The organism is Paenarthrobacter sp. NPDC089714, from assembly GCF_044748905.1.
GTDB lineage: Bacteria > Actinomycetota > Actinomycetes > Actinomycetales > Micrococcaceae > Arthrobacter.
The window spans coordinates 56185-170359 of sequence record NZ_JBIVGX010000003.1; the positions used below are offsets into that span (position 1 = coordinate 56185).

At 63.7% G+C, this 114175-nt stretch carries 107 protein-coding genes, 2 tRNA genes and 1 riboswitch (2 of these 110 running past the window's edge); of the genes, 84 read left to right on the plus strand and 25 right to left on the minus strand.

Annotated elements, in window-relative coordinates; genetic code table 11:
* The 3 genes in view from ACIPY3_RS06915 to ndk are tightly spaced (at most 41 nt apart) and all read left to right on the plus strand, a layout consistent with a single transcriptional unit that may run on beyond the window.
* Nucleotides 1-1107, plus strand: the 3' portion of a protein-coding gene (locus ACIPY3_RS06915; RefSeq protein WP_400331789.1) for a bifunctional folylpolyglutamate synthase/dihydrofolate synthase. The gene continues 255 nt to the left of window position 1, outside the view; the window shows 1107 of its 1362 coding nt (coding positions 256-1362); its start codon lies beyond the left edge, outside the window; the stop codon is at nucleotides 1105-1107.
* Between the two features lie 2 nt (nucleotides 1108-1109).
* A complete protein-coding gene (locus ACIPY3_RS06920; RefSeq protein ID WP_400269162.1) occupies nucleotides 1110-1562 on the plus strand; it encodes a DUF4233 domain-containing protein in 453 nt (150 codons plus the stop codon).
* Nucleotides 1563-1603: 41 nt separating this feature from the next.
* Nucleotides 1604-2020: a nucleoside-diphosphate kinase gene (gene ndk, locus ACIPY3_RS06925; RefSeq protein WP_400269163.1), complete on the plus strand. Its 417-nt coding sequence runs from the start codon at nucleotides 1604-1606 to the stop codon at nucleotides 2018-2020.
* A 73-nt stretch (nucleotides 2021-2093) separates the two neighbouring features.
* Here ndk and ACIPY3_RS06930 read toward each other — a convergent pair whose 3' ends face one another.
* The gene (locus tag ACIPY3_RS06930; protein ID WP_400331792.1) at nucleotides 2094-2765 is read right to left on the minus strand and encodes a vitamin K epoxide reductase family protein; all 672 of its coding nucleotides are present in this window, start codon (nucleotides 2763-2765) and stop codon (nucleotides 2094-2096) included.
* A 479-nt stretch (nucleotides 2766-3244) separates the two neighbouring features.
* Between ACIPY3_RS06930 and ACIPY3_RS06935 the strand changes: the two genes are divergently transcribed.
* The 13 genes from ACIPY3_RS06935 (at nucleotide 3245) to ACIPY3_RS06995 (ending at nucleotide 16660) form a co-directional block, all read left to right on the plus strand.
* Nucleotides 3245-6655, plus strand: a complete 3411-nt coding sequence (locus tag ACIPY3_RS06935; protein WP_400331795.1) for an Rne/Rng family ribonuclease — start codon at nucleotides 3245-3247, stop codon at nucleotides 6653-6655.
* Between the two features lie 73 nt (nucleotides 6656-6728).
* Nucleotides 6729-6827: riboswitch (TPP riboswitch) on the plus strand.
* Entirely contained in the window at nucleotides 6819-8339 is a 1521-nt protein-coding gene (thiD, locus tag ACIPY3_RS06940; protein WP_400331798.1) for a bifunctional hydroxymethylpyrimidine kinase/phosphomethylpyrimidine kinase, read from the plus strand. Its footprint overlaps the riboswitch before it by 9 nt.
* Before the next feature lie 342 nt (nucleotides 8340-8681).
* Entirely contained in the window at nucleotides 8682-8990 is a 309-nt protein-coding gene (rplU, locus tag ACIPY3_RS06945; RefSeq protein ID WP_021470684.1) for a 50S ribosomal protein L21, read from the plus strand.
* Nucleotides 8991-9049: 59 nt separating this feature from the next.
* Nucleotides 9050-9313, plus strand: coding sequence for a 50S ribosomal protein L27 (gene rpmA, locus ACIPY3_RS06950; protein WP_070347479.1), 264 nt, complete (start codon nucleotides 9050-9052; stop codon nucleotides 9311-9313).
* A 136-nt stretch (nucleotides 9314-9449) separates the two neighbouring features.
* Nucleotides 9450-11036 carry a GTPase ObgE gene (gene obgE / locus ACIPY3_RS06955; protein WP_400331801.1) on the plus strand — a complete coding sequence of 529 codons (1587 nt, stop codon included), beginning with the start codon at nucleotides 9450-9452 and terminating at the stop codon, nucleotides 11034-11036.
* The gene (gene proB, locus ACIPY3_RS06960; RefSeq protein WP_400331804.1) at nucleotides 11026-12204 is read left to right on the plus strand and encodes a glutamate 5-kinase; all 1179 of its coding nucleotides are present in this window, start codon (nucleotides 11026-11028) and stop codon (nucleotides 12202-12204) included. Before obgE ends, proB begins: the two co-directional genes overlap by 11 nt.
* On the plus strand, nucleotides 12201-13565 hold the full coding sequence (locus tag ACIPY3_RS06965; RefSeq protein ID WP_400331807.1) for a glutamate-5-semialdehyde dehydrogenase: 1365 nt from the start codon (nucleotides 12201-12203) through the stop codon (nucleotides 13563-13565). Before proB ends, ACIPY3_RS06965 begins: the two co-directional genes overlap by 4 nt.
* Nucleotides 13566-13647: 82 nt before the next feature.
* Nucleotides 13648-13887, plus strand: coding sequence for a hypothetical protein (locus tag ACIPY3_RS06970; protein WP_397321568.1), 240 nt, complete (start codon nucleotides 13648-13650; stop codon nucleotides 13885-13887).
* Between the two features lie 46 nt (nucleotides 13888-13933).
* Nucleotides 13934-14563, plus strand: coding sequence for a nicotinate-nucleotide adenylyltransferase (gene nadD, locus ACIPY3_RS06975; RefSeq protein ID WP_400332596.1), 630 nt, complete (start codon nucleotides 13934-13936; stop codon nucleotides 14561-14563).
* Nucleotides 14564-14570: 7 nt separating this feature from the next.
* Nucleotides 14571-15758 carry a hypothetical protein gene (locus tag ACIPY3_RS06980; protein WP_400331811.1) on the plus strand — a complete coding sequence of 396 codons (1188 nt, stop codon included), beginning with the start codon at nucleotides 14571-14573 and terminating at the stop codon, nucleotides 15756-15758.
* 60 nt (nucleotides 15759-15818) lie between these two features.
* The gene (gene rsfS, locus ACIPY3_RS06985; protein ID WP_400331814.1) at nucleotides 15819-16226 is read left to right on the plus strand and encodes a ribosome silencing factor; all 408 of its coding nucleotides are present in this window, start codon (nucleotides 15819-15821) and stop codon (nucleotides 16224-16226) included.
* A 114-nt stretch (nucleotides 16227-16340) separates the two neighbouring features.
* Nucleotides 16341-16413: transfer RNA gene (locus ACIPY3_RS06990), tRNA-Ala, on the plus strand.
* Between the two features lie 174 nt (nucleotides 16414-16587).
* A tRNA-Ala gene (locus tag ACIPY3_RS06995) sits at nucleotides 16588-16660 on the plus strand.
* 53 nt (nucleotides 16661-16713) lie between these two features.
* Here the strand turns inward: ACIPY3_RS06995 and ACIPY3_RS07000 are convergent.
* Nucleotides 16714-17091, minus strand: a complete 378-nt coding sequence (locus ACIPY3_RS07000; protein WP_397321571.1) for a cupin domain-containing protein — start codon at nucleotides 17089-17091, stop codon at nucleotides 16714-16716.
* 191 nt (nucleotides 17092-17282) lie between these two features.
* Here ACIPY3_RS07000 and ACIPY3_RS07005 point away from each other — a divergent pair, with 191 nt between their 5' ends.
* Both ACIPY3_RS07005 and ACIPY3_RS07010 read left to right on the plus strand, forming a co-directional pair.
* Nucleotides 17283-18410: a class I SAM-dependent methyltransferase gene (locus ACIPY3_RS07005; protein WP_400332599.1), complete on the plus strand. Its 1128-nt coding sequence runs from the start codon at nucleotides 17283-17285 to the stop codon at nucleotides 18408-18410.
* A 234-nt stretch (nucleotides 18411-18644) separates the two neighbouring features.
* Entirely contained in the window at nucleotides 18645-19841 is a 1197-nt protein-coding gene (locus ACIPY3_RS07010) for an ROK family transcriptional regulator (RefSeq protein WP_400331817.1), read from the plus strand.
* Between the two features lie 36 nt (nucleotides 19842-19877).
* Here the strand turns inward: ACIPY3_RS07010 and ACIPY3_RS07015 are convergent, their stop codons facing one another.
* Nucleotides 19878-20111: a hypothetical protein gene (locus ACIPY3_RS07015; protein WP_400331820.1), complete on the minus strand. Its 234-nt coding sequence runs from the start codon at nucleotides 20109-20111 to the stop codon at nucleotides 19878-19880.
* A 121-nt stretch (nucleotides 20112-20232) separates the two neighbouring features.
* Between ACIPY3_RS07015 and ACIPY3_RS07020 the strand changes: the two genes are divergently transcribed.
* Genes ACIPY3_RS07020 through ACIPY3_RS07045 form a run of 6 tightly spaced genes read left to right on the plus strand, consistent with a single transcriptional unit; the run spans nucleotide 20233 to nucleotide 25284 of the window.
* Nucleotides 20233-21240, plus strand: coding sequence for an AAA family ATPase (locus ACIPY3_RS07020; RefSeq protein WP_400331822.1), 1008 nt, complete (start codon nucleotides 20233-20235; stop codon nucleotides 21238-21240).
* Nucleotides 21241-21248: 8 nt separating this feature from the next.
* Complete coding sequence (locus ACIPY3_RS07025) at nucleotides 21249-22145, plus strand: DUF58 domain-containing protein (protein WP_400331825.1); 897 nt, start codon at nucleotides 21249-21251, stop codon at nucleotides 22143-22145.
* A complete protein-coding gene (locus ACIPY3_RS07030; RefSeq protein ID WP_400331828.1) occupies nucleotides 22135-22596 on the plus strand; it encodes a hypothetical protein in 462 nt (153 codons plus the stop codon). Before ACIPY3_RS07025 ends, ACIPY3_RS07030 begins: the two co-directional genes overlap by 11 nt.
* Nucleotides 22587-23570 carry a VWA domain-containing protein gene (locus tag ACIPY3_RS07035; protein WP_400331831.1) on the plus strand — a complete coding sequence of 328 codons (984 nt, stop codon included), beginning with the start codon at nucleotides 22587-22589 and terminating at the stop codon, nucleotides 23568-23570. Before ACIPY3_RS07030 ends, ACIPY3_RS07035 begins: the two co-directional genes overlap by 10 nt.
* Complete coding sequence (locus tag ACIPY3_RS07040) at nucleotides 23567-24565, plus strand: VWA domain-containing protein (RefSeq protein WP_400331834.1); 999 nt, start codon at nucleotides 23567-23569, stop codon at nucleotides 24563-24565. The genes ACIPY3_RS07035 and ACIPY3_RS07040 overlap by 4 nt, the downstream gene beginning before the upstream one ends.
* Entirely contained in the window at nucleotides 24562-25284 is a 723-nt protein-coding gene (locus ACIPY3_RS07045; RefSeq protein WP_400331837.1) for a hypothetical protein, read from the plus strand. Before ACIPY3_RS07040 ends, ACIPY3_RS07045 begins: the two co-directional genes overlap by 4 nt.
* A 55-nt stretch (nucleotides 25285-25339) precedes the next feature.
* Here ACIPY3_RS07045 and ACIPY3_RS07050 read toward each other — a convergent pair whose 3' ends face one another.
* Nucleotides 25340-25843: a DUF2004 domain-containing protein gene (locus ACIPY3_RS07050; RefSeq protein WP_400331840.1), complete on the minus strand. Its 504-nt coding sequence runs from the start codon at nucleotides 25841-25843 to the stop codon at nucleotides 25340-25342.
* A 50-nt stretch (nucleotides 25844-25893) separates the two neighbouring features.
* Nucleotides 25894-26859 carry a LysR family transcriptional regulator gene (locus tag ACIPY3_RS07055; protein ID WP_400331842.1) on the minus strand — a complete coding sequence of 322 codons (966 nt, stop codon included), beginning with the start codon at nucleotides 26857-26859 and terminating at the stop codon, nucleotides 25894-25896.
* A gap of 396 nt (nucleotides 26860-27255) precedes the next feature.
* Here ACIPY3_RS07055 and nrdH point away from each other — a divergent pair, with 396 nt between their 5' ends.
* The 7 genes from nrdH to ACIPY3_RS07090 all read left to right on the plus strand — a co-directional run bounded on the left by nrdH (nucleotide 27256) and on the right by ACIPY3_RS07090 (nucleotide 36275).
* Nucleotides 27256-27501: a glutaredoxin-like protein NrdH gene (nrdH, locus tag ACIPY3_RS07060; RefSeq protein ID WP_387437143.1), complete on the plus strand. Its 246-nt coding sequence runs from the start codon at nucleotides 27256-27258 to the stop codon at nucleotides 27499-27501.
* 60 nt (nucleotides 27502-27561) lie between these two features.
* Entirely contained in the window at nucleotides 27562-28032 is a 471-nt protein-coding gene (nrdI, locus tag ACIPY3_RS07065) for a class Ib ribonucleoside-diphosphate reductase assembly flavoprotein NrdI (protein ID WP_400331846.1), read from the plus strand.
* Nucleotides 28033-28043: 11 nt separating this feature from the next.
* On the plus strand, nucleotides 28044-30185 hold the full coding sequence (gene nrdE, locus ACIPY3_RS07070) for a class 1b ribonucleoside-diphosphate reductase subunit alpha (protein ID WP_400332602.1): 2142 nt from the start codon (nucleotides 28044-28046) through the stop codon (nucleotides 30183-30185).
* 15 nt (nucleotides 30186-30200) lie between these two features.
* On the plus strand, nucleotides 30201-30995 hold the full coding sequence (locus ACIPY3_RS07075; protein ID WP_400331849.1) for an NUMOD3 domain-containing DNA-binding protein: 795 nt from the start codon (nucleotides 30201-30203) through the stop codon (nucleotides 30993-30995).
* Nucleotides 30992-31966 carry a class 1b ribonucleoside-diphosphate reductase subunit beta gene (gene nrdF, locus ACIPY3_RS07080; protein ID WP_397321585.1) on the plus strand — a complete coding sequence of 325 codons (975 nt, stop codon included), beginning with the start codon at nucleotides 30992-30994 and terminating at the stop codon, nucleotides 31964-31966. Before ACIPY3_RS07075 ends, nrdF begins: the two co-directional genes overlap by 4 nt.
* A gap of 569 nt (nucleotides 31967-32535) precedes the next feature.
* A complete protein-coding gene (locus ACIPY3_RS07085; RefSeq protein WP_400332605.1) occupies nucleotides 32536-35241 on the plus strand; it encodes a KGGVGR-motif variant AAA ATPase in 2706 nt (901 codons plus the stop codon).
* Nucleotides 35242-35327: 86 nt separating this feature from the next.
* Nucleotides 35328-36275: a dienelactone hydrolase family protein gene (locus ACIPY3_RS07090; protein ID WP_400331852.1), complete on the plus strand. Its 948-nt coding sequence runs from the start codon at nucleotides 35328-35330 to the stop codon at nucleotides 36273-36275.
* Nucleotides 36276-36277: 2 nt separating this feature from the next.
* Here ACIPY3_RS07090 and ACIPY3_RS07095 read toward each other — a convergent pair whose 3' ends face one another.
* Entirely contained in the window at nucleotides 36278-37369 is a 1092-nt protein-coding gene (locus ACIPY3_RS07095; protein WP_400331855.1) for a YhcG family protein, read from the minus strand.
* 63 nt (nucleotides 37370-37432) lie between these two features.
* On the opposite strand from ACIPY3_RS07095, the gene ACIPY3_RS07100 reads away from it, so the two are divergent.
* Both ACIPY3_RS07100 and ACIPY3_RS07105 read left to right on the plus strand, forming a co-directional pair.
* On the plus strand, nucleotides 37433-37930 hold the full coding sequence (locus tag ACIPY3_RS07100) for a DNA alkylation repair protein (protein WP_400331858.1): 498 nt from the start codon (nucleotides 37433-37435) through the stop codon (nucleotides 37928-37930).
* Between the two features lie 76 nt (nucleotides 37931-38006).
* Entirely contained in the window at nucleotides 38007-39515 is a 1509-nt protein-coding gene (locus ACIPY3_RS07105) for an FAD-dependent oxidoreductase (protein WP_400331861.1), read from the plus strand.
* On the opposite strand, the gene ACIPY3_RS07110 is transcribed toward ACIPY3_RS07105, so the two are convergent.
* Nucleotides 39512-40462 (minus strand): hypothetical protein, encoded by a 951-nt coding sequence (locus tag ACIPY3_RS07110; protein ID WP_400331864.1) that lies wholly within the window; start codon nucleotides 40460-40462, stop codon nucleotides 39512-39514. The genes ACIPY3_RS07105 and ACIPY3_RS07110 overlap by 4 nt on opposite strands.
* Before the next feature lie 98 nt (nucleotides 40463-40560).
* Here ACIPY3_RS07110 and ACIPY3_RS07115 point away from each other — a divergent pair, with 98 nt between their 5' ends.
* Genes ACIPY3_RS07115 through ACIPY3_RS07125 form a run of 3 tightly spaced genes read left to right on the plus strand, consistent with a single transcriptional unit; the run spans nucleotide 40561 to nucleotide 42612 of the window.
* Nucleotides 40561-41049: a DedA family protein gene (locus tag ACIPY3_RS07115; protein ID WP_400331867.1), complete on the plus strand. Its 489-nt coding sequence runs from the start codon at nucleotides 40561-40563 to the stop codon at nucleotides 41047-41049.
* A gap of 31 nt (nucleotides 41050-41080) precedes the next feature.
* Nucleotides 41081-41884 carry a thioesterase family protein gene (locus ACIPY3_RS07120; protein WP_400331870.1) on the plus strand — a complete coding sequence of 268 codons (804 nt, stop codon included), beginning with the start codon at nucleotides 41081-41083 and terminating at the stop codon, nucleotides 41882-41884.
* A complete protein-coding gene (locus ACIPY3_RS07125; RefSeq protein ID WP_400331873.1) occupies nucleotides 41884-42612 on the plus strand; it encodes a biotin/lipoate A/B protein ligase family protein in 729 nt (242 codons plus the stop codon). Before ACIPY3_RS07120 ends, ACIPY3_RS07125 begins: the two co-directional genes overlap by 1 nt.
* A 99-nt stretch (nucleotides 42613-42711) precedes the next feature.
* Here ACIPY3_RS07125 and ACIPY3_RS07130 read toward each other — a convergent pair whose 3' ends face one another.
* The 3 genes from ACIPY3_RS07130 to ACIPY3_RS07140 all read right to left on the minus strand — a co-directional run bounded on the left by ACIPY3_RS07130 (nucleotide 42712) and on the right by ACIPY3_RS07140 (nucleotide 44865).
* Nucleotides 42712-43383, minus strand: a complete 672-nt coding sequence (locus tag ACIPY3_RS07130; RefSeq protein WP_400331876.1) for an MBL fold metallo-hydrolase — start codon at nucleotides 43381-43383, stop codon at nucleotides 42712-42714.
* Nucleotides 43380-44465: an S-(hydroxymethyl)mycothiol dehydrogenase gene (locus ACIPY3_RS07135; protein ID WP_400331879.1), complete on the minus strand. Its 1086-nt coding sequence runs from the start codon at nucleotides 44463-44465 to the stop codon at nucleotides 43380-43382. Before ACIPY3_RS07135 ends, ACIPY3_RS07130 begins: the two co-directional genes overlap by 4 nt.
* 142 nt (nucleotides 44466-44607) lie before the next feature.
* A complete protein-coding gene (locus tag ACIPY3_RS07140; protein ID WP_397321604.1) occupies nucleotides 44608-44865 on the minus strand; it encodes a mycoredoxin in 258 nt (85 codons plus the stop codon).
* A 170-nt stretch (nucleotides 44866-45035) separates the two neighbouring features.
* Here ACIPY3_RS07140 and ACIPY3_RS07145 point away from each other — a divergent pair, with 170 nt between their 5' ends.
* Entirely contained in the window at nucleotides 45036-45782 is a 747-nt protein-coding gene (locus tag ACIPY3_RS07145) for an SOS response-associated peptidase (RefSeq protein ID WP_400332608.1), read from the plus strand.
* Here ACIPY3_RS07145 and ACIPY3_RS07150 read toward each other — a convergent pair whose 3' ends face one another.
* Nucleotides 45783-46172: a hypothetical protein gene (locus ACIPY3_RS07150; protein ID WP_400331882.1), complete on the minus strand. Its 390-nt coding sequence runs from the start codon at nucleotides 46170-46172 to the stop codon at nucleotides 45783-45785.
* Nucleotides 46173-46217: 45 nt separating this feature from the next.
* Nucleotides 46218-46757, minus strand: a complete 540-nt coding sequence (locus ACIPY3_RS07155; RefSeq protein WP_400331885.1) for a TetR/AcrR family transcriptional regulator — start codon at nucleotides 46755-46757, stop codon at nucleotides 46218-46220.
* A gap of 58 nt (nucleotides 46758-46815) precedes the next feature.
* Here ACIPY3_RS07155 and ACIPY3_RS07160 point away from each other — a divergent pair, with 58 nt between their 5' ends.
* The 7 genes from ACIPY3_RS07160 (at nucleotide 46816) to pdxS (ending at nucleotide 56316) form a co-directional block, all read left to right on the plus strand.
* Entirely contained in the window at nucleotides 46816-47871 is a 1056-nt protein-coding gene (locus ACIPY3_RS07160) for an FAD-dependent monooxygenase (protein WP_400331888.1), read from the plus strand.
* Nucleotides 47872-47949: 78 nt separating this feature from the next.
* On the plus strand, nucleotides 47950-48291 hold the full coding sequence (locus tag ACIPY3_RS07165) for a DUF6504 family protein (protein WP_400331891.1): 342 nt from the start codon (nucleotides 47950-47952) through the stop codon (nucleotides 48289-48291).
* A gap of 3 nt (nucleotides 48292-48294) precedes the next feature.
* Nucleotides 48295-51807 (plus strand): DNA polymerase III subunit alpha, encoded by a 3513-nt coding sequence (locus tag ACIPY3_RS07170; protein WP_400331894.1) that lies wholly within the window; start codon nucleotides 48295-48297, stop codon nucleotides 51805-51807.
* A gap of 131 nt (nucleotides 51808-51938) precedes the next feature.
* A complete protein-coding gene (thrS, locus tag ACIPY3_RS07175) occupies nucleotides 51939-53948 on the plus strand; it encodes a threonine--tRNA ligase (RefSeq protein ID WP_400331897.1) in 2010 nt (669 codons plus the stop codon).
* A gap of 18 nt (nucleotides 53949-53966) precedes the next feature.
* The gene (locus ACIPY3_RS07180) at nucleotides 53967-54557 is read left to right on the plus strand and encodes an HIT family protein (protein WP_387437166.1); all 591 of its coding nucleotides are present in this window, start codon (nucleotides 53967-53969) and stop codon (nucleotides 54555-54557) included.
* Nucleotides 54550-55176 (plus strand): phosphatidylinositol phosphate synthase, encoded by a 627-nt coding sequence (gene pgsA / locus ACIPY3_RS07185; protein ID WP_400269205.1) that lies wholly within the window; start codon nucleotides 54550-54552, stop codon nucleotides 55174-55176. Before ACIPY3_RS07180 ends, pgsA begins: the two co-directional genes overlap by 8 nt.
* Nucleotides 55177-55389: 213 nt before the next feature.
* Nucleotides 55390-56316, plus strand: coding sequence for a pyridoxal 5'-phosphate synthase lyase subunit PdxS (pdxS, locus tag ACIPY3_RS07190; RefSeq protein ID WP_031215979.1), 927 nt, complete (start codon nucleotides 55390-55392; stop codon nucleotides 56314-56316).
* A 57-nt stretch (nucleotides 56317-56373) separates the two neighbouring features.
* Here pdxS and ACIPY3_RS07195 read toward each other — a convergent pair whose 3' ends face one another.
* Nucleotides 56374-58386 (minus strand): M3 family metallopeptidase, encoded by a 2013-nt coding sequence (locus tag ACIPY3_RS07195; protein ID WP_400331901.1) that lies wholly within the window; start codon nucleotides 58384-58386, stop codon nucleotides 56374-56376.
* 81 nt (nucleotides 58387-58467) lie between these two features.
* Here ACIPY3_RS07195 and ACIPY3_RS07200 point away from each other — a divergent pair, with 81 nt between their 5' ends.
* Nucleotides 58468-59706, plus strand: coding sequence for a CapA family protein (locus ACIPY3_RS07200; protein ID WP_400331904.1), 1239 nt, complete (start codon nucleotides 58468-58470; stop codon nucleotides 59704-59706).
* Between the two features lie 3 nt (nucleotides 59707-59709).
* On the opposite strand, the gene ACIPY3_RS07205 is transcribed toward ACIPY3_RS07200, so the two are convergent.
* Both ACIPY3_RS07205 and ACIPY3_RS07210 read right to left on the minus strand, forming a co-directional pair.
* Complete coding sequence (locus ACIPY3_RS07205) at nucleotides 59710-60468, minus strand: type 1 glutamine amidotransferase (RefSeq protein WP_400331907.1); 759 nt, start codon at nucleotides 60466-60468, stop codon at nucleotides 59710-59712.
* Complete coding sequence (locus ACIPY3_RS07210; RefSeq protein ID WP_400331909.1) at nucleotides 60465-61784, minus strand: MurT ligase domain-containing protein; 1320 nt, start codon at nucleotides 61782-61784, stop codon at nucleotides 60465-60467. The genes ACIPY3_RS07205 and ACIPY3_RS07210 overlap by 4 nt, the downstream gene beginning before the upstream one ends.
* 80 nt (nucleotides 61785-61864) lie before the next feature.
* Between ACIPY3_RS07210 and pdxT the strand changes: the two genes are divergently transcribed.
* The 9 genes from pdxT (at nucleotide 61865) to ACIPY3_RS07255 (ending at nucleotide 71616) form a co-directional block, all read left to right on the plus strand.
* Nucleotides 61865-62566, plus strand: coding sequence for a pyridoxal 5'-phosphate synthase glutaminase subunit PdxT (pdxT, locus tag ACIPY3_RS07215; protein WP_400331912.1), 702 nt, complete (start codon nucleotides 61865-61867; stop codon nucleotides 62564-62566).
* Nucleotides 62567-62569: 3 nt separating this feature from the next.
* Nucleotides 62570-63325: a YebC/PmpR family DNA-binding transcriptional regulator gene (locus tag ACIPY3_RS07220; protein WP_397321619.1), complete on the plus strand. Its 756-nt coding sequence runs from the start codon at nucleotides 62570-62572 to the stop codon at nucleotides 63323-63325.
* 45 nt (nucleotides 63326-63370) lie between these two features.
* Nucleotides 63371-63946, plus strand: a complete 576-nt coding sequence (ruvC, locus tag ACIPY3_RS07225) for a crossover junction endodeoxyribonuclease RuvC (protein WP_400331915.1) — start codon at nucleotides 63371-63373, stop codon at nucleotides 63944-63946.
* Nucleotides 63947-64007: 61 nt separating this feature from the next.
* Entirely contained in the window at nucleotides 64008-64652 is a 645-nt protein-coding gene (gene ruvA, locus ACIPY3_RS07230) for a Holliday junction branch migration protein RuvA (RefSeq protein ID WP_400331917.1), read from the plus strand.
* A complete protein-coding gene (ruvB, locus tag ACIPY3_RS07235) occupies nucleotides 64645-65721 on the plus strand; it encodes a Holliday junction branch migration DNA helicase RuvB (RefSeq protein WP_400331920.1) in 1077 nt (358 codons plus the stop codon). Before ruvA ends, ruvB begins: the two co-directional genes overlap by 8 nt.
* A 102-nt stretch (nucleotides 65722-65823) precedes the next feature.
* Nucleotides 65824-66207: a preprotein translocase subunit YajC gene (yajC, locus tag ACIPY3_RS07240; protein WP_400331923.1), complete on the plus strand. Its 384-nt coding sequence runs from the start codon at nucleotides 65824-65826 to the stop codon at nucleotides 66205-66207.
* A gap of 115 nt (nucleotides 66208-66322) precedes the next feature.
* Nucleotides 66323-68074, plus strand: a complete 1752-nt coding sequence (gene secD / locus ACIPY3_RS07245) for a protein translocase subunit SecD (protein WP_400331927.1) — start codon at nucleotides 66323-66325, stop codon at nucleotides 68072-68074.
* Nucleotides 68074-69072 (plus strand): protein translocase subunit SecF, encoded by a 999-nt coding sequence (gene secF / locus ACIPY3_RS07250; RefSeq protein ID WP_400331930.1) that lies wholly within the window; start codon nucleotides 68074-68076, stop codon nucleotides 69070-69072. The genes secD and secF overlap by 1 nt, the downstream gene beginning before the upstream one ends.
* A gap of 153 nt (nucleotides 69073-69225) precedes the next feature.
* Nucleotides 69226-71616: a RelA/SpoT family protein gene (locus tag ACIPY3_RS07255; RefSeq protein WP_397321945.1), complete on the plus strand. Its 2391-nt coding sequence runs from the start codon at nucleotides 69226-69228 to the stop codon at nucleotides 71614-71616.
* Here ACIPY3_RS07255 and ACIPY3_RS07260 read toward each other — a convergent pair.
* The 3 genes from ACIPY3_RS07260 to ACIPY3_RS07270 all read right to left on the minus strand — a co-directional run bounded on the left by ACIPY3_RS07260 (nucleotide 71613) and on the right by ACIPY3_RS07270 (nucleotide 74643).
* On the minus strand, nucleotides 71613-72212 hold the full coding sequence (locus tag ACIPY3_RS07260; RefSeq protein ID WP_400331932.1) for a hypothetical protein: 600 nt from the start codon (nucleotides 72210-72212) through the stop codon (nucleotides 71613-71615). The genes ACIPY3_RS07255 and ACIPY3_RS07260 overlap by 4 nt on opposite strands.
* A 93-nt stretch (nucleotides 72213-72305) precedes the next feature.
* Nucleotides 72306-73781 (minus strand): DUF349 domain-containing protein, encoded by a 1476-nt coding sequence (locus ACIPY3_RS07265; RefSeq protein WP_400331935.1) that lies wholly within the window; start codon nucleotides 73779-73781, stop codon nucleotides 72306-72308.
* A gap of 67 nt (nucleotides 73782-73848) precedes the next feature.
* Nucleotides 73849-74643 carry a peptidylprolyl isomerase gene (locus tag ACIPY3_RS07270; protein ID WP_400331938.1) on the minus strand — a complete coding sequence of 265 codons (795 nt, stop codon included), beginning with the start codon at nucleotides 74641-74643 and terminating at the stop codon, nucleotides 73849-73851.
* Nucleotides 74644-74850: 207 nt separating this feature from the next.
* Between ACIPY3_RS07270 and hisS the strand changes: the two genes are divergently transcribed.
* From hisS to ACIPY3_RS07285, 3 genes are all read left to right on the plus strand, one after another.
* Nucleotides 74851-76197 (plus strand): histidine--tRNA ligase, encoded by a 1347-nt coding sequence (gene hisS, locus ACIPY3_RS07275; RefSeq protein ID WP_400331941.1) that lies wholly within the window; start codon nucleotides 74851-74853, stop codon nucleotides 76195-76197.
* A 94-nt stretch (nucleotides 76198-76291) separates the two neighbouring features.
* Nucleotides 76292-78085 carry an aspartate--tRNA ligase gene (aspS, locus tag ACIPY3_RS07280; protein ID WP_400331944.1) on the plus strand — a complete coding sequence of 598 codons (1794 nt, stop codon included), beginning with the start codon at nucleotides 76292-76294 and terminating at the stop codon, nucleotides 78083-78085.
* Nucleotides 78086-78159: 74 nt separating this feature from the next.
* Nucleotides 78160-78936: a GNAT family N-acetyltransferase gene (locus tag ACIPY3_RS07285; RefSeq protein ID WP_400331947.1), complete on the plus strand. Its 777-nt coding sequence runs from the start codon at nucleotides 78160-78162 to the stop codon at nucleotides 78934-78936.
* A gap of 3 nt (nucleotides 78937-78939) precedes the next feature.
* On the opposite strand, the gene ACIPY3_RS07290 is transcribed toward ACIPY3_RS07285, so the two are convergent.
* Entirely contained in the window at nucleotides 78940-79620 is a 681-nt protein-coding gene (locus ACIPY3_RS07290; RefSeq protein ID WP_400331950.1) for an acVLRF1 family peptidyl-tRNA hydrolase, read from the minus strand.
* Between the two features lie 41 nt (nucleotides 79621-79661).
* Here ACIPY3_RS07290 and ACIPY3_RS07295 point away from each other — a divergent pair, with 41 nt between their 5' ends.
* The 14 genes from ACIPY3_RS07295 (at nucleotide 79662) to nusB (ending at nucleotide 93282) form a co-directional block, all read left to right on the plus strand.
* Entirely contained in the window at nucleotides 79662-81125 is a 1464-nt protein-coding gene (locus ACIPY3_RS07295) for a replication-associated recombination protein A (RefSeq protein ID WP_400331953.1), read from the plus strand.
* A 213-nt stretch (nucleotides 81126-81338) separates the two neighbouring features.
* A complete protein-coding gene (gene rpsD, locus ACIPY3_RS07300) occupies nucleotides 81339-81959 on the plus strand; it encodes a 30S ribosomal protein S4 (protein ID WP_387437188.1) in 621 nt (206 codons plus the stop codon).
* A gap of 188 nt (nucleotides 81960-82147) precedes the next feature.
* Nucleotides 82148-82522, plus strand: coding sequence for a DUF948 domain-containing protein (locus ACIPY3_RS07305; protein WP_397321634.1), 375 nt, complete (start codon nucleotides 82148-82150; stop codon nucleotides 82520-82522).
* Between the two features lie 21 nt (nucleotides 82523-82543).
* Nucleotides 82544-82768 (plus strand): DUF6167 family protein, encoded by a 225-nt coding sequence (locus ACIPY3_RS07310; RefSeq protein ID WP_397321635.1) that lies wholly within the window; start codon nucleotides 82544-82546, stop codon nucleotides 82766-82768.
* Between the two features lie 114 nt (nucleotides 82769-82882).
* Nucleotides 82883-85561 (plus strand): alanine--tRNA ligase, encoded by a 2679-nt coding sequence (gene alaS / locus ACIPY3_RS07315; protein WP_400331956.1) that lies wholly within the window; start codon nucleotides 82883-82885, stop codon nucleotides 85559-85561.
* Nucleotide 85562: 1 nt separating this feature from the next.
* Nucleotides 85563-86153 (plus strand): Holliday junction resolvase RuvX, encoded by a 591-nt coding sequence (gene ruvX, locus ACIPY3_RS07320; RefSeq protein ID WP_400331959.1) that lies wholly within the window; start codon nucleotides 85563-85565, stop codon nucleotides 86151-86153.
* Nucleotides 86150-87892: an endolytic transglycosylase MltG gene (gene mltG, locus ACIPY3_RS07325; protein ID WP_400331961.1), complete on the plus strand. Its 1743-nt coding sequence runs from the start codon at nucleotides 86150-86152 to the stop codon at nucleotides 87890-87892. Before ruvX ends, mltG begins: the two co-directional genes overlap by 4 nt.
* Nucleotides 87889-88746, plus strand: a complete 858-nt coding sequence (locus ACIPY3_RS07330; protein ID WP_400332611.1) for a shikimate dehydrogenase family protein — start codon at nucleotides 87889-87891, stop codon at nucleotides 88744-88746. Before mltG ends, ACIPY3_RS07330 begins: the two co-directional genes overlap by 4 nt.
* Before the next feature lie 26 nt (nucleotides 88747-88772).
* Nucleotides 88773-89972 carry a chorismate synthase gene (aroC, locus tag ACIPY3_RS07335; RefSeq protein WP_400331964.1) on the plus strand — a complete coding sequence of 400 codons (1200 nt, stop codon included), beginning with the start codon at nucleotides 88773-88775 and terminating at the stop codon, nucleotides 89970-89972.
* Nucleotides 89972-90538 (plus strand): shikimate kinase, encoded by a 567-nt coding sequence (locus ACIPY3_RS07340; protein ID WP_400331967.1) that lies wholly within the window; start codon nucleotides 89972-89974, stop codon nucleotides 90536-90538. The genes aroC and ACIPY3_RS07340 overlap by 1 nt, the downstream gene beginning before the upstream one ends.
* The gene (gene aroB / locus ACIPY3_RS07345) at nucleotides 90535-91626 is read left to right on the plus strand and encodes a 3-dehydroquinate synthase (RefSeq protein WP_400331970.1); all 1092 of its coding nucleotides are present in this window, start codon (nucleotides 90535-90537) and stop codon (nucleotides 91624-91626) included. Before ACIPY3_RS07340 ends, aroB begins: the two co-directional genes overlap by 4 nt.
* The gene (locus tag ACIPY3_RS07350) at nucleotides 91623-92144 is read left to right on the plus strand and encodes a tetratricopeptide repeat protein (protein WP_400331973.1); all 522 of its coding nucleotides are present in this window, start codon (nucleotides 91623-91625) and stop codon (nucleotides 92142-92144) included. The genes aroB and ACIPY3_RS07350 overlap by 4 nt, the downstream gene beginning before the upstream one ends.
* A gap of 164 nt (nucleotides 92145-92308) precedes the next feature.
* On the plus strand, nucleotides 92309-92872 hold the full coding sequence (efp, locus tag ACIPY3_RS07355; protein WP_021470603.1) for an elongation factor P: 564 nt from the start codon (nucleotides 92309-92311) through the stop codon (nucleotides 92870-92872).
* On the plus strand, nucleotides 92872-93282 hold the full coding sequence (gene nusB / locus ACIPY3_RS07360) for a transcription antitermination factor NusB (RefSeq protein ID WP_400331976.1): 411 nt from the start codon (nucleotides 92872-92874) through the stop codon (nucleotides 93280-93282). Before efp ends, nusB begins: the two co-directional genes overlap by 1 nt.
* A 136-nt stretch (nucleotides 93283-93418) precedes the next feature.
* Here the strand turns inward: nusB and ACIPY3_RS07365 are convergent, their stop codons facing one another.
* Nucleotides 93419-94618: a PrsW family intramembrane metalloprotease gene (locus tag ACIPY3_RS07365; protein ID WP_400331979.1), complete on the minus strand. Its 1200-nt coding sequence runs from the start codon at nucleotides 94616-94618 to the stop codon at nucleotides 93419-93421.
* 211 nt (nucleotides 94619-94829) lie between these two features.
* On the opposite strand from ACIPY3_RS07365, the gene pyrR reads away from it, so the two are divergent.
* The 13 genes from pyrR (at nucleotide 94830) to ACIPY3_RS07430 (ending at nucleotide 109789) form a co-directional block, all read left to right on the plus strand.
* Nucleotides 94830-95414, plus strand: coding sequence for a bifunctional pyr operon transcriptional regulator/uracil phosphoribosyltransferase PyrR (pyrR, locus tag ACIPY3_RS07370; RefSeq protein ID WP_400331982.1), 585 nt, complete (start codon nucleotides 94830-94832; stop codon nucleotides 95412-95414).
* Nucleotides 95411-96421 (plus strand): aspartate carbamoyltransferase catalytic subunit, encoded by a 1011-nt coding sequence (locus ACIPY3_RS07375; protein ID WP_400331984.1) that lies wholly within the window; start codon nucleotides 95411-95413, stop codon nucleotides 96419-96421. Before pyrR ends, ACIPY3_RS07375 begins: the two co-directional genes overlap by 4 nt.
* Entirely contained in the window at nucleotides 96421-97770 is a 1350-nt protein-coding gene (locus ACIPY3_RS07380; protein WP_400331987.1) for a dihydroorotase, read from the plus strand. Before ACIPY3_RS07375 ends, ACIPY3_RS07380 begins: the two co-directional genes overlap by 1 nt.
* Nucleotides 97770-98291, plus strand: a complete 522-nt coding sequence (locus ACIPY3_RS07385) for a hypothetical protein (RefSeq protein WP_400331989.1) — start codon at nucleotides 97770-97772, stop codon at nucleotides 98289-98291. Before ACIPY3_RS07380 ends, ACIPY3_RS07385 begins: the two co-directional genes overlap by 1 nt.
* A complete protein-coding gene (gene carA, locus ACIPY3_RS07390; RefSeq protein WP_400331991.1) occupies nucleotides 98272-99507 on the plus strand; it encodes a glutamine-hydrolyzing carbamoyl-phosphate synthase small subunit in 1236 nt (411 codons plus the stop codon). Before ACIPY3_RS07385 ends, carA begins: the two co-directional genes overlap by 20 nt.
* Nucleotides 99507-102815, plus strand: a complete 3309-nt coding sequence (carB, locus tag ACIPY3_RS07395; RefSeq protein WP_400331994.1) for a carbamoyl-phosphate synthase large subunit — start codon at nucleotides 99507-99509, stop codon at nucleotides 102813-102815. Before carA ends, carB begins: the two co-directional genes overlap by 1 nt.
* Nucleotides 102808-103677: an orotidine-5'-phosphate decarboxylase gene (gene pyrF / locus ACIPY3_RS07400; RefSeq protein WP_400331997.1), complete on the plus strand. Its 870-nt coding sequence runs from the start codon at nucleotides 102808-102810 to the stop codon at nucleotides 103675-103677. Before carB ends, pyrF begins: the two co-directional genes overlap by 8 nt.
* A 70-nt stretch (nucleotides 103678-103747) precedes the next feature.
* Nucleotides 103748-104074, plus strand: a complete 327-nt coding sequence (gene mihF, locus ACIPY3_RS07405) for an integration host factor, actinobacterial type (RefSeq protein ID WP_400332000.1) — start codon at nucleotides 103748-103750, stop codon at nucleotides 104072-104074.
* Nucleotides 104075-104095: 21 nt separating this feature from the next.
* On the plus strand, nucleotides 104096-104668 hold the full coding sequence (gmk, locus tag ACIPY3_RS07410; RefSeq protein WP_400332003.1) for a guanylate kinase: 573 nt from the start codon (nucleotides 104096-104098) through the stop codon (nucleotides 104666-104668).
* A 39-nt stretch (nucleotides 104669-104707) separates the two neighbouring features.
* The gene (rpoZ, locus tag ACIPY3_RS07415; protein WP_017197559.1) at nucleotides 104708-104968 is read left to right on the plus strand and encodes a DNA-directed RNA polymerase subunit omega; all 261 of its coding nucleotides are present in this window, start codon (nucleotides 104708-104710) and stop codon (nucleotides 104966-104968) included.
* A gap of 27 nt (nucleotides 104969-104995) precedes the next feature.
* Entirely contained in the window at nucleotides 104996-106243 is a 1248-nt protein-coding gene (gene coaBC, locus ACIPY3_RS07420) for a bifunctional phosphopantothenoylcysteine decarboxylase/phosphopantothenate--cysteine ligase CoaBC (protein WP_400332007.1), read from the plus strand.
* Between the two features lie 88 nt (nucleotides 106244-106331).
* Nucleotides 106332-107561, plus strand: a complete 1230-nt coding sequence (gene metK, locus ACIPY3_RS07425) for a methionine adenosyltransferase (RefSeq protein ID WP_397321656.1) — start codon at nucleotides 106332-106334, stop codon at nucleotides 107559-107561.
* Nucleotides 107562-107707: 146 nt separating this feature from the next.
* Nucleotides 107708-109789, plus strand: coding sequence for a primosomal protein N' (locus tag ACIPY3_RS07430; RefSeq protein ID WP_400332010.1), 2082 nt, complete (start codon nucleotides 107708-107710; stop codon nucleotides 109787-109789).
* On the opposite strand, the gene map is transcribed toward ACIPY3_RS07430, so the two are convergent.
* The 5 genes in view from map to ACIPY3_RS07455 are tightly spaced (at most 34 nt apart) and all read right to left on the minus strand, a layout consistent with a single transcriptional unit that may run on beyond the window.
* On the minus strand, nucleotides 109786-110571 hold the full coding sequence (gene map / locus ACIPY3_RS07435; protein ID WP_400332013.1) for a type I methionyl aminopeptidase: 786 nt from the start codon (nucleotides 110569-110571) through the stop codon (nucleotides 109786-109788). The genes ACIPY3_RS07430 and map overlap by 4 nt on opposite strands.
* Complete coding sequence (locus ACIPY3_RS07440) at nucleotides 110564-111670, minus strand: glycosyltransferase family 4 protein (protein WP_400332016.1); 1107 nt, start codon at nucleotides 111668-111670, stop codon at nucleotides 110564-110566. Before ACIPY3_RS07440 ends, map begins: the two co-directional genes overlap by 8 nt.
* On the minus strand, nucleotides 111667-112611 hold the full coding sequence (locus ACIPY3_RS07445; RefSeq protein WP_400332019.1) for an alpha/beta fold hydrolase: 945 nt from the start codon (nucleotides 112609-112611) through the stop codon (nucleotides 111667-111669). The genes ACIPY3_RS07440 and ACIPY3_RS07445 overlap by 4 nt, the downstream gene beginning before the upstream one ends.
* A 10-nt stretch (nucleotides 112612-112621) precedes the next feature.
* Nucleotides 112622-113503, minus strand: a complete 882-nt coding sequence (locus ACIPY3_RS07450; RefSeq protein ID WP_400332022.1) for an aldo/keto reductase — start codon at nucleotides 113501-113503, stop codon at nucleotides 112622-112624.
* Between the two features lie 34 nt (nucleotides 113504-113537).
* Nucleotides 113538-114175 carry the 3' portion of a sugar-binding transcriptional regulator gene (locus ACIPY3_RS07455; protein ID WP_400332025.1) on the minus strand. Its footprint extends 325 nt past the window's final position, so the window shows 638 of its 963 coding nt (coding positions 326-963); its start codon lies off the right edge, out of view; its stop codon occupies nucleotides 113538-113540.

Here is a 114175-nt window from a genome sequence, read left to right on the forward strand (position 1 = left end):
GAGCGCATCAGCATCAACGGCGAACCTGTTCCGGATGAGACCTTCGTCCGGATCTGGGACGAGATCCGGCCGTACCTGGAGATCGTGGACAACGAACTGATTGCCGAAGGCCAGCCGCGGCTCACGTATTTCGAGTGCGTCACCATCCTCGGCTTCGCAATCTTCGCGGATCAGCCGGTTGATGTTGCGGTCTTCGAGGTCGGTTTGGGCGGTATCACCGATGCCACCAACGTCGGCGACGGCCAGGTATCGGTCATTACTCCCATTTCCCTCGACCACACGGATCTCTTGGGCGACACCACTGAGGATATTGCCTACGAGAAGGCAGGCATCATCAAGCCTGGCGGTTTCCTCGTGAGCGCGGCGCAGCCGGTTGATGCCGCCCAGGTCCTGCTGGACAAGGCCCGTGAGGTGGACGTTCCGTTCCGTTTCGAGGGCGTGGAATTCGGGGTGGAGTCCCGCAGCGTCGCCGTCGGCGGCCAAGTGCTCACCATCCAGGGCCTGGCCGGGCGCTACGAGGACGTGCTGCTGCCGTTGCATGGCGCCCACCAGGCGGAGAACGCGGCCGTGGCTGTTGCCGCGCTTGAAGCGTTCTTTGGTGGGGGAGAGAAGGAACTCGACGCCGACGTGCTGCGGGAGGCCTTCGGCAACGTGAGCTCGCCTGGCCGTTTGGAAGTGGTCCGGACCGCTCCCACCATCGTGGTGGACGCAGCCCACAACCCCGATGGCATCCGGGTCTCGGCTGAGGCCATCCATGAGGCCTTCAGCTTCAGCAAGCTGGTTGTGGTAGTGGGAATCCTGCAGGAGAAGGACGCAGAGGAGATCCTCAAGACGCTCAAGGAGCAGTTGGGCGACCTGGCCGAGGAATTCTGCTTTACCCAGTCCAACTCGCCCCGGGCCATCCCCGCGGCAGAACTGGCCGAAATCGCCGTGGACCTGGGGTTCGGCGAAGAGAACGTGCACATTGCGGAGAAACTGGACGACGCCCTCGAATGGGCCGTTGAGCGCTCCGAATCCAACGACGACTTTGCCGGTGGCGTCTTGGTCACGGGGTCCATCACCCTGGTGGCGGAGGCACGCATCCTCCTCGGAAAGGCAGGTGCCTAAGCATGGCGAAGCTGACCAAAGCACAGCGGGAATGGCGTCCCGGGATGCCCAAGAAGCGCCGCTCCACCAAGGTGATGTTCGGCTCCACGGTCTTGCTCCTCGAGGCCTTCGTGGCCTTCTTCGGCACGCTGGTGGTCTTCGGGTTGAAGCGCGGCGAGGTGGCTCCCGGAGTCATCCTCGGCGTTGGCATCGCCCTGAGCGTCATCCTGGTGCTGACCTGCGCCGTGCTGTCGAAGCCGTGGGGCGTGGGCCTCGGCTGGGCACTGCAGATCGTCCTGATCCTTACCGGCCTGGCCGAGCCCACCATGTTCATTGTCGGCATCCTGTTCGCGGTCTGCTGGTGGTACGGGATCCGCACAGGCATGAGGATCGACCGTGAACTGGTGCAACGCGACCGCGAGCAAGCGGAATGGGACGCGGCACACCGTGACGGGACAGAGCCGGAAACCCCGTAAACTGGCTGGGAAACCCACCAAGCAACCACATTGGAGCAACTGTGAGCATTGAACGGACACTCGTCCTGGTCAAGCCCGACGGCGTCGCCCGCAACCTCAGCGGCAGCATCCTGGCCCGTATCGAAGCCAAGGGCTACACGCTGGCTGAGCTTAAGAAGGTCAACGCCACCCGCGAACTCCTTGAACTGCACTACGAAGAGCACGTGGGCAAGCCGTTCTATGAGCCGCTGGTTGAGTTCATGCTCAGCGGCCCCGTAGTGGCGGCAGTCTTCGAAGGCCACCGTGTGATCGAAGGGTTCCGTTCGCTGGCCGGCACCACCGATCCCACGACGGCAGCCCCGGGCACCATCCGTGGCGACTTTGGCCGCGACTGGGGCCTGGCTGTCCAGCAGAACCTCGTTCACGGCTCTGACTCCGTTGAGTCTGCCGAACGCGAAATCAAGATCTGGTTCGAGTAAAGCCAGGAAGTACGACGCAGAAGGTCCCGTGTCCAAAGGAACACGGGACCTTCTGCGTTTCTACAGCTGAATCCTAGTAGCCGGAGGTCCCGGCGAAGACGTGGAGGAAAGCGAAGAAGATCGTTGCAATGACGGCCACGTAGAGCAAAGCGACGATGATCCAGCCCGAATCGGCCACGAGCTTGACCAGCGCTGCAGGAGCCTTGATGACTCCGGTGCTCAGGTTGCGGATGGTCACCCAGACGAACATGGGAATCATGACAGCCCACACCACCATGCAGAACGGGCAAAGGACGTTGATTGCGTACAAGGCCTGCGACCACAGCCAGATGACGAAGACGAAGCCCAGCGTTACGCCGGCCTGCAGTCCGATCCAGTAACCACGGGCGAACCTGGCTCCGGAGAGGAGCCCCATGGCCGTGGTGATGATGATGGCAAAGGCAACGATGCCAATGAACATGTTGGGGAAACCAAACAGGGAACTCTGCCAGGTCTTCATGACGGTGCCGCAGGAGATCCATGGGTTCACGTCGCACGCGGTGATGTGGTTGGGGTCCTGAAGCACCTGGAGCTTTTCCAGGACCAGTGCCCCGGAGGCCAGCCATCCAATGACGCCGGTGACCAGCAGCAGCCAGCCAAAGGGCCGGTTGCGAACCATCGCCGGCAGCGTGTCCGGTTGGGGGTCCCGCGCCTCGACGGGGACGGAAGTCTGGTGGTCCAGGTTTCCCTTGGCGGTGCTTGGCATCGCGGATGTGATCCTTTTCGGCAGATGGCCCGGCGTCGCCGGGAAGGGCTCTTGGGAGGATTCTAACCCCGCATGCTGAAGGTGGCGCCCAGCTTCCGGGCGGCGGGCAAGGGGAGATCGACACACCTTCCTACCACTCGAATGTGTAGGGGTATGAGAGAATGAACATGGCCGGGAGTCGATCCACATTCGTCCTCCGGTCCGGTGACTTGTTCCCAAGACCGCCAGCGTGAGCAGGGCATGCCTGGATCAGCCGATCCTTGGTAGGCCCGCCATGACAATGGACGGCACCTGGTTGTGGCAGCAGAACAACGGGTTCCAGAACTGAGACACTGGCCTTCCAGGGCTGCCGCACCCCAATGATGGTGCGAACCGGAAGGAATACTACCGACTTCTGTCAACGCCTGCGGGTTTTGACAATATTTGCCCCACTGGGCGCTGGATGTGGCGGCGTCGCTGGGGCAGGAGTGTTGCCACATATGGATAATGACCAGGTTGTAGCCGTTAATGATCAGGCAGCTTCTACGGAAGCAGCGGAGGTGCCCAAGAAGGCCACCCGCGCCAGAACCACGCGCGCGCCGCGCAAAGCCACGGCAAAGCCCGTAGCAGCGGTAGCGGAGGAAGCCCCGCACGCCGCCGCCGAACCAGCCGCCGCCCCTGAGGCCGGAAGCGCCGCCGCCCCTGAAGAAGCCCCCAAAGCCCCGGCCCGACGCAGCCGCGCACGCAAGAAGGCCGATCCGGCCGAAACCCTCCCCGGCCTCGGCGACGCCGCCGAACCCGGGGACCAGCCGGCAGCAGAAGCCGGCTCCGAAGCATCAGTGCCCGAGGCAGAAGCCGAACCCGCCCCGGAAAAGCCGGTCCGCCGTCGTCGGACTGCGAAACCCAAGGCCACCACCGAGGAAGCCGGCGCGGAAGCAACGCCGACCACCACCCAGGAAGCCGCCACGGAGGCAGGCGGCGCAGAAGCAACGCCGACCACTACCCCGGAAGACGGCGCAGAAGCAACGCCGACCACTACCCCGGAAGACGGCGCAGAAGCAACGCCGACCACCATCCCGGCAGGCGGCGCAGCCGCCGAACCGGCCACGGAACCGAAAGCCGCGACGGAACCCCCCACCACCCCGGCCGGCGGCGCAGAAGCAACGCCGACTACCACCCCGGCAGGCGGCGCAGCCGCCGAACCGGAAGCCAGGGCAGAAGTCCCCACAGAGTCCTCAGAATCCGAGGCAGACGCCGCCCCCGGTTCCTCGGCGCTCTTCCTGGAGCCCGTTTCCATCACGTCCATGATTTTCCAGGCGCCCGACCTTAGCACAGTGGTCCGTCCGGCAGTCGAGGAAAAGACTGAAGAGACCGCTGAGGATTCTGAGGACACCGGTGACGGCGAGCTGGAGGAGGCGGGAAGCCGCCGCCGGCGCCGGAGCCGTGGCCGCCGTGGCCGCCGCGCAACGGACCGTGAGGATAACGGGGCCGAGGAGTCCGGCGAGGAAGCGGACGATGACGAGTCGCCGGCCGCCGAGCCCCTTGAAGACGGCGTCACCTCGCGTCGCCGTCGTCGCCGCCGCCGTGGCGACCAGGACCTTGAACTGACCGGCGGATCGGACGATGATCCGCCCAACACGGTGACCCGTGTCCGCGCACCGCGGCCCATCTCGGAATCCACAAGTTCCAACCGCGTGGCCAGCGTCAAGGGTTCCACGCGGCTTGAGGCCAAGAAGCAGCGCCGCCGCGAGTCCCGCGAGACGGGCCGCCGTCGCCAGGTCATCACCGAGGCCGAGTTCCTTGCCCGCCGCGAATCAGTGGACCGGCAGATGATCGTGCGCCAGCGCGACGACAGGATCCAGATCGGTGTCCTGGAGGACGGCGTCCTTGCCGAGCACTTCGTTTCCAAGACCCAGCAGGATTCGCTGATCGGCAACGTGTACCTGGGCAAGGTACAGAACGTGCTGCCTTCCATGGAAGCAGCGTTCGTTGACATCGGACGTGGCCGCAACGCGGTCCTCTATGCCGGCGAGGTGAACTGGGATGCCGTCAACCTTGAGGGCCAGCCGCGCCGGATCGAAAACGCCCTGAAATCGGGTGATTCCGTCCTTGTGCAGGTAACCAAGGATCCCGTCGGGCATAAGGGTGCACGCCTGACCAGCCAGATTTCCCTTCCGGGCCGCTACCTGGTGTACGTTCCCGGCGGTTCCATGACGGGCATCTCACGCAAGTTGCCCGACGTCGAGCGCAACCGCCTCAAGCGGATCCTCAAGGACCGTTTGCCGGAGAACGCCGGGGTCATTGTCCGTACGGCAGCCGAAGGGGCCTCGGAAGAGGAACTGACCCACGACATCAACCGCCTCCGCGCCCAGTGGGAGGGGATTGAGGGCCAGGCGTCCTCCACGAAGGTCCTGGCACCCGAGCTGCTTTACGGCGAGCCCGATTTGACCATCAAGGTGGTCCGTGACGTCTTCAACGAGGACTTCTCCAAGCTCATCGTTTCCGGCGACGATGCCTGGGACACCATTGAGGCTTATGTCACCTATGTTGCGCCGGACCTGGTGGGCCGGCTCGAGAAGTGGACCAAGGACCAGGACATTTTCTCGGCATGGCGCATCGACGAGCAGATCCACAAGGCCCTGGAACGCAAGGTCTTCCTGCCGTCGGGTGGATCCTTGGTGATCGACCGTACCGAGGCCATGACTGTGGTGGACGTCAACACCGGCAAGTTCACCGGCAGCGGTGGAAACCTGGAGGAGACCGTCACCAAGAACAACCTTGAGGCCGCCGAGGAAGTAGTCCGCCAGCTTCGCCTGCGCGATATCGGTGGCATCATCGTCATCGACTTCATCGACATGGTGCTCGAATCCAACCGGGACCTGGTGCTGCGCCGCCTGGTGGAATGCCTGGGCCGGGACCGTACCAAGCACCAAGTGGCGGAGGTGACCTCCCTTGGCCTGGTGCAGATGACGCGCAAGCGCATGGGCACAGGCCTGCTCGAGGTCTTTGGTGAGCAGTGCGAGCACTGTGCCGGACGCGGCGTGGTGACTCACGACGAACCTGTTGAGCACCGTCGTGCAAACGCTGTTGCCGCCGAGCAGCACCGGCCGCACACGGAAACCCAGCAGCAGCCTTCCAGCCGGACTGAGCGGAAGCGCCGCCGCGGCAAGGGCGGGGGACAGCCGGCAGAGAGCTCGACGCCGGTCCACACCGCAGCTTCGCCTGCGCCTTCGACGCCGGCTCCGGAGCCGGTGGATCCGGCACGGCAGGCCAAGGCCCAGGCCACCAGGGCTGCCCTGGCCACGATCGCCGCCGCAGCGCACGCTGCCCACCTGCACGACGACGAGGTTCACCGGGCCGAGGAAGAAGCACGTGCCGCGGCCGCCGCCGCAACCGGGGCTGGCGCAGAGCATTCTGACGAGGTGCCCGATTCGGGCGCCGTTGAGGGCGCCCCGCGTGCCACGCCGGTGCTCCGGTTTGGCGGTGAAGAGGTTGCCCTGCCCTTCGTGGAACACCACGAGGAGCCCGCTTCGGAGAAGCCTGCCATGACTCTGGACCTGTTGGCTGAGGCTTTCTCCCACCTGGGTGGGGATCCCGTGGCTGTCGAAAGCCAGGCTGGGCCCGCTGCCACTGTTGCTGCTCCCGCGGAAACCGTCCCCTCCCGGCAGGATCCTGCGGAGGAAAGCGATCCGTCCAGTCGTGCCCGCGGCCGGCGTGGGCGCCGGAACCGCAGCGCCAGCCGGGCGCAGGGTGCCGCCAACGAGACCACGGTAGAGCACCATGAGGTGTCCGCGTCCACCGGTGGGGGAGCGGCCCATGAAGCCAAGGCGCCGCAGGAGCAGGCCAAGAGGGAGTCCGCTGCTTCTGAGCCGATTATCCTCGGCGTGGGGGTTCCGGCCTCGGAACTCTAGGCATTGCCAACGTCATGTAACCGACGAAGGGTCCGGCAGTAACTAATGCCGGACCCTTCGTCCGTTAGGCTTGGTCACTGACACGGGGTGCCAGGCGTTGGGCCGGGCTGAGATCCAGACCCGTTGAACCTGTCCGGTTAGCACCGGCGAAGGGATGTCCCTCATGACTTCATCGTTGAAATCAGCCGTCTACGCCGTGGCAAACACCGGCCGGCGGGCCCCGCGCGTCCTTAGCATCGCGGGCTCCGACCCCTCTGGCGGCGCTGGAATCCAGGCAGACCTGAAGAGCATTGCCGCCCACGGCGGCTACGGAATGGCCGTGGTCACGGCACTCACGGCGCAAAACACCTTGGGCGTCACCGCCGTCCATGTTCCGCCCGTGGACTTTCTGCGGCAGCAGCTTGAGGCGATCAGCAGCGATGTAACCATCGACGCCGTCAAGATCGGGATGCTGGGCGACGCCGAGGTGATTGGCGAGGTGCGTCGCTGGCTGGAGGAGGTGCGTCCCGCCGTCGTGGTCCTTGACCCGGTGATGGTAGCTACCAGTGGTGACCGCCTCCTCCGGGAATCCGCCGAAGCAGCCCTGCGCGGCCTCTTGCCGGTGGCGGACCTCATCACCCCCAACATTCCTGAACTCGCCATGCTGCTGGGCGAGCCGGAAGCGACGGATTGGTCCACTGCCCTCGAACAAGGCAAGCGGCTCGCGGCCGAATGTGGAAACACCGTGCTGGTGAAGGGCGGACACTTGGCGGGAGCCGAGTGTCCCGATGCGCTCGTCAATACCAGTGGCTTGCTGCGGCAGGACCTTGTCTCGGTGGCGGGGCCACGGGTGGAGACGAAGAACAGCCATGGAACGGGCTGCTCGTTGTCCTCGGCCCTGGCTACGGTCCAGGCGCGGACGGGAGACTGGGAAGCGTCGCTGCGGGAGGTCAAACCCTGGCTCCTGCAGGCCCTGGCCACCGCGGATGTGCTGGAGGTGGGCCATGGCAGTGGCCCCATCAACCACTTCCACCATGCACAGCAGGCCGAAGGCCCGGGGGCTTTCGCCGCCCGCCTGTGGGAGGAAGCGGCACCTGAGCTGGACGCCATCCATGGCCTCGAATTCATCCAGGGGCTGGAGTCGGGCAGCCTTCCCGAGCCACAGTTCAACTATTACCTCGCGCAGGATGCCCTTTACCTGAACGGCTACTCGCGGGTGCTGGCACGGGCAGGTGCCCTCGCTCCCACCGAGGAAGAGCAGCTGTTCTGGGCCAGGTCCTCGCAGCTCTGCCTCGAAGTCGAATCCGAACTGCACCGCAATTGGCTGAGCACGCGGGAGGCCGCAACCCACACCGGACCTGTCACCAAGGCCTACGTGGACCACCTTCTGGCGGCGTCGGCCTCTGGAAGTTACGGCGTGCTGCTCGCGGCCATCCTGCCCTGTTACTGGCTCTACGCCGAGGTGGGACACCGGCTCCACGCAAGTTACGTCACAGCAGGTTCCCCGTCGGAGCACGCGTATGCGGACTGGTTGAAGACCTACGCCGATGAAGACTTTGCCGAGGCCACCCGCAAGGCCATCGGCTTTACGGACGCGGCCGCGGTCGTCGCCTCCAGCCACGACCGGGCCGCCATGGTGGAGGCTTTCGCCCATTCGTGCCGCTACGAGACGGCCTTCTTTGACGCCCCGCGGTTGCACGCGTAAAGGCCGCCCGCGCGTCGAAGTGGTGAATTCCCGGCAAAGTGTCCCGGAGCCTGTAGGCTGTATGGGCACGGTGCCGGGAAAGTCCGTTCCTACTGGTGACTAGCGTCACGCGGTGGCTTCCGGACCCGGCCTCATTTGCAGCCGAGGGTCGAACTAGCGTAATCTTGATCTTCGGTGCTTACGCCAACACTTGGGTTATGCCCCCTGGAATTATTCACGGGATGACTCGCGGGCTTCGATCTGGAGTCCACGGCGTTGAGGCACAGCGTGAACCAGGCCTGATTCCGGTTCGAGTTCCGCACGCAAATTTAGTAAGAAACGTCGAGAGAAGTGAGTACCCCAGTGGTGTACGCGATTGTCCGCGCAGGCGGCCGCCAAGAAAAGGTTTCCGTTGGAGACTACGTAACGCTGAACCGCGTCCCCGGTGGAGCCGGCAGCACGCTTGAGCTGCCCGCCTTGCTCCTGGTTGACGGCGACAAGGTCACCTCCGCTGCTGCGGACCTGGCCAAGGTGAAGGTCACGGCCGAGATCCTGGAGGACCTCCGTGGTCCCAAGATCGTCATCCAGAAGTTCAAGAACAAGACCGGCTACAAGAAGCGCCAGGGTCACCGTCAGGAACTGACCAAGATCAAGATCACGAGCATCGCGTAACTTTCCTTACGCAGTTCAGATTTTCAGTTTCCCCACATATTTAGAGGCAGGCATTTCACATGGCACACAAAAAAGGCGCGAGCTCCACTCGCAACGGTCGTGACTCCAACGCACAGCGCCTCGGCGTCAAGCGTTTCGGTGGCCAGGTAGTTTCCGCAGGCGAAATCATCGTTCGCCAGCGTGGAACCCACTTCCACCCCGGTGCAGGCGTGGGTCGCGGTGGCGACGACACCCTGTTCGCACTCCAGGCTGGTGCGGTTGAGTTCGGTACTCGCCGCGGCCGTCGCGTAGTGAACATCGTTGCTGCTGCAGCTGCAGAGTAACAACACGTTCTGAACCGGTGGAGCGGGCCCAAAAGGCCCGCTCCACCGTTCTTTTAACCGCATTACAATCGTTCGGGGCGCCCGGTGTGCGCCGGACATGGCATTCGCGCTGTTTACAGCGACAGAGGAGATAGACGTGGCGAGCTTTGTAGACCGGGTAGTCCTGCACGTTTCAGGCGGTACCGGCGGCCACGGCTGTGTTTCCGTCAAGCGTGAAAAATTCAAGCCACTCGGCGGACCCGACGGCGGCAACGGCGGCAATGGTGGCGACGTCATCCTCCGTGTGTCGTCGCAAACCACCACGTTGCTGGACTACCACCACGCTCCGCACCGCCACGCTACCAACGGTGGCCCCGGCATGGGGGACTGGCGCGGCGGCAAGAACGGCGAAACCCTGGTCCTTCCCGTACCCGACGGTACGGTGGTGAAAACCAAGGATGGCGACGTACTGGCTGACCTCGTGGGGGAGGGCACGGAGTACATCGCGGCCGCGGGTGGACAGGGTGGCCTGGGCAACGCCGCCCTTTCGTCGCAGAAGCGGCGTGCCCCCGGTTTTGCCTTGCTGGGCATCGAAGGCGATTCCAGCGACATCGTCCTGGAACTGAAGTCCATTGCAGATATTGCCCTGGTTGGATTCCCGTCTGCCGGCAAGTCCAGCCTGATCGCGGCCATGTCCGCTGCGCGCCCCAAGATTGCCGACTACCCGTTCACCACCCTGATCCCCAACCTGGGAGTGGTCCAGGCCGGTGAGGTCCGGTTCACCATTGCAGATGTTCCCGGACTGATTGAAGGGGCGAGCGAGGGCAAGGGCCTCGGCCATAACTTCCTGCGCCACGTTGAGCGCTGTGCTGCCCTGGTGCATGTCCTCGACTGCGGCACCCTGGAGTCCGACCGCGATCCGCTGTCCGACCTGGCCATCATCGAGGCCGAACTCGACAAGTATGCCGTGGACATGAGCTACGCCGGAGTCGACGGGGAGGTCGTTCCCCTTAATGAGCGTCCCAAGCTGGTAGTCCTGAACAAGGTGGACCTGCCGGACGGCAAGGACATGGCCGAGTTCGTCCGCCCGGACCTGGAAGCCCGCGGCTACCGTGTCTTCGAAGTTTCAGCCACCAGCCACGAAGGCCTGCGCCCGCTCAGCTTTGCCATGGCTGAAATCGTCAAGGCTGCCCGCGATGCCGTGGAGATCGCGCCACCGAAGGTAGCGGCACCGGTGCTGCGGCCCCGCGCGGTCAACGAATCCGGCTTCCGGATCCGCCGCGAGGAAAAGAACCTCGAGCCACTCTTCCGCGTGCTGGGCGAAAAGCCGGTGCGCTGGGTCAAGCAGACCGACTTCACCAACGAGGAAGCGATCGGCTTCCTTGCCGACCGCCTTGCCAAATTGGGCGTGGAGACCGAACTCTTCAAGGTCGGTGCCAAGCCCGGCGATACTGTGGTGATCGGCGAAGACGACGGCGTGGTCTTCGACTGGGAGCCAACCATGATGGCTGGCGCGGAACTCCTCGCCACGCCCCGTGGTACGGATATCCGGGTGGCCGACATCGGCGACCGTCCCACGCGGGCCCAGAAGCGCGAAGAACAGGTGGAGCGCCGCGAAGCGAAGGCCGCCGCGCGCGCCGAACTGGAAGCCGAGCGAAAGGCGGGCATCTGGACGGAGTCGGCCAGCCGCCGTCGTGCGCAGCCCATCAAGGAAAGCAACCTGGACAACGGTGATGACGACTAAAACCGTCGAAACCCCCCAACCGGACATCCACGAACGCCACGCACTGGCCTCCGCCAAGCGGATCGTGGTGAAGGTCGGTTCGTCGTCCCTGACCAGCATCAAGGGCGGTATTTCCGAAAAGTCGCTGACCGGCCTGGTCAACGCGCTGGCGGAGAAACGGAACGCAGGTGCCGAGATCATCCTGGTTTCCTCCGGTGCCATCGCTGCCGGCCTTGCCCCCTTGGGCCTGGCGAAGCGTCCCAAGGACCTCGCCACCCAGCAGGCAGCGGCCAGCGTGGGACAGGGCCTGCTCATGGCCCGCTACACCCAGGCCTTCAACGCCCACGGCGTCACTGTCAGCCAGGTCCTGCTCACCGCCGATGACCTCATGCGCCGCACCCAGCACACCAATGCATTCAGGGCTTTGGACCGTTTGCTGAACCTCGGGGTGGTGCCTGTGGTCAATGAGAACGACACCGTGGCCACCCACGAAATCCGTTTCGGCGACAATGACCGCCTTGCGGCCCTTGTGGCCCACCTGGTCCGCGCGGACGCGCTGGTGCTGCTTTCCGACGTCGACGCCCTCTACGACGGTCCTCCATCCCAGGGCGCGCAACGCATCCCGTTGGTCCGGGGACCGCAGGACCTCGAAGGCGTCACCATTGGCAAGGCCGGAAAGGCCGGCGTCGGTACCGGCGGCATGATGACCAAGGTTGAGGCGGCGTCCATTGCGGCAGGCTCGGGTATCCATGCCTTGGTCACCTCCACCGCCAACGCCGCCGCGGCGCTGAACGGCGGGAATGTGGGAACCTGGTTCGCCGTCAACGGCAACCGCAAGCCTGTCCGCCTTCTGTGGCTGGCGCATCTGGCCACGGTCCGTGGCCGGTTGGTGCTCGACGACGGCGCAGTGAAGGCCGTGCGCGAACGGCACAGGTCACTCCTGCCCGCAGGAATTTCCGAGGTTTCGGGGGAATTCGAAGCCGGCGACCCGGTGGAGATGGTTGGGCTGGACGGCGCCGTGGTGGCGCGAGGGCTGGTGAACTACTCCTCGGACGAACTGCCGAAGATGTTGGGGCGGTCCACCCAGGAACTTGGCCAGGCCATGGGCCGCGGCTATGATCGCGAAGTTGTTCATGTTGATGACCTGGTGCTCCTCCGGGCGCCCCGCTCATCTAAACTTGGAGCATGACTGAAGCGCTGACTCCTGACGCCCCCGTGATTTCCGACGTTTCCGGTGCCGCCGGCCAAACGCCGGGGAACCCTGCGGCGGGCACCGTTCCAGTCTCTGCCGGAGATGTCCAGTCTGCCGTTTACGGGATCGCAGACCGTTCCCGCAAGGCTGCCCGGCGCATGGGCCAGGCCAACCGTTCCTGGAAGGACAGCGCACTGCGGGCCATCGGCGCCGCCCTGCTGGACCAGCAGAAGCAGGTACTCGAAGCCAACGCCAAGGACGTGGCGGCGGGGCGGGCGAACGGTACATCTGCCGCCCTTTTGGACCGGCTGACCCTGACCCCGGCCCGGATTGACGGCCTGGTTGCCGCTCTGGAGAACCTTGCCGGGCTGCCCGATCCCGTGGGCAACGTGGTCCGCGGACAAACCCTGCCCAACGGCCTGCGCCTGCGCCAGGTCAACGTCCCGATGGGCGTGGTGGCCGCCATTTACGAGGCCCGCCCCAACGTCACCGTGGACATCGCAGGGCTTGCCCTCAAGAGCGGCAATGCCGTGATCCTGCGTGGCGGCTCGGCAGCGGCCAACACCAATGAGGCGTTGGTCCGTATCCTCCGCGAAGCCCTGGATTCCGTGGGCCTGCCTGCAGACGCAGTGCAGACCGTCGACCAGTTCGGCCGGGAGGGCGCCAACGTGCTCATGCGTGCCCGCGGCAAGGTGGATGTGCTCATTCCCCGCGGCGGGCGTGACCTGATCCAGACCGTAGTCACCAACTCTTCCGTTCCCGTCATTGAGACGGGCGAGGGCAACGTCCATATCTTCATCGACGAGTCCGCGGGCGAAGAGATGGCCGTGGACATCCTGCTCAACGCCAAGACCCAGCGTCCCAGTGTTTGCAACACCGTGGAAACGCTCCTGGTGCACTCCGGTTCCACGGTGCTTCCCGCTGTGGCCAAGGCCCTTCGTTCCGCTGGAGTCACCCTCCACGTGGATGACAGGATCGCCGCCGCCTTGGGTGCGAACGTCGAAACGGTACCGGCTGACGACGACGATTGGGCCACCGAGTACATGGACCTGGACCTCGCCGTCGCCATGGTGGACACCCTCGATGATGCGGTCAAGCACATCCGTACCTGGACCACCGGCCACACCGAAGCGATCCTGACCAACAACCTGGCCAATGCGGAAAGGTTCATTGCCGAGGTGGATTCCGCTGCCGTCATCGTCAATGCCTCCACGCGCTTTACCGACGGCGGCGAGCTTGGCTTGGGTGCCGAGGTAGGCATCTCCACGCAGAAGCTCCATGCGCGCGGCCCCATGGGCCTGACGGAACTGACCACCACCAAGTGGATCGTCCAGGGCGAAGGCCAAGTCCGCGGCTAGCAACGCTGTAACATAGAACAGAAGTCCGAAGCGGCGGGAAGGCCCGCCGTCGTCATCCTTTGAGAACCAACTAGGGGAGAAGATGCTGTTTCAGCAGATCGCCATATCCATTGCCGCGCAAACCGAGGGCGGTCACGAGGAAGCTGCGCCGCTGTGGGCAGAACCGTGGGTCTTTGGCATCGTCATGTTCGCCCTCCTCCTGGTCCTCATGTTCGTGACCCTCTCCTACACCAACCTCGGCAACCGCCACGAGGCCGTGGAAGAGCACAGTGACCCGCACCGCCAGCACCCGAACAAGCACACGCACAAGCCGGGCCACTGACATCATCGCTGCAACACCGCGTGGGGATTCGGGGCGCAGGCTCCGTTTGGGCGTGATGGGTGGAACGTTTGATCCCATCCACCACGGCCACCTTGTGGCTGCGAGCGAAGTTGCTGCCAAGTTCGACCTGGATGAAGTTGTCTTCGTGCCCACGGGACAACCATGGCAAAAGTCCAGTAAGAAAGTCAGCAAGCCCGAGCACCGCTATTTGATGACGGTCATTGCCACCGCTTCCAATCCCCGCTTCACTGTGAGCCGGGTGGATGTGGACCGTCCAGGCCCCACGTACACCATCGACACCCTGCGCGATCTCCGCCATCAGCGTCCGGATGCCGATCTGTTCTTCATCACGGGCGCTGATGCCTTGGCGCAAATCCTGTCCTGGAAGGACGTTGACGAGCTGTGGTCGCTGGCCCATTTTGTGGGTGTGACCCGGCCCGGACACGAACTCCACAACCTTGGCCGGGACGACGTCAGCCTGCTTGAGGTTCCAGCCATGGCCATCTCGTCAACGGACTGCCGCAACCGGGTGAATGAAGGAAATCCTGTCTGGTACCTCGTGCCGGATGGTGTGGTGCAGTACATCGCAAAGTATGGACTGTACGCGCCAGGAAGCAGCGCAGGGGAGTTGGCACCAGCGCTTGCCGGATCAGACGACCAAGCACGTACTGAATGAGTTTTCAATGAGCAGCCAGGAACAGCGACCCATCCGCAGCAGGCGTGAGCTTCGCCGCGCCCGCGAAGAGCAGGAGCAAGCCCAGGCCACCGCGACCACACCGGATGCAGCACAGCCCGCATCCCCACCGGAAGCACCCCAGCCGGCGCAGGCCGAGGACAACGGCCGGAACCGTCGCGCCGCTGACGCCCCCCTGGACGCGGTGGCGCCTGCGACAGAGCGCTCCTCACAGATCCGCGCCCGCGACCGTGCCGCCCTCCGGACCATCAAAGAGCTCGCCGACAAGGAAGAGCAGCTTTCCGGTGGTGGCCCGCCCACCCGGCGCCAGCTCCGCCTGCAGCAGCTCCAGGCAGAGGTGGCTACCTCCGCCAATCCGATTGTGCCGGCGCCCGGTGCCAAGGCTCCGGAGCCGGCTGCGCCTCCAGACGAGGCAAAGGACGCCCCCATCTCTGCCGTGCCGGGAGCGAAGGCCGCCGGACCGACAGACGCTCAGTCCGCAGCGGACGGTTCCGAAATGTCAGTGGAGCAGGCCCTTGCGGTCCGTGAGCTGATTGCGGCCCAAGTGCAAAACCAGACTGCCAAGCTGGAACATATCGCCGAGCAGGATCCCCTCGCGGTGGATCCCGAGGTCCTTGCCCAGCAGATTGCGTTGGCTGAGCGTGCGGCCGTCCTGAACAAGAGGGCAGCGGCCAAGCAGAAGCTGGCCGAGAAGGCCGCGCCAGAGAAAGCCTCTGGAGAAAAGACCGAGTCGAAGGCGCCCGGCACGGCCTCGGGACCGTCCACTGCAAACAACCTTGCCATGGTCACCCCGCTTGAATTCGTCAAGGTGCCTGGCGTTGAGCGTCCGGTCATGAAGCGGCCCAGCACCACCTTTGTCCCCGTTGTAACGTCGGCCAACGCCAAGGCCGCGCCCGCCGCAGGTAACGGACGGCCCTCCCGGGGGCGTGCCGGGGTCCTTGCCCGTGCCGAAGCGGTGGCGAGGAACGCGCGGAAGCGCAATGCCGTCGTCGTTGATCCGGGGCAGGAAGCCGAGCATCCGCCGGTTTCGGCACGTACCGCTTACGGGCTGGATCCCCTCGACGCCAATACCGCGGGCCTGGCCAGGGCGCAGCGCAGCCGCCTGCTGCAATACGGGGTCCTCGCGTTGGGCCTCGTTGCACTTATTGTCGGCATCATCATGATCACGAGCGGTTAGTTCCGCTGGAAATACGGCTTTCGCCACCCAAAGGCCCTCCGGCCACTACAAGGAGTCCCTGTGTCTGCACACGAACAATCCATTACCCTCGCCCGCCACGCAGCGCGTGCCGCGGCAGAGAAACTTGCCGAGGACATTGTCGCCCTGGACGTCAGTGAGCGCCTGGCGCTGACCGACGTCTTCCTGATCGCTTCGGCTCCCACAGAACGCCAGGTCAACGCGATCGTGGACGGCATCGAGGAAGAGCTCCTGAAGCAGGACCTGCGTCCCGTACGCCGCGAAGGCCGGTCTGAAGGCCGCTGGGTACTCCTGGACTACGCCGACATCGTTATCCACGTCCAGCACGCTGAGGATCGCGTGTTCTACGCGCTTGAGCGTCTGTGGAAGGACTGCCCTGTGGTGGACCTCGAGCTCGGCGACGATGCTTCGGCGAAGGCTGTGGCCGGCGAGGATTCCGACGGCCAGTAGGCTTTTCACCTCGGAATATGCCCGATTTGGAATTATCGGAAATGCTGTTCTAAGATATTTGAGTTGCTTCGGCAGGAAGGGCTGGAAAGCCTGGAAGCGAAACAACAAGAATATGGGGCTGTGGCGCAGCTGGTAGCGCACCTGCATGGCATGCAGGGGGTCAGGGGTTCGAGTCCCCTCAGCTCCACCCTAACGATCTCCCTCTTCGCAAAGGCGAAGGGGGAGATTTTTGTTTCCCGGAAGCGGCCACATCATGTGATCTACATCATTCCGGCTCGATTTCGCATCTCGATACTTTGTGGGTAGTATTGACGAGTTGCTTCGGCAGGAAGGGAAGACTTCCGCTGAAAACAACACGTCCGGGGCTGTGGCGCAGCTGGTAGCGCACCTGCATGGCATGCAGGGGGTCAGGGGTTCGAGTCCCCTCAGCTCCACTTCGGACAAAAGGCCCCGCTCGTCAGAGCGGGGCCTTTTTCGTGGAACCGGGCTACTCCTGTGGCCGGGCAAATTCCGCGGCGCTCAGGAACTCGACGCCTTGGAACGGTTCGTCGCCTACCACCCGGGCGTTGTGGCCCGGCGGGATGGTGTAGGAGTCTCCGGCGGAAATACTGATGCGGTTGCCGTCGTCGGTTTCCACTTCCAGGGCTCCGGAGACGCAGAAGCCGACGTGGTTCAGCTGGCACGTATCGGTGCCCACCACCGGCTTGATGCAGTCTGCCCACGTCCAACCTGGTTGGAAGGTATTTCGCCCAATGGTGTAGTCGCCCACGGTGACGATGTCCACCACGGTCTTGTCCGGTCGGCGGGTTTCGTCCGGAGAGTTATGTGACTTCACTTGCAGTTGCGTGACAACATTGACAGTCATGGTTTTGCTCGCAGGGGAGGGGGAGCCGGATCGCTGATGGTCCCGGCGCCGGGCTCACGGGGAAGCCGGGATCAGTGCCCTGAACGGGTGTTTGTGCTGTGTGCACCAACCACGTTCCTCCCAAGCGACCGTGAAGTCGAGACACTTTGGCGTACGAATTTCTTACATCTGCAAAGAGGAAAAGCACCGTGATGTTATCTGGGTTGGATGCTCTGTTCGGCACCTTGGGGCGCTTTCCCGATGTTGAGGCGGACAACCTGCACGCCTACGATGCGACGGACAGGCTCCTGCTGGACACCGCTGCCGAACTGCTGGCAGCGGATACCCGCGTAGTGGTGATCGGCGACCGCTACGGAGCCCTCACCCTCGGTTCCCTGGTGGGCTTGGGCGTCGACCATGTCAGTGTCCACCAGGACCTCTTTACCGGCCGCATGGCCCTGCGGCACAACGCCCGCGCAGCGGGCCTTGAGGACCGGTACGCGGCCCACGAACTCGGCGCGGAGCTGCTGTCAGGCGCGAACCTGGTGCTTCTGCAGTTGCCCAAGTCGCTGGCGGAACTGGAGGAAATTGCCGACGCCGTGGCCCGCTTCGCTGCGCCCGGCGCGGTGCTGCTGGCCGGTGGCCGCGTGAAGCACATGAGCCTGGGCATGAATACCGTGCTGGAGAAGTCGTTTTCGACGGTGCAACCCCAACATGCCCGCCAAAAATCCAGGGTGCTGAAGGCCAGCGGACCCACAGCCACAGCTGGCAAGGCGCCTTACCCGGTCCTGGAGCACCTGGCCGAACTGGATCTGGATGTTTGCGCCCACGGAGCTGCGTTCTCCGGGGCCCGGCTGGATATCGGCACGCGTTTCCTCCTGACTTTCCTGGACCGCATGCCGGCCGCCGGCACAGTGGTGGACCTTGGGTGTGGTACCGGGATCCTGGCCACGATGTATGCGCGCCGCTTTCCAGCGTCCAGGGTGCTGGCGACGGACCAGTCCGCCGCTGCCGTTGCCTCGGCCCGCGGAACAGCTGCTGCCAATGGCCTGGACGGACGGGTGACGGTGGTTCACGACGATGCGATGTCCTCGTTCGACTCCGGCAGTGCGGAACTTATCCTGCTGAACCCTCCCTTCCATCTGGGTGCCAGCGTCCACGCCGGCGCCGCCCTCAAGATGTTCGACGCAGCAGCCCGCGTGCTAGCCCCGGGCGGGGAACTCTGGACGGTTTACAACAGCCACCTGCAGTATCGTCCGGTTTTGGGACGCCTCGTCGGACCAACAACGGTGGAGGGCCGCAACCCGAAGTTCACGGTGACGCGGAGCCGGAAGGCCTGACCCCGGCACGCCCGGCGTGTCATGAAACACGTCAGTGCCGCAGGCGTCACATAGAATTCAGTGTCGTCGGTATCTGCCCCTGGCTCCGGTTGTTGTGTGCACATACCCGTCTGAGCGGGGGTGACGTACGATTCTGACACAGATGAAGTTCAAGGAATTTGTTTCTCAAGACAAGGGGAATCCGTGACTGAGATCCGGACGCCGGCACCAAGGCGCGGAACGAACCTACCCCGTATGGGCGACTTCAATCTGACGGTGATCCTGGAAGCTATCCGGCGGTCTTCCGGAGGGCTCAGCCGTGTTGAACTCGCACACATCGTGGGGTTGTCGCCGCAGACCATTTCCAACATCTCCCGCCGCCTCCTGGACCAGGAACTCATTGTCGAGGCAGGTAAGGAAGGCACCGGTCCAGGCAAGCCCCGCACCATCCTTCGCTTGAATCCATCCGGCATGTACGCCGTGGGTGTCCACCTGGACCCGGCCGTCATTACCTTCGTGGTCCTGGACCTGCTGGGGGATGTGGTCAGGCATTCGCGTATGGCCACCCCGGGTGGCGACCCGGCAGCAGTCATTACGAGCATCGCCGGGCAGATCCAGGTGCTCATCGAGGAATCGGGCGTGGACCAGTCAAAGATTGCCGGGCTGGGCGTCGCCGTGCCGGGTCCGATCGACCTTGACGAAGGTTCCGTTGTTGAGCCGCCGTTGCTGACCCGGTGGAACCGGGTGCGCATCCGTGAAGCCCTCACCGAAGCCACGGGCCTTGAGACGCTGGTGGACAAGGATGTCACCAGCGCCGCCGTTGCGGAGACGTGGGCTGGTGGAGCGAGCGGGGCCGGCAGTTTTGTCTTCATGTACATGGGAACCGGCATCGGCTGCGGCCTTGTCCTCAACGACGAGGTGGTCCGGGGTACGTCGGGCAACGCTGGCGAGATTGGGCACATCATTGTGGACCCGGACGGCCCTCCCTGCGATTGCGGGCTGCGGGGTTGCGTGAAATCCTCGTGCATCCCGCAGGTCCTGGTGGCCGAAGCAGAGGCTGCCGGTGTCCTGGATGGTCATGGCCAGGAGGATGGCCCGGCCGTGCAGGAGCGCTATGCCATGCTGTGTGACAAGGCGGACGCCGGGGACGAAAAGGCGATCGCCATCCTGGAGAAGTCCGCCGTCCTGGTTGCCCGCGCGGTTTCCGTGGTAACGAACACCCTCGATGTTGAACGCGTGGTGTTCGGCGGTCCGTTCTGGGGCCGGATGTCCAAGTACTTCCTGGGCAGCGTACCCCAGCTCATTGCGCAGAACAGTGCCGCCCGGATGATCCACGGCATCGATGTGGTTGGCTCGGGCGTAGGCGAGGACGTGGGCGCCATTGGGGCAGCATGCCTCGTCCTGGAACACACCCTGGCTCCCCGGGCGCAAAGGCTCCTGCTGGAAGGCTGAGGCTCTGTCTCGGGGATCAGTCGATGTCTTTGGGGGTCAGTCGATGTCTTCGACGATCTCCCCGTACGGAATGGACTCATCCACATGGGCCTGATGACCGGTAGGTCCGTGGTTGTAGGTGATCCGTACCCCGTGGCGCTGGTCCGCGGCAGACTGGAGTAATACGGGCCGGACGGCGTCATTGACGTGTTGGGTCTGGCTGTCGAGGTACTGCTGGTAGGCGGCTGGTAGCTGATGCATGGCAAAAGGATAGACCTCCGAAGTCCGCATGGGGAGGGGTACCCATTGCGGGCCAAGGTGGTTGCGGCTTGGATAGAGTGGCCGGAAGCAGGACCGCGCCGTACACCTGGTGCGGCAAACTGAAAACTGAACGCCACCGAGGGGATAACGAGTGCTTCAAAACACCGCCACAGCCGGGATCGATGCACCGGATATGGCCCGTGCGCAGCAACTCGTCGGCGGTATCGTCCGTAGTTTCGAAGCCAAGGTAGTGGGCCAGGAACGGTTGCGGGAAACCCTGGTGATCGGTCTCCTGACGAGCGGCCACGTCCTTTTGGAAAGCGTTCCGGGATTGGCCAAGACCACTGCTGCCCATGCCTTGGCCGAGGCTGTCAGCGCCGATTTCCGCCGGATCCAATGTACGCCCGACCTGCTTCCCAGCGACATCGCTGGAACCCAGATCTTCGATGCCGCCAAGGGCACCTTCGTCACGCAGCTGGGCCCTGTCCACGCCAACATCGTGCTGCTCGACGAAATCAACCGGTCCAGCGCCAAGACCCAGAGCGCCATGCTGGAAGCCATGCAGGAACGGCAGACTTCGATCGGGGGCGAGTCCTATCCGCTGCCACAGCCCTTCCTGGTGCTGGCCACGCAGAACCCCATAGAGCAGGAGGGCACCTACAGGTTGCCCGAGGCGCAGATGGACCGCTTCATGCTCAAGGATGTGCTTGATTACCCGAGCCCGGCGGAGGAAGCCGAAGTCATCCGCAGGATTGACGCCGGCGTGTTCGACTCCGGGCAGAAACCTCCCGCTGCAGCGTCGCTGGACGCGGTGCTCCAGGTCCAGGAACTGGTGCGGCGCGTCTACATTGATCCGGCGATTGTCCGGTACATCGTGGGCCTGGCTTACGTCACCCGGAATGCCGCGCAGTACCTTGAGCCGCAGCTGGCCTCGCTGATCGAGTTCGGCGCAAGTCCACGGGCGAGTATCGCCTTCAGCCAGGCTGCCCGGGCACTCGCGCTGCTCAGCGGACGCGACCACGTCATACCGGAAGACGTCAAGGGCCTGGCGCACAGGGTCCTTCGGCACAGGATCGTGCTTGGCTTTGATGCGGTAGTGGAAGGCGTTGCCGTGGAGACAGTCATTGACGCAGTCCTGGCGTCGGTGCAGACACCCTAGGGGCGTCAGTGCCCAGCCTGCTACAACGCGTCAAGGCGAAGATGTTCATCTTTGCCCATCGGAAAACAACCGCATTGCTTGACGGTGAATACGGTTCGGTCTTCAAGGGACGCAGCCTTGATTTCGATGACCTCCGTTCCTATGTTCCCGGGGATGAGGTTCGCGACATCGACTGGAAAGCCACCGCCCGGCACGGTTCGCCCCTGGTGAAGCGTTACACGGCAGTCCGGCGCCACTCCGTCCTCTTGCTGGTGGACACCGGGCGCACCATGGCCGCCGAAGCGGCTTCCGGGGAAGCCAAAGTGGACCTCGCCATCCAGGCCGCAGGAGTTGTGGGCTACCTCGCCTGCCGCCACGGTGACGACGTCGGCCTCCTCCATGGTTCGGCCGAAGCCACCCGCTACCTCCCGCCGCGTTCCGGCGAACACCATCTCGAACGGCTGTTGCGCGAGGTGCAGGAAGCCGTGCGCCCCGAAGGGCCTGCGAGCGCACTGGCAGGGCAGCTCGACTACGCGTTGAGGTACCTGAAGGGGCGGCTCCTTGTGGTGGGGGTGGCCGATGAGTTCCTGCCGGACGCACGGACTGAGGAGTTGCTCCGCCGGTTGAGGGTGCGCCATGAGGTTCTTTGGCTCACCATCAGGGACGCCTACCTGGCGGGGGAGGAAGGCGGAGGGTCAAGCCGGGATGTTGGGCAGGGATTCGTGATTCCGGGTGCGCTGGCGGACAGCAGAGAAGTCCGGCAGGCCTATGCGGCGGCCATGGACCGGCGTGATTCGCAACGCAGGGATGTTTTCCGTCGGCTGGGGATCGCGGAGGAGCAGGTGGGCAGCAGCGGCGAGATGGTGTCCGCGGTGTTCGCGTTGTTGGAGAGGCACAAGTCCGGGAAGGCCAAGCGTGCAGGATAACTCCGGTTTCTACGGTCCTCTTGCGTACAGCCAGGCGTGGTTCTGGCTGGGTGTGCTGGTCTTGCTGGTGGTGGCCGCCTGGTATGCCTTTCTCTTGTGGCCCCGCCGCAAGAGGGCACACCGGACCCATCCGGTGGTTCCCCGGGACCTGGCGGGCTTGCGGCTCTCCTGCCTGCAGGCGATCGATTCGGTCGTGGCCGATGCCGACGCCGGACGGTTGCCCGAGCGCGCCGCACACCAACGGTTGAGCTTCCTGGTGCGGGAATTCGCCGGGCACGTGACGGGAAAGCCTGCCACGTCCATGACGCTGGAGGAGTTGCGCAGGTACGCCCTGGAACCGTTCGTCGACGGGATAGCAGGCATCTATCCTGCAGAGTTTGAACCCGTTAGTGGCCGCACGGTCCAGGACTCCGCGGCAGCCGCACGGGAGGCGGTGCGCGCATGGAATTGACGTCCTGGTGGGTTGTCCCGGCAGCGGCGGCTGTCGTCGTTGTCGTTTGGTTCCTCTACCGCAGGCACCGGCAAGAGGTTTCCCGGCTGGTGGCCCATGGAGACCGTCTGACGGCCTTGCCGGAGTACCAACGGGCCCTCGGCAGGCACCGCACATCCTTGATCGTGGCGCTGGTGCTCGCCTCGGTCTTCCTCGGCGCCACGGTGACGGCAGCGGCCCGGCCCGCCCAACGCAGCACGGAGCAACCCGAAGCGAGGAACCGCGACATCGTCCTTTGCCTTGACGTCTCCGGTTCCATGACCAGTACCGACGCTGCCCTGGCTGCAGTCTTCGAGCAGCTTGCGCGGGAATTCGACGGCGAGCGCATCGGCATGGTGATTTTCGACAGCAGCAGCGTTCACCTGTTCCCGCTGACGGATGACTACGACTACGTGGCCGGGCAACTTGCCGAGGCCAGGAAAGCCTTGGACAGCGGTGCTGGGTCCTTCTTCGATGGCACCTGGAGCCGGGGAGGATCGTCGCTGATCGGTGACGGCCTGGCATCCTGCGTACAGGCCTTTCCTGATACCTCGCCAGGCACAGGAGACGCCCGGCGCTCGCGGTCGGTGATCTTTGCCACGGACAATTTCCTGTCCGGGGACCCGATTTTCACGCTGGAGCAGGCCAGTGAGCTGGCCAAAGGCAAGGACGTGAAAGTGTATGCCCTGAATCCGGGGGACCTGGATTACGGCGGGGCCGAAGACCAGCCCGGGGCACAGTTGCGGGCGGCCGCCGAAGCAACCGGTGGGAGCTATTACACGCTGGACAGCCCGGACGCCGTCCCAGGGATCGTTGCAACGGTGGAGGAGACTGAGGCCGCGGGTTACCTCAAGGCGCCGCAGGCCGTGATTGCCGACTCGCCTGCGTGGCCTTTGGGCCTTGCCTTGGTGTCCGGCGCGGGTCTGCTGCTGCTTGGTTGGCGGTCGCGCCTATGACGCTGGCCCCTATCATTCCCTGGCCGTTCATTGCGCTTGCCGGAGTTGCCGTGGTTGCGTTCGTCGCCTGGACCGTGTTTACCCGGAAGCAGCCCCAACCTCTGGTGCGCCGGACAGCGCTCCGGGCGGCCGCCGTCGTGCTTTTGCTTGTCGCCGCCCTCCGCCCGGGCTGGCCCGGTGACGGCGGCCGGACCGCAGTGACCGACCTGGATGTTTTCTTCGTGGTGGATACCAGCACCAGCATGGCAGCGGAGGACTATCGCGGAAGCGGGATGCGCCTTGCGGGCGTCCAAGAGGATGTGCTGGGCGTGGCCAAGGAACTCGCCGGCGCCAAGTTCTCCCTGATCACCTTTGACAGCGGGGCGACCGTTCGCATGCCGTTGAGCCAGGACGCCACAGCGCTCCAGACGGCTGTGGCCACCCTGCAACCGCAGAACCCCCGCTACGCCGCAGGCAGCAGTATCACCGAAGCCGGTGCGCTGCTGAAGAAACAGCTCGCCGCGGCGAAGGAAAAGCACCCCGGGCGTCCTGCGGTGGTGTTCTATGCCGGGGACGGTGAGAACACGGCAGCATCCTCGCCTGAACGCCTGCCGCTTGAACCCTCGGCAGTCAGCGGGGGAGCGGTGCTAGGCTATGGCACCACTGACGGTGGCAGGATGAAGGACCCCTCGGACCCGAAGGGCGGATACGTCAAGGACAAGAACGCTGAGGTAGCCGTCTCGAAGATCGACGAGGACGCCTTGAGGACCATCGCCACCCAACTCGGCGTCCCGTACGTGCACCGTACGGGAAGCGGGGGAACCGAAGAGATGCTCGGCAAAGCCAAACCTGGCGTGCTTGTCGCGGTTTCCGACGACGGATCCGGCCGCTTGGAACTGTACTGGCTGTTGGCACTGGCGGCTTTCCTGATCCTGGTGCAGGAGCCGTTCCGGCACGCGACAGCCCTGAGGGCCCTGCGGGCGTCCGGAACGCGGGAAAGGGGGCTCGTCCGGTGACTCGTCAAGGTACGGAAGCAAGCAGCGCTCGACGCCGGAAGCGTCGCCTGGCGTGGTGGTCGGCCCCGGCTGCCCTCGCTGCGCTCGCCGTCGCTGCGAAGCTGCTGAGCGTCGGAGCCCTGGGTGGCGCAGCGGCGGAAGCATTCGCAGCGGGAAACCAACACGGGCTTTCGGATGCTGCAGGCGGGCTCTTGTTCGCCAATGTCCTGGAGCCGCATAAAGCCTTGGTTGCCTCCGGAGATGCGCACGTACTGGCCGGTGACTTCATCTCGGCCCGCAGCGATTTCACGAAAGCGCTCCAGGCCGGGCCGGGGGACGACGAATGCAGGATCCGGGTCAACCTTGCCCTGAGCATCGAGAAGCTGGGAGACTCCGCCGCGTCTTCCCGGGATCCCCAAGCAGCCGCCCTGTATGCGGAGGCCTTGGAGGTGGTGCAGGAAGCTCCGGGGTCCTGCCACGAGGACGGGCCGGGCAACAGGGAGGGTGAAGGCCAGCGGCTGGATGCGGCGGGGGAGCGCCTCGAAGCCAAGAAAACGTCCCACTCCGGCGAATCGCCATCGAAAGACCAAGGATCCGGGCAGCCTTCTGTCCAGCAACAGGACCAACTCCAGCAGTTGCAGGAGAGCGCCCGGAAGGCACAGAGTGAGCGGACCGAAGGCCAGGACCGTGATCGGTACCTCCGTGGCCCCGACGACCCAGGCGTGGATCGGCCCTGGTAAAAACCTGGTAAGACCCTGGTGAAAAAGGTAACCGGCCGCCGTCGGGCGTTAAGGCCTACTCCCAGACGATCTCGTCGTCCACCACGCCGTCTTCATCGGCGGAGACCACCAAGGTTTCGTCCGTGAAATGCGAGCCCAACGTGAAGTCGAGCACAAAGTAGCGTTCAGGCTGGCCCGGATAGATCGCTACGTGGCCGAGCCTGAGGGCTTTGAGGAAGACGTCGTTGGTGAGTTGCGTCTTGTCCCTGACTCCGAAGACCGATTCCAGCTGCTCCTCCTTGAGCTGGGTGCTGTGGAAGTGCAGGAACTGTTGGGGGTTGGTACCGTCCTGGTCCAGTTCGTCGGCGATCATCTCCCGGACCTGGTCCACCAGCTCCGGGAGGAACCTGAGGCGGTAGTCCACCTTGTGCAGTGCTGCCTCGTCGAAATGGTCGTGCGCCGTGACATTAAGGTCCAGCTCCAGGGCGTTCCCGGCTATTTCGTGTTTGGCCACGAAGCAGTGTTCACGCCCGTGATTGAGCTCGATTTCCCCGAAATGCTTGCTCGCTACCTTGCCCATGTGATCAATCTAACCCCATCAACCAGAGGGTTCCAGCACTTGCGGATATTTCACCGCCGCCGCTGCGGAGCCTTCGACGGTGCTGGTTTGAGCGGCGGCAGTCCCGCCTTTCCGGACGTTCCCTTCAAGGTGTCCGCAAGGAGCTGGGTAAAGAGCTGAACCTGCGCTGTGCGCTTCTCGTTGATGAGCAGTGCGAACACGTTGCGCGCCAGCCGGATGTCCGGCACGTCAAGGACCACGACGCCGGATGGCCGGTTCCGCAGCGCCAGTTCCGGAACCAGCGAGGCACCCAGTCCGGCTGCCGTCATCTCGAGGCTCGCGTGGAAGTCGTCACTGTAGGCCACTACCCGGGGGTGCAGATTGCAACTGGCGAAGAGACGCTCGATCACCAGGGCGTCGCTGGTGCCTGGGTGGTGCACGATCCACGGCATGTCCGAAAGGTGCGCCGCTTCGATCTCCGCGTCTTCGCGGATCTTCCAGGAAGCAGGGAGCACCACGCGGAAGTTGTCATCGCCGATCCACTGGCGTTCCAGGGAGTGCGGCCAGGCCAGGCCGGACTGGCCCACCTGGTAGACGAGGGCAACGTCGAGTTCACCTCCGGTCCGCAGTCCCTGGATGGTCTGGGCAGGCTCGGCGACAGAGACTTTGAGCTCGATCCCCAGGCCGTTCCAGCGATCGTTCCGCAGGATGTCCGGCAGGACATAGGTTGCCAGGCTGGGGAAGATGCCAAGCCGGAGCTCCTGTGCCGGCGCATCGTTGGTCCTGGACGCAGCAGCCATGAGCGCTTCCACATCCGTGAGGACCTTGGAAGCATGGCGGGTCATGGTGACTGCCGCCTCGGTCGGCACCACGCTCCGGGCTGAGCGTTGGAACAGTTCCACGCCCGTGTCCCGTTCCAAAGCGGCCATTTGCTGGGAGACGGCAGAAGCCGTGTAGCCAAGCTGGGTGGCGGCGGCCGCGAAGGATCCCAGCCGGGTGACCTCCAGCAGGGTCCGGAGGTGGAGAAGATTGACCATCAGAGGATTTTAGCTGTTCGCCACGCCACATTTTTCAAACTGTCACGACACGCCGGGAGCCGGCGACACGCGGGAGATTTAATGTGGCTAAGTAGTCCACAGGGTGTGGATTTCATCTCTCACTTTGGCGGAATTACGGACATTTTGAGGCCGCCTGCCTGTGGACGACCGGTGGATTGAATGACATACTTGTAATACATCATCTTGGGGTTCCGGCGAGGCGCTTGCACTACATGTAGTATCGATTTACGGATTGAGCGGGAAACCAGCACAAGACCAAACAGAGCGTGTTGGCTGTCACGGCAGCCCGCGGGTCGTCATCGGATGCAGTACATGGTTCCGGTTGAGCCCGCCAGATACGAAGAGCAACAGACTTCAACTAAGGGGACAGGGATCATGACCGTAACGGTTTACACGAAGCCGGCCTGTGTTCAGTGCAACGCAACCTACCGGGCGCTCGACAAGAAGGGCATCGCCTACCAGAGTGTCGACATCTCCCAGGATGCCGAGGCCCTTGAGCGTCTGAAGGCACTGGGTTACATGCAGGCACCGGTCGTGGTAACCGAGCAGGACCACTGGTCCGGATTCCGCCCGGACAAGATCGAGGAGCTGGCGCAGACCGTTTCCTCCTCCGTGGCCTAAGGTTCGTCAACTACGACGCCACAACAGACAAAGAATTCCTATGTAGTCGAGGTGACTCCCATGGCACCGCTGGCAGCGGCCACCGTACGCAACACCACGGAAGCTGTCACCACCAGGAGTCACCTCATCTACTTTTCCTCCACCTCCGAAAACACCAAGCGCTTTGTCCAGAAACTGGGCCGGGATGCCGCGCGCATTCCGCTTTATGCCCAGGATGCGCCGCTTCAGGCCCTTGAACCCTTCGTCCTCGTCCTGCCCACGTATGGCGGCACCAACGGCGAAGGCTCCGTGCCCAAGCAGGTCATCAAGTTTCTGAACAACCCGCGGAACAGGGAACTGATCCGCGGTGTTATCGGGGCGGGGAACACCAACTTCGCGGACAACTATTGCGCAGCCGGGGACATCATCGCCGCCAAGTGCAAGGTGCCGCATCTCTACAGGTTTGAACTCATGGGGACGCCCGAAGACGTCGACCGGGTCAATCAAGGATTGGAAAAGTTTTGGACACGACTGTCGCAGAAACAGAAGTAACCGGGGGCACTGTGGACACGGCCAAGAAGCCACTGCCGGAGGCCTATAAAGGCCTTGGCTATCACGAGCTCAACGCGATGCTGAACCTGTATGGCGCCAATGGCGAGATCCAGTTCGAGGCAGACCGCGAAGCTGCTCACCAGTACTTCCTGCAGCACGTGAACAACAACACGGTGTTCTTCCATGACCTGGAAGAGAAGCTCGACTACCTGGTGAAGAACCAGTACTACGAGCGCGAAACGCTGGACCAGTACACCATGAACTTCATCCGCGACCTCTTCAACCGGGCGTACAAGAAGAAGTTCCGCTTCGAGACCTTCCTCGGCGCCTTCAAGTTCTACACCTCCTACACCTTGAAGACTTTCGACGGCAAGCGCTTCCTTGAGCGCTACGAAGACCGCGTCTGCATGGTGGCCCTCCACCTTGGCCGCGGCAACGAAGAACTCGCCACCCGCCTGGTGGACGAGATCATCGACGGACGCTTCCAGCCGGCTACCCCCACGTTCCTTAATGCCGGCAAGGCGCAGCGCGGCGAGCTCGTTTCCTGCTTCCTCCTCCGTATCGAGGACAACATGGAGTCGATCGCCCGTGGCATCAACTCGGCTCTGCAGCTTTCCAAGCGCGGTGGCGGCGTTGCCCTCTCGCTGACCAACATCCGCGAGCACGGTGCCCCGATCAAGCAGATCGAAAACCAGTCCTCCGGCGTGATCCCCGTGATGAAGCTCCTCGAAGACAGCTTCTCCTACGCCAACCAGCTCGGTGCCCGCCAGGGTGCAGGTGCCGTGTACCTGCACGCCCACCACCCGGACATCTACCGCTTCCTGGACACCAAGCGCGAGAACGCCGACGAGAAGATCCGCATCAAGACCCTCTCCTTGGGCGTGGTGATTCCGGACATCACGTTCGAGCTCGCCAAGAAGAACGAGGACATGTACCTCTTCTCGCCGTACGACGTTGAGCGCGTTTACGGTGTGCCCTTCTCCGACATCTCCGTGACGGAGAAGTACTACGAGATGGTGGACGATTCCCGGATCAAGAAGTCCAAGATCAACGCCCGCGAGTTCTTCCAGACGCTCGCCGAGATCCAGTTCGAGTCCGGCTACCCGTACATCATGTTCGAGGACACGGTGAACCGGGCCAACCCGATCGACGGCAAGATCACCATGAGCAACCTGTGCTCGGAGATCCTGCAGGTTTCCACGCCGTCCATTTACAGCGAGGACCTGAACTACGAAACCGTGGGCAAGGACATCTCCTGCAACCTCGGTTCCATGAACATCGCCAAGACCATGGACTCGCCGGACTTCGGCCTGTCGATCGAGACGTCCATCCGTGCGCTCAGCGCGGTCTCGGACATGTCCTACATCAACTCGGTGCCCTCGATTGCCCAGGGCAACGCCCAGAGCCACGCAATCGGCCTTGGCCAGATGAACCTGCACGGCTACCTTGCCCGTGAGCACGTCCACTACGGTTCCGAAGAGGGGTTGGACTTCACCAACATCTACTTCTACACGGTGCTGTTCCACGCCCTGCGTGCCTCCAACAAGCTGGCCATCGAAACGGGCCAGACCTTCGGCGGCTTCGAAAACTCCAAGTACGCAAGCGGCGAGTTCTTCGACAAGTACACCGAGCAGGAATGGGCTCCGGAAACCGAGCGTGTCCGTGAACTGTTCGCTGGCCACCAGATTCCTACCCAGGACGACTGGCGCGAACTCAAGGCCTCGGTCATGGAGCACGGCATCTACAACCAGAACCTCCAGGCTGTTCCGCCTACCGGTTCCATCAGCTACATCAACAACTCCACCTCGTCGATCCACCCGGTGGCCGCCAAGATCGAAATCCGCAAGGAAGGTAAGATCGGCCGCGTCTACTACCCGGCTCCGTACCTGACCAACGACAACCTGGAGTACTACCAGGACGCGTACGAGATCGGCTACGAGAAGATCATCGACACCTACGCCGCTGCCACGCAGCACGTCGACCAGGGCTTGTCCCTGACGCTGTTCTTCAAGGACACCGCCACCACGCGGGACATCAACAAGGCCCAGATCTACGCATGGCGCAAGGGCATCAAGACGCTCTACTACATCCGTCTCCGCCAGATGGCTCTTGAGGGCACCGAGGTGGAGGGCTGTGTTTCATGTGCCCTATGACGGTGGTGCTTTGAGATGAAAGGGATTACGACGGCGACAGGCGGCTTGGTCTATGGCATCAGGCTTCGACGCGAGGTCGAGTACCGCTATGTCGGAATTACGACCAAGACCGCCAGCCGTCGGTTCCACCAACATCTCAGGGTTGCGGCTCAAGGCCGCAAAACTCCGTTCTACGACTGGGTCAGAAAACAGAATCCCGCAGACCTGATAGCCGATGAACTCGATTGGCTCGAAGGACTGGATCAGCTTGGACGGGCCGAAGTTGACTGGATCGCATATTTGAGAAGCCAAGGTGATCGTCTCCTGAATCTCTCAGATGGTGGGCTGGGCCCGACCGGAGTGGTCTGGACGGACGAAATGCGTGATGCTGCTCGTCTTCGATCCAAAGGGCGCAAAGGTCTGAGCCGATTCGGTGAGGAAAATCCATTCTTTGGCATGTCACATTCGACGGAGCAGCGTCAGAAGTGGGCAGAGGAGCGCAAGGGCACGTTTGTGGGACCGGACAATCCTAATTTTGGGAGGTACGGTCGGGATCATCCAGGCTTCGGGCACACCATGTCGGCAGAGGCACGTCAGGCGCTTTCCGAAGCCTTCACGGGTGAAGGCAACCCAAACTACGGAAAGACGGCCAGCGCCGAGACGCGAGCCAAGATGTCAGCGGCACGTAGAGGCGTATCAAAGCCATCCAGCCGCCGAAGCGCCCACACCCGCCATCACACTAACAAGGGCATCGTGAAGCCCACCTGTCAGCATTGCATCGACGATGCAGCACAAGCCAAGCTCATGCGAGAAAGTGAAAACGACAAATGACTGAGAAAGTGAAGCTCCTGAGCCACGTCGAAGCCATCAACTGGAACAAGATCCAGGATGACAAGGACGTGGAAGTCTGGAACCGCCTGGTCAACAACTTCTGGCTGCCGGAGAAAGTGCCGCTGTCCAACGACGTCCAGTCGTGGCACACGCTGACGCCGCAGGAGCAGCAGCTCACCATGCGTGTCTTCACCGGCCTCACCCTGCTGGACACCATCCAGGGCACCGTCGGTGCGGTTTCCTTGATCCCGGATGCGCTGACCCCGCACGAAGAAGCTGTGTACACCAACATCGCCTTCATGGAGTCGGTGCACGCCAAGTCGTACTCGTCCATTTTCTCCACCCTGTGCTCCACCAAGGAGATTGACGACGCTTTCCGCTGGTCGCTCGAGAATGAGAACCTGCAGAAGAAGGCGCAGATCGTCATGGATTACTACCAGGGCGACGACCCCTTGAAGCGCAAGGTCGCTTCCACCCTGCTGGAAAGCTTCCTCTTCTACTCGGGCTTCTATCTGCCCATGTACTGGTCTTCCCGCGCCAAGCTCACGAACACAGCCGACCTCATTCGCCTCATCATCCGCGACGAGGCCGTGCACGGTTATTACATCGGCTACAAGTTCCAGAAGGGCCTTGAGAAGGTTTCCGAGGCGCGCAAGCAAGAGATCAAGGACTACACGTTCGAGCTCCTCTTCGAACTGTACGAAAACGAAGTCCAGTACACGCACGACCTCTACGACGGCGTTGGCCTGGCCGAGGACGTCAAGAAGTTCCTGCACTACAACGCCAACAAGGCCCTCATGAACCTGGGCTACGAAGCCATGTTCCCGGCATCCGTCACCGACGTGAACCCGGCCATCCTTTCCGCCCTGTCCCCGAACGCCGACGAGAACCACGACTTCTTCTCCGGCTCGGGCTCCTCCTACGTCATCGGCAAGGCCGTGAACACGGAGGACGAGGACTGGGAGTTCTAGTCTCGGTCCACTGCCGAGCCGTGCGTTTCTTCGTCTCGTGGTGGTGCCAGACTTCTTGTACGACTTCTTGTGGGATGAGAATAAAGACGGAGTCTGTAATTGCATTTCTTTTACATCTATAACTGTGGTCTACAAGGTGATGCTTGAATGCCGGTAGATGTTGGGGTTCGCGAATTGCGGGCGAGTTCAAGAAACCATGCTCTGGAGGCGAGTAAACTCGGAGCCAGTTCGTCCTCGTCGTTGCTTCTCGTTTATGCGGCAGAATGCGGCCTAAAAGCGGCATTGATGCGGCGTTCTAGTTTGCGGGACACTGCGGAATTACCTGAAGAGCTTCGAACTCATAGCCTACGCAAGTTAGCGAAAGAACTTCGGCTTCCAGGTTCTATCGATGTTGCATTGCTTCGATGTGCGCCAAGGAATCAACGTGCAGGGTATGTCGAGGATCACGAGTTGCATCAAGCTTGGCGTTACGGACGTGATCTGAAGGAGGACCACGAAGTGCAAGCTAACACAGTGTTGGAGAGTCTTTTGAACTGGTGCGCAAAGGAAGAGGGGGCTGCGAAGTGAACATGAACGCCGACCTCACTCTCCCCGCTCGCATTTATACATGGGTCGATGTCGAGACCAGGATGCTTTGGCTTTTGGGTCGAGGTGCTTGGCCCGAGTGGCTCAAAGAGTGTGATGCATACTGGGACTCGGTCGAACTAACTGTGGCTGATGCGACTTCAACCTCCGATATTGTCATGTGGTTTACGGAAAATTTCGGACCGAATTCAATGTCTGACAGCGAAAACGAACTCGGACTTATCCTTGAGGCAGGTCCACGTTCGCTTGAAACAAGGATTCTTCCAATATCGCTCGTCTACGGTGATTCCCATGAAGTTCGCCGTGAGCCTCGCTGGCGGGAGCGCAGAGTCGTAGCCGACATGGCGCGACCAATGAGCCCGCCAGAAGTACATCTCGATACCTCGATCAACGTCATCGCCCTTCACTCGTACAAAGGAGGCGTAGGGAGAACGCTCCACGGAATAGCACTAGCTCTTTCTGTTGCAGAGAGTCAGAAGGTGTTGCTGGTGGATGGTGACTTGGAAGCTCCGGGTATCTCCTGGTTGTATGCGAACGAGGGGAAGCGAACGGACTTCGCCTACGAAGATTTCTTAGCATTGCTTCACGGATCTGCTGAAAGTTATCCAGACGATGCCGTCCGAATTGCCTCGTCTTATCTTCCAAATCAAACCTTGGGAAATATAGTGGTGATGCCGGCGCGTCGAGATCTGCATCGGATTACACCGCCTCGAATTGAACCGGTAGATCTCTTGACGCCTACGCGGAGCCCGTACTTCCTTACAGAGTCACTCGTCAGCCTCGCTCAAGCCGTTGGGGCGAGAACTGTCGTGATCGACCTTCGTGCCGGAATGAGTGAACTTTCGGCGTCCTTACTTCTCGATCCACGAATACAGCGCGTATTCGTGACGACTGTCAGTTCCCAATCTATAGAAGGAACGGTTGATACCATAAAGGTACTGGGCCAAAGAGCGCCCGGTGGAAGCGATGATCCAAGCCCACAGTTGGTGCTTACGCAATATCGAAGCCAGGGTCATGAAGAGCTCCTCACGAGTGCCGTGGCGAGGCTTCGAAACGCCCTTGGAGACGCTGCGACTTCAAAGAAACCTGAGGACTTCCAAGAAGAAAATTACGAAGTCGCATCGGCTGGAGACCTGAGTCCCATCCTCAGTGAATTCCAGGAGCCTCTTCTTGGCCTTCCTGCAGCTTGGAGTTCTGTCGTTGATCGGGTTCGTGAAGCAGGTCTGCCGAGGCTATTTTCGGAGCTCGCAAGCGATCTTCGCTTTGCTGCAGCTGAGGCTACATCATCGAAGATTTTTCCGACTTCACTAACTTCTAAGCGTCAAGCTCTGGCAGAATTTGCTAGCAAGCTTGCATTTGCCGAAAATGCAGAAGTCCAGCATCTCCTACCAACGAAATCCTTGCGCAGTCTATTGGAGTCACACCGGACTGAATCTCCAATATGCGTTGTTTCGGGGGCCAAAGGTGCAGGAAAGACTTTTACCCAGCTTCAGATGACATTTCGTCGTACTTGGAAGGCCTATGCAGAGGCTGTCCATGTCGAAGGTGTTGCTTTCGACTCTGGCTTGGTTCCTGTATTAGTGTCGAGCAGTTTAGGTAAGGATGCAGAGAAGATGGTCGACCTGATTCGCCACGAATCTTCGGCCGAGATTGGAGAGTTCGCCCCGACGCGACTTGAGCTCAAGGAGTTAATATCCGAAGGCGTTGATCAAGGACTGTCAGATAAGCAGTGGCGACTGCGTTGGCTGTGCTGCTTGGCCAAATCTATCGGATTGAATGCACATGACGACACCGTGGAAAGCGTATTGCGTGATTTCTCAAAATCTGGGCAAACTCGCATTTTCCTGATCGACGGCTTGGAAGACATCCTTCAAGAGATCGCAGTCAACGAGGAGCAGCAGAAGGCCCTGCGCGTCCTCCTAACTGACTGCTTGGATTGGCTTAGGAGTATGCCCGGAAGGCCGTTGGGTTTAATTGTGTTTGTTCGTCGCGACCTCATTCAGTCGGCCGTCAGGCAGAATTCTGCGCAACTCCTAGCGCTGTACCGTGATTACGACTTGGTCTGGGATCCGGACGAAGCTACCCGGCTAGCCCTTTGGGTTGCGTCGGGTGCCAATGCGCTGAATGAACTCAATGAGCAGCAGATTGTGGATGCTCAGGGGCCGGAGTTGGTGCAATATTTGCATGATGTCTGGGGTGAGAAGATGGGGACCACGAACTCTCGGCAGGCACGGTCCAGGGGGTGGTTCCTTGCGGCCCTATCCGATTTCAATCGTCAAATCCAGGCGCGTGACATTGTAACGTTTGTGGCGGAAGCCGCACGTGACTCGATCTCTGATGTGCGGTACGTTGATCGCCTGCTTGTGCCAAGTGCAATGCGGAGTGCTCTGCCGGTATGTAGTCTTCAGAAAATCCAAGCCATTGGCGAGGAAACTCCTCGAATTGGTAAGACTTTGACTGCCCTAAAAAATTTGCCTGCGTACAAGAAGCAACTGCCATTTGCTCAAGAAGACGTGCAATTATCTAAGGATGACGTAGAACTACTCTCCGCAAATGGCATTCTTTTCCGCGAAGATGATGTCTTCTGGATACCCGAGATATTCAGGCACGGCCTAGGATTCAAGGCTACTGGACGCCCCAGGGTTCTTGCCATCGCCGATTTGGTCCGCAAGCGAAATAACTTGAGCTAAGCAAGAAGCAGTAACATGTACTCGGCTGAATGCGAAATCGACAAATTCAGTCGCGCCGTGTATCTCAGACTTACGCTTCCTTAAAGTTGATCGATGATCCCAACGTCAATGCAGGGGAGGACAACCGTGCCGGCGAGATGTCGCACCACACCTTTACCAGGCGGGTCGCGTTCATCATGGGCAGCATGACAGCTGCCGCCGCTGCGATGACCCTGGTTGGCTGCACGCCGGAGGAGGTGCCCCGGAACGGAACTCCGATGCCAACCCCCAACGCGTCTACGGTGTCCGGCGCGAGTGCTACTGCCGTGCCGAACGCCAAGAGCCCGCTCTCCGTACCTGAAGGAGCAGCTGGACTGACCACTGAAACGGTGAAGTTCCCGGCCCAGGGGACGGACATCAGCGGCTACCTGGCCCGTCCAGAGGGTGGCAAGCCAGGCCCGGCAGTGCTGATCTGCCACGAGAACCGCGGGCTGACCCCGCACATCCAGGACGTTGCGCGCCGCTTCGCCAAGGAGGGTTACGCTGCCCTGGCCTTGGACTTGCTGAGCCGGGAGGGCGGTACGGCAACCATGGATCCGGACGCGGTTCCCGGGGCTTTGACGAACGCCGGCGCTCAGCGGCACGTGAACGACTTCAAAGCCGCGTTCGATTACCTCAACGGCCAGGACTTCGTGGATCAGGGGCGTATCGCCATGGTGGGCTTCTGCTTCGGCGGAGGCATTACGTGGCAGTCAAGTACCGAGATCCAAGGCCTGAAGGCGACCAGCGCGTTCTACGGACCCGCCCCGGACCTTGCGAAGGTCCCGGGCATCAAGCCTGCGGTGTACGGAGTGTACGCGGAGAAGGACGCCCGGATCACCGGCCCCATGCCGCAACTCAAGGAAGCGTTGGACAAGTCCACCGTCAAGCACCAGCTCAAGGTCTACCCGGGCGTGGACCATGCCTTCCATAACGACACCAGCGACCGCTATGTAGAGGCACAGGCCATCGCGGCCTGGAACGATACCTTGCAGTGGTTCAAGGACAACGTCTGATCCTAGCCACCAAGCCGTTCAGCCTCGCTGGCCAACTCCGCTTCCAACGTCTCGATGCTCGGCAGGCTGGAAACCAGGTCATCGGGCAGGGAATCGGCCAAGGAGGTCCGCCACTCGGCGATGCCGATGGGAGTGTTGAAGCCGCGCAGCGCGTACTCGGCCACCACGCTGTTTTTCTCCTTGCACAGCAGCAGGCCGATGGTGGGCTTGTCGTCCGGGTGCGCCATGAGGTCGTCCACGGCTGCCATGTACATGCCCAGCTGGCCGAGGAAACCGGGCTCGAACTTCACGGCTTTCAGCTCGATCACCATGTAGCAGCGCAGTTTCAGATGGTAGAAAAGCAGGTCGGCAAAGAATTCGTCCCCGCTGATCTCCAGCCGCACCTGCTCGCCCACGAACGCGAATCCCTGCCCCAGTTCCAGCAGGAACTTTTCCACGTGCTTCACCAATTGCAGCTCGAGGTCCCGTTCGGTGTGCCGTTCGGTCATGGAGAGGAAATCGAAGACGTAGGGATCCTTGGTGGCCTGCTGCGCGAGGTCCGAATCAGCCGGAACCATGGTTGAGGCGAAGTTGGTGATGGCCTGGCCGGAGCGCTCGTGCAGGCGTGTGGCGATCTGGTGCACCATCACGTTGCGTGACCAGCCATGGGCAGCAGCTGCCGCGGCGTACCAAAGCCGCGTGGCGCCGTCGTCGAGCTTTTCCAGGAGAGCGATCTGGTGGTACCACGGCAATGTTGCAAGCGGCGCTTGCAACATTGGGTAGTCCGGCCAGGCCTGGGCGAAGCTCTTCATGTAGCGGAGGTTCCTGGGGGAGAAGCCCTTGGCTTCCGGGAACCGGGTGCGGATGTCCGCCGACAAGCGCGTGACCACCTTGGCGCCCCACCCTTGTTCGGATTCGCGCTCGGCAAGGTGCTTCCCGATGCTCCAGTAGGAAGCCAGCAACTCACCGTTGGCCGCAGCCTGGGCCCGCGTCCGCCCGGCGCGGACCTCCTTGGCAACGGTGTTCAACAGCGCTGGGTACCAGTCGGGCATGGTGGAAGCAGCAGGCACCCCCGGGAAGGAGGCGGCATCGGTAACGAGGTCTTGCGACGGCATGGTGTCTCCTGTCGATGGGCTGGCGGGAACCACGCTAGGAGGAGGCACTGACAGAATAGGGGCGTGAGCGATGCCGGCGAATTCGTGGACTACACCCTGCAACGGGAGTCCTCGTGGGAGAAGGCCTACGAAAACCGTGAGCGCGCCGGGGACGGCGTGGAAGTGTACGGTGCCTCGGTGGGGGCGGTCCGCGGGACGGTCCGGGACGCGCTCAAGCGCTACAAGGACCTGGGCCATGACGACATCACGGCCCTCAGCTCAGAGTTGTGGTCCACGCCCGTCTTCGAACGGAGGCTGGCGGCGGTGGTCCTCCTGCAAACCAAGGTGGGCGTACTGGTCAACACTGACCTCACCCGTATTGAAGGCTTCCTCAGGCAGGCCGGAACCGGGAATCTGGCCGATCCCCTCGCCCTTGATGTGGTCCGTCCTCTGGTTGAGCGGCTCCAGGGCCAAGCCAAGGAGAGGGCCGGGAAGGTATTGGAGCGGTGGGCGCAGGACCCGGATCCGGCGCTGCGCCGGGCGTCGGCGCTTGCCTCAGGCCGGCAGCCGCCCCTTGATTAGCCCCCAGGACCGGCCTAGCGTTTTCCCCAACACATGCCAGATGTCAATTTTCATGGATTGAGAGGCAGGTTGTTTGATGAAATCGCTGTGGCTGGACCGCGAAGCCGGCATGACCTCCGATCCGCTCCCCGACGGGAAACACTTTGACACGATAGTTGCCGGTGCAGGATTGACGGGCCTGGTGGCTGCGCTGTTGCTTTCCCGTTCCGGGCAGCGGGTGGCGGTCTTCGAAGCCCGGACGGTGGGTGCCGTGACCACGGGAAACACCACCGGCAAACTGAGCCTCCTGCAAGGGGGAGTCCTGTCCAGCCTGCGTGCCCAGTACTCGCTGAAGATGGTGCAGGCGTACGTCGAAGCCAACAAGAGCGGACAAGCTTGGCTGACCCAGTACATGGACCAGCAGGGTATTGCACACCAACGGCGCACCGCCGTTACTTTCGCAACCAGCGACGACGGCGGCCAGCGGCTTCGGAAGGAAGCTGCGGTATCGCGAGACGCGGGTTTGGATGTCCACTTCAGCAGGGATGCGGGCCTGCCGTTCCATGTGGTGGAAGCCCTGGAACTGGAGAACCAGGTCCAGGTCAACCCGATGGACGTGCTGGAGGTCCTGGTCCGTGACATCCGGGATCATGGCGGCCTGGTGGTCGAGGGTGTCCAGGTGCAGAACGTCGGTTCCGGCCAGCCCCTGGAGGTCACCACGCGGAAGGGCTCCTTCACGGCTGACACCGTCGTGCTGGCCACAGGAACCCCCATACTGGACCGCGGCCTCTACTTCGCCAAGCTTGAGCCGAACCGGTCCTATGCGGCTGCCCTGAGGTTTCCCGCTGACAGCAAAATTCCCGGCGGAATGTACTTGTCCATTGACCCGCCCACGCGCTCGCAGCGGACCTTTCCCACGGACCAGGGCGAGTTGCTCCTGGTGGGTGGCTATGGCCACCCGGGAGGCCGGGCAAAGTCCCCCAAGTCCCACGTGGAGGCCTTGCTGGCGTGGGCGCATCAGCACTATCCCGGCGGTGAAGTCACGCACACGTGGTCTGCCCAGGACTACCGGGCTACCAACCTGATGCCGTTCTTCGGCAAGCTGCCCCGGGGGCACGGCCGGATCCTGTTCGCCACGGGCTACAACAAGTGGGGCATGAGCAATGGTGTGGCCGCGGCGCTGTCCGTTACCGCAGACATCCTGGGCGGTCATTCGGACTGGGCAACCACCATCCACCACAGGGTCACCCATCCGCAGGGCGCCGCGGAGGCCATCCGCCTGAACGCCTCAACGGCAAAGCGGATGATCGATGACCGGGCGCGGGTGAAAAGGAACCCTGAAATCACCGGGGAGACCAGGCCGCCGGAGGGCAAGGGAGTGGTGGGGCTGTACAAGGGCGAACCCGCGGCAGTATCCACGGTGGATGGCAACGTGTGCATGGTGTCTGCCAGTTGCGCCCACTTGGGTGGGCTGTTGACCTGGAACGATGCCGAGAAATCGTGGGATTGCCCGCTGCACGGCTCCCGGTTCACTCCCGAGGGAAAGTACTTGGAAGGACCCGCCACGCACAATCTGCAAAAACCTCCGGCCAAAGAGAAGGACTAACCCAGCCGTTCAAGCCGGCGCTTTGCCTGATCGGCTGCGCGCCGCTTTTGCGTTGCGGTTCGGACTGCCTGTTTGTTGGTTGATTCCGCGGCTTCGGCATCCCTGGTGATGCCGATCAGTTCGGCTTCAAGCGATGCCAGGCGCTTCTTGGCATCCTCAAGGTTTGACCGAACTTCCTTGCGTCGGCGCTCCAGCGCCTTGACTGCCTCCCAGGTCCCGTTGGCCGTTTCTTCGGCTCCGCGCGCTTCTTTGTCGGCGGTTTCGTAGTCGGCTGTTGCTTCGGTGAGGGCGGCTTGCCGTTTGGCGGCACGGCGCTCGGCCAGCGACGTCGCGGCCTCCTCGGGGGCCTTGGCCTTCGCCTTCTCCGGGGTTTGCCGCGCGGACTTCCTTGCGGGCTGCGGACGCGGGTCCGGTTCGGGTTGGCGGGGAACCGTATCTTCGGGACTGCCCGCGGCGATCGCGCCGCTGAGGTCCACCGCTTCGAAACCGCTGCTGCTGAGCCCGCGAACCAGCCGTCCAGTAACAACGGCCGCGGCAGCCCCGGCGTCGGACATCGCCGCGCGGATGGTCTGCTCGACGTCGGCAGCGGCCGCCGCGCTCAGCCCGGCTCCCAACTCACCGGCCAGGTCCTTCGCGGCTTTCACCGCCGTGGCCAGTTCGGCCTGGCGCCGCTGTCCCAGTTCACGGAAAGCTTCGGCGTCGCCCTCCTCCTGCGCATGGCGCAGCGCAACACCAAAGCGTACGACGCCGTCAATCACCTCGGGCTTGTTGACCGCCAGTATGTTGATGGCCCAGGCACCGGCGGCCGGCTTTGGCAAGGCAGTGATCTCTTTGGCCAGGTCCTTGTTCCCTGAGTCCTTGGCTTCCCGGGCCAAGGCCGTTCGCCTGGCGGTGAAGTCGCGCGGCAGCACGGCATACAACTCCTGGGCGGCATCGCTGAGGTCCATGCCCTTATCCTAGGGTCCTTGTCCTGGGTAGCCGGCTGGATACCAGCTACGCGGCGTCGGGTCGGCGGCCCACCTCGGCTTAGGGTAGCCTAAGTCACGTGGACCAGATCATGAGCTTGCCCTTCGGCGTCGCGCTCGCGGCGCTCTTCGCCATTGTCATGATCCGTGTCAATGCCACCTACTGGCTGGGCCGGGGAGCCGTGGCAGGGTTTGCCCACACCCGCTTCGGGGCCTCGTTGGAAAACCCCAAAGCAGCCCGTGCCCAGGCGCTGATCCGGCGCTGGGGACCCTACGCCGTCGTGGTTTCCTTCCTCACCATCGGCCTCCAAACGGCCGTGAACCTCGCAGCAGGTGCCGCGCGGATGCCGCTTCGGCGATACGTGCCGGCGGCCATTGTTGGTTCGGTGCTGTGGGCGGTGCTCTACGCGACCATCGGGCTGGCCGCCTTGGAAGCGTGGTTGGCGGTAGCCGCTGCGTCGCCGGTGGGAGCGGCAGTGGCCATCGCCGTCGTCGCAATCCTCGTGGTAGTCATCGTCATGGCCCGGCGGCGTCGGGCAGCGGCCAAATCTGCGGATACAGTGGTCTGAGTTCTACTGCTGCATCGGCGAAAGGTTCGGCTTGACTACTGCATTACCGGAACTGGCGGAAGGCGATTTCTACTACGAATCGTTGGGTGATGGCCGGTACCGCTCAACCATCCATGCCCAGGGCGCCTGGAACCCCCACGAGCAGCACATGGCCCCGGCCTCGGGCATCATCGCCGACGCCCTGGTCCGCCACGAACCACGAAGCGATGTCCGGATGGCGCGGATCAGCTACGAAATCCTTGGCCTGATCCCCGGCGGTGAGTTTCAGGTAACCACCTCCACCCTGCGGCCGGGCCGCACCATCGAACTGATCCAGGCCGAACTGGTGGCCGCGGGCCGCCCGGCCATCCGTGCAACGGCCTGGCGCATGGTGACCAGTGATACCAGTGCCGTCGCGGCTGTCGAGGATGAGGGCATGCCCTCCCCGGACGAATGCAAGCCGTGGGACGGTGCCAGTGTTTGGCCAGGCGGGTATATCCGCTCCTTGGAGATGCGCATGGCCGAGGGGCACCGGCCGGGCTCGGGAAGGGTCTGGATCCGCACCATGCATCCGTTGACTGACCAGGAAGACAGCAGCGACCTGGCACGCCTGATGGGTCTGGTGGATACGGCCAACGGTATCGCAGCCAGGGTGCCGCCAGGGGAGAACAGCTACATCTTTCCCAACGTCGACCTGCAGGTCCATATGTACAGGGAACCGGCCGGCGAGTGGCTTGGACTGGACAACAAAGTGTCCTTCGGCGCCGACGGCATCGGCCTGACCTCCACCGTGCTCCATGACCTGGACGGGCCGTTCGGCAGGGCCGAACAGATCCTGACCCTGAGGAAGAGCTGATGGCCGCCCTCACTGTCTACCGGCAACCCCAAACCTTGGGCGCGGCCAAGGACCTGGACTTTGCGCTGGAATTGCTGCAACGCGCACGAAGGGGTGAACTCACACCTTCCTTGCGTCTTTACCGCCCGGAGCCCACGGTGGCCTTTGGGCAACGGGACGCGAATCTTCCCGGTTTCAAGGCTGCGGAGGAAGCGTGCCGGAACCTGGGTTTTGAGCCGCTGGTCCGCAAGGCCGGCGGACGCGCCGCCGCCTACCACCAAGGAACACTCGTGGTGGACCATGTTGAGCCGCACCCTGATGCGATCGTCAAAGCCAAAGCCCGTTTCTCGGAATTCGGCGAGTTGTTGGCCGGTGCGCTGCGCAGCGTGGGCGTCCATGCCGCCGTCGGCGAAATCCCCGGCGAGTACTGCCCGGGCGAGTTCAGCGTGCACGGCGAAGATCCGGTATTCCCGGCGCACCGCATCAAGCTGATTGGCACGGCGCAGCGCGTCGTCTCCGGGGGATGGTTGTTCAGTTCGGTCATTGTGGTGGAGAATTCCGCCCCCATCCGTGAAGTCCTCACGGCTAGCTACGAGGCCCTGGGCCTGGAATGGGATCCGGCCACGGCCGGGGCCGCCAATGACCTCCTTCCGCACCTCGATGTAGCCACCGTGGAGGATGCGGTGGTGCAGGCGTACGGCACCTATGCTGACGTCGTCGAAGGGGACTTCGGGGCACTTATCGCCTGAAACGGGCTCCGGGCACGATATGCCGCCTGGAACCGGCCGCCGCCCGGCATTCGGGCAGGCGGCCGGTCCCGGAGGGTGATCCCCAGGGATAATGACGGGTCAGTGCCCGCGCGCGATCCACTCGTCCAGGTGCGGTGATTCCGCGCCGATGCTGGTGGACTCTCCGTGGCCGGTCAGGACCACAGTGTCTTCCGGGAGCGTCAAAAGGCGTGTCCGGATGGATTCGATGATGGTGGGGAAATCGCTGTAGGACCGGCCGGTAGCTCCCGGGCCGCCTTGGAACAGGGTGTCTCCGCTGAACACGGTGGCGACGCCCGTTTGGTCCGCCGCTTCGGGGGAGCCGGCAGGCAGCAGGAAGGACACCGATCCGGGGGAGTGGCCGGGGGTGTGGAGCGCCTTCAGCGTGGCACCACCCACGGTGAACTCGTCGCCATCCTCGATTCCCTGGTCCGGGTCCGCGTCCGGGAACACTGCGTGCCACAGCATCCAGTCTTCCTTGTGCAGGTGGACGGGGGCCTTGACGAGGTCGCGGAATTCGCCCGCGTACCGGATGTGATCGTCGTGCCCGTGGGTCAGGAGGATCGCCGTGACGGTCCGGCCGCTGACGGCGTCGGCGATCGCCTGGGGGTCATGGGCAGGGTCGATGACGATGCACTCGGTGTCATCGCCGATGATCCAGACGTTGTTGTCCACGTCCCAGGTTCCGCCGTCCAGGGAGAAAGTCCCTGAGGTGACGACGCGGTCAATGCGTGCGTTGTTGGACTGGCTCACAGTTCCACCACCGATCGGAGGACGGCACCTTGGTGCATTTTGTCGAAGGCTTCTTCCACCTGGTTGATGGTGATGCGTTCAGTGACGAAGGCATCGAGGTCCAGCTTGCCCTGCTTGTAGAGGTCCACGAGCATGGGGAAGTCCCTGGAGGGCAAGCAGTCGCCGTACCACGAGGACTTGAGGGATCCGCCGCGCCCGAAGACGTCCAGCAGCGGAAGATCGAGCGTCATCTCAGGGGTGGGGACGCCAACCAGGACAACCGTTCCGGCAAGGTCGCGCGCGTAGAAGGCTTGCTTGTAGGTTTCCGGGCGTCCGACGGCGTCAATCACCACGTCAGCGCCGAAGCCGCCGGTCAGGGCACGGATCTCTTCGACAGGATCGCCGGCGGAGGAGTCCACCGTGTGCGTTGCACCCAGTTCCTTGGCCCGTTCGAGCTTCTTGGCGTCAATGTCGACGGCAATGATGGTGGTGGCTCCGGCCAAAGCGGCACCGGCGATGGCGGCCACGCCCACTCCGCCGCAGCCAATGACGGCCACCGAGTCGCCACGCTTAACGCCGCCCGTGTTCAGTGCGGCACCCAAACCTGCCATGACGCCGCAGCCCAGCAGCCCTACGGCGGCGGGATCGGCTTCGGGATCCACCTTGGTGCACTGTCCGGCGGCCACGAGCGTCTTCTCGATGAATGCGCCGATGCCCAAGGCGGGGGACAGTTCCGTGCCGTCTTCGAGGGTCATCTTCTGGGTGGCGTTATGGGTGTTGAAGCAGTACTGCGCCTGGCCGCGGTTGCATGCGCGGCAGTTCCCGCATACTGCACGCCAGTTCAGGACCACGCGGTCGCCCGGAGCGATGTCCGTGACGTCGGGTCCCACGGCGTTAACCACACCGGTGGCCTCGTGGCCAAGGAGGAACGGGAAATCGTCGCTGATTCCGCCGAGTTTGTAGTGGAGGTCTGTGTGGCAGACGCCGCTGGTGAGGATGTCCACCAGGGCTTCGCCGGGGCCTGGTTCGGGGACCAGGACGGTTTCGAGTGTTGCGGGGGCGCCTTTGGAGCGTACGACGACGCCCTTGACTGCATGGACCATGGAGGTGTTCCCTTCGGGCTCGCTGACAGCGGGTTCCGTTGCAGGCACCAGGCCTGCAACGGATTCCCACTCTGTCTATCACACGAGGCAGACGGTCCGCGGGGATGAAGGGAGTACCTCCGGGCGGAGCTGTTGGGCTTGCCTAGGCCGCCAGCCGGCTCTCCACCTCGGAGGCCGAGGGGTTGGTGGCCGCGGTGCCGTCCGGGAACAGGACGGTGGGCACCGTGCGGTTGCCGCCGTTGAGCTTCTCGACGAGCTCGGCTGTGCCTTCGACTTCCTCGATGTTGATCTCCTGGTACCCGATGCCCTTGGCGTCGAGCTGCTTCTTCAAGCGGTTGCAGTAGCCGCACCAGGTGGTCGAGAACATGGTGATGGTGCCGGAGTCGGGGGTGAAATCCACAGAGCTCTCCTGAGTATGGGGTCTTTCGACGGGTTGCTTTCGTTGCTATCAACGGTAACGCGGGGACCAAAAATTCCCGTCCGGCAGCGAAGCAGGATTACGTCACATACCCCTTGCTGGTGGGTTGGCCGGGGACAGGGCAGACTGTTCGCATGTGTGGACGTTATGTGATGGCCCGTGCGGTGGGAGACCTCCTGGCGCAGTTCGACGCCGAACTTGAGGAGGAGATTGCGCTGGAGAAGTCGTGGAACGTAGCCCCGACCGACGCCGTGCCGATCGTCCTGGAGCGGCTCGTTGACGAGGCTCCAAGGCGGCAGCTCCATATCGCAAAATGGGGTTTGGTCCCGTCGTGGGCCAAAGACTCCAAGGGTGGTGCCCGGCTGATCAATGCCCGCAGCGAGACCCTGCTCGAGAAGCCGTCCTTCAGGAAAGCCGCGGTTGCCAGGCGTTGTGCTGTCCCTGCGGATGGCTACTACGAGTGGAAGAAGGGCGAAGGAAAGAACAAGCAGCCCTATTACGTCCACCCGGGTGGCGGTCACGGCTTGGTGTTCGCGGGACTGTATGAGTGGTGGAAGGATCAGAGCCTGCCGGATGACGATCCCGCGCGGTGGCTGTTGTCGATGTCCATCCTCACCGCCGACACACCGACGGCCGAATCTGCCCGGACCAGGCGCAGTGCGTCCGTGTTCGATGAACTGACGGCGCTGCATGACCGTGTTCCACTGCCCATGGACCCCGAAACCATGGAGGCCTGGCTGAATCCGCGCGAGAAGGACGCAGAGGGGCTGGTGGACATGGTCCGGTCCAGGGCGCACGATGCCGCGGCTGATTGGACCCTTGATGCCGTTGGCGCGGCCGTGGGCAACGTCCGCAACAACTCACCGGAACTGATTGAACCGGTGGAAGGCCTTTTCTAGCTAGAGGGATTCGCTGACGGGCACACCGGATTGGAACTCTCTGCCATCGGCTTCGCTGAAGGCAGTCATGAGGTGACCTTTGGCCAGGCCGTGGATGGCGGAAACGGGAAAGTTGCCGGTGATGACGTTGCCGTCGTGTTCGACGCCCTTGATGTCGTAGTTTTCCTCGGTGCTCAACGAATGGTTGAACGAATAGAAGGATATGGCTTCGCCGTTCATGAATTCGATGCCGAGCCTGCGCTGGGATGAGTAGTCTTCGCTGGCAGCTACCAGGCCAACCACATAGGCGCCGGACCCGGGGATGTTGCCGTCGATTTCGAAACGCGCCACGAGGTTGTCGTCCGTGGCCGTGATGCTGACCTGCTTCAGGAGTGCGTCATGGGTGCTCATGCCACAATCCTGCTCTGTGGACCCGCCCGCGTCCACCCCCGGGAATCATCCTTCGAGGAGTTGGCGGACGTTTGCTGCGACCGTCGAGTGTGCGATGTCCTGCCCCTGGCGCGCGGTCAACAGGTGCAGGGCAAGCCCGTCGCTGTAATCGGCAACGGCCTCGGCCCGCACCCGTGAATCGGGGACGCCGAGTGCCTCCAGGATCTGCGCCAGTCCGGTCAACATGCGCTCGTGCCCCGCGGAAACCGATTCCGGCCGGTCCAAGGCAAAGGCGAACCTTGCCCGGGTGAGGTCGGCATGTTCCCGTGCCAGGGCCAGCACTGCGCCGGTGAGTTGCTCAGCGAGCTCCGAGACCGACGTCGGAAATTGTCCTCTTGCTTGCTGCCGCAGCAGGCGGGAGTCCAACTCTTCAACACGGTCCAAGGCGGCAGTTACCAAGGCCTCCCGATTGCGGAAATAGTTGGAGGTGGTACCGACGGCGGCGCCCGCTTCCGCGTCCACGGCGCGGTGCGTGAGGCCCTTGAGGCCTTTCGCTGCCACGACTGCGAGGGCAGCGTCGGCAAGTTCGGTTCGGCGGTCCGGCATGGGGAAAGCTTAGCCTCAACCACTGTTGCCACTACAAATGTAGTTGTACTGTGGAGGAATGGAAAAAGTCGACATCATTGGTGGCGGAATCGCGGGGCTCGCTCTCGCAGCAGTCCTGGACCCGGCCAGGTTCGATGTCACCATCCATGAGCAGCGGCCCGAACTCCCCACCGTAGGGACAACCTTGGCCATGTGGCCGGGCGCCCGCAAGGCCTTGGCTGAACTCGGACTCCTTGAAGCCATCAAAGCCGCGGGCGCAGTCCTTGAGTCCGGAGCGCTCAGGGAACCCTCCGGCCACCCCATGCTCGCCATGGAAGGTGGAGGACTGGTGGGTGTCACCAGGCCCACGTTGCTGCGGTTGCTGGACTCAGCCGTCCCATCATCAGTCCGCCGCGAACGGCATCGGGTGGCGGACCTCCCGCCAGCAGCGGGGCTGGTGGTAGGAGCGGACGGGGTCCACAGCGTGGTGCGAAGGGCCGCGTGGGGCGCGAAGAGTTCTGCCAGGCCGACGCCATTCATTGCAGTCCGGGGGGTGGTGCCCGGGCGTCCGTCCACCCAAGACGTAGGGGAGTACTGGGGCCGGGGGGACATCTTCGGCGTCGCACCGGCGGAAGGGGGCACTAATTGGTATGCCTCCTTCCGCTCCGACCTTGGCCCTGAACGCGTGGATGTTGCAGAAGCCTTGGAAGTCACGCGGCAGCATTATTCCAGCCACTCAACGGCGGTGCAGGGCGTTCTTGCCCTGGCGACGCCGGACATAAGCCTCGCCCAGCGGATTTGGACCGCACCGCCACTGTCCGGTTATGCCAGGGGCAATGTGGTGCTGCTGGGCGACGCTGCCCACGCCATGACGCCCAACCTGGGCCGGGGAGCCTGCGAAACACTGGTTGATGCCGTCACCCTGGGAAGCCTGCTCAACGTGCTGCCCCGCGAAGAAGCGCTCCGTGAATACAACAAAGCACGTGTCCTCAAAACCCAGCGGCTCCGTCTCGCTTCCTCGCTGATGGGCAGGGTAGCCCTTGCGCAAACCATGCAACCAGTGCGGGACGGCTTGCTCAAGCAAGTGGGCAAGCTCGTCTCCAGCAGGCGGGGCAGGGCAAAAACTCCAGAGTAGGATTTGTGGCTCCGTCGCCGTAAACTGGAACTATTCGAACATATCTTCGAATACAAAAGTGGTACGAGGAGCGTGGAAATGGGGCTGTTCAGCGAGTCAGTCACTGTCACCTGTGCAGAAACCGGACAACCCCAGCGCATTCAATGGCAAAGCCGGGACTACTGCGTATGCGCCGAACCTGTCCGGTGGTTCGAACGGCGCCAATGGTGGATTGAAGAAAGCCGCGCGCCGCTGGGTACTGGAGCGGGACTGGTTGATCACGAAATCTGGCGCGTCCAGCTCCAGGAAGACACCGCAGGGCCAACAGCAAAAACCATCACCCTGGACCTCGTCCGGCATCTGGGAAGCGGCCGATGGAGGCTGCTTCGCATCCACGATGCCGCACCAAGCCAGGCCGTGGAACCAGACGAAGCCGCCTGAACCTTGAGCTTCACACACCTGCACGTCTCCACCGCCTTCAGCGCCCATTACGGGGTCTCCTGGCCGGACGAACTCGCACAAACTGCCGCAGCAGACGGAGCCACAGCGCTCGCCTGCACTGACCGCGACGGACTGTACGGCACCGTCAAACACCTCAAAGCCTGCATGGACGCCGGCCTCGACCCCATCGTCGGCGTGGACCTCGCCGTCTTCGACGATGACGGCGACCACCGAACCCAGCTCGCGGGCCGAGTCGTCGTACTTGCCCACGGAAACACCAACGGAGCCGGTTACCGTGCCCTCTGCCGCCTCGTCTCCGACGCCCATGCCCGCACCTCGGGAAAAGCCGGAGGTGTGGTACCCGTCGCCGTGACCAGGGCAGAGCTCGCCTCAAGGACGCTCGACCCCGCAACCCTGAAACCGGTCCTTACCGTCTTGATCGGACCCGACTCCGACGTAGGCCGTGCCATGGGAGGAAGGAAATACCTCCGGCCAAGGACCCTCTTCAAGGAATGGATCGACGCCATGCCGCCCGGCACCATCGTGGCGGAGATCGTCTCCCACCTCAGCCCACCAGGCCAACCCCTCAGCACCGCCCACGCCATCCGCATGCTCAAACTCGCCCTGGAATGCAACGTCCCGGCAATCCTCAGCAACGCCGTCCGCTACTGTGCACAAGACGGCGCCGCCACCGCCGATGTCCTGGACGCCGCCAGGTCCTTGAAGTCACTTCCTGAGCTCTCGGAAGCCCCGCTGCTGCAACCCACCGGACAAGGGTGGCTCAAGAGCAAAGAACACATGCACCAGCTCGGCAGGGAAATCATGGGAGCCGCGGGGCACAGCGCGGCCGAGCTTAACAAACTCCTGCACAACACCGAAGCGCTCGCCGACAAGTGCCGGATGAACCCCGTGCTGGACATGGGATGGAAAAAGCCCGTGGTTCCCGAAGCCTCCATCATCGGCATTACCCAGGACCCCATGATGGAACTGACCCAACGCTGCGAAGCAGGAATCACCAGGCGATTTCCCGGGATTGGTGGCAAGGCCTTCGAAACCATGCGCTCGCGGTTGGACCATGAGTTGGAGATCATTGGCGGATTGGGCTTTGCTTCCTATTTCCTGACCGTGGCAGAGGTCTCCAGGATGATCCTTGAGATGGGCGTGCGGGTGGCAGCCCGTGGGTCGGGAGCCTCCAGCCTGGTCAATTACCTGATCGACATCAGCCAAGTGGATCCCCTTCGCCACGACCTCATCTTCGAGCGGTTCTTGTCAGGTCGCCGTTCCACGCTGCCGGATATCGACATTGACGTGGAAAGCGCTGAAAGGCATAACGTCTACCGGAAGATATTTGACCGCTTCGGCGCCGAACGGGTCACCCTCATGAGCATGCAGAACGGTTACCGGGCCAGGGGAGCTGTCCGCGATGCCGGGATGGCCCTTGGCATGGACCAAGGCGAGATCGGCGAAATAGCCAAGCAGCTGTGGCGGTTTTCTGCCCGGAAGTTCCGGGAAGCCATGGTGGAGAAACCCGAACTCCGGGAGTTCGCCGAACGGGTGGAATCAGGACGTGGGCGGGGGACGCCCGAAGACCATCAGCAACTGGACCTGCTGGTGGACCTTACCGAACGGCTGGACCGTTTGCCACGCCACATCTCCATGCATCCCTGCGGTGTGATCCTGGGGGACGCCACCCTCCTGGACCGGACACCTGTCCAGCCCAGCGGCCTGGGCCTGCCCATGAGCCAGTTCGACAAACACGACATGGATCCCATGGGGATGCTCAAGCTCGATGTCCTTGGCGTCCGCATGCAAAGTGCCATGGCTTTCGCCGTCCGTGAAGTCATCCGGCTCCACCCAGGTAAAGCGGCGGTTGTGGAGGCGGGCAACCACCCTGTCGGTCCGGGGGGAGAGGGGCCGGCCTACATCGCCGAGGACGGCAGGATCGACCTCAATGCCGTGCCTTTCGACGACGAGCCCACCTACGAGCTCATCCGCAGTACGCATACCCTGGGCTGCTTCCAGATCGAATCTCCAGGCCAGCGCGAGCTCATCGGCAAGATGGCACCGCGCGAATTCAACGACCTCATCATCGATATCTCCCTCTTCCGGCCGGGACCCATGAAATCGGACATGGTCCGTCCCTTCCTTGAACACCGCCATGGGTTCGCACCCGAGATCTATCCCCACGCCGACCTGAAACCCGTATTGCAGGAAACCCATGGCGTCACGGTCTTCCACGAGCAGATCCTGAAGACCTTTGATGTGATGACAGGATGCGGGCTGGCCCGCGCAGACGAATTCCGGCGCGCACTGGGAGATGAGGTCCAGGAACCCGGCGTGGAAACCTACTTCAGGAAACATGCCATCAGGAAATATCCGCCGGACGTGGTTGACAGGGTGTGGGGAACCCTCAAGGCCTTTGGCAGTTTCGGTTTCTGCAAAGCGCACGGCGCCGCCTTCGCTGTGCCCACCTACCAGTCGGCCTGGTTGAAGGCGCACCATCCCGAGGCTTTCCTGGCCGGGTTGTGGGAACACGATCCCGGGATGTATCCCAAGCGCCTGTTGGTTGCCGAGGCGCGCCGACTGGGCATTCCCATCCTCCCGTTGGACATCAACCGGAGCCAGGCTGAGTACCGCGTGGAACGGATCCAGGAAGGCGCGGACGCCGGCAAACTGGGCATCCGGCTCAGCCTGACCGGAATTTATGGATTGTCCGGGGCGGAACTGAAGAGGATCGTTGCCGGACAACCCTTCGACTCCCTCGCCGATCTTCGGGCGCGGGCAAGGGTCAGCAAGCCCAACATCAAGAGGCTTGCCCAGTTGGGCGCGTTTGACCATCTCCACAAGGATTCGGGCAGCACGGCAAACCGCGCCGACCTGGTGCAGCACCTCCAGTCGCTGCAGGCGGCTCCCGCCAGGAAGACCGTGGATGTCATTGACGGCCAGTTGTCCCTCCCGATCGGAGACGTGGAACTACGCAACCTGGTGCCGGAACACCCTGAACCTTCCACTGTTGATATGGTGCGGGCGGAACTGGACCTGATGGCGGTGGACGTCAGCGAGCACCTCATGGAAAGCCACCGGCCCTTGCTGGACAAACTGGGGGTTACCACAGCAGATAAGCTCCTGGGCCTCCGCAACGGATCCGAAGTCCTGGTTGCCGGGGTGCGGGTTGCTACCCAAACCCCGCCCATGCGGGGTGGGCGAAGGGTGGTCTTCATCAGCATCGACGACGGCACGGGGTGTGTGGACAGTGTCTTCTTCCACGAAGCCCAGGAAGAATCGGGTCCGCTCCTGTTCGGCACCAGGCTCTTGCTGATCCGGGGGACAACGCGGAGGACGGGACCCAAGGGCATCAGCCTCAGTGCCAGCAAGGCCTGGGACCTCAGCCGCCCCGAAACATTGCCCTACCCCGAAATCCTGCCTGCCGGCGTCGTCATTCCGTCCGAATTGGTGCATGCAGGTCCCCTGGACGGCATCAGCCGGAACCTTGCCATTACGGGACTTGGGAGCTGATCCGCAGCCACATCCAGACCCGGCGCGCTGCTTTGGCCGCCTCCATGCGTTGCGGATACGATTGACGGTGGCTGGCTGTGGTCCCCGTACGCCACAAGCTATGAAGCCTTCACTATGAATAGGAGACACCCGTGTCAGATGCCCAACAGATCACCCTCATCGTCGATGGCGAAGAGACCAAGGTGACGGAGGGGACTACCGGCGCGGAACTCTTCTTCGAGCGCCGCGATGTTGTTGTTGCCCGTGTTGACGGTGTGCTCAAGGACCTTGACCAGCCCCTCGCAGACGGTGCGAACGTCGAGGGCGTCACCATCGAATCGCCGGACGGACTCAACGTCCTCCGCCACTCCACCGCCCACGTCATGGCACAGGCCGTACAGCAGCTGCGCCCGGACGCCAAGCTTGGCATTGGTCCTTACATCACCGACGGTTTCTACTTCGATTTCGACGTCGCTGAGCCGTTTACCCCGGAAGACCTGCGCCAGCTGGAAAAGATGATGCAGAAGATCATCAACCAGAACCAGAAGTTCGTCCGCCGCGTCGTCACAGAAGAAGAAGCCCGCGAAGCCATGTCCAACGAGCCCTACAAGCTCGAACTGCTGGGCAAGAAGAACGACGCCGCAGACTCCGCCGAAGGAGTCAACGTGGAGGTCGGCGCCGGCGACATCACCATCTACGACAATGTGGACCGCAAGAGCGGCGACAGCGTGTGGTGCGATCTTTGCCGCGGCCCACACCTGCCGAACACCAAGATCATCTCCAACGCCTTTGCGCTGACCCGTTCGTCCTCCGCCTACTGGCTGGGCAACCAGAACAACCAGCAGCTCCAGCGGATCTATGGAACGGCCTGGCCCACCAAGGAAGCCCTCAAGGCGTACCAGGAACGCATCGCCGAGGCTGAGCGACGCGACCACCGCAAGCTGGGCGTTGAGCTGGACCTGTTCTCCTTCCCGGACGAACTCGGTTCGGGCCTTCCGGTCTTCCATCCCAAGGGCGGCATCATCCGCAAGGCCATGGAGGACTACTCCCGCCAGCGCCACGTGGACGCCGGCTATGAGTTCGTCTACACCCCGCACATCACCAAGGGACACCTCTACGAAGTTTCCGGCCACCTTGACTGGTACAAGGACGGCATGTTCCCGGCGATGCAGATCGACGCCGAACTCAACGAGGACGGCAGCGTGCGCAAGCCGGCGCAGGACTACTACCTGAAGCCGATGAACTGCCCCATGCACAACCTGATCTTCCGCTCGCGTGGACGCTCGTACCGCGAACTGCCGCTCCGGTTGTTCGAATTCGGTTCCGTGTACCGCTACGAGAAGTCGGGTGTGGTCCACGGACTCACCCGTGTCCGGGGCATGACACAGGACGATGCCCACATCTACTGCACCCGTGAGCAGATGAAGGACGAGCTGACCACCACGCTGAACTTCGTGCTGGGCCTCCTCAAGGACTACGGCTTGGACGACTTCTACCTGGAACTCTCCACCAAGAATGAGGAAAAGTTCGTAGGGGACGACGCCACCTGGGAAGAAGCGACCCGCACCCTGGCCGAGGTGGCTGAAGCCTCCGGCCTGGAACTGGTTCCGGATCCGGGTGGAGCTGCCTTCTATGGCCCCAAGATCTCCGTGCAGGCCAAGGATGCCTTGGGCCGGACCTGGCAGATGTCCACCATCCAGTTGGACTTCAACCTGCCCGAGCGTTTCGAGCTTGAATACCAGGCCGCAGACGGCACCCGCCAGCGCCCCGTGATGATCCACCGCGCCCTCTTCGGTTCCGTGGAGCGTTTCATGGGCGTGCTGACGGAGCACTACGCCGGTGCCTTCCCGGCCTGGCTCGCTCCTGTGCAGGTGGTGGGCATCCCGGTGGCCGAGGCTTTCAACGACTACATGTTCGACGTCGTTGACCAGCTGAAAGCGGCGGGCATCCGCGCCGAAGTGGATATTTCCTCGGACCGTTTCCCCAAGAAGATCCGTACGGCCAGCAAGGACAAGATTCCCTTCGTCCTGATTGCCGGCGGGGAAGACGCCGAGGCCGGTGCTGTCTCCTTCCGCTTCCGCGATGGCAGCCAGGACAACGGCGTGCCCGTGGCCGAGGCGGTCCGCAGGATCGTTGACGCCGTCAAGAACCGCGAGAACTGACGGAACGGATAAGAAACGGTGCAGGAGAACACAGGCGCTGGAGCTGATTATCCGGGCGACGCCGAGGTAACCGACGACTTCGGCCTGGCTGGTGTCCCGGATGCCTTCCAGCGCCTGTGGACTCCTCACCGCATGGCTTACATCAAGGGCGGGCAGGACCAGTTCAAGAACAAGGACGACTGCCCGTTCTGTGTGGGGCCATCGCGCACCGACGAAGAGTCGCTCATCGTCCATCGTGGCAGGACCTGCTACGTGGTGCTCAACCTTTTCCCCTACAACCCGGGCCACCTGTTGATCTGCCCCTACCGCCACGTGCCGGACTACACCGACATCACCGTGGAAGAGACGGCAGAATTCGCGGACCTCACCCAGACCGCCATGCGCGTGTTGCGGAAGGTCTCCAACCCCAGCGGCTTCAACCTCGGCATGAACCAAGGTGTCACCGGCGGCGCAGGAATTGCCGCGCACCTGCACCAGCACGTGGTTCCGCGCTGGGGCGGGGACGGGAACTTCTTCCCCATCATCGCCCAGACCAAGGCCATTACCCAGACACTGGACGAGGTCCGGAAACTGGTGGCCGAAGCCTGGCCGGGGGAGTCGAATGCTTAACCGGCATGCACGCGGCTTCTTTACCTCCCTCTTCACACCCGTTGCCCGCTGGCTCCTTAGGATGGGCGTTTCACCGGACGCGGTAACGATTGTTGGCACCGCCGGAGTCATCCTGGGTGGCCTGGTCCTGTATCCGCTCGGGTACCTCTGGTGGGGTTCGGTGGTGGTTGCCATCTTTGCCTTTTCCGACGTGGTGGACGGCATCATGGCAAGGCTTCAGGGCCGAAGCGGTGGCTGGGGCAATTTCCTCGATTCCACCCTTGACCGGCTGGCCGACGGGGCGATCTTCGCCGGCATCACCATCTGGTTCTTCACGAAGGGCGCAGACCCCGCCATTGCCACGGCCGCCGTTGTTTGCCTGGTCCTGGGCATGGTGGTTTCCTATGCCCGGGCAAAGGCCGAGTCCTTGGGGTACCACGCCAGCGTAGGCCTGGCTGAGCGGGCTGAGAGGCTGGCCTCCGTTCTGCTGGTGACGGGACTGACGGGGCTTGGGCTGCCACCGGTGGTTCTGTTCGCAACGCTGGTCCTGCTTGCCATTGCGAGCGTCATCACCATCGTCCAAAGGATGGCCACGGTCCACCGGCAAGCCCTGTCGGAGGCCAAGGGAACTGGCATCTGACCAGAGTCGGGACGGGCGGATTGTGCAGGTGTCCTGCCGGACCCGGCCAAATGGGGATTTGGGGCAGTAATACAAGTACAGCCACCCCATCCACTGCGACTAGTATTACTAGTACTTGGTCACCTTGACCTGAACTCCGGTGTGCGCTGAATGCGGTCCTGTGCTGTGCGTGCCGCCGGTCAAAAGGTCGTTTATCTACCCATAGGGGTTTTTGTGTCTACTCCAGATGTAAGCAACGAAGCCGGTTCGTCCGCGAACAGCGTCACGGGCAGCAACCGCGTCAAGCGGGGCATGGCGGAGATGCTCAAGGGCGGCGTCATCATGGACGTCGTCAACGTCGAGCAGGCCCGCATCGCCGAAGATGCCGGTGCCGTGGCCGTGATGGCGCTCGAGCGCGTCCCGGCCGATATCCGCGCCCAGGGCGGCGTGTCCCGCATGTCCGATCCGGACATGATCGACCAGATCATCGCCGCGGTGTCCATCCCGGTGATGGCCAAGGCCCGTATCGGCCACTTCGTCGAAGCCCAGGTCCTGCAGTCCCTCGGTGTGGATTACATCGACGAGTCCGAGGTCCTGACCCCGGCGGACTACATCAACCACATCGACAAGTGGAACTTCACCGTTCCCTTCGTCTGTGGTGCCACCAACCTCGGTGAGGCGCTGCGCCGCATCAACGAGGGTGCTGCGATGATCCGTTCCAAGGGCGAGGCCGGCACCGGCGATGTGTCCAACGCGACCGGGCACATGCGCAAGATCCGTGCCGAGATCGCCAAGCTCTCCTCCTTGCCCGAGGACGAACTGTACGTGGCTGCGAAGGAACTGCAGGCCCCGTACGAACTGGTCAAGGAAGTTGCCGCCACGGGCAAGCTCCCGGTGGTGCTGTTCACCGCCGGTGGCATCGCGACCCCGGCTGACGCTGCGATGATGATGCAGCTCGGCGCCGACGGCGTGTTCGTGGGTTCGGGCATCTTCAAGTCCGGCAACCCGGCCCAGCGTGCTGCCGCCGTGGTCAAGGCCACCACCTTCCACGACGACCCCGACGTGATCGCCAAGGTCTCCCGCGGCCTCGGCGAAGCCATGGTCGGCATCAACGTCGACGAAATCCCCGAGCCCCACCGCCTCGCCGAGCGCGGCTGGTAAAAGCAGCTCAACGACGCCGGACGGTCACCTCCCGAGGTAACCGTCCGGCGTCGTTGTTTAGTCCAGCCCCCGACGCTTCAGCAGCGGTTCCAGTTCTGCGTCGCGGCCGCGGAAGGCACGGAAGGATTCCAGCGGGTCCCTGCTGTTCCCGCGGGACAAGAGTTCGGACCTGAAAACGTCTCCATTGGTGCGGGTGAGGCCGCCGTTTTCCTTGAACCATTCCACTGTGTCGGCGTCCAGGATCTCGCTCCAGATGTAGGAGTAGTAGCCGGCGGCATAGCCCGCGCCCGCGAAGATGTGCTGGAAATAGCCGCTGCGGTATCTGGGCGGGATGAGCGGGTGCGCCAAGCCGGCATCGGCCAGTGCCTTCGCTTCGAAAGCGACTACGTCAGTCGGGATATCCGCAGCCTGGAGCACATGCCAGGCGAGATCCAGCAAAGAGGCGCCGAGATACTCGCTGGTGGCGAATCCCTCGCCCCAAAGCTGGGAATCCAGGAGGCGTTGAACTGTCTCCTGCGGCAAGGGTTCCCCGGTTGAGAAGTGCCGCGCGTAGTTGGCCAGGATCTCGGGCCACAAGATCCACATTTCATTGACTTGTGACGGATACTCCACAAAGTCGCGCGGCACTGAAGTGCCGGAAAACCGTGGATACGAGACATCCGAGAACAGCCCGTGCAGCGCGTGGCCGAACTCGTGGAACACGGTACGGACTTCGTCCAGGCTCAGGAAGGTGGGTTCACCTGCGGCAGGCTTGGTGATGTTGAGGTTGTTGACGACCACTGCTTTGGTTCCCAGGAGCCTGGACTGCTCAACAAGGGAATTCATCCATGCACCGCCCCTTTTGGACTCCCTGGCGTAATAGTCGCCAAGGAACAGGCCCACGGCGCTGCCGTCGTCATTCCGGACTTCCCAGACGCGCACGTCGGGGTGGTAGCCGTCCAGGTCCGGCCTTTCGTGGAAGGTGATGCCGTAAAGGGCGGTTGCGGCATGAAAGACGCCTCCGGAGAGAACCGATTCCAACGTGAAGTAGGGCCGGATGGCCTGCTCATCAACGTGGTACTTCTCCTTCCGCACACGCGTTGAGTAGTATGCCCAATCCCAAGCTTCAAGCGCGTGGCCCGCTGTCTCAGCGAGTAGTTCGGCCTCGGCCCCGGCATTCCGCACGGCTGCCGGCGCCAAGCGGCCCAGCATGGCGTGAACCGCTTCGAAGGACGGGGCGGTCTGCTGGTCAACCACCAGCTCCGCAAAGTTCTTATAGCCCAGGAGTGAAGCTTTCTCGGCCCGCAAAAGGACAGTTTCGACGATCAGTTTCCGGACGTCCAGAGGTCCTTCGGCAATGCCTCGCCCCAGCGATGCTTCATAAAGCCGACGGCGGACGTCCCTGACTTCCAGCGCGGCCAGCGCAGGTTGGTTGCTTGGCTGTATGAGCGTCAAGAGGTATTTGCCGTCGTGGCCCGCGGTCTTGGCCGCTTCCGCCGCGCCCGCGACCTCCTCGGAGGTCAGGCCGGCCAGCTCAGCCGGGTCATCGATGAGAAGGGCGGCGGCTTTCATGGCTTCCTTGACGCGCTGTCCGAATTCCGTTCCCAAACGGGAAAGATCGGCGTTGACTTCGCGAAGCCTTGTACGGCCGGGCACGTCGAGTTGAATGCCGGACTGACGGAACTCCTTGAGATATTCCTCTACCAAGCGGGCGGATTGTGCGTCGAGTCCGGAAACATCGATGGCCGCGAATCGTTCAAAGAGCGCTTGATTCAGGTAGATGGCATCCTGGTGCGCCGAAAGTTGCGGGGAGAGCTCGGTTTCCAAAGCCTTGATGGCATCGGAGGCATCCGCTGAGACCAAGGTGAAGAACGCTGCAGTCGCCCTGGAGAGGAGGACGCCGGACTGTTCCATGGCCAAGGCGGTGTTCACGAACGTGGCGGGCTCGGGATTCTGGACGATGTCGGAGATCTCCCGCAAATGCTCGGTGAGCCCGGATTCGACAGCTTCTGCGTAGTGTTCGTCGGTGATCGCCGCGAAGGGTGGCAAGCCGAACGGCAGCGGGCTGGGGGTCAAGAGGGGATTGGTCATGAAATGACACTTTCACGTAAGAATCGTGTCCTCAAGGGCGGCGCGCTCAGATCGGCGCAGGGGCGCGCCTAGGATTTCCTTATGGGGAAAGTCACATTCATTCCAGGGGCCACCACGCTTGCGTCGCTGATGGCGGCAGGAGCGCTGCTCTTGTCCCTGACCGGTTGCGGGGTCATTGCCGAAAACGACGCCAACAACAGCACGTCTGCCGCCCCACCGGCTACAGCCGTTCCTACCCAGACGCCCACGCCCGTGCCGACCCCCGGCAAGGGGCCAGTGTGCCCCACGCTCCGGTGCACGTCCATCACCATCACCGGCGACATGCTGGTCCATACCCAGCTCTGGCAGCAGGCACGGGCAGATGCCGCGGCTGCCGGCCAGCCCGGTTACACCTTTGTTCCACTCCTCGAGGGGCAACGGAAATATGTAGCCGCCAGCGATCTCGCCATCTGCCACCAGGAGACTCCCGTGGCCAACCCGGAAGGCCCCTTCTCGGCCTACCCGTCCTTCAACGTGCCACCCCAGATCATCGCCGCGTCCAAGGACATCGGCTACCAGGCATGCACCACGGCCAGCAACCACACCATCGACCGCGGCACGGATGGCCTGCTCCGTACCCTGGATGCCCTCGACGCCGCCGGGCTGAAGCACACCGGGTCCTACCGCACGGAGGCGGCGTCCAAGGAAATCCTCATGCTCAAGACGCCGGCGGCAACCATTGCCGTGATCGCCGGGACGTACGGCCATAACGGACAGATTCCGGAGTATCCCTGGTTGGTGGACGAACTGGACCCGGCCGTCATGATCGCCAAAGCCACCCAGGCGCGCGCCCAAGGGGCGGATATTGTCCTGGGCGTCATGCACGCGGGCGACGAGTACGCGAGCGAGCCCAATGCCCAGCAGCAGGATGTGGCCCATGCGTTGGTGGACAGCGGCCAGTTCACCATGGTCTACGGCCATCACACCCATTCGGTGCTGCCCATTGAAAACTACAAGGGCACCTGGATCGTCTATGGGCTGGGTAACGGTATTACGGAATTGTCGCCGTGGTACGTCGTCAACAACGAGGGCCTGCTGGTGCGCGCACAATTCAGCCAGAATGACGCCGGCGCATGGAGTGTCTCGGACCTTGCCTGGGCGCCATCAGTGATTGTCCGCGATCCCTACCGCTGGTGCTCCGTGGCCAGTGACGCTCCGCAGGGTGTTTGCGCCTCACCAGTGGCAGACGCGGAGACGCATCAGCGAACGCAAGCAGTGGTGGAGTCCATGGGCGCGGCAACGGCCGGCGCCCACGAACTCCTCATCACCAAGGAGAAGTAACCGCTACCGCGGCCGGCGTGCGGCGTGTTCGCGCGCGAGGCGGGCGTAGTCGTCGTCGGGCATTCCCGGAACAAAACTGCCGAACTTCCGCTCCGCGGCCGTCTTGATCAGGAAGTCCGCAATCGCCGGGTTCTTCGGCAGCAGCGAGCCGTGGAGGTAGCTGGCCACGACGTTGCGGTAGCGGGCGCCCTCATGGCCGTCCTTACTGTTGTTGCCGGCGCCTTTCGTCACGGTGCCCAACGGGTCGACGCCGGGACCCAGCGTGGTCTGTCCACTGTGGTTCTCGTAACCCAGGACCTCGCCGAACTCCGCGGATTTCAGGGCGACGTTGCCGATCAGACGCTCATTGGTGCCGTGTGTTTCGACATCCAGGATGCCGATGCCGGGAATCACCGGGCCTGCGCTGGTTTTGAAGAACTTCCCGAACAGTTGGTAAAGGCCGCAGATCACCAGCATGGGGGCGCCGTCGTCAGCCAGTCCCCGCAGGACGTCGGCCCGTGCCTGGAGGTCATCCTGGATGACCACCTGGCCGCTGTCCTGGCCTCCGCCGCCCACAATGATGTCGATATCCTCCGGGAAGTCATCGCCCACGTTGTACTCCAGCAGTTCCGGCGTGTAACCGTGCCACTTGATGCGCTGCTGGAGCACCAGGGCGTTTCCCCAGTCCCCGTAGATGTTCATCTCCTTGGGATACAGCTGCAGGACCCGCAACGTGCCCTTGCCCGGTTGGCTTTCCTGGGACTCTTTGGTTTCCGACGTCATGAGACCACCTCAACAATGGTGATTTTGGCCAGTTCGCGGCGGATGGCGAGCATGGCGGTGTAAGTGCAGAAGATGCGCTTGGGCTTGCCGCGCGATCCGTCGATGAACGTCCGCAGCGCGGCCGTGATATCGGTTTCGACGGCGCCGAAAGGCACCTCGTCGTACTGCAGGCGAAGGGCCATGTCGTAGGCCCGGACACCCGTGAGGACTTCCACGCCGTTCCCGCGCAAGGATTCGAACTCCACGTCCCAGAGCCAGGACATGTCCCTGCCGTCGGCGTAGTTGTCATTGATGGCGATCATGGTGGCGTAGCCGCCCGCGGGGAACGACTTGAGCCCGAGGCGGAAGCCGCTGGGGTTCTTGACGAGCACCAGTTCCAGGGGCTGGCCGTCCACCGTGAGGCTTTCGCCGCGGCCGAAGGCGGGAGCCACCTCGCCGAGGGCCTTGACGAGCTTCGGGGTGTCCACGTCGCCCGCGCCAAGGATGGCCCGGGCAAGGGACAGCGCCGCGGCGGCGTTGAAGATGTTGTACACGCCTCGTAGCTTCATCCGGGTGGTGACGGTCTCGCTGTCGAACTCAAAGTCAGCGTCGTCGGCACCTACCCGGCGGAGTACGACGTCGGCCGCCGGGGCGGCGGGAGCGTCACCTGCGGCTGACGTCCCCGGGGAAGTGGTGCCGGTGGCGGTCCGCATGTCGTCATCGTTGGGAAAGGTGCTTCGGAGGGACTCGTCCAGGCCGAAATAGCGGATGGCCGGGTGGAGGACCGCGTCGGGGCTGTGGATGGCTTGGGCGATGCGTGCCACGCGTGGGTCTTCGCGGTTCAGGACGACTGTATCCGTGGTCTTGAGGGCGATGTGTTCCAAGAGCCGGGCAGTCTTGTCGATCTCGCCAAAGCGGTCCAACTGGTCACGGAGGACATTGAGCAGGAGGCTGAAGCGCGGCGAGACCTTGTTCACGAAATGGACAGCATGTGCCTCATCCAGTTCCAGGACGGCCACGTCGGCGTCGAGCTTTCCGCGCCAATCGACGTCACCCAGCAGCGACGCGGCCACGCCGCGGGTGAAGTTGCTTCCGCTGCGGTTGGTGAAGACCTTCAGGCCCTGGCTTTCAAGGAGTTCCACCACCATCTTGGTGGTGGTTGTCTTGCCGTTGGTCCCGCTGACCACGGCAACGCCGTGCGGCAAGGAAGCCAAGGTCCGCTGCATGAAACCGGGGTCGATTTTCTCGACCACCAGGCCGGGAAAAGCTGAGCCTCCGCCGCGAAGCCGGGACAGTCCACGGACCACTTTGCCGAGGGGGACGCTGAAGGAAAACATGCTCTGTAATATATCCCAGTTGGTGCATGAAGCCCGGTCCCTGGACGTGGTCCCGGTGTCCGGGCCACTATGATGGTCGAATGACCAATTCCCTTTCCGACGCTTCATCACGCGTGGGTGCAGGACTCCGGATCGGCGTGCTGGCTCTCCAAGGCGACTTCCGTGAACACATCCATGCGGTGGAAGCCGCGGGTGCTACGGGCATCGGCGTCCGCCGTCCGGCCGAACTCGATGACATCGACGGCCTCATCATTCCCGGTGGGGAGTCCACGGCGATCGACAAGCTGGCCCGGATCTTCGAGGTCGCGGATCCGCTGCGCAAACGCATTGCCGACGGACTTCCCGTCTATGGGTCCTGTGCCGGAATGATCCTGTTGGCCGACGAGATCGCAGATCCGGCCACCGACATGGAGGGGAACCCGCAGCAGACCTTCGGTGGCCTGGACATTACCGTGCGCCGCAATGCCTTCGGCAGGCAGCGGGAGTCCTTCGAAACGGACCTCGACTTCAAGGGGCTCGACTTCAGCGCTGGGGAGTCCGGCGTCGATCCTGTCCATGCCGTCTTCATCCGCGGACCGTGGGTTGAGCGCGTGGGTCCGGAGGTCGAAGTACTGGCCCAAGTGGACCCCGACCACGCAAGCCACACGGCCACTTTGCATGGATTGGCTAGAATTGTTGCAGTGCGCTCCGGCCACCTGTTGGCAACCTCCTTCCATCCGGAAGTGACGGGCGAGAAGCGCGTGCATGAACTCTTTATTCGAATGATCAGAGGAGAAGCGTAAAGCATGTCAGGCCACTCCAAATGGGCGACCACCAAGCACAAGAAAGCCGTCATTGACGCGCGGCGTGCAAAGTCGTTCGCCAAGCTGATCAAGAACATCGAAGTTGCTGCCCGCATGGGCGGACCGGACCTCGCCGGCAACCCCGGCCTGGAACTTGCCGTTACCAAGGCGAAGAAGACCTCCGTTCCCAACGACAACATCGACCGCGCCATCAAGCGCGGTGCCGGCCTCACCGGTGAAGTGGTTGACTACACCGAGATCATGTACGAGGCACGCGGACCGCAGGGTTCTGCCGTGCTCATCGAATGTCTGACCGACAACAAGAACCGCGCCGCTTCCGAGGTCCGGCTCGCGATCTCCCGCAACGGCGGCACCATTGCCGACCCCGGATCCGTCAGCTACCTCTTCACCCGCAAGGGCGTCGTGGTCCTGCCGAAGAATGGCCTGAGCGAAGACGACATCCTCATGGCGGTCCTTGAAGCAGGCGCCGAAGAGGTCAAGGACAGCGGTGAGAACTGGGAAATCCACTCCGAGCCCTCGGACCTCCAGGCCATCCGTGATGCCTTGAAGGATGCCGGGATCGATTACGACTCGGACGAAGCCGAGTTTGTCCCGTCCATGCAGGTGGACCTGGACATCGACGGCGCCAAGAAGTTCATGAAGCTGGTTGACGCGCTCGAGGACCTGGACGATGTCCAGAACGTCTACAGCAACGCCGACTTCAGCGAGGAAGTGCAGGCAGCCCTCGACGCCGACTAGGCCGGGGTAAAGCAACACATCCACCACTGACAGGAAGGCCCGGACTTGACTCTTCGCGTATTGGGAGTCGATCCGGGCCTTACCCGTTGCGGCATCGGCGTGGTGGACATCGAGCGGAACCGCCGGGCAACCATGGTGGCAGTGGGGGTGGTAGGAACCTCGGCCGAACTGACGCTCGACCGGCGTTTACTGGTGATCGCCCAGGCCATCGATGAGTGGTTGGACCTGCATGAACCCGATGTGGTGGCGGTGGAGCGGGTGTTCTCACAGATGAACGTCAGCACGGTCATGGGCGTGGCGCAGGCGTCAGGCGTCGTCATTGCCGCCGCAGCCCGGCGGGACATTCCGGTGGCCCTGCATACGCCGTCGGAAGTGAAAGCGGCCGTCACCGGCAGTGGCAGCGCCAACAAAGAGGCCGTGACGAAGCTGGTCACCAAGATCCTTCGCTTGGATGCCCCACCCAAGCCCGCGGACGCCGCCGATGCTTTGGCCCTCGCCCTGACCCACGCCTGGCGGGCAGGTGGGACCATGGGGACGGCTTCCGCCAAGGGCCGGTCGTCGCTGACTCCTGCCCAGCGGGCGTGGGCGGAAGCCGAAGCCAAGGCGCGGCGTGGTCGGTAAAAGCCGGCGGCGCTTGCTAGGCTATTCGTAGATATGTTCGGATAATTACAGGAGCCGGGTCTTGATCAGTTTTCTTCGTGGAACGGTTGCCCACGTTGGCTTGTCCACCGCAGTGATCGACCTCAACGGTGCCGGCATGAGCGTCTACGCCACGCCCCAGACGTTGAGCCACCTCAAGGTGGGCGATGAAGCCAAGCTCTTCACGTCCATGATCGTCAGGGAGGACTCCCTGACCCTGTTCGGATTCGCTGACGAAGATGAACGTGAGGTTTTCGATGTCCTCCTGGGCGTCAGCGGCATCGGTCCCCGGCTGGCGCTGGCCGTGCTGGCCGTCCACGAGCCCGAAGCCATCCTGGTAGCCGCCCACACCGGTGACACCAAGGCCTTCACCAAGGTGCCGGGCATCGGCCCGAAGGTTGCCGGCCGCCTGGTCCTGGAGTTGGCAGGAAAGCTCGTCCCGCACGGAACAGGAACGTCAAGCACCCCCGCCGTGCAAATCAGTGCCGAATGGAAGCCCCAGGTGGTTGCAGCCATGACCAGCCTGGGCTGGTCGGAGAAGGACGCCACAGGAAGCATCGACAAAGCCATGGCCGACTCTCCCGAATTGGTGGACTCCGGCAACGTTGCCCAGATCCTCCGCGCCACGCTGCGTTGGCTGGGGCAGGACGGCGCCCGTGCGGGCAACCGCGTAGGCAGCCGTGGCTGAGCAATCCCTCGTAGCCGGGGGAGAGGAACCGGAGGAGCGGGTTATTGAAGCCGCGCTCCGGCCCAAGAACCTGCACGATTTCGTGGGCCAGCACCGGGTCCGGAAGCAGTTGTCGCTGGTGCTGGAAGCTTCCCGCATGCGTGGGAGGAGCGCTGACCACGTGCTGCTCTCCGGCCCTCCTGGCCTCGGCAAAACCACCCTGGCCATGATCATTGCCGCAGAAATGAATGCACCCCTTCGCATCAGCAGCGGCCCGGCCATCCAGCACGCCGGTGACCTTGCGGCCATCCTCTCCTCGTTGTCCGAGGGGGAAGTGTTGTTCCTCGACGAAATCCACCGCATGTCCCGGCCTGCCGAGGAAATGCTTTATATGGCCATGGAAGACTTCCGCGTGGACATCGTGGTGGGCAAGGGAGCGGGTGCCACAGCCATCCCGCTGGAATTGCCGCCGTTCACCCTGGTGGGTGCCACTACCCGTGCGGGCCTATTGCCCGGCCCGCTCCGCGACCGGTTTGGTTTTACCGGACACCTGGAGTTCTATTCGGTGTCCGAGCTTGAGCTGGTCCTGCGACGTTCGGCCGGCTTGCTGGATTTGAAGGTCAACTCTGCAGGGTTCACCGAGATTGCCGGCCGGTCCCGGGGAACGCCCCGTATTGCCAACCGCCTGCTCCGGCGTGTCCGGGACTGGGCGCTGGTACACGGCATTGAGCAGATCGACGCCCGCTCGGCCGCGGCGGCCCTGGACATGTACGAGGTAGACGTGCGAGGTCTGGACCGGTTGGACCGCTCGGTCCTGGAAGCCCTGATCACCAAATTCAACGGTGGGCCCGTGGGGTTGTCCACACTGGCCATCGCCGTCGGAGAAGAGCCGGAGACGGTGGAAACCGTTGCCGAGCCGTACCTGGTCAGGGAAGGGCTGATGGGCCGCACGCCGCGTGGCCGCATCGCCATGGCAGCGGCCTGGACGCACTTGGGATATGCGGTGCCTGCCGGGGTCTTCGGCCAGGAACAGCTGGCACTGTTTGACGAGGACGAAAACAACGCTGAGAGCGTAGACACCCTCGGTTAACACGCCGCGTTCAGAATTTCCCTCTAGACTGGTATGACGCTCGGCACAGGACGTTGCCGTGAACAAAACGTAAGTACAGAACGGAACTTCCCTGTGGATCCAATGACCATATTGCTGTTCGTCATGCTTGGCCTCTTTGTCTTCATGATGTTCCGCCGCAACAAGAAGACCCAGCAGCAGCAGGCTGAGATGCAGTCGAAGTTTGCGCCGGGTGTTGACGTCATGACCAGCTTTGGCCTGTTTGGCCGCATCGTGTCCATCGACGAGGCCGAGAACAAAGTTGTCATCGAGCTCTCCCCGGGCAACGAGGCCACGGTCCACCGCCAGGCTGTCACCAAGGTGGTGGACAAGCCCGAAGAGGAAGCTCCGGTTGTGCCGGACGACGCTTCTTCCCTCACTGTCGCCGAGACTGAAGGCGCGGCTGCAACTGAGACGCCCGAAGAAACCATCGCGCGCCTCAACAAAGAGGACAAGAAGGACAATTAGCACTGTCAGTCGCGGTAACACCGCGCACGTTAACTTCTAAGGCAGCGGAAAGCCGCCGGCGGACGCTTACCAGCGTCGGCCGGCGGCTGTCCGGCGATAACAGGAAGATCGATTAATGGCACGGACCGGCCCCAAAAACTCAGCCCGCAGGGTGCTGACCTGGCTTGGAGCAATTTTCGTTGTACTGACCGCCGTCCTCGGTGGCGGGGTCCTGACTGGCCACGCCAGCTGGGCTCCCAAACTCGCCTTGGACCTTGAGGGTGGAACCCAGATGATCCTGGCGCCCAAGGTGGAGGGTGCCAGCGATATCAATGAGGAGCAACTCAACCAGGCTGTCGCGATCATCCGCCAGCGCGTTGACGGCTCCGGTGTTGCCGAAGCCGAAATCAGTACGCAGTCAGGCCGCAACGTCGTGGTCAGCCTGCCGGGTACGCCGTCCAAGGAAACCCGCGACCTCATCCAGGCCTCGGCGGACATGAACTTCCGCCCCGTCATCACCTACGGCGATCCTGCTGCGGTCCCCGCCGAATCCCGCACTCCGGACGACCAGCTGAACAAGCCGACCGCCGAGCCGACCAACGCGAGCGATCCGAACTGGGTCACCCCCGAGGTCCAGAAGGAATTCGAGGCCCTGGACTGCGTCAATCCTTCAACGGAGAAGCGCGACCGTTCGGACCCCGCGAAGCCCCTGGTGACGTGCGAGGCCGCGACGGACAAGACGCCGGCCATCAAGTACATCCTCGGACCGGTGGAGGTCAAGGGCCAGGACATCGCCGATTCCACGTTCTCCCAGGTCCAGGGTGCACAGGGAACGGTGACCAACTCCTGGGGCGTGAACATCGTCTTCAACGGTGACGCCACGGAGAAGTTCAAGCAGGTTACCGAACGCCTCAACCAGTACTACGTTGCCGCGCAGGCCCAAGGCAGTGACGACCCCAAGTCGCAGTTCGCCATTGTCCTGGACGACAAAGTCATCTCGGCTCCACGCGCCCTGGCCGTCATCACCGATGGCCGTCCGCAGATCACCGGAAACTTCACCCAGGCCACAGCCAAGGCCCTCTCCGACCAGCTCCGCTACGGCGCACTGCCCATCAGCTTCGAGATCCAGTCGCAGGAACAGATCTCGGCCACCCTCGGTGGGGACCAGCTTCGCCTTGGCCTGTTGGCGGGCCTGATTGGCCTTGCCTTGGTGGTTGTCTACTCGCTGTTCCAGTACCGCGCCCTTGGCCTGGTAACGGTGGCATCGTTGGTTGTGGCTGGTGCGCTGACCTACCTGGCCATCGCCATCCTGGGCTGGACCGAGAACTACCGTCTCTCCTTGGCCGGTGTGGCCGGTTTGATCGTCGCCATCGGCCAGACGGCTGACTCCTTCATCGTTTACTTCGAACGAATCCGCGACGAGCTCCGTGAAGGCCGCGGCCTGGTCTCCGCCGTCGAGAACGGTTGGAAGCGCGCCAAGCGCACCGTCCTGGCATCGAAGGCCGTCAACCTCCTCGCCGCCTTGGTCCTCTACTTCGTGGCCGTCGGCAACGTCCGTGGCTTTGCCTTTACCTTGGGCCTCACGGCCGTGGCCGACCTCATCGTGGTCTTCATGTTCACCCACCCCACGCTGCAGGCCTTGGCGCGTACCAAGTTCTTCGGAGAAGGGCACCGCTTCTCCGGCCTGTCTCCTGACCGGCTGGGAGCAGTACCCCTGTACCGTGGCGCGGGCCGTCTCCGGACGCCCGCCGACAAGCCGGTCAACGTTCGCGCCCGGAATGCGGGTGCCACAGCCGAAGCTGAACGCCGCATGACCATCGCCGAACGGCGCCTTGCCGAGAAGGGCCAGCTCACCGGCACCTCGAACGGCACCAAGGAGGAGAAGTAATGAAGACGAGCTTCGCAACCTTCGGCTATGAGCTCTACACCGGCAAACGTTCGTACAACTTTGTCGACTCCAAGAAGATCTGGTTCACCATCGCGGCTGTCGCAGTGGTCCTTTCGATCCTGATTCCCGTTCTTAAGGGAGGCTTCAACCTCGGCATCGAGTTCCGCGGCGGTTCGGAGTTCACGGTATCCAACGTGAAGACCACCGACGCCGCCCTGGGCGAGAAGGCCGTCCACGACGTCGTCGCGGGAGCCGTGCCGCGCGTGGCGAATGTCGCCGGCAACACCATGCGCATCCAGACGGACCAGTTGACTGACGACGAAACCAACCGCATCAAGGATGGCCTCACCAGTGCCTACGGCGTGACCGAGAACGAGGTCACCTCCAACTTCGTAGGTCCCACCTGGGGCCAGGATGTCACCCGGCAGGCGCTGATCGGCCTGGTGGTCTTCGTTGGACTGGCTGCCGTCCTCATGGCCCTGTACTTCAGGACCTGGAAGATGTCCCTGTCCGCCCTGGTGGGCATGCTCGTCACGATGTTCACCACAGCGGGCGTGTACGCCCTGAGCGATTTCGAAGTCACGCCGTCGGCCATCATCGGCTTCCTGACCGTCCTTAGCTACTCGCTGTATGACACGGTGGTGGTCTTCGACAAGATCCGTGAGAACACGTCGGACATCGCGACCTCTTCCCGCCGGACTTTCGCCGAAGAGGTAAACCTCGCGGTCAACCAAACCCTGGTCCGTTCCATCAACACCATGATGGTGGCCGTTCTTCCGGTTGCTGCGATCCTGTTCATCGGTGCCGGACTTCTTGGCGCGGGCACCCTACGGGACCTCTCGTTGGCCCTGTTCGTGGGTATCCTGATCGGAACTGCCGCCACGATCTTCATTGCTGCGCCTCTGTACGCGTGGCTGCGCCAAGGCGAGCCGGAGCTCGTCAAGCAAGCCAAGAAGGTCTCCCACCGCCGTACCGAGGCCGCTGTTCCCAGCGCCTAGGAACTCTTTCACCGGAAGAGCCGGGCACCTGCTTCAGTGCAGGCGCCCGGCTCTTTGACTTGCCGGTCCATCCGTCATGTGCTGCCGGGTTGCGGAAGCATTCGCTTCCGGGAATAGACTGGGAGAATTAAATCGGTCGTGAGGGGTACTTCTGTGGAAGAACGTGCGACGTCGGCACCACCGGCGGGCGGGGAAGACGGTCACAGCGGGGTGGCTGTTCCAGCAACAAGCGTGGCTGGACGGACTGCTGCTGTCCCGGTTGATGCCCCCGGGCCACGCCCAACCTTCCCTGGACGACGCGAACGCACGCGCTCCCGCCTGGCCCGCCTGACCGGCAGGGGAGTGGCACCATACTCGCCCATCCTGGAGCCGTTGCTGCGGACCGTCCGGGCCAACAACCCCAAAGAGGACTTCGACCTCATCCAGCGCGCTTTCGCCGTCGCGGAGCGCAGCCACCAAGGGCAAAAGCGCAAGAGCGGCGATCCGTACATCACCCATCCCGTAGCCGTCGCCACCATTCTGGCGGAGCTCGGCATGACCGGTACCACGCTGGCGGCAGCCCTGCTGCATGACACTGTGGAGGACACTCCGTACACGCTCGCCGATCTGACGCGGGACTTTGGGCCGGAAGTAGCCATGCTGGTGGATGGCGTCACCAAGTTGGACAAGGTCAGCTTCGGCGAGGCGGCCCAGTCCGAGACGGTCCGCAAGATGGTCGTGGCCATGGCCAAGGACATCCGTGTCCTGATGATCAAGCTGGCGGACCGGCTCCACAACGCCCGTACCTGGCGGTTCGTGTCCGCTGAATCCTCCTCCCGCAAGGCGCGCGAAACCCTGGAGATCTTTGCTCCGCTGGCCCACCGCCTGGGCATGAACACCATCAAATGGGAGCTCGAGGACTTGTCCTTCGCCGCACTGTACCCCAAGGTGTACGAGGAAATCGTGCGGATGGTGGGGGACCGGACGCCGGAGCGTGAGAAGAGCCTCAGCGTCATCCGCAACCAGATTGCCGATGACCTTCGCACCGCGCGGATCAAGGCGACCATCACCGGTCGCCCCAAGCATTACTACTCCATCTACCAGAAGATGATCGTCCGGGATAAGGACTTTGACGACATCAACGACCTCATGGGCGTCCGTGTCCTGGTGGATTCGGTCCGGGACTGTTACGCAGCCCTGGGCACCCTGCACTCGCGTTGGAACCCGCTCCCGGGGCGGTTCAAGGACTACATCGCGATGCCCAAGTTCAACATGTACCAGTCACTGCATACCACCGTGATCGGCCCTGGCGGCAAGCCCGTTGAGATCCAGATCCGGACCCACGAGATGCACCGCCGGGCGGAATACGGTGTAGCGGCGCACTGGAAGTACAAAGACCAGCCCAACCGCACGGCCGTTGGTCCGGGAAGTCCGCGTGACGGTGACATGGGTTGGCTGCGGTCATTGGTTGACTGGCAGCAGGAAACTTCCGATCCCGGCGAGTTCCTCGATTCGCTGCGTTACGAGATCAACGCCCGGGAAGTGTTCGTGTTCACGCCCAAGGGCGAAGTCATGGCCCTCCCGGCGGGATCCACGCCCGTGGACTTCGCCTACGCCGTCCACACCGAAGTGGGACACCGCACCATCGGCGCCCGGGTCAACGGCAAGCTGGTACCCCTCAACAGCGAACTGAACCATGGCGACTGGGTAGAGATCTTCACCTCCAAGGCAGAAGGTGCCGGCCCCAGCCAGGACTGGCAGCATTTCGTCAAGTCGGCGCGTGCCCGCAACAAGATCCGCCAATGGTTCAGCAAGGAACGCCGCGAAGAGGCCATTGACCGCGGCAAGGACATGCTGACGCGGGCGATGCGCAAGCAAAACCTGCCACTGCAGCGCCTCATGACCCATGACGCCTTGTCGTCCGTGGCCGAGGACTTCCATTACGTGGATATTTCCGGCCTGTACGCGGGTGTGGGCGACGGCCACACGTCTGCACAGTCGGTCATGGAAAAGCTCATGGAGCAGCTGGGTGGCCATGAGACGCCTGATGAGGACCTTGACGAGGTCAGCATTCCGACGCAGGTGGCCAAATCCAAGTTCTCCGATTCCGGCGTCATTGTGCGCGGCGTGGGCGATGTGTGGGTCAAGCTTGCCCGGTGCTGTACGCCCGTCCCGCCGGATCCGATTCTGGGCTTCGTGACCCGGGGTTCCGGAGTGTCGGTTCACAGGACCGACTGTACGAATGTCGCAGGCCTTCGGGACCAGCCGGACCGGATCGTGGAAGTGGAATGGGCTCCGACGCAGTCGAGTGTCTTCCTGGTGGAGATTCAGGTTGAGGCGTTGGACCGCAAGTCCCTGCTCTCCGATGTCACCAGGGTTCTTTCGGACAACCACGTGAACATCCTTGCGGCATCGGTCCACACGTCCAGCGACAGGGTGGCCATTTCCAAGTTTGCCTTCGAGATGGGTGATCCGAAGTATCTGCATCACGTCCTGAGTGCCGTACGCCGCATCGACGGAGTCTTTGACGTCTACCGGACCACGGGCAACCGCCGCCGAAGCTAACCATCCTGTAACCGGGCCAAGGTGGCGAGGGCGCGCTTCTTGTGCGGTACCCGCGGGGCAGCCTGCACGGCCAGGGTTACCAGGCGGAGCCGGACTCCAAGGTCCGGCTTTTCCAGGAGTGAAGACAACGCCGGAAGGGCATGCTCGGCTTCGACGTGCAAGGCGATGTCCGCTGCGGTCCGCAAAGGGCTGCTGACGAGCAACCCGCCAAGGCTGACGACGTCAAACTGGCCGAGCCGAACCTCGTGCAGGCTGCAGCCACGGGCACCGCGGATGCTGGAGATGCGGTGCTTGGCGTCAACCAGCAGCGTCAGGCTCCTGGGTGGCCTGGCACAGCCATAGATCCATGCCGCCGTCAGCCTGCCGGCCACCACTTTGGTCCGCATGCGTTCCGGAACGGCCAGCGCGGCAGCCCGGGCTCTCAGACGCGGGGTGACCGCGGATCCGGGCGCTGCGTAGCTTTTTCCGTACAGCGGCGACAGGATGCCATCCGATGCCATGCTCTGGAGTTCGGGCCAAGTGAAGATGCGTGGCGCGGAGTAGAGCTCATGAAGTACGGGTTCTTGCAGATGCGCGGTGGTGACAGCGGAGACCATCCATCGATCATTTCCCGAACCCCGAAAACGAGTACAGGCCCCGTCCCGGCTATGTGGATAACCGGGACGGGGCCTGCCTTCGTGGAAAAAATCCTAGGCGAGGTCGCTTGCCGAGCGCTGGATCTGGTCCAGCCAGGCCTGGCGGGCTTCGAGGGCTTCGCGGGCGGCCTTGATGCGTCGCTGGTCGCCTGCTTTCTCAGCTTTCTCCAGGTCATCCTTGAGGCTGGCGATGGCCGACTCAAGCTGCGAGAGTGCACTGTTGGTGCGGGCCTTGGTCTCCGGGTTGCTCCGGCGCCACTTCTCTTCTTCGGCTTCCCGGACAGCGTCCTCAACCTTCCGCAGGCCGGCCTCGATGCGTCCCATGTCCGCACGCGGCACCTTTCCGGCGTCCTCCCACCGGTCACGGATGGACTGCAGGGCCTTCTTGGCAGCGTTCAGGTCATTGATCGGCAGGAGGGCCTGGGCCTCGGCCACCAGCTCTTCCTTGACAGCCAGGTTGGCGGTGTACTCCTGGTCGATCTGGTCGTTGGCCGCCTGCCGGTTGCTGAAGAAGACGTCCTGCGCTGCACGGAACCGGGCCCAGAGCGCGTCGTCGTCTTTGCGGCTGGCGCGGGGAGTGGCCTTCCACTGGTCCATGAGCCGGCGGTATTCGCCTGCGGCATAGCCCCAGTCCGTTGACGAGGAGAGTCCCTCGGCCTCGGTGATCAGTGCCTCCTTGGCGGCCTTCGCTGCCGAGTTGTTGCTGTCCAGCTGCGAGAAGTAGGCGCGGCGGTGGCGGTCGAAGACCGTGCGTGCCGACCGGAAGCGCTTCCACAGTGCGTCTTCGTTGCTGCGTCCCAGGCGGACGCCGCTCTTCTGCGCCGCCTTCCAGGTCTCAAAGAGCTCGTTCATGCGGGCGCTCGAGGTCTTCCACTGGATCTGCGCGGGATCCTGTCCGGCGATGGACTCGGCTTCTGCGACGATCGTTTCGCGGGCTGCGAGTTCGCTGGCCCGGACGGCGTCGTGCGCCGCCTTCTCCGATTTTTCCAGCTCCACGATCTGGGTGGAGAGCGAGTCCAGGCGCGCCTCGGCGGAGCGGATATCGCCCACCATGTTCCGTTCAGCCAGTTGTTCCCGCAGATGGGCGACGGTCTTCTGCATGTCCGTGGCCGGTGCCTTGGATTCCACGCGGTGTTCCAGGAGCACCACCTGGGCGATCACGTCGTCGAACTTCCGGGCGAAGTACCCCAGGGCCTCATCAGGGCTGACGCCGGGGTATTGGCCTACGGCGAGTTCTTCACCGTCCAGGGTGAGGAACACATGGCCGTCGCCTTCGGCGCGGCCCCACTTGGCGGCTTCGGCGAGGGACGCTGCGGACACTGCCGGCGCGGCAGGTACGACGGCGGCGGGAGCCTTGGGACGCGCTGCGAAGGCAGCGGGCGAGGGAGCCGGGCGGGGTGCAACAGGCTTGGCTTCCGGCGTCGTGGTTTCGACGCCCGGCGTCTCTTCCTGGCCGCTGCCCTCGGTCGCCTCGACGGCTTCCTGGTTGGTCACTGCTGCTGTTTCGTCGGATTTCTGACTGTCTGTCACCGCTAAAAGTCTTTCGCTTGGAGGGACTGCTAAAGGTCATGCACCCCAGGCCGGGGCCGGGAGTCGGTTACTTCAGTGAAAAAGAGTCTATCGTGACAGGTGCCACAGGGGCGCCGTCGTTGTTGGCGGCACCGGCCTTCAGCCCGGCCGCCGCGATCTTGGAGACCACATCCAGGCCACTCGTCACCTTCCCCACTATGGTGTAGCCGCCGGCAGAGTCCGAAGGGATCAGGGTGTCCTTGTAGACGATGAAGAACTGGTGGCCGTTTCCGTAGGCGTTGTTACCGCTGCGTGCCACGGCGATGGTTCCCGCGGGGTATTTGTTGTCGGCCGGCGTGTTTTCCAGCGGTCCCCACCGGTAGTTGGGGTCATCGGAACCGTCCTCGGCCTTGGCGCCGCACTGCAGCAGCCCAAAAGTATCCGAGGTTGTCAACCGGTGGCAGAAGGCACCAGCGTAATAGCCGGAATCGCTAAGCGACTTGAGGACGGCAGCAGCCTGTGGAGCGGTGGTTCCATCGATCTGGACTCCCACCACGCCGCTGTTCAGGGTGAGTTCTCCCGTGAAGGTCTTCCCCGCGGCTGTGTCCGCACTGGGAACGTCCGCGCTGTTGCTGGCTGCGGGCGAGGCGGACGGTGAACTGAGCCCGGCCTGGGCCGCTGCATACTCCTCCTCAGTTGGATTGGAGCTGAACACCGTCAATTGGAGCACCACGGCCAGGACCAAGGCCACGATGGCTGCGGTGATGGCAAGGGTATTGTCCCGCTTGCGCCGCTTGCCCTGTTCCTGCCGCAGGGCACGCTTGGCTTCCATTTGCCGGATGCGTCGTCTGGCCTCGCGTTCATCGCGCGACTTCGTTGCCAAGAGTCCTCCTGTTAATGTCCGTGTACCAGGGCGGCCGAGGGGATCCGGGCATGCTGCATTAGAAGTGCACGCGAGGAAAGCATAAACTGGCTGCCGCACATAGTTTATGCATGACCGTCTGGACTCCTGCCCAATAAACGCTGATTGGATGTTTATTGTCGCTGCATTGAATTCCGGGTCGGCTTTCTTCGAGGAGACATTTCCACCATGGCACGTACCGCCTCCCTGTCCGGATTCCCCGAGTGGCTTCCCCAGGAGCGGTTGGTGGAACTCCATGTCCTGGATACCCTCCGCAAGACCTTCGAGCTGCACGGTTTCTCATCAATTGAGACCCGCGCGGTGGAAACGGTTGGCCAACTGCTGCGCAAGGGCGAAATCGACAAGGAAGTCTATGGATTGAGCCGGCTCCAGGATGACGACGGTGAACCGGCGAAAGCTGATCGCTCGGATCCGAACGCGCTTGCACTGCACTTCGACCTGACGGTGCCGTTCGCGCGGTACGTCGTGGAGAACGCCGGCTACCTTGCCTTCCCCTTCCGCCGCTACCAGATCCAAAAGGTGTGGCGCGGAGAACGCCCGCAGGAGGGGCGTGCCAGGGAATTCACGCAGGCCGATATTGACGTTGTGGGCGACGGTGAGCTGCCGTTCCGCTACGACGTGGAAATCGCCCTGGTCATTGCCGAAGCCCTGAGCGCACTTCCGATTCCGGAGTTCCGGCTCCGTGTGAACAACCGCAAGCTGGCGGAAGGTTTCTACCGCGGCATCGGCCTCACGGACACTGCGGGGGTGCTGCGCAGCATCGACAAGCTGGAGAAGATCGGTGCCGATAAGGTGGCGGAGTTGCTCAAGAGCGAGCTAGGGGCCACGGACGAGCAGGCCGGCCTGGCGTTGCAGCTTGCCACGATCCGCACCGAGGACACGTCCTTCGTGGCCCAGGTCAAGGCTCTCGGTGTCAAGGACGACCTTCTTGACGAAGGCCTGAGCGAGCTCGAGCAGGTCATTGAGGCAGCAGTGCTGCGTGCCCCCGGCAAGGTGCTCGCAGACCTCAGCATCGCCCGCGGCCTGGACTATTACACCGGCACGGTGGTGGAGACCGTCCTGGTTGGCCACGAGCAGCTGGGTTCCATTTGCTCGGGCGGACGTTACGACGCCCTGGCCAGCAAGGGCAACCGCAAGTTCCCCGGCGTTGGCCTTTCCATTGGCGTGACCCGCCTTGTCTCGCGGATCCTGAGCCAGGAGTTCGCCACGGCATCCCGTTCCGTGCCAACTGCGGTCCTGGTTGCCTTGAACCACGATGACAGCTGGTCCGCAGCACAGGACGTCGCTGCGCAGTTGCGCAGCCGCGGCATCGCCACGGAAGTCGCCGCGAAGGCCGAAAAGTTCGGCAAGCAGATCAAGTTCGCGGACCGTCGTGGCATTCCGTTCGTGTGGTTCACCGACGAGGATGGCAAGCACCAGGTCAAGGACATCCGTTCGGGCGAGCAGGTGGATGCGGATCCGGCCACCTGGACTCCGTCGGACGAGGACCTGTACGTCCGGGTCACCACCGCCTGACTTCCCCCGTAGCGGGGGCCGCAACCGGGGCGGGTAAACTCGGACGGGATCGTCCTTGCGGACATCCCTCAAAATTCATGCTGAAAGGAATGCTGTGCTGCGCACACATGACCTCGGATCACTCCGTTCCGAGCACATTGGACAAACCGTTACCCTGGCCGGCTGGGTAGGCCGCCGCCGCGATCACGGTGGCGTGGCATTCGTTGACCTGCGTGATGCCTCCGGTGTCGCCCAGGTGGTTGTCCGCGAGGAGGAGGTCTTCCACGGCCTGCGCAACGAATACGTCCTGCAGGTGACCGGTACCGTTAACAAGCGTCCCGAAGGCAACGAGAACCCCGCCCTGGCCACCGGCGACATTGAGGTCATCGCGGACAAAGTGGTGATTCTCAACACCTCCGATCCTTTGCCGTTCCAAATTGACGAGCACGTGGAAGTTGGCGAGGAGGCACGCCTCAAGCACCGCTACTTGGACCTCCGCCGCCCGGGCCCGGCCCGCAACCTCCGCCTCCGCTCTGAGGCCAACCGCGTAGCCCGTGAACTGCTGCACCAGCGTGGTTACGTCGAGATCGAAACGCCCACGCTGACGCGTTCGACGCCGGAAGGCGCCCGCGACTTCGTGGTGCCGGCACGCCTGGCCCCGGGTTCCTGGTACGCCCTGCCGCAGTCACCGCAGCTTTTCAAGCAGCTCCTCCAGGTGGGCGGCTTCGAGAAGTACTACCAGATCGCCCGTTGCTACCGCGATGAAGACTTCCGCGCGGACCGCCAGCCTGAGTTCACCCAGCTGGACATCGAAGCCAGCTTCGTGGACCAGGACGACATCATCGACCTGGGCGAAGGCATCGTCAAGGCACTCTGGCAGCTGATCGACGTCGAAGTCCCCACGCCCATCCGCCGCATGACCTACCTCGACGCCATGGCCCGGTACGGTTCGGACAAGCCGGACCTGCGCTTCGGCCTTGAGCTGACCGAGCTGACGGAATTCTTCAAGGACACCAACTTCGGTGTGTTCAAGGCTCCTTACGTGGGCGCCGTGGTCATGCCCGGTGGTGCGTCCCAAGCCCGCCGCGCCCTGGATGCCTGGCAGGAATGGGCCAAGCAGCGCGGGGCCAAGGGACTGGCTTACGTCCTCTTCAAGGAAGACAGCGAGTTGGCCGGTCCCGTTGCCAAGAACCTCACCGAGCAGGAACGCGCAGGCCTGGCGAATGCCGTGGGCGCCAAGCCGGGGGACTGCATTTTCTTCGCAGCGGGCGAGAAGTCCGCTTCGCGTGCACTGCTCGGCGCAGCCCGCGTGGAGATCGGCCACCGTACCGGCCTGATCGACCCGAACGACTGGGCGTTTGTCTGGATTGTTGACGCTCCCATGTTTGAGCCTGCTGCCGCGGCTGTGGCGTCCGGGGATGTCGCGGTTGGCGCCGGCCAGTGGACGGCTGTGCACCACGCGTTCACCTCGCCCAAGCCTGAGTTCCTGGACACCTTCGACCAGGATCCGGAATCGGCGTTGTCCTACGCCTACGACATTGTGTGCAACGGCAATGAGATCGGTGGCGGTTCCATCCGCATCCACCAGGCCGATGTCCAGGAGCGCGTGTTCAAGCTGATGGGCCTGGACAAGGAAGATGCCGAGACCAAGTTCGGCTTCCTGCTCGAGGGCTTCAAGTACGGCGCCCCTCCGCACGGCGGCATCGCCCTTGGCTGGGACCGCGTGGTGGCCCTGCTGGCCGGCGTCGAGTCCATCCGCGACGTCATCGCCTTCCCCAAGACCGGCAACGGCTTTGACCCGCTGACCGCAGCGCCTGCTCCGATCACGGCGCAGCAGCGCAAGGAAGCCGGAGTGGACTTCAAGCCGGAGGCCAAGCCCGCCGCAAAGCCGGAGACCAAGTCCGAGTAAAGTTCCCCTTCGAAGGCTCCCCGTCCGCGGGGAGCCTTTGCCGTTCCCGCCGTCAGTGAAAGGTGGCCCCCTTCATGCTGGACCAGTCCTCGATCGAAGCCCTCATGGACGAGGCCTGGCCGTCCTTGGACCGGGAAGAATCTGGTGCTTGGGTGCTGAGGGCGTCTGAGGGCGTGACGCAGCGGGCCAATTCAGTGTGGCCACGCGGATTGTCCGCTGGCGCGGACGGCGCGGCGCTGGCCGCGGCCGTCCGTGATGCCTCCGAGTGGTACCGTCGCCGCCGCCTCCCGCTGATCTTCCAGGTGTTCGACGACGCCCGCAGCGCGGGCCTCAATGACGTCCTGGATGGCTTGCGCTTCACCCGGCAGTCCGCCACGCAGATCATGGTGCGCGGCACGTCGGGCCTGCCGGCGTGCGGTGACGGCCGCGTGGAGTTGTCGCGTTGCCCATCGGAGGAATGGCTGAGGCTGTGGTGGTCGGTGGACGGCCGCGGCGGTGAACCTGAACTGGAGGTCGCGCGCAGGATCCTGACCGGCTGTCCTTCCGTCTACGCCCTCGTGAGGGACGACGCCGGCCAGCCGGCCGCCGTCGGGCGTCTTGCTTTGGCGGGTGGCTGGGGTGGCATTTATGGCATGGCGACGTCGGAAGCGCACCGCAGGCGGGGCTACGGGACGCTAGTGCTGAACGCCCTGCTGGGCCAGGGCGCGAAGGAGGACCTCAAGGGATTCTGGCTGCTGGTCACAGCGGCAAATCATGGTGCGCAGAGCCTGTACCGACTGGCAGGCTTCAGGGACTACGGCAGCTATTTGTATCGGCAGGCACCGCTGCAGCGGGGAAGGTCAGGCTGCTAGAAATCAGCCTGGCGGGTCGGTGACGGTGATGCGGATGGAACATGCATCGGAAGCAGCTTTGGGCAGGATGGCCGTCTTCGGTTCCTGAACATCGAGGAAGGCCAGCCGGGTCCGTTGGGCCCAGGCCTGCGCGACCGGGGCCTTAAGGACTTGCTCCACCAGGGCGCGGTCCCCTCCGGGGACGATGTATTCGATCAGGTGCGAACCAAAGATCCGGCCCACATGATCGGCTGCAGTCTCCACCAAAGCGTCTGCCTGGTTGGATCGCCGCCTGGCAAACCTTTGTTGTGACTGCCCTCCTGCCGATGTCCGGGACTGGACATAGCGGTTGCCGCTCTTCGACGCGAGGATCTTGCCGCCGCTGGCTGCGGCAATGGCAAAGCCGCCACGTCGCACCAGGACAAGCCCCAGCCCGCGTTCCTGGGCAGCCAGGGAGGCCAGGCGCTCCAGTTCAGTGGCGCCGCGCCCCGGCCGCCCGTCGATCGGCCATGGCGGCCTGAGCGCAGCCGTGGTGCCGTCGGTCGCGCGCAGGACCAGGGCGTCGCCGTCGAAATCCTCGGCCACCGCCCCGTGGCCCGCTGCAAAACGATCCACCCAGCCCTTGAGCCGCGCGGCAGGAACCAAGGCCGTCCGGCTGGCGGCGCGGGGTCCTTGGTGGTGCGGGCTGGTTACGGGCCGGTCCACGTCAATGTCTCCTTTGCTGGAACTATGAGTAGCCTATCCATGTGGAAGATCTCTTTGGTGCCGGTGCAGTCGACGATGACGAGTCGGAGGATGTGCCTGCGGCCGGGGGAGTCTCCGATGCGGGGTGGATGGCTTCGCAGCGCAGCCCGTTGGCGGTCCGCATGCGTCCCCGGACCCTGGATGACGTGGTGGGACAACAACACCTCCTTGGCCAAGGCTCACCACTGCGGCAGTTGGCGGCGGGGGCGGAGGCAGCCGGTCCTGCGGGGCCGAGCTCGGTAATCCTGTGGGGTCCGCCGGGTACCGGCAAGACGACTCTCGCGCATGTGATTGCCAAGGGACCGGGCCGGAAGTTCGTGGAGTTGTCCGCCATTACGGCGGGCGTGAAGGACGTGCGGCGGGTGATGGATGAGGCCCTGACTGCCCGGGACCTCTACAAGAAGACCACGGTCCTGTTCCTGGACGAGATCCACCGGTTCAACAAGGCCCAACAGGATGCCCTGCTTCCCGGTGTCGAAAACCGGTGGGTGGTGCTGGTGGCGGCCACGACGGAGAATCCCTCCTTCTCCGTGGTGTCGCCCTTGCTGTCGCGCTCGTTGCTGCTGACGCTCAAGCCACTGACCGATGAGGACATTTCGGGGCTGCTGCAGCGGGCGGTCCTGGATGCGCGTGGACTCGGCGGGCGGGTGGAGCTCAGCCAGGAAGCCTTGGAGCACCTGGTGCGCTTGTCGGGTGGGGACGCGCGGCGGGCACTGACCGCGCTGGAAGCTGCCGCAGGTGTCGCTTTCGGTGACAGCGCCGCCGTCGAAGGCGAAGAAACGCACGACGGCGAGCCGGGCCTTGCCGACGACGGCGCACCGGACGCGCCGGTACCCGTGGAATTGCGCCACACGGAACGCGCCGTGGATGCGGCAGCCGTCCGGTATGACCGGGCCGGCGACCAGCACTACGACGTGGCGAGTGCCTTCATCAAGTCCATCAGGGGTTCGGACGTGGACGCTTCCCTGCACTACCTCGCGCGGATGCTCGAGGCGGGGGAAGACCCGCGCTTCGTGGCGCGCCGCATTGTGATCTCCGCTGCCGAGGACATTGGCATGGCTGATCCCACCGCGCTCCAGACGGCCGTGGCCGCAGCACAGGCGGTCCAGCTGATCGGCATGCCGGAAGGGCGGATCATCCTCGCTGAAGCAGTGGTCCATCTTGCGACCGCGCCGAAATCCAATGCTGCCTACATGGGCATCAACAAGGCCATCGCCGACGTCCGTGCAGGATACGGCGGGGGCATACCGATGCACCTGCGTGACGCCCACTATCCCGGGGCCAAGCAGCTCGGCCACGGCCAGAGCTACACGTACGCCCACGACGAGCCGCATGGCGTGGCCACCCAGCAGTATCCCCCCGACGACCTGGTGGGCAAGGACTACTACGTGCCCACCACCAACGGCGCGGAAAGGGACATTGCCCCGAGGCTCGAACGGCTGCGCAAGATCATCCGCGGCCAGTAGCTTCCGTAGCACCACGGTGTGGGTCTGCGACCGTCCAACCGTGGCACCGTGGTAGGATTGATCTTCGTCTGGCATGACCCGACGCACAATCCCATGGAAGTTTCCTTCGATGGCACTGTGCCGTGGGCCAGTAGCAAGAGGCAGCGGTGGCCGACGCTCTCCCTGATGGAGGCCAGGAACACTGATACACCGCAGTAATTTGGAAGGACACAAGTGGCTAACAACACTCGTGCTCGCCGTACCGCACGCCTCTCGCGTGCACTCGGCATCGCTCTGACCCCCAAGGCCGCCAAGTACATGGAGCGCCGCCCGTACGGCCCCGGTGAGCATGGCCGTGCCCGCAAGAAGCAGGACTCCGACTACGCCGTTCGTCTGCGCGAAAAGCAGCGCCTGCGCGCCCAGTACGGCATCCGCGAAGCCCAGATGACCCGTGCCTTCGAAGAAGCACGCCGTACCAAGGGCCTGACCGGTGAAAACCTGGTTGAACTGCTCGAGATGCGTCTTGACGCCCTGGTCCTCCGTGCAGGCTTCGCCCGCACCATCGCCCAGGCCCGCCAGCTGGTTGTGCACCGCCACATCCTGGTTGACGGCATCCGCGTGGACCGCCCGTCCTTCCGCGTCGGCGAAGGCCAGCTCATCCACGTCCACAGCCGCTCCGAGGTCATGGCACCGTTCCAGGCTGCAGCTGCCGGTGCACACGTCCTGGCCACCACCCCGGCTTACCTGGATGTCAAGATCGACGCCCTGCAGGCAAAGCTGGTTCGCCGCCCGAAGCGCTCCGAGGTCCCCGTGATCTGCGAAGAGCAGCTCGTCGTCGAATTCTACGCTCGCTAAATTTTCCAGCAGCGCACTGAGAAGCCCGTGGCATACGCCACGGGCTTCTCTGTCTTTGCGGCTGGTGTTGGCGGTGTTGCCTCCACAGGTGAGATGAGGCTCCTTTTGTCTGTAAGGTACTTGGGGAAGCCCCAGCCAAACCGGAGACGGCCGGCGGGGCAGCGCAACGATCCTAGGAGATGAGTTCTATGTCTGGTGGCGACATCGCCGGCCTGATTGCGGCAGGAGTCTTCGCGCTCCTGGTTCTGTTGCTGGCTGTGCCGATCTTGAAGCTCGGTGGAGTTTTCGACGAAGTCCGCTCGTCCATCCGTTCCATCAGCGACGGCGCCACGCCCCTCATGGACGAGGTGACGGCCACGGTCTCCACCACCAACCAGCAGTTGAAGAAGGTGGACGGCATTGCGTCGAACGTTTCCGATGCCTCCGCCAACATTTCGGCACTGTCTTCGCTCGTTGCGGCCACGGTTGGTTCACCGCTGATCAAGGTTGCCGCGTTCAGCTATGGTGTCCGCTCCGCGTTCGCCAGGAAGAGCACCCCATCGTCCGGCCGGCGCAGCCGCTGATTCCCCGGGAAGGCATCACACATGAAGAGAGTTGTCTGGATGGGCATTGGCGTCGCGATCGGCGTCATCGCCTTCAAGAAGTTCAACGAGGCGCAGGCCTCCATCGGGCCTGATGGCCTGAACCGCGCCGTTGGCCGGCTGGCCGACGGGCTGTTCGACTTTGCCGACGCGGTGCGGGCGGGCATGCACGAGCGCGAAGAGGACCTCCGGGCGGCGTTGGGCATCGACGACGCCGTCCGTCGGTAGCGGGCGGGTTCGCCCCCGCGCCCGCAACAGGGCAGAATGGAAAGCTGCGGAACGGCATCAGCCGGTACCGCGCACAACGTGTGCAGTGAATTGAGAAGGGTAAGTAATCAGCCAATGAAGTCGCAGGAGATCACCAAGCGCTGGGTGGACTTTTTTGTCAGTAAGGGCCACACAGCCGTTCCCTCCGCGTCGCTCGTTTCCAGCGACCCGTCACTTCTCTTCACTGTGGCCGGCATGGTGCCGTTCATTCCCTACCTGACTGCCCGTGAAGAGCCGCCGTACAGCCGCGCCACGAGCGTCCAGAAGTGCATCCGCACCGGCGACATCGAGGAAGTCGGAAAAACCGCTCGCCATGGCACGTTCTTCCAGATGTGCGGCAACTTCTCCTTTGGTGATTACTTCAAGGAAGACGCCATCAAGTTCGCCTTCGAACTCCTTACCAAGAGCGTGGACGACGGCGGCTACGGGCTTCCGGCGGAACGCCTCTGGGTCACCGTCTACGAAGAAGACGATGAAGCCAAGGAACTGTGGCTCAAGAACACCGCCATCCCGGCCGAGCGCATCCAACGGATGGGCAAGTCCGACAACTACTGGCACACCGGCCAGCCCGGACCCGCCGGTCCGTGCTCGGAAATCTACTATGACCGCGGCCCCGGGTACGGCATCGAGGGCGGTCCCATCGCGGACGAGACCCGCTACATCGAAATCTGGAACCTCGTGTTCATGCAGTACCAGATCGAGAACGTCCGCTCCAAGGTGGACTTCGACATTGTTGGCGAACTTCCCAACAAGAACATCGACACGGGCCTGGGCATGGAACGCCTCGCTATGATCCTGCAGGGCGTGGAGAACATGTACGAGACCGACCAGGTCCGTCCTGTCATCGACAAGGCTGCCGAGCTGTCCGGCAAGGAATACACCTCCGCCGAGACCGACGAAGATCCGCACCACACCGACGATGTCCGCATGCGTGTTGTGGCAGACCATATCCGTTCAGCCCTCATGCTCATCGCCGATGGCGTGGCACCCTCCAACGAAGGCCGAGGATACGTCCTGCGCCGCCTGATCCGCCGCGCAGTGCGGGCCATGCGCCTCCTTGGAGTCGAGAACGCCTGCCTCCCTGAGCTCCTGCCGGTTTCCCGGGACGCCATGAAGGGCGTCTACCCGGTGGTCGAGACTGATTTTGCCCGCATCAGCCGCATTGCCTATGCCGAGGAAAAGGCCTTCCTCCGGACCATCGCTTCCGGCACTGCCCGCCTGGAAGATGCTGTTGCGGAGTCCAAGGCCGCCGGTGTTCCGCTCTCCGGTGCCGACGCCTTTACCCTGCACGACACCTACGGTTTCCCGATCGACCTCACCCTTGAAATGGCCGAGGAAGCCGGCCTCAAGGTGGACGAGGCCGGATTCCGTGCACTCATGCTCGAACAGCGCCAGCGTGCCCAGGCCGACGCCAAGGGCAAGAAGGGCGGTCACGCCGACCTCACGGCTTACCAGGAACTGCTGGGCGAAGGCGACACAGTCTTCACCGGCTACGACGAGCTTGAGGGCGAGTCCAGGGTCCGTGGCATCGTCAGCGGCGGCCAGCGGGTAGCCCACGCCTCGACGGGCGACGAAATCGAACTCGTGCTCAACGAGACCCCGTTCTACGCCGAGGCCGGTGGCCAGTCGGCAGACACCGGCCTTATCACCGGCGACGGTTTCGTCGTCGAGGTCCTGGACGTCCAGCGGCCCGTCAAGGGCCTGAGCGTCCACAAGGCAATCGTCCGCGAAGGCGAGATCGCCGGCGACGCCCTGGTGCGTGCCGCCGTCGACCGCGAACGCCGCCACGCCGCAGAGCAGGCCCACACGGGAACGCACATTGTGCACGCTGCCCTGCACCAGATCCTCGGCCCGGAGGCCACCCAGCGAGGCTCCTTCAACAAGGCAGGATACCTTCGCTTCGACTTCGCCTGGGGCGAAGGCCTGAGCTCCGCCACGCGCTCGGAAATCGAGGAAGTCTCCAACATCGCCATCCGCAACAACTTCCGGGTGGACACCAAGGTGATGGGCCTGGCCGAGGCCAAGGCGCTCGGCGCCATGGCATTGTTCGGTGAAAACTATGGCAGCGAAGTGCGGGTAGTGGAGATCGACGGTGCCTGGTCGCGGGAGCTGTGCGGTGGCACGCACGTGTCCAACACCTCGCTGATCGGCAGCCTTTCGCTTCTGGGAGAACAGTCCGTTGGCTCCGGAAACCGTCGCGTGGAGGCCTTCGTGGGCCTGGACGCCTTCCGCCACCTGGCCGCCGAACGTGCGCTGGTCACCGAGCTGACCGAACTCCTGAAGGTGCCGTCCGGCCAGTTGGCCGACCGTATTTCCAGCACGTTGAACAAGCTCAAGGCCACCGAGAAGGAACTCGACCGCCTGCGGAAGGAACAGCTTGCTGCAGCCGCGGCAAGCCTGGCAGGTACCGCACGTGACGCCGCGGGCGTCCGTGTCATTGCCCATGACGCAGGCCAGGTTGGTGGCGCGGACGATCTCCGCAACCTCGCCCTTGACCTCCGGAACCGCCTGGGTTCGGAGGCATCCACGGTGGCTGTCGCAGGCGTCAGCAACGATCGCCCCGTGGTCCTGGTGGCCACCAACGAGGCCGCCCGTGACGCCGGAGTGAAGGCCGGTGCCCTGGTTCGCCTCGCAGCCGGCATCCTCGGCGGAGGCGGCGGCGGCAAGGACGATGTTGCCCAGGGCGGTGGTACTGACGCTGCGAAGGTCTCCGAGGCCCTCGCCGCGGTAGTGGACGCGATAGCCAAGCGCTGAGGTGGGTTCCAGTAGCAGCGGCGACGTCTACCCCCGGGGCATCAAGCTGGGGGTGGACGTCGGCACCGTCCGCGTAGGGCTCGCCATCTGCGACCCCGACGGGATCCTTGCCACCCCGTTCAAGACCGTCGGACGGGACGCAAAGAAGAACTCGGACATCCGCGTCGTGGTGAAGCAGGCGGCTGAGCTCGGCGCCGTCCAGATTGTGGTGGGCCTTCCGCGCACCATGAAAGGCGAGGAGCGCGCATCGGCACAAATGGCATCCGAGTATGCCGAACTGTTGGCGGAGGCCTTGCTGCGGGCGGAAATGGATGTTCCCGTCAACCTCGTGGATGAGCGCTTGACCACCGTGACGGCGCACCGCAACCTGCACGAAGCTGGCATGAGCAGCAAGAACCACCGTAAAGTGGTTGATCAGGTTGCTGCTGCTGGAATACTCCAGCACGCGATCGACATGCAAAGAGCCAGAGGAACGGACGTTGGCCGCCGCGTGCAGGCGCGGGCGCAGTCCGAAACACCCAGCAGTGCCCCAACGCTGCGGGCTGCCTCCGGCAGTGATCCAGATTCTTCTACGAGGGGACTGCAACTGTGAGCCCGGTCAACAACGACCCCTCCAACGGTACGGGGGGCGGTGGCATGCCGCTGACCCGCAAGGAGTTGCGCGCAAGGGAAAGATTCCTTGCCACGCAAAACCAGAACGTGGTGCCCGTTCCCGAAGCCACGCCAGGCGAGGCGGGCGCCTCGGCGGAAGTGGAGCCCGAACTTCCCCGTCCCGTACCTGCGGTCCCCAATGCCGCAGCTGCGCAGCGTCCCTCCGTGGCACCTCCCGCAGCCCAGCCCACTCCACCGGCTGCGGCGCCTGCCCCGCCGGCAGCCGAGCCAGCGCCGCCGGCAGCCGAGCCGGAGCCGCGTCCGTCCGCGCAAGCCCAGTCCGCGGAGCTGCTGAAACCCGTTCCGCCTGCACCCGAAGCAGCTCCGTCCATCGCGGAAGAGCCTGAGCCTCACGAGGCCACCACCCATATGCCGGTCGTGGCCCCCGTCTATGCCGGCCACTCCGCGGGCGATCCAGGCCATGGCAGCGACGCCGCCGACCAGGGACACCACGATTACGTGGACCACGAAGTCCATCACGGCGGGGACATCCATGCCGGGCACGATGCGCACTACGCCTACGACGAGCATCATGAAGCCCATCCCGATGACCACCATCCTGAAGACCACGCCCATGAGCTGATTCCGGCCATGGAAAGCCCGGTGAGCAAAGCAGCTGCCCGCAAGGCGCGCCGCCGCCGTCGTGTGCTCGCCCTGCTCATCACCCTCGGTGTCTTCGTCGCCGCCATCGTGATCGGCGCCCAGTTCCTCAAACCGCTCCTGGGCATGGACAAGGTGACCGACTATCCGGGACCGGGTTCCGGTTCAGTCACCGTCACGGTGCCCGAAGGTGCCGGTCCCAAGCAGGTTGCCGCGGATATGGTGTCGAAGAAGGTCGTGGCCGATGCCGACAGCTTCGTGAAAGCCTTCACCGCGGAAGGCGGTGTCTTGTCTCCGGGCGACTTCACCTTCAAGACGGAGATGAAGAACTCCGATGCCGTCGCAATCCTTTCCAATAAGGATTCGTCCAAGGTCATCTACTTCGCCCTGAGCGCGGGCCTCCGGATCAATGAGTCGCTCGACGCGATCTCCAAGGGTTCGGGCATCCCGCTCCAGCAACTCAATGCGTTCAACCAGGCACCCGGCCAATTCGGGCTGCCGGCCAAGGCGAAGAACCTTGAAGGCTTCCTTGCGCCGGGTGAGTACCGTTTCCCGCTGGGTACGTCCGGCAAGGACATCATCCAGGCCCTCGTTACAGCCACGTTGGACGAACTCAAGGCGCAGGGCATCACGGACCAGGCCAAGCAGTACGACGTCGTGACCATCGCGAGCATCGTCCAGGCAGAAGGTGGCCAGGCCGATTACGGAAACGTGGCCGGCGCCATCTACAACAGGCTCAAGCCGGACAACAAGGAAACCAACGGCCTCATCCAGTCCGATGCCACGGTGACCTACGGCCTCGGCAAGAAGTCCTTCCACCTGACGGACGAAGAGAAGGCCGACAAGTCCAACACCTACAACACGTATGCGAATGTTGGACTTCCTGCGGGCCCCATCGGTTCGCCGGGCAAGACCGCGATCGATGCCGCCGCCAAGCCCACTGCCAACGACTACCTGTACTGGGTGACCATCAACCTGGACACCAAGGAGACCAAGTTCTCCAAGACGTTGGCGGAGCACAGCGGCTACGTCGAGCAATACAACGCCTGGTGCGCGGCCAATCCGGGACGGTGTGTGTGAGCCGCCGGGCTGCTGTCCTTGGCCATCCGATCTCACATTCGAAGTCTCCGGCGATGCATTCCGCGGCGTACGCGAAGCTCGGTGTGGACATCGGCTATTCGGCGATCGACGTGACGGTGGAATCACTTCCGGCGTTCATGGAAACGGTCCGCGGAGATGGCTCGTGGTGCGGTCTGTCCGTGACCATGCCGTTGAAGACGGCAATGGTGGCAGAGGTGGACGACGTCCGCGGTGCGGCCGCCCACTTGGGCGTGCTCAACACCGTGGCATTTGAATTCGACGGCGGTTCCGCCGTCCGACGTGTCGGATACAACACCGACGTCGCAGGCATTATTGAAGCTGTCCGTTACGCCGGTCTGGCAACGACGCCCCACGCAGCCATCCTGGGCGGTGGCGGAACCTCCGCGGCCGCGATCGCAGCGGTGCAGGAGATGGGGGCGGGACACGTCGATGTCTTCGTCCGCGATGTCTCCCGTGCCGTCGAAGCCCAAGCGGCCGCAGCCGCCGTCGGGATTTCACTTGCGGTCCGTCCGCTCACGGAAGCCTCAACAGCGGTGGCCGCGAGCGACCTGGTGATCTCTACCTTCCCGCCGCGTGCCGCCGATGCCCTGGCGGACGAGTTGGCGGACCAGCCCGGAACCGGGGGAGGGGTGCTGCTGGACGTCGCCTACGACCCCTGGCCGAGCCGCCTTGCCGAGGTGTGGCATGGGCACGGCGGAGCCGTGGTTCCAGGGCTTGAAATGCTGATGTACCAAGCGGCAGAACAGATCCGCCTTTTCAGCGGATGCGACGTGGATGCCGCCGTCATAGATGTGATGTGCGACTCAGTCGGGCTTCCCCGGCGAGTGTTCTAGAGGCCTTACATGGCAGGATTGGTTATATGTTGCGTTGGTTGACAGCCGGTGAATCCCACGGTCCGGCTCTGGTCGGAATAGTTGAAGGCGTGCCTGCCGGTGTTGAACTCACCAGTAGGCAGATCCGCGACGCGCTGGCGCGTCGCCGCCTTGGTTATGGCCGTGGCGCCCGCATGAAGTTTGAGCAGGACGAAGTGACCATCATGGGTGGTGTCCGTCACGGTGTCACCCAAGGTGGTCCCGTTGCCATCCAGGTGGGCAACACCGAATGGCCCAAGTGGGAACAGATCATGTCCGCGGATCCGGTGGATCCGGAGCTCCTGGCGGACCAGGCACGCAATGCCCCCTTGACGCGTCCGCGTCCGGGTCACGCCGATTTCACCGGTATGCAGAAGTACGGGTTTGATGAAGCACGTCCTGTGCTTGAACGTGCGAGTGCCCGGGAAACCGCCACCCGCGTGGCACTGGGTACGGTAGCGGCGCAGTTTCTGAAGCAACTTGGCGTCGAACTGGTCAGCCACACCGTTTCCATTGCCAGCGTCTCCGTTCCTGAAGGCCGGCCCTTGCCGCTTCCGGGTGACGTACTCGCCCTGGATGCGGACCCGTTGCGGTGCTTCGACCGTGAGACCTCGGACGCCATGGTGGCTGAGGTGGATGCGGCCCACAAGGAAGGGGAAACCCTGGGCGGCGTCGTTGAAGTCCTGGCCTACGGACTCCCGCCCGGACTTGGCAGCTACGTCCACTGGGACCGTCGCCTCGATTCACGCCTGGCGGCAGCCCTCATGGGCATCCAAGCCATCAAGGGTGTGGAAGTTGGCGATGGCTTCCTGACCGCTGCGCGCCGTGGATCGGCCGCCCACGACGAAATCGTCAAGGATGAGCACGGCAAGATCATCCGGCAGACCAACCGTGCAGGCGGCATCGAAGGCGGCATGAGCATTGGTGAGGTACTCCGGGTCCGTGCGGCCATGAAGCCCATTGCCACCGTTCCGCGCGCGCTGCGCACCATCGACGTCAGCACCGGTGAGCCGGCCAAGGCGCACCACCAGCGTTCGGACGTGTGTGCGGTGCCGGCGGCAGGCGTCGTTGCAGAGGCCATGGTGGCGCTGGTGCTGGCCGAGGCCATCACCGAAAAGTTTGGCGGCGACTCCGTGACGGAGACCACCCGCAACCTGCAGAGCTACCTGGACAGCATCCCGGCTACCCTGGACTCGGTCGGCCGGTAGTGGCGGGCGCGATCCAGGGCGGCCGCGCAGGCCGTCCCGTTGTCCTGGTTGGTCCGATGGCGGTAGGAAAATCCGCCATTGGCGTGCAGTTGGCGCAACAGTTGGACATACCTTTCGTGGATACGGACGCTGTAGTGGTGGCCGCGCACGGCAGCATTGCAGACATCTTCGCGGGCCGCGGCGAACACGCGTTCCGTGAACTCGAAGCGCGGGCAGTGGCCAAAGCCATCGATTCCGCCAAGGTCCTGCCCGCCGTCATTTCGCTCGGTGGGGGAGCAGTCCTTGACTCGGGGACGCAGCAGTTGCTTGAAGAATGCACTGTTGTGTACTTGGAATGCGATGCCGAAACCGTTGCAGACCGTATTGCGCGGAACACCGGCCGCCCCTTGCTGCAGGGGGACGCGATGTCCCGCTGGGAGGCCTTGTTCGCCGCCCGAAAGCCCGTCTACGAGCGCCTCGCCAACATCGTCCTGGATGTCCGGTCGGGATCCGTGACGGAAATCGCCCTCCTGCTGGAGGAGCGGCTGCGCGAGTACGCAGCCTTGAAAGAGGAAGTTGAAAAGTGAGCAACGAAGCAACTGTCATCAAGGTCACCGGGCAAAACGCCTCGGACAACTACGACGTCGTGGTGGGACGGGGATTGCTGGAAACACTTCCGGCCAAGCTCGGGGAGCGCGTCCGCCGTGTCCTCGTGATCCACCCCAGGGCCCTTCGGCTGACCGGCGATACCGTCCGCGCCGAACTTGAGGCCGCAGGCTTCACGGCCCTGACAGCCGAGGTCCCCGATGCCGAAGAGGGCAAGCACATCCAGGTAGCCGCCTTCTGCTGGCAGGTGCTGGGGCAAAACGACTTCACAAGATCGGACGCAATCGTCGCCGTTGGCGGTGGTGCGGTCACGGACCTGGCTGGATTCGTTGCTGCCACCTGGCTGCGCGGCGTCAAGGTCATCCACATGCCCACCAGCCTGCTTGGCATGGTGGACGCTTCTGTCGGCGGCAAGACCGGCATCAACACCGCGGAAGGCAAGAACCTCGTGGGTTCGTTCCACCCGCCTGCCGCTGTGCTTGCGGACCTGGACACACTGCAGACGCTCCCCAGGAACGAACTCATTTCCGGCATGGCCGAAGTCATCAAATGCGGCTTCATCGCGGACCCCGCCATTTTGGACCTCGTGGAGAAGAACACGGACGCAGTGACGGATCCGGGATCGGCGGTGATCCGGGAGTTGATCGAGCGGGCCATCGCGGTCAAGGCCAAGGTTGTTTCCCAGGACCTCAAGGAATCCGGGCTGCGTGAGATCCTGAACTACGGCCACACCTTGGGCCACGCCATTGAACTCGTGGAGCGCTACTCCTGGCGGCATGGCGCGGCGGTTTCCGTCGGCATGATGTTCGCCGCAGAGCTCTCCCGCAGTGTTGGCCGTCTCACGGATGCCGACGCCGACAGGCACCGGACCATCCTGGAGAGCCTGGGCCTGCCCATCACCTACCGCAAGGACCGTTGGCAGGGTTTGCTGGACGGCATGCGGCGCGACAAGAAGTCCCGCGGCGACCTTCTTCGATTCGTAGTCCTGGACGGGGTGGCCAAGCCCGGCATCCTGGATGTTCCGGACACCTCACTGCTGTTTGCCGCCTACCAGGAGATCGCATCATGACGGCCACCCTCAGCGAAGGCATCAGCGACTGGCCAACAGCCGGCTTCCCAGGAGTCCGGATGAACCCGGACACCCTCCTCCCGGTGGTGGTGAACGAGGACGCGATGGAGTCCGCCCTCGCTGTGTCCGAAGATCCCGCCGACCGCATCATGGCACTCCTGCTGGAGAACCAGCCCAAGGAAGCCGCCGAATTGCTCGCCGAGGCACGCTATAAGGACCCCGAGTCGTTTCGCCTGAGGATCTTCGAAGCCGAAGTCCACCGTGCCACCAACAGGCACGACCGTGCCGTTCAGCTGTTCCGCCAACTCCTTAATGAAGTCCATGGCAGCAGCAAGGAAGCCGTGGTCCATCAGTACCTTGGGCGTGCCTACTTCGTCAGTGGCAACGCCGTCGCGGCTTCAGAAGAGTTCGCGAAGGCCCTGGACCTGCGGGTAGCCATGGCGGCCGACGCGGCCTTGATCTATTCCTCCGCCGTGGCCTTGCAGCGTGCCCGCGACGTGGTGGAAGTGGCTTCCTAGGCCGCTTCCTGCTGCCCGATGACGGGCCACCCTCCAATTGCCGTTAGAATGGTTCTTGGATTTTTGATAAATACGCGCTGGCCGGCCATTGTGGCATGCCGGCTTGGCATACGGCTGGAAGCTAGAACTTAGCTTTGACCAGTGAGAGAAACCAGAGGATACGAGTGGCAACCACAAACGACATCAAGAACGGAACCGTACTGAAGCTCGAGGGCCAGCTCTGGAACGTCATTGAGTTCCAGCACGTCAAGCCGGGCAAGGGCGGCGCCTTCGTCCGCACCAAGATGCGGAATGTCATGTCCGGCAAGGTTGTGGACAAGACGTTCAACGCCGGCCTCAAGATCGAGACCGCCACGGTTGACCGCCGCGACTACCAGTACCTGTACCAGGATGGCGAAGACTTCGTCTTCATGGACACCAGCGATTACGACCAGATCCACGTATCCGGCGCAACTGTGGGTGATGCCACCAACTTCATGCTGGAGAACCAGATGGTGAACATCGCCATCCACGAGGGCACTCCGCTCTACATTGAACTCCCGCCGAGCGTCGTCCTCGAAATCACGTACACCGAGCCCGGCCTCCAGGGTGACCGCTCGTCCGCGGGCACCAAGCCGGCTACGGTCGAGACCGGATACGAGATCCAGGTTCCGCTGTTCGTCGAGCAGGGCACCAAGGTTAAGGTCGACACCCGCGACGGCAGCTACCTGGGCCGGGTCAACGACTAGTGAGCGCCCGCGGTAAGGCCCGTAACAGGGCCCTGGAAGTACTCTTCGAAGCCGAGCAGCGCTCGGTCTCGGCTTTCGACGCGCTGAAGGCGCGCCGGGAGAAGACTGACCTCGTTGTTAACCCGTACACGGTGGAAATCGTGGAGGGTGTTGTGTCCATGCAGCCCACCATCGACGAATTCCTGCAGACCTACGCGCAGGGTTGGACGTTGGAGCGGATGCCGTCCGTGGACCGCATCATCCTGCGTATCGGCGCCTGGGAGCTGCTGTACAACGACGACGTTCCTGATGGTGTGGCCGTCAGCGAAGCCGTGGCCTTGGCCAAGACCATGTCCACTGACGAATCGCCGGCCTTCATCAACGGTTTGCTGGGGCGGCTGCAGAAGCTCAAGCCATCTTTGCTGGCCTAGCCACCAGCTGTGAAGGGCCCGTTTTCCCGGCACTATGCGTGCCGGAAAGCGGGCCCTTTTGCATGCCTATCGCAGGACGGCCGCGCGGAGCTGCGGAATGGGCCTCAGCTGCTCCAGTGCGGGCCCTTTTGCATGCCTATCCCAGGACGGCCGCGCGGAGCTGCGGAATGGCCCGCAACTGCTCCAGTTCGTCCCTCTGGTGGAGCTGGACGTCGCGTCCGCTCAGGATCCGCTGGCGGGTGAAAGCCAAAGCCGTGGCGGCCTTGATGAAGGCCCGCATGTGGGCCGAACGGCCGCGGGTGGCTGCCCATCCGATGGCTTGCCTCCTGCCGCGGGCGGTGGACAGCATCTCCACTTCCACCGGAGTGAACCAACCAGCGGCGGCATATTCCTGCAGGCGTTGGCGTGTGAGCTTTCCTTCGGCGAGGCGAAGCAGGATGATGCCCACGGCGGCCACCAGGAAGATCGGTACCTGGACCACAAAGTACTCGGCCAGGAAGTCCTGGCCCATGCTGTTCCAGCGGTTATGCAGGAACATTGCGGGGAGCAGGCCTATGAAGAACGCCAGGACCGCGTAGCCGGTGTGCCATTTCCGTGCGGCGAATCCCATGATGAGCCCGGTGGTCCCGGTGAAGATGGCGTGCGCAAAGGGCGACATGACCCCGCGCAGGATGAAGACCCGGACCAGGTCTGCACCCGGCTCGGAGGATGAGGCGATCTCGCGGCCGAAGTACAGGATGTTCTCCGTAAAGGCGAAGCCGGCGGCGATGGTGAAGGCGAAGACCACGCCATCCACCGGACCGTCGAAGTATTTCCGTGCCGCGAGGATGAGTACCAGCAAGCCAAGGGACTTGCTGAATTCCTCCACGATGGGAGCCTGCACCGTAGCCATGAAGTAGGTGAAGGCCTCTTCGCTGGTGGTGGGAGCTGCCAAGGCAAACACAGGTTGGATCAAGAGCGTCGCGGCAATGGAGACGGCGGCTCCCCAGGTGAACGCGAACCACAGCAGGCGCTTGGGCTCGGGCTCCCAGCGGTCAATGAACCGTACGGTCAACAACACCACGGACAGCGGAACCAGCGAAGCCACAAAGCCGATCACGAAGCCGGTGACACCGGTGTTTCCCAGGAGGAAAGGGATCACCAGGAGGAGGCTTCCGAAAACCAGGACGGCACCCACCAGGAGCAGCGGGATCAAACCCCAACTCCGTCGGGGCTGGGCGCGGGCCCGGTTGGCCCAGGACTGTTGGGGAAGCGCGCCTGGATTCCCGGGGGCCGTTTGGTAGTTGCCTGGCTGCACCCTGCCGATCCAGGTGGGATTGGGGGACCCGCCCGGCATGGACCCAGGATCGTGCCGCGGGCCGCCAGGGTTGCCGGGGGAAGTTGCTGGTCATGCTCCCGAGCCTATTCCACGCGTTGGGGATGTGAGGTTAAACTCACCGCTGCCCGGGTCATGCGGTGAGGGCGCCGGAGGTGCCTGTGGTAGCTTTGAAACGCAAATATTCCTTTTTTAATTCCGTCCTGTGAGGCGGGGAAAGGGGAGACGAGCGATGACTGAAGTTACTTCAGCGCAGGTTCCGTCCAGGGTTGTCCTCAACCAGGCGGACATCGACCGTGCGCTCACTCGTATCGCCCATGAGATCCTCGAGGCCAACAAAGGCTCCCAGGACCTGGTCCTGTTGGGCATTCCCCGCCGCGGCTATCCACTTGCCGTGCGCCTGGCCAACAAAATTGCCGCGGCCGATCCCGCGGTCAGCGCCGAAACCATTGTCGGCCAGCTCGATGTCACCATGTTCCGTGACGACCTCTCACACCAGCCCACGCGGCCACCGCACCACACGCGCCTTCCCCTCTCCGGCATCGACAACAAAGTTGTTGTCCTCATTGACGACGTCCTTTACTCGGGACGTACCATCCGTGCGGCGTTGGATGCCCTGGTTGACCTGGGTCGGCCCAGGATCGTGCGCCTCGCAGTCCTGGTGGACCGGGGACACCGTGAGCTGCCCATCCGGGCGGACCATGTGGGCAAGAACCTTCCCACGTCATCTGCCGAGAAGGTCCGCGTGTGCCTCGAAGAGATCGATTCCGTGGACGGCGAACCCATCAACGAAGTAGTGATCGAGGCAGGTAAGTGAAGCACCTTCTTTCCACTGAGAACCTCAGCGCCGCGGACGCCATCCGCGTTCTGGACACCGCCGAGGAAATGTCCGCCGTGGGGGACCGCGAGGTCAAGAAGCTCCCGGCCCTTCGCGGCCGTACGGTGGTGAACCTCTTCTTTGAGGATTCCACGCGGACGCGCATCTCCTTCGAGGCCGCGGCCAAGCGCTTGTCCGCGGACGTCATCAACTTTGCTGCCAAAGGCTCCTCGGTCTCCAAGGGGGAGTCCCTCAAGGACACGGCACAGACCCTGGCCGCCATGGGTGCCGACGCCGTGGTGATCAGGCACTGGGCATCCGGGGCTCCGCACCGACTTGCCGCTACCGACTGGATCGATGCCGCGGTGATCAACGCCGGAGACGGTACCCACGAACACCCCACGCAGGCCTTGCTGGATGCCTTCACCATGCGCCGCCACTGGTCGCAGATCAACGGGACGGCTTCCTCCGGCGCGGACCTGAAAGGCATGCGGGTGGCCATCGCCGGCGATGTCCTGCACTCCCGGGTGGCCCGGTCCAACGTGTGGCTGCTGCGTACCCTGGGTGCCGATGTCACGCTTGTTGCGCCACCCACCTTGCTGCCGATCGGCGTCGAACACTGGCCTTGCAAGGTCAGCTACAACCTCGACGAGACCCTCGAAGCCGGCATGGACGCCATGATGATGCTCCGTGTCCAGGGCGAACGCATGAACGCTTCCTTCTTCCCGTCCACCCGCGAGTACTCACGCCGCTGGGGTTTCGACGACGCACGCCTGAAAACCTTGGATGACCTGGGCATGAAGGACACCATCATCATGCACCCGGGTCCCATGAACCGGGGCCTGGAGATCTCCTCCGCGGCCGCAGACTCTCCCCGTTCCACCGTGCTGGCCCAGGTCCGGAACGGTGTTTCCGTGCGGATGGCCGCCCTCTACCTGCTGCTTTCGGGAGACACCCGCGAGGCAGCCCCCACTGCAACCACCCCGTCCACCAAGGAGAACAACTGATGTCCGGTGATACCTACCTGATCCGCGGGGCCGCCATTCTTGGCGGCGAAGCCGAAGACCTCCTGATCCGTGACGGGCTCATCGCGGCACGTGGCAAGGACCTGGCAGCTGACGATGCCACTGTCATCGACGCGGCCGGCCTGATCGCCCTCCCCGGCATGGTGGACGTCCACACCCACCTCCGCGAGCCGGGCAGGGAAGACGCAGAGACGGTTGAGACCGGTACCCGTGCGGCAGCCCTGGGCGGCTTCACTGCCGTCCACGCCATGGCCAACAGCAACCCCGTGGCAGATACCGCGGGCGTCGTGGAGCAGGTCCACAGCCTGGGCCGGGCTTCGGGCTGGGTGGATGTCCGCCCCGTGGGTGCGGTCACGGTGGGACTTGCCGGGGAACAGCTCGCAGAGCTGGGTGCCATGGCCGACTCCCGCGCGCAGGTACGGATGTTCTCCGACGATGGCATCTGCGTTCATGATCCCGTCCTCATGCGCCGCGCCCTGGAATACGTCAAAGCGTTCGACGGCGTGGTGGCCCAGCATGCGCAGGAACCGCGCCTTACCGCCGGGGCACAGATGAACGAAGGCGCCGTCTCGGCCGTCCTGGGACTGGCCGGCTGGCCGGCTGTCGCCGAAGAAAGCATCATCGCCCGCGATGTCCTTTTGGCCCAGCATGTGGGTTCGCGCCTGCACATCTGCCACGTGTCAACGGCCGGAAGCGTTGAAATCGTCCGCTGGGCCAAGGCCCGCGGCATCAACGTCACGGCGGAAGTCACCCCGCACCACCTCATCCTCACCGACGAACTGGTCCGCAGCTACGACCCCGTGTTCAAGGTCAACCCGCCGCTCCGCACGGACGCGGACGTCCAGGCGCTCCGCGAAGGCCTGGCCGACGGAACCATCGATGTGGTGGGAACGGACCACGCGCCGCACCCGAGCGAGCACAAGGAATGCGAATGGGCACAGGCCGCCATGGGCATGACGGGCCTGGAAACCGCACTTTCCGTGGTGCAGGCAACCATGATCGAAACCGGCCTCATGACGTGGGCCGACTTCGCGAGGGTTACCTCCTTCACTCCGGCGCAGATCGGCCGGGTCGCCGACCAGGGCCGTCCCTTGGACGAAGGTGAACCGGCCAACGTCATCCTGGTGGACCCGGCTGCGCGTTGGACGGTGGACCCCCATAAAATGGCCACCATGGGCCGCAATTCACCATTCAAGGGCAAGGAACTGCCCGGATCAGTCGTTGCCACGTTCTTCAAGGGCCACCCGACGGTCCTCGACGGCCAACTGAACACGCCTTACCGGTACCCGGGAAGCCTCGATACCCCTGCCGCGGCGGTCAGCGGCGCCTGATGGACACCCAGACCCTCTCAGCGGTCATCACCGTGGCTTTGATCCTCGTCATCCTGGCGATGATCGGGCTGGGGTGGCGGAACCGCCTCAGGCGACAGTCCGACGTCGAACGCCTCCCGGACGTGCCGCAGCAACTGGAACCGGCCACAGTGGTGGCCGAGGGGCAGTATGTTGCGACCACCACGGCAGGCGACTGGCTGGACCGCATCGCCGTGCAGGGGCTGGGAATCCGGACCAACGCTGAGTTGAGCATCCACGCCGAAGGCGTGCTGTTCGACCGCCCCGGAGCAGCTCCGGTGTTCATCCCCCGCGCGGCCGTGACCGACGTCCGCAGGGACGCCGGGATGGCCGGCAAGTTCGTCGAGAAGGACGGACTCCTGGTCATCAGCTGGAAGCTGGGGGACCGGGAACTGGACACCGGCTTCAGATCCAGGCAATCCGCAGACCAGCAGCTCCTCCTCGAAGCCCTTCAAGAATTGATCTCCGCAGCCCCTCAGGCAGATGCCGATAGTGGAAAGTAATAAAGTGACGGACAGTAACGCAGCCACCACACCAACCCCCTCAGCAGCCGTTCTGGTGCTCGAAGACGGCCGCATGTTCCGCGGCCGGAGCTACGGCGCCCAAGGCACAGCCCTCGGTGAAGCCGTCTTCGCAACCGGTATGACCGGCTACCAGGAGACCATCACGGACCCCTCCTACGCCCGCCAGCTGGTGGTCCAGACGGCCCCGCACATCGGGAACACGGGCGTCAACAGCGAAGACGCTGAGTCCCGCAAGATCTGGGTTGCGGGCTACATCGTGCGCGACGCCGCACGCCGCCCCTCCAACTGGCGCTCCGAGCGTTCCCTCGACGCCGAACTGGTGGAGCAGGGAATCGTGGGCATCCAGGGCGTGGACACCCGCGCCATTACCCGGCACCTGCGTGAGCACAAGACCATGCGCGCCGGCATCTTCTCCGGCGAGGCCGCCCAGGCCTCGGACAAGGAACTGCTGGAGACCGTCCTGGCCAGCGCCCCCATGGAAGGCGCAGCCCTTGCTGAGGAAGTCAGCATCGACGAAGCCTACGTGGTGGAGCCCAAGGACCACGGCTGGGACGGCGAACCGCGCTTCTCCATCGCCGCGGTGGACCTCGGCATCAAGGCCATGACCCCGGTCCGCTTCGCGGAGCGCGGCGTCCGCGTGCACGTCCTCCCGGCCACCGCCACGCTCGAGGACGTCAACGCCGTCAGCCCGGATGGCTTCTTCATGTCCAACGGTCCCGGAGACCCCGCCACCGCGGACCACCAAGTGACCCTGCTCCGTTCGGTGCTGGACGAGAAGCTGCCGTACTTCGGCATTTGCTTCGGCAACCAGATCCTGGGCCGCGCGCTTGGCTTCGGCACCTACAAGCTGCGCTACGGACACCGCGGCATCAACCAGCCGGTCATGGACCGCCGCACCGGCAAGGTGGAGATCACTTCCCAGAACCACGGCTTCGCTGTGGACGCGCCCATGAACGGCGCCACTGTGGCCCCGGAAGAGCGCTACGGCCGGGTTGAGGTCAGCCACGTTTCGTTGAACGACGACGTCGTGGAAGGTCTCGCCTGCCTCGACATCCCGGCCTTCTCGGTCCAGTACCACCCCGAGGCAGCTGCGGGCCCGCACGACGCCGCGTACCTCTTCGACCGCTTCATCGACCTCATGGCCGAGACGAAAGCCGCTAACTCCACCGACACCAAGACTGAGGACCAGAAGTAATGCCCAAGCGTACAGATCTCAAGAGCGTCCTTGTCATCGGTTCCGGCCCGATCGTCATCGGCCAGGCCGCCGAGTTCGACTACTCCGGTACCCAGGCCCTGCGCGTCCTGAAGGACGAAGGCCTGCGGGTCATCCTGGTCAACTCCAACCCGGCCACCATCATGACCGACCCCGAGTTCGCGGATGCCACCTATGTGGAGCCCATCACGCCCGAGGTGGTCGAGAAGATCATTGCCAAGGAGCGTCCTGACGCCGTCCTGCCGACGCTGGGTGGCCAGACCGCACTGAACACCGCGATTGCCCTGGACAAGAACGGCGTCCTGGAGAAGTACAACGTGGAGTTGATCGGTGCCAACATCGCCGCGATCGAGCTCGGCGAGGACCGCGAGAAGTTCAAGGGCGTCGTGGAACGCTGTGGCGCCGAATCGGCACGCAGCCACATCATCCACACCATGGACGAGGCCTTCAAGGCTGCCGAGGACCTCGGCTACCCCATGGTGGTCCGGCCGTCGTTCACCATGGGTGGCCTGGGCTCCGGCCTGGCGTACAACGAGGACGACCTCCGCCGCATCGTTGGCCAGGGCCTCCAGTACAGCCCCACCACTGAGGTACTGCTCGAAGAGAGCATCCTTGGCTGGAAGGAATATGAGCTCGAGATGATGCGCGACAAGAACGACAACGTCGTTGTTGTGTGCTCCATCGAGAACTTCGATCCCGTAGGCGTGCACACCGGTGACTCGATCACCGTCGCACCTGCCCTGACGCTGACCGACCGCGAATACCAGAAGCTCCGCGACGTGGCCATCGCCGTGATCCGCGAAGTCGGTGTGGACACCGGTGGCTGCAACATCCAGTTCGCCATCGATCCCGCCACGGGCCGCGTGGTGGTCATCGAGATGAACCCGCGTGTATCCCGTTCATCCGCCCTGGCTTCGAAGGCAACCGGCTTCGCGATCGCCAAGATCGCCACCAAGCTGTCCCTCGGCTACACCTTGGACGAGATCCCCAACGACATCACGCAGAAGACCCCTGCATCCTTCGAGCCCACCCTCGACTACGTCGTGGTCAAGGTTCCGCGCTTCGCGTTCGAGAAGTTCCCGGCGGCGGACAACACGCTGACCACCACCATGAAGTCCGTGGGCGAAGCCATGGCCATGGGCCGCAACTTCACCGAAGCCTTGCAGAAGGCCCTTCGCTCCCTCGAGCAGAAGGGCTCGCAGCTGGACTTCAGCTCCGTCCCCGAGTACCAGGTCGCGGAGCTCATCGAGAACGCCAAGCGCCCCACCACGGACCGCCTCCACCAGGTGCAGCGCGCCCTCCTGGGCGGTGCCACGGTGGAAGACCTTTTCGCGGCCACCAAGATCGATCCGTGGTTCCTGGACCAGCTTCAGCTGCTCAATGAGACGGCACAGGAGATCCGCAAGGCCGGCGTCCTCAGCGAAGACATGCTGCGGACCGCCAAGCGCCACGGCTTCTCCGACGAGCAGATCGGTGCCCTCACGCACAACTCGGAGGCCGTTGTCCGCGGTGTCCGCCAGGCCCTGGGTATCCGCCCGGTCTACAAGACGGTGGACACCTGCGCCGCCGAGTTCGCCGCCTACACGCCGTACCACTACTCGGCCTACGACGAGGAAGACGAGGTAGGACTGCACTCCAAGCCGTCTGTCATCATCCTCGGCTCCGGGCCCAACCGCATCGGCCAGGGCATCGAGTTCGACTACTCCTGCGTCCACGCCTCCATGGCGCTGCGCAAGGCCGGCTACGAGACCGTCATGGTCAACTGCAACCCGGAAACCGTCTCTACTGACTACGACGTCTCCACGCGCCTCTACTTCGAGCCGCTGACCCTCGAGGACGTCCTCGAGGTCATCGCCGCCGAGGAGCGCACCGGTGGCGTTATGGGCGTCTTCGTCCAGCTCGGTGGCCAGACCCCGCTGAAGCTGGCCCAGCAGCTGGCCGACGCCGGTGTCCCCATCCTGGGCACCTCGCCCGAAGCGATCGACCTCGCAGAGCACCGCGGCGCCTTCGCCCGTGTCCTGGATGAGGCCGGCCTGACCTCCCCGAAGAACGGCACCGCCGTCTCCTTCGAGGACGCCAAGAAGATCGCCGACGAGATCGGCTACCCCGTCCTGGTCCGTCCGTCCTACGTCCTGGGCGGCCGCGGCATGGAGATCGTCTACGACGAAGCCAACCTGTCCCGCTACATCGCCAACGCAACGGAAATCACTTCCGAGCACCCGGTGCTGATCGACCGCTTCCTCGAAGACGCGGTGGAGATCGACGTCGATGCGCTCTTCGACGGCACGGACATGTACCTGGGCGGCATCATGGAGCACATCGAGGAAGCCGGAGTCCACTCCGGTGACTCCGCGTGCGTGCTGCCCCCGATCACCTTGGGCAACAACGTGATCGAGCGCGTCCGTACTGCTACGCGCGCCATCGCCGAAGGTGTGGGCGTCCGCGGCCTGATCAACATCCAGTTCGCCCTGGCATCGGATGTCCTCTACGTCCTCGAGGCGAACCCGCGCGCCTCCCGTACCGTTCCGTTCGTCTCCAAGGCGACGGGCGTGCAGATGGCCAAGGCCGCCGCGTTGATCGGTACGGGCGTCACCATTAACCAGCTCCGCAGCGCGTACAAGATGCTGCCGGAGTCCGGCGACGGTTCCACGCTTCCGCTCGACGCCCCGGTCGCCGTCAAGGAAGCCGTTTTGCCGTTCAGCCGCTTCCGCACTCCGGAGGGCAAGGTTGTTGACTCCCTGCTCGGCCCCGAGATGCGTTCAACGGGCGAGGTCATGGGCATCGACAAGCACTTCGATACCGCCTTCGCGAAGAGCCAGTCGGGCGCGAACAACGCCCTGCCCACCGGTGGCAAGATCTTCGTCTCGGTGGCCAACCGGGACAAGCGGTCCGTGATCATGGGCGTCAAGCGCCTGTCGGACCTCGGTTTCGAGATTGTCTCCACAGGCGGAACCGCGGACGTCCTGCGCCGCAACGGCATCCAGGCCACGCCCGTCCGCAAGGTGGCCGAGGGCAGCAGCGCCGAGGGTGAGGGAACCATCGCGGACCTCGTCGTGGCAGGGGAAATCGACATGGTGTTCAACACCCCGTCCGGCGGCGAAGCGCGCAGCGACGGATACGAACTGCGGGCTGCGGCAACCTCGATCGGCATTCCCTGCATCACCACGGTGGCGGAGTTCAACGCTGCGGTCCAGGCGATCGAAGCGCTGCGCACCTACGAGTGGTCCGTAACGAGTTTGCAGGAGCACGCGGCCAACCTGACTGCTTCCTTTGAGGCCGCCAATGCCTGAGTCCGGCGTAACACCCGAACTGCAGCCGGCCCGGGAGTCGTTCGGCTCCCGGCTGGCGGCGGCCATGGACGCCCGCGGTCCGTTGTGCGTTGGCATTGACCCGCACCCGCAGTTGCTGGCGGGCTGGGGACTGAACGACGACGCCGCCGGGCTGGAACGCTTTTCGCTCACTGTGGTGGAGGCGGTGGCTTCCCTCGCTGCCGCCGTCAAGCCGCAGGTGGCGCTCTACGAGCGCCACGGATCCGCCGGTATGGCGGTCCTGGAACGCACCCTGGCAGCCTCCAAAGAGGCCGGAGTCTTGAGCATCGCCGACGCCAAACGCGGCGACGTTGGCTCCACCATGGCGGCGTACGCGGATGCCTGGCTTCGCGATGGTTCGTCCTTGGCAGCCGACTCGGTCACGCTGAGCCCCTACTTGGGCTTTGAGTCCTTGCGGCCTGCCTTGGAGCTCGCAGCGGAGTACGGCAGGGGAGTGTTCGTGCTTGCACTGACGTCCAATCCGGAAGGCAAGAGCGTCCAGCATGTTGGCGGAGATGACTCGGTAGCCCGGCGGATTATTGCTGCTGCTGCGACCGAAAATGCACGCTACGCTGGCGCCCTGGGATCGGTTGGCCTGGTGGTTGGGGCTACGATCGGTTCCGCCCTTGAGGACCTTGGAATCGATCTTGGGCCGGTCAAGGGCGCGATCCTGGCTCCCGGCCTTGGCGCCCAGGGAGCCACTCCGGCGGACCTGCGCGCAACGTTCGGTTCGGCCTACCCGGCAGTCCTGGCCACGTCCAGCCGCGGAATCCTCGCAGCCGGACCCACGGTCGCTGCCCTTCGGGCGGCAACAGAGGAAACCCTGGGCGGCTTGCGCGCCTAGGCTGCTGCCGGTAGGTTCAGCATCAGTCGCGTGATCCGTGTCACAGTTCCTCTTGAACGGGAGTTTGGCCATGGCTTTGAAAGAACTCACCCCGCAGGAGCGTTCCGACGCTTTGGAAAAAGCTGCCAAGGCACGGGCTACCCGTGCCGCAGCCAAGGAGCGGCTCAAGCGGGGTGAGGTCAGCATCGCCGAACTGATCTCATCGGGCACCTCTGATGAGGCCATCGCGCGGATGCGTGTCATCGAACTTCTTGAGGCACTCCCGGGCATTGGCCCTGTCCGTGCCGCCGCGATCATGGCCGATATCGGTATCGCCGGATCGCGGCGGATCAGGGGCCTGGGAATTCACCAGGCCCGCGCGCTGGTAGATTTTATGGATACCCAACAAAGCGATTGACGCATCTCCCCGAAGGAATCCGTGAGCACGAAACCTGGACTGACTGTCCTTGCAGGCCCAACTGCTGTTGGCAAGGGAACCGTATCCACCTACATCAGGGACAACTATCCAGAGGTTTGGCTGTCAGTATCAGCCACCACCCGCGCGGCCCGGCCCGGTGAGAAGGATGGCGTCCACTACTTCTTCAAGTCCGCCGAGGAATTCGATTCCCTCATCGCGGACGGTGAATTGCTGGAGTGGGCCGTGGTCCATGGACACAACCGCTACGGCACGTTGCGCAGCACCGTCAACGCCGCCATCGCCGAAGGCAAGTCTGTTCTCTTGGAGATCGACCTCCAGGGTGCGCGCCAGGTCAAGGAAGCCGTACCGGATGCCAATTTCGTCTTCCTGGCACCCCCGAGCTGGGACGAAATGGTCCGCCGCCTGGTGGGCCGCGGCACCGAAACTCCCGACGAACAGCAGCGCAGGCTGGAAACCGCTAAACTGGAACTTGCTGCTGAACCGGAGTTTGACCACACCGTCATCAATGACGACGTTCGCCGGGCAGCGGACGAGCTTGTTTCACTCATGGGGCTTACCCCGCACCAGCGCTAAGCGCTTGCACTTGTCGGCCCGCTAGAATTTGGAGATTTCGTGTCCACGAACCTTGAAGGCATCATCAACCCGCCGATCGACTCGCTGCTTGAGGCTGCCGATTCCAAGTACGGCCTGGTGATCTTCGGCGCCAAGCGTGCCCGTCAGATCAACGCCTACTACGCCCAGCTGCATGAGGGCCTCTTCGAGTACGTCGGCCCCTTGGTCGATACCAAGCTGAACGAGAAGTCGCTCTCCATCGCCCTGCGCGAGATCAACGAAGGCCTCCTGGTCTCCACCCCGATCGAGCCCGCAGAGTAAGACAGGCTGCCTGTTGACGGAGGTCACGTGCGCATAGTCCTCGGAGTCGGGGGAGGGATCGCAGCCTACAAGGTTGCATCGCTCCTCCGGCTTTTTACTGAAGCCGGCCACAAGGTCACCGTCATCCCAACGGAGGCGGCTACCCGATTTGTGGGCGTGGCCACCTGGGAGGCGCTCTCCGGCAACCCCGTCAGCAACAGCGTTTTCGACGATGTCGAGAAGGTCAACCACGTCAGGCTCGGCCACGAGGCCGATTTGATCGTCGTTGCACCAGCTACCGCCGACCTCCTGGCCAAGGCGGCAACGGGACAGGCGGGAGACCTCCTGACGAACACCCTCCTGATGGCCCACGGCCCGGTCCTCTTCGCGCCGGCCATGCACACGGAAATGTGGCAGCATGCAGCCACGCAGGCAAACGTCGAAACCCTGCGCAGCCGTGGCGTGACCGTCCTGGAGCCGGCCAGCGGCCGGCTCACCGGAGCGGACTCCGGCCCCGGAAGGCTGCCGGAGCCGGAAGCAATCTTCGCCGCCGCCATCGCTTTGGCCGGAGCTGAAAGCCTGCCGGCAACGCCTCGCCAACCAGGAGCGCTCACGGGCAAGGTGGTCACCATATCTGCCGGGGGTACCCGGGAGGCCTTGGATCCCGTCCGTTTCCTTGGAAACCGCTCCTCCGGAAAGCAGGGGGCGGCGTTGGCCGCTGCGGCGCTGGCGGCTGGAGCTACTGTGAGATTCCTCGCAGCGCATATGGATGTCGAGCCGCCCGCCGGCGTCGAACTGGTCCGCGTCGAGTCTGCCCTGGAGCTGCGCGAAGCGGCGCTTCAAGCGGCAGTCGATTCCGACGTCGTCATCATGGCAGCCGCCGTTGCGGACTTCCGCCCCGCGGATGTTTCGGACACCAAAATCAAGAAGGTCGACGGCGAGGACGCTCCGCTGGTGCGGCTGGTACGCAACCCGGACATCCTCCACGAACTCGTGGAACGGCGCAATGCCGCGGGTGGCCGGCAGGTCATCGTGGGTTTTGCCGCGGAAACCGGCGACGCGCAAGGCGATGTCCTGGAGCATGCCACCGCCAAACTCAAACGCAAGGGCTGTGACCTCCTGGTGGTCAACCAAGTAGGGGTCGGCAGGGTCTTTGGCCAGGATGACAATTCTGTGGTCATCCTCTCCGGTCACGGGGCCGAACCCCAATCGGCCTCCGGCTCGAAGGCCGACGTCGCCGCCGCCGTCGTTGACCGTGTGGGCACGGAACTGGCCCGGGTGTTCCCGGCACCCTAGGTGCCGGCGACGCAGGCCGAAGCAAAGAACTCTTAGCATAGGGACACACGGCAAATGCCGCCGCCCCGTAACCCAGTAAGGTGGTCGAGTGACTTTACCGCTTCACCATGAACACCATGGCACCCCGTCCAAGCTCCGGCTCTTCACTTCCGAGTCGGTCACCGAGGGACACCCGGACAAGATCTGCGACCAGATCAGCGACTCCATCCTTGACGCGCTGCTCGCTGCAGACCCCGAGTCACGTGTGGCTGTTGAAACCATGGCCACCACCGGCCTGGTGCACGTTGCGGGTGAGGTCACCACCGACGCCTATGTGGAGATTCCGCAGATTGTCCGCGAGACCATCCTCGGCATCGGCTACGACTCCTCTGCCAATGGCTTCGATGGCGCACGGTGTGGCGTTTCTGTTTCAATCGGCCAGCAGTCCAACGACATCGCCGGGGGCGTGTTCAACTCGCTCGAGGCCCGTGAAGGACGCCAGGAAGACGACTACGACCTCCAGGGCGCCGGCGACCAGGGCATCATGTTCGGCTACGCAAGCGACGAGACCGCCTCCTACATGCCGACTCCCATCTGGTTGGCGCACCGCTTGTCCGAGCGGCTTACCGAAGTCCGCAAGAGCGGCGAACTCGCATACTTGCGGCCCGACGGCAAGACCCAGGTCACGGTAGGGTACGACGGCGACCGGCCGGTTTCCGTTGAAACGGTGGTCATTTCGAGCCAGCACGCAGAGGACGCGAGCCTGGAGCAGTTGCGTGCCGACCTGGCAAGCCACGTCATCGATCCTGTCCTGGCAGCAGCCAACCTTGACCTCTCGCGTGTGGCGAACATCCTGAATCCTGCCGGTGCCTTCGTGATCGGCGGACCCGTGGGTGACGCCGGACTGACCGGGCGCAAGATCATCGTGGACACCTACGGCGGATTCTCCCGCCACGGCGGCGGCGCCTTCTCCGGCAAGGACCCGTCCAAGGTGGACCGTTCCGCGGCGTACGCCATGCGCTGGGTCGCGAAGAACGTGGTGGCCGCAGGACTTGCCAAGCGCGCCGAAATCCAGATCGCCTACGCGATCGGGCAGGCACGGCCGGTTGGTACCTACGTGGAGACCTTCGGTACGGAGACCGTGGATCCGGCACGCATCAGCGAGGCCATCAACGAGATCTTCGACCTCCGCCCGCGGGCGATCATCGACGCCTTGGACCTGAAGCGCCCCATCTACGCCAAGACGGCGGCCCACGGCCACTTCGGCCGCGATGAGCCGGACTTCACCTGGGAACGCCTTGACCGCGTAGCGGACCTCAAGGAGTTCTTCAACGCCTGAGCTCCGGAGTCGCCGCTGATTGCCTTAATGTCGGCGGCCCGTGATTGGCTTGAGCCAGAGATGCCCGCAGTGGGTCGATCCCACTGCGGGCTTCCTGCGTTGACCGGCGGACAGGCAGAACTGATCACAGGATGGAGGCGGAGTAAATGGCGGAACAGGATATCCAGCCGTCTTTGCTTCAGCCGTCGTTGCTGCAGGGCTTTCCGACGAAGCCAGCCGTCAAGGGGCCGCCCCTCGCAGCCGTGGACCCGGTTGCGCGGGTGGTCCTGGAGTCTCCCTTGCCGCATTTGGACCGGACCTTCGACTACGCCGTCCCCATCGAGCTCGCAGAGACGGCCGTCCCGGGTGTGCGGGTCAAGGTGAAGTTCAGCGGGCAGGAACTGAATGGCTACCTTGCCGAAAGGCGTCAGGTCTCCGACGCGGGGCATGGTCTGATCCCCCTCCACAAAGTCGTGTCACCGGTGGCAGTGATGACGCCGGCCATCAGCCGCCTCGCTGCCGCGGTGGCTGCCCGGTACGCCGGAACCCTCAGCGACGTCCTGCGGACGGCTATTCCGCCACGGGTAGCGAAGGTGGAAAAGGAAGCTTTGGAGACCCCGGAGCAGGATGTCACCGCAACCGCTCCGGTGGTGGACGCCGGGTCGTGGACCTCCTACACCAATGGGACGCCGTTCCTGCGGCATCTGGCTGCGGGCGGCACACCCAGGGCCGTGCTGACCGCTCTCCAGGGTTTTGGCCACCACGGGTGGCCGGCAATGCTGGCCTCGGCCGTGGCCGCTGTCCGCAGTTCCGGCCGCGGCGCCGTGGTGGTGGTTCCGGACTACCGGGACCTGGAGCGACTTGAGGCGGCGTTGGCGGAGGTCTTGCCCGCCACCGATATTGCACGTTTGACCGCCGACGACGGTCAGACGCCACGGTACCGGAACTTCTTGAGGCTCCTGATGGGCCAGGCGGGAGTGGCCATCGGCACCCGCTCGGCCGCCTACGCGCCAGTGCGCAATCCCGGGTTGATGGTGTGCTGGGATGACGGCGATGACCTGCACATCGATCAACGGGCGCCGTACGCGCACACGCGCGAGATCCTGTTGCTGCGCTCGGAACAGGAAGATACGGCCTGCCTGCTTGCTTCGCATAGCCGCAGCACCGAGCTGCAACGGCTCGTGGAGCTTCAGTGGGCGGTGCCCATCGAGGCCCCGCGGGTAGCCGTCCGCGCCACGGCGCCGCGGGTACTGAACACGGCGGACAGCTTCGAACAGGAACGCGATCCCTTGGCACGCGTTGCGCGCCTTCCCGGGGCGGCCTGGAAAGCCGCGAAAGAAGGCTTGGAACGGGGCCCGGTCCTGGTCCAGGTGGCCCGGGCAGGCTACGCACCGTCCCTCGTGTGCCAAACGTGCCGCGAGCCGGCCCGTTGCACTGTGTGCCAGGGCCCGTTGGCAACATCCAGCGGCTCCGCCCTGCCTGCCTGCCGTTGGTGTTCGACGCCGGCACCGCAGTGGCGTTGTTCGCACTGCAACGGCGTCCACCTGAGGCGCGGTGCCACGGGTGCCATCCGGACCGCCGAAGAACTTGGCAGGGCCTTTCCCGGGCACACAGTCATTACCTCGTCCGGCGAGCACATCAAGGCGACCGTGCCGGGGTCGCCCGCCCTGGTTGTGGCCACAGTGGGTGCCGAACCGGTAGCCCCGGAGGGTTACGCGGCGGCGTTGCTCCTGGACGGGAATTCCCTGTTGCGCCGGGAAAACCTGCGGTCCGGCGAGGACACGGTTCGCCGGTGGTTCAACGCGGCCGCCCTGGTGCGTCCAGCGGGCCAAGGAGGACTGGTGGTCATCACCGCCGACGACACCACGGCCACGGGGGCCCTGCTTCGCTGGGATGCTCCGGGTTACGCATCCCGTGAACTTGCCCTGAGGAAGGAGCTGCAGTTGCCTCCGGCGGTGCGGGTGGCTTCCGTCACCGGCCCCCGGGCAGACGTCCTGTCGTTTTCGGAAACACTGACCGCCGCGCTCAATCGGCCAACAGATTCGTTGCGGAGCGTTGGTCCTGCCCCGGTGCAGCTGCACGGCGCCGGTGCATCGGATCCCGACGCCGATGTCCGCACGCTGTTCTTCATCCCGTACGGTGAAGCTGCCGCAGCCACCCAGGCGATGCGGGCGGTCAAGGCCGCCAACGCAGCCAAGCGCATGCACGGGCCCGTCCAGTTGCGGCTTGACGGAGTGGATGTCCTCTAGTGCCTGGACGAGCCTGTGGGAAGCGTCATGATTTCCGCGCCTGTCTCGGTAATGGCGATGGTGTGCTCTGTGTGGGCCGTCAGGCAACCTGTGGCGCTCCGGAGGGTCCAGCCGTCGGCATCGGTCACGAGTTTCGCCGTGTCCTGCATGACCCACGGCTCAAGGGCCAGCAGCAGTCCTGGACGGAGCTCATAGCCACGCCCCGGCCTGCCGGTGTTGGGAACATGCGGGTCCTGGTGCATGGTTGATCCGATGCCGTGCCCACCAAACTCTACGTTCACGGGGTAGCCGGAGTCTTTGAGGACCGAGCCGATCGCGTAGGACAAATCGCCGATCCGTGCGCCGGGGACCGCTGCGGCAATGCCTGCTGCGAGGGCACGTTCCGTCGCGTCGATCATGGCCAGGCTTTCGGGACGCGCCGAGGTGCCAACCACGAAGCTGATGGCCGCGTCTGCCGCGATTCCGTTCTTGGTGACCGCGAGGTCCAAAGTGAGGAGGTCGCCGTCCGCAAGCGCGTAGTCGTGGGGCAGGCCGTGGAGCACGGCGTCATTGACTCCGGTGCAGATGTAGTGGCCGAAGGGACCCCGGCCAAACGAGGGGGCGTAGTCGACGTAGCAGGATTCGGCTCCGGCTTCGACGATCATGTCCTTGGTCCAGCGGTCGATGTCCAACAGGTTGGTGCCAACGGTCGCGCGGTTCTTCAGCGACTGAAGGATGTCGGCAATCAGTGCGCCGGTGACTTTCGCTTTGGCGACTTCGGAGGGGCTCAGGATTTCAATCATTGGTGATCTTTCGCTTTGGGGCATTGCGTTTGCGCAGGGCGACGGCTTCCTCCGCTGCAGCAAGCAGCTGCCGCGCGGATTCGTCCCAGTTAAAGTCCGCTGCCCGCTCCACGGAACGGCGCGACCGCTGTTGCCACAGGGCTTCGTCATCCAAGGCAGCCACGGCGGCGGCAAAGTCCGCAGGGGACCCGGGATCCACATAACTGACGGCGTCAGCACCCACTTCCCGGAAGATGGGGATGTCGCTCGCGATCACCGGCGTGCCCAAAGCCATCGCTTCGACCAAGGGCAGGCCATAACCCTCGGCCCGCGACAGGCTGATCAACGCGGTGGCCCGGAGGAGGAGCTCCTCGTATTCGTCGTCGGTGACTCCGTTGTGGAACTCCACCTTGGCGCCGTCCGGAATCAGCCCTTCCAGTTCCGCCCTGCGCTGGGACGTGATGCGGCTGAGCAGGTGCAGGGTGTAGTCGGGTAGCCCGGCCATGCCGCGGATCATGGTCTCCACGTTCTTGTACGGCATGAACGAGCCCATATAAAGCAGGGATTTGTCCGCGCCGTCCGCCGGATTCCGTGGCGTCTGTCCCGGCTGCGGGGCGTTGCCGACAATCCGGACAGGGCGGCGCGTGAGCCGGTACTTCGCCATGAGTGCCTCGGTGGTCCGGCTGATGGTGGCCACCACTTCGGCCCGGTTCAGCAGCACGCGCTGCGGCCAGAACGCCTTATGGTAAAGCCTCCACAGCAGGCGGACCGGTGCCGGAAGGAAGCCCGGCGGCGCGGGGTGCTCGTAGTAGATCAGGTCATGCAGGGTCAGGATCAAGCTGTATTGCCGACCCCACGAGCCCATGGTCTGCATGGGGCAGACCACAACGTCGGCGCCCAGTGGATTGATTTTCCGTGCCACGAACAGCTCCAGGGGAGAGAGCGGGCTGTTCACCATGACCCACGGAACGTCGGGCAACAGGGCAAGCTGCCTTTTGTCATTGATGAGCATGGTCACGTCGGCGATCTTCGCGGTCGCTGCGATGAGGCTTGAGCCGTAGCGGCTGATGCCGTCGTGGTGGTCTGTCCTGGTAAAGCGGGCGTCGATGACGATTTTCACGCGGGATGTTCCTCCAGGAAGGTTCGGATGGAAGCAGCTGCCGGTTCGGGCGTTTCGTAGTGGATCAGGTGCCCGACGCCGGGAATCACGTCCAGCGTCCCGTCCGGGAGGCGTTCCAGCAGTTTGTACTGGTTGGGCAAGGTGGCAATTTCGTCCTTTTCGCCGGCGACCAGCAGCACAGGGAGGTTGAGCTGTTCTGCCACGTCCGCGACGGTGCCGGAGACGGAGGCCTTGAACGATTCCAAAAGGCTGTTCCGATCGGCAAAGGCGCTGAAGTAGGCGTCGTGTTGGCCGTGGATGAAGCGCCGCAGCTGCTTGTCCTTGGTCTTTGCCATGGTGATGCTCATGATCCGGACGATTGCGCGGTTCCGCAGGATGGCAAGGCCAAGGCGACGGGGAAGCTTTGCCGAGGCCTGGTAGTAGAAGACCGCCAGCTTGGTCATGACGCCCTTGGGTCCCTCCAGGGCTGGAGCGGCTATGGGATTAACCAGTACCAGGGGAGACACCGCGCCCGGATGGCTTGCCACGAAATGGCTTGCCACGATCGATCCGAAGGAATGTCCAAGAAGGACCGTTTCCGGGCCCAGCCCCAAGGCTTCCATGAAGCCTTCAATGAAGCGACCGTAGCGCTCTACACTGTGTTCGTCGTCCACGAACGGCTCGGAGCTGCCGAAGGCCGGGAGGTCCGGCATGATGATGCGCATCTCCGGGAGCAGGTCAGCCACCCGCAACAAGCCGTGGTGGTCGCCCCGGAAGCCGTGGATGACCAGGATGGTCCGTGTCTTGTCGGTAGCCTTGACCGGTTGGTACGTCCAATAGGCCACGGTGCTGCCATCGACGTCCACATCGGAAGCGGCCGTGCGGGCTGCCAAGGACTTGCTGAAGAACTCGACGGGGGCCTGTGCACCCCCAACGGGATGCGCGGTGTCCACTTTTTCCATTCAGTAATTCCTAGTTCACGTTGTCCGGATGCGAGCCCGTACGGTGGTGGCGTTCCAGGCCCGCCATACCGTCCAGGTCCTCGCTGTCCAGTTCGAAATCGAAGACGTTGACGTTCTCCTTGATGCGTCCTGCCGTGCTGGCCTTCGGTATGACCAGGTTCCCCAGTTGCAGGTGCCAGCGAAGGATGACCTGCGCGGGAGTCCTCTTGTACTTTTCCGCCAGGGCAACGATTGCCGGATCCCCGAGGACCTGCCCGCGGCCCAAGGGGCTCCATGCCTCGGTCCGGATGCCGAGCTGGCTGTGCAGGGTCCTGAGCCGGGCCTGCTGCAGCCAAGGATGCAGTTCCACCTGGTTCACGGCGGGAACCACTTCGGCGGACTGCATGAGCTGTTCAAGATGGTCCGGCTGGAAGTTGGACACGCCAATGGCCCGGACCTTGCCCTCACGGTAGAGGGTCTCCAAGGCCTTGTACGTCTCAGCGAACAGTCCACGGGCCGGGCAGGGCCAGTGGATGAGGTACAGATCCACGTAGTCCAGGCCAAGGTTGGCCATGGAGGTGTCGAAGGCTCGGAGCGTCGCATCGTAGCCATGGTGGTCGTTCCAGACCTTGGTGGTGACGAAAACGTCCTCGCGCGTCAGTGCGTGGACGGATTCACCGGATCCGCCCGTGCCCAGGTTGGCGTCCCGTGCGTCGCCGATGGCCCCGCCGATCGCCCGGCCCACGCCGACTTCGTTTCCGTACATGGCTGCGGTGTCGAAGCGCCGGTAGCCTTCCCCCAATGCAGTGCTGACCAAGGCGTCGGCATCAGCCGGGGGGACCTTGTACAGGCCATAGCCCATCTGGTCCATCATGACGCCGTTGTTCAGGCTCAGCCGTGCCGGGAATCTCATAGCAACGACTCTACCCATTCCGGGGCGGATTGCCTCAGGAGTGGGCAGTGAAACTCACCAGCCTCCGCGCAGATGCTTCGTCGAGGATCAGGTCCGTTGCCAGCCCGGCAGCCAACGCCCCCTGGAGCCCATTGATCTTGGAAGCACCGGAGACCACGCAAATCCGGCGCCTGACCTGGCGCAGTTGTTCGTGGCTGGGGCCGGTTGACCGTTCGTTCAAGGTGATGCCGTCCGATGATCCGTCGCTGCGGAAGAAGACCGTGGCAACGTCGCCCACCACGTCATCCTCTGCCAGCGCCGCCAGGTCCTGTTCATCGAGGTAGCCGCCGGCGTAGACATGGCTGGGGTAGTCGGAGTCCACTGAGCCCACGCCGAAGATGGCAATGCTCATGCGGGCCTGCACATCGAGGATCCGCTGCACGCTGCGCTCATTCCACATGGCTGTCTTGGTGGCGGCGTGGTCGAAGAACGCAGGAACGGGGAACTGCTCCACCCGTGCACCATAGGCGCCTCCGAAACGCCGCATGATGTCGCTGGCGTAGGTAATACCGGTGGTCTGCATGTTTCCGGCCCCATTCAACTGCACCACGATGCTGTCGTGCGTCACCTTGCGGGTGAGGTGCCGGCTGACCGCGCTCAATGTGGCTCCCCAGGCCACCCCGATGATGGCGT

What these genes read in the sequence shown, in the direction of transcription:
- ACIPY3_RS06920 (WP_400269162.1), top strand. Translation starts at nt 1,110, where the DNA reads ATGGCGAAGCTGACCAAAGCACAGCGGGAATGGCGTCCCGGGATGCCC.
- ACIPY3_RS06930 (WP_400331792.1), bottom strand. Translation starts at nt 2,765, where the DNA reads ATGCCAAGCACCGCCAAGGGAAACCTGGACCACCAGACTTCCGTCCCC.
- ACIPY3_RS06935 (WP_400331795.1), top strand. Translation starts at nt 3,245, where the DNA reads ATGGATAATGACCAGGTTGTAGCCGTTAATGATCAGGCAGCTTCTACG.
- thiD (WP_400331798.1), top strand. Translation starts at nt 6,819, where the DNA reads ATGACTTCATCGTTGAAATCAGCCGTCTACGCCGTGGCAAACACCGGC.
- rpmA (WP_070347479.1), top strand. Translation starts at nt 9,050, where the DNA reads ATGGCACACAAAAAAGGCGCGAGCTCCACTCGCAACGGTCGTGACTCC.
- proB (WP_400331804.1), top strand. Translation starts at nt 11,026, where the DNA reads ATGACGACTAAAACCGTCGAAACCCCCCAACCGGACATCCACGAACGC.
- ACIPY3_RS06965 (WP_400331807.1), top strand. Translation starts at nt 12,201, where the DNA reads ATGACTGAAGCGCTGACTCCTGACGCCCCCGTGATTTCCGACGTTTCC.
- ACIPY3_RS06970 (WP_397321568.1), top strand. Translation starts at nt 13,648, where the DNA reads ATGCTGTTTCAGCAGATCGCCATATCCATTGCCGCGCAAACCGAGGGC.
- ACIPY3_RS06980 (WP_400331811.1), top strand. Translation starts at nt 14,571, where the DNA reads ATGAGCAGCCAGGAACAGCGACCCATCCGCAGCAGGCGTGAGCTTCGC.
- ACIPY3_RS07000 (WP_397321571.1), bottom strand. Translation starts at nt 17,091, where the DNA reads ATGACTGTCAATGTTGTCACGCAACTGCAAGTGAAGTCACATAACTCT.
- ACIPY3_RS07005 (WP_400332599.1), top strand. Translation starts at nt 17,283, where the DNA reads ATGTTATCTGGGTTGGATGCTCTGTTCGGCACCTTGGGGCGCTTTCCC.
- ACIPY3_RS07010 (WP_400331817.1), top strand. Translation starts at nt 18,645, where the DNA reads ATGGGCGACTTCAATCTGACGGTGATCCTGGAAGCTATCCGGCGGTCT.
- ACIPY3_RS07015 (WP_400331820.1), bottom strand. Translation starts at nt 20,111, where the DNA reads ATGCGGACTTCGGAGGTCTATCCTTTTGCCATGCATCAGCTACCAGCC.
- ACIPY3_RS07035 (WP_400331831.1), top strand. Translation starts at nt 22,587, where the DNA reads ATGGAATTGACGTCCTGGTGGGTTGTCCCGGCAGCGGCGGCTGTCGTC.
- ACIPY3_RS07040 (WP_400331834.1), top strand. Translation starts at nt 23,567, where the DNA reads ATGACGCTGGCCCCTATCATTCCCTGGCCGTTCATTGCGCTTGCCGGA.
- ACIPY3_RS07050 (WP_400331840.1), bottom strand. Translation starts at nt 25,843, where the DNA reads ATGGGCAAGGTAGCGAGCAAGCATTTCGGGGAAATCGAGCTCAATCAC.
- ACIPY3_RS07055 (WP_400331842.1), bottom strand. Translation starts at nt 26,859, where the DNA reads ATGGTCAATCTTCTCCACCTCCGGACCCTGCTGGAGGTCACCCGGCTG.
- nrdH (WP_387437143.1), top strand. Translation starts at nt 27,256, where the DNA reads ATGACCGTAACGGTTTACACGAAGCCGGCCTGTGTTCAGTGCAACGCA.
- nrdI (WP_400331846.1), top strand. Translation starts at nt 27,562, where the DNA reads ATGGCACCGCTGGCAGCGGCCACCGTACGCAACACCACGGAAGCTGTC.
- ACIPY3_RS07075 (WP_400331849.1), top strand. Translation starts at nt 30,201, where the DNA reads ATGAAAGGGATTACGACGGCGACAGGCGGCTTGGTCTATGGCATCAGG.
- nrdF (WP_397321585.1), top strand. Translation starts at nt 30,992, where the DNA reads ATGACTGAGAAAGTGAAGCTCCTGAGCCACGTCGAAGCCATCAACTGG.
- ACIPY3_RS07085 (WP_400332605.1), top strand. Translation starts at nt 32,536, where the DNA reads ATGAACGCCGACCTCACTCTCCCCGCTCGCATTTATACATGGGTCGAT.
- ACIPY3_RS07095 (WP_400331855.1), bottom strand. Translation starts at nt 37,369, where the DNA reads ATGCCGTCGCAAGACCTCGTTACCGATGCCGCCTCCTTCCCGGGGGTG.
- ACIPY3_RS07105 (WP_400331861.1), top strand. Translation starts at nt 38,007, where the DNA reads ATGAAATCGCTGTGGCTGGACCGCGAAGCCGGCATGACCTCCGATCCG.
- ACIPY3_RS07110 (WP_400331864.1), bottom strand. Translation starts at nt 40,462, where the DNA reads ATGGACCTCAGCGATGCCGCCCAGGAGTTGTATGCCGTGCTGCCGCGC.
- ACIPY3_RS07125 (WP_400331873.1), top strand. Translation starts at nt 41,884, where the DNA reads ATGGCCGCCCTCACTGTCTACCGGCAACCCCAAACCTTGGGCGCGGCC.
- ACIPY3_RS07135 (WP_400331879.1), bottom strand. Translation starts at nt 44,465, where the DNA reads ATGGTCCATGCAGTCAAGGGCGTCGTCGTACGCTCCAAAGGCGCCCCC.
- ACIPY3_RS07145 (WP_400332608.1), top strand. Translation starts at nt 45,036, where the DNA reads ATGGCCCGTGCGGTGGGAGACCTCCTGGCGCAGTTCGACGCCGAACTT.
- ACIPY3_RS07150 (WP_400331882.1), bottom strand. Translation starts at nt 46,172, where the DNA reads ATGAGCACCCATGACGCACTCCTGAAGCAGGTCAGCATCACGGCCACG.
- ACIPY3_RS07155 (WP_400331885.1), bottom strand. Translation starts at nt 46,757, where the DNA reads ATGCCGGACCGCCGAACCGAACTTGCCGACGCTGCCCTCGCAGTCGTG.
- ACIPY3_RS07160 (WP_400331888.1), top strand. Translation starts at nt 46,816, where the DNA reads ATGGAAAAAGTCGACATCATTGGTGGCGGAATCGCGGGGCTCGCTCTC.
- ACIPY3_RS07165 (WP_400331891.1), top strand. Translation starts at nt 47,950, where the DNA reads ATGGGGCTGTTCAGCGAGTCAGTCACTGTCACCTGTGCAGAAACCGGA.
- pgsA (WP_400269205.1), top strand. Translation starts at nt 54,550, where the DNA reads ATGCTTAACCGGCATGCACGCGGCTTCTTTACCTCCCTCTTCACACCC.
- ACIPY3_RS07195 (WP_400331901.1), bottom strand. Translation starts at nt 58,386, where the DNA reads ATGACCAATCCCCTCTTGACCCCCAGCCCGCTGCCGTTCGGCTTGCCA.
- ACIPY3_RS07200 (WP_400331904.1), top strand. Translation starts at nt 58,468, where the DNA reads ATGGGGAAAGTCACATTCATTCCAGGGGCCACCACGCTTGCGTCGCTG.
- ACIPY3_RS07205 (WP_400331907.1), bottom strand. Translation starts at nt 60,468, where the DNA reads ATGACGTCGGAAACCAAAGAGTCCCAGGAAAGCCAACCGGGCAAGGGC.
- ACIPY3_RS07210 (WP_400331909.1), bottom strand. Translation starts at nt 61,784, where the DNA reads ATGTTTTCCTTCAGCGTCCCCCTCGGCAAAGTGGTCCGTGGACTGTCC.
- pdxT (WP_400331912.1), top strand. Translation starts at nt 61,865, where the DNA reads ATGACCAATTCCCTTTCCGACGCTTCATCACGCGTGGGTGCAGGACTC.
- ACIPY3_RS07220 (WP_397321619.1), top strand. Translation starts at nt 62,570, where the DNA reads ATGTCAGGCCACTCCAAATGGGCGACCACCAAGCACAAGAAAGCCGTC.
- yajC (WP_400331923.1), top strand. Translation starts at nt 65,824, where the DNA reads ATGACCATATTGCTGTTCGTCATGCTTGGCCTCTTTGTCTTCATGATG.
- secD (WP_400331927.1), top strand. Translation starts at nt 66,323, where the DNA reads ATGGCACGGACCGGCCCCAAAAACTCAGCCCGCAGGGTGCTGACCTGG.
- secF (WP_400331930.1), top strand. Translation starts at nt 68,074, where the DNA reads ATGAAGACGAGCTTCGCAACCTTCGGCTATGAGCTCTACACCGGCAAA.
- ACIPY3_RS07260 (WP_400331932.1), bottom strand. Translation starts at nt 72,212, where the DNA reads ATGGTCTCCGCTGTCACCACCGCGCATCTGCAAGAACCCGTACTTCAT.
- hisS (WP_400331941.1), top strand. Translation starts at nt 74,851, where the DNA reads ATGGCACGTACCGCCTCCCTGTCCGGATTCCCCGAGTGGCTTCCCCAG.
- ACIPY3_RS07285 (WP_400331947.1), top strand. Translation starts at nt 78,160, where the DNA reads ATGCTGGACCAGTCCTCGATCGAAGCCCTCATGGACGAGGCCTGGCCG.
- ACIPY3_RS07305 (WP_397321634.1), top strand. Translation starts at nt 82,148, where the DNA reads ATGTCTGGTGGCGACATCGCCGGCCTGATTGCGGCAGGAGTCTTCGCG.
- ACIPY3_RS07310 (WP_397321635.1), top strand. Translation starts at nt 82,544, where the DNA reads ATGAAGAGAGTTGTCTGGATGGGCATTGGCGTCGCGATCGGCGTCATC.
- alaS (WP_400331956.1), top strand. Translation starts at nt 82,883, where the DNA reads ATGAAGTCGCAGGAGATCACCAAGCGCTGGGTGGACTTTTTTGTCAGT.
- aroC (WP_400331964.1), top strand. Translation starts at nt 88,773, where the DNA reads ATGTTGCGTTGGTTGACAGCCGGTGAATCCCACGGTCCGGCTCTGGTC.
- ACIPY3_RS07350 (WP_400331973.1), top strand. Translation starts at nt 91,623, where the DNA reads ATGACGGCCACCCTCAGCGAAGGCATCAGCGACTGGCCAACAGCCGGC.
- ACIPY3_RS07365 (WP_400331979.1), bottom strand. Translation starts at nt 94,618, where the DNA reads ATGCCGGGCGGGTCCCCCAATCCCACCTGGATCGGCAGGGTGCAGCCA.
- pyrR (WP_400331982.1), top strand. Translation starts at nt 94,830, where the DNA reads ATGACTGAAGTTACTTCAGCGCAGGTTCCGTCCAGGGTTGTCCTCAAC.
- ACIPY3_RS07380 (WP_400331987.1), top strand. Translation starts at nt 96,421, where the DNA reads ATGTCCGGTGATACCTACCTGATCCGCGGGGCCGCCATTCTTGGCGGC.
- ACIPY3_RS07385 (WP_400331989.1), top strand. Translation starts at nt 97,770, where the DNA reads ATGGACACCCAGACCCTCTCAGCGGTCATCACCGTGGCTTTGATCCTC.
- carA (WP_400331991.1), top strand. Translation starts at nt 98,272, where the DNA reads ATGCCGATAGTGGAAAGTAATAAAGTGACGGACAGTAACGCAGCCACC.
- carB (WP_400331994.1), top strand. Translation starts at nt 99,507, where the DNA reads ATGCCCAAGCGTACAGATCTCAAGAGCGTCCTTGTCATCGGTTCCGGC.
- pyrF (WP_400331997.1), top strand. Translation starts at nt 102,808, where the DNA reads ATGCCTGAGTCCGGCGTAACACCCGAACTGCAGCCGGCCCGGGAGTCG.
- mihF (WP_400332000.1), top strand. Translation starts at nt 103,748, where the DNA reads ATGGCTTTGAAAGAACTCACCCCGCAGGAGCGTTCCGACGCTTTGGAA.
- ACIPY3_RS07430 (WP_400332010.1), top strand. Translation starts at nt 107,708, where the DNA reads ATGGCGGAACAGGATATCCAGCCGTCTTTGCTTCAGCCGTCGTTGCTG.
- map (WP_400332013.1), bottom strand. Translation starts at nt 110,571, where the DNA reads ATGATTGAAATCCTGAGCCCCTCCGAAGTCGCCAAAGCGAAAGTCACC.
- ACIPY3_RS07445 (WP_400332019.1), bottom strand. Translation starts at nt 112,611, where the DNA reads ATGGAAAAAGTGGACACCGCGCATCCCGTTGGGGGTGCACAGGCCCCC.
- ACIPY3_RS07450 (WP_400332022.1), bottom strand. Translation starts at nt 113,503, where the DNA reads ATGAGATTCCCGGCACGGCTGAGCCTGAACAACGGCGTCATGATGGAC.